Consider the following 114,258-nt stretch of genomic DNA (forward strand, 5'->3'; position numbering starts at 1 on the left):
CCGCCGGCCTACGGCCTCCCGCTCAAGGTGATGGTGTTCAACAACTCCACGCTCGGCATGGTCAAGCTGGAGATGCTCGTGGACGAGCTCCCGGACTTCGGCGTGGACGTCCCGGACACGCGCTACGCGGACATCGCGACGGCGATGGGGTGGAAGGCCGTCCGCGTCGAGGACCCCAAGGAGCTGCCCAAGCGGATGCGGGAGTTCCTGGACCATGACGGCCCGGCGCTGCTCGAGGTCATGACGGACCCGAATGCGCTGTCCCTGCCCCCGGAGATCACCTCGGACCAGGTCTTCGGGTTCGCCACGGCCATGGCCAAGGTCGTGCTCAACGGAGGCGCGGGCGAGGCGGTCTCCATGGCCCGGTCCAACCTCCGCAACATTCCGCGGCGGTAGGGGCTCCGGCCAGGGCGTACGCAATGGCGTACGCTTGGGTCATGAGCGCCATCTCCGCCACCAACGCCCGTCAGTCCATCTACAGGATCATCGACCAGGTGAACGCCGAGTCCGAGCCGATCACGATCACGGGTCAGCGCGGCAACGCCGTGCTCGTGGGCGAAGACGACTGGCGCGCGATCCAGGAGTCGCTGTACCTGACCTCAGTCCCCGGTTTCTCCGAGTCCGTCCGCGAGGCGCGTGCCGAAGGCGTGGAAGCCGGGTCTGAGGAGCTCGACTGGTGACGTGGACTCTGGTCTATTCGCGGCAGGCGCAGAAGGATGCGAAGAAGCTGGCGCAGTCCGGGCTGAAGGCCAAGGCCGAGTCCCTGCTGGCTGTCGTCCGAGCGGACCCGTTCGGGACTCCGCCGCGGTACGAGCAGCTGGTGGGGGACCTGGCGGGATGCTATTCCCGGCGGATCAACATCCAGCACAGGCTGGTCTATGAGGTCTTCGCGGAGACGCGGACCGTCCACGTTCTGAGGCTCTGGACCCACTACGAGTGACCCGGCTCCCGCCTTCGGCCCCTAGCCGTGCTGCAGCGCCCGCCGTCGTCGTGATCCCGCCACCCGGGCGCCGGCCCGCCGGAGCCCGCGGGCGGCGGAGGTGCCCACGATGAGGCCGATCGCGATGGCGAGGACGGAGCTCGTCATCGCGAGGACCGTGCCCCACGAGTCGCCGGGGTCCACGCCGAGCCTGGCCACGGACACGAGCCCCAGCGATCCCGGCACGAGCAGCCAGAAGCTGGGCAGGAAGAGCACCAGCCTGGGAATGCCCGGCCGCACCGCCGCGGCTGTCCAGGAGAGGAAGCTCGCCACGGCGCCGCCGGCGAGCAGGGACCCCCACGCCGGGGCGCCGAGCCCCACGCCCACGGTCCACTGCGCGGCGTAGGTGGCCGTGAGCACCGCGAACACGAGCGCCGCGAGCCGCCACGGCACCGACTCCTGGAGGCAGATGCCCAGAGAGAGCAGGGCGATCCCGAGGAACGGGATGAGCGGGCCGATCTCGTCCACCCGCTGGTCGCTCCACGCGCTCGGTCCCGCGCCCACCGCGAAGGCCGCGGCCGCGATGCCCGCCGCGAACATGACGAGCTGCGTTGACCCGTAGACGAGCCGCGAGGCGCCCGCGGTCATGCGCCCCGCCACGAGCTCCGAGAGCCCCGTCACGATGAGCGATCCCGGCAGCAGCACCGCCACCGGAGGCAGGAGGCTGCGCAGCGGCGAGGGGATCCACCCGGCGCGGTGCAGCAGGAAGGCCGGGACCGCCACGCAGAAGGACGCCACGAGCGGCAGGAGCGCGGCGGGGATGAGCCGCCGCGAGGTCAGACGCATGAGCGCGACGACGACGGGGCTCACCGCCGTGGCGAAGAGCACCGCGTTCCACGAGGGCTGCAGGAGGGTGCCGACGCCGAACGCGATGGCGAACCCGCCCAGATACATGCCGGAGACGGGGAAGCGGGGGCGCTGGGCCCGCAGGCTCGCGAGGGCGCCGAGCGCCGCCTCGGGGGACACGGACCCCGTCTCGAGGCCGTGCTGCACGGCGGCCACGCGGGCGGACTGGTCCAGGCGCAGGCCGCCCTCGACGGCTTCGTAGGCGGCCGGCTCGCCCGGCGCGAGGGAGATCCAGACGCCGTTGGGGTCCGAGCGGACCTGGGCGTGCGGGTAGCCGATGCCGCGGGCGGCCATGACCACGTCCACCTCGACCTCGTGTGCGGCGGCGCCTCCGGCAGTGTGCGCGGCGGCGAGGTAGGCGAGGAGCCGGCGGTGCTCCGTCGGATGCTCCCTCGGGAGCTCGCGGGGACGCTCCGGCATCGGATCCTCCGGGCCCGCGGGCGGCTGGGCGGTCATCCGGAGGCCTACCGGAAGACCACGGTGCGGCGGCCGTCGAGCAGGATGCGGTGCTCGGCGTGGAGGCGCACGGCCGCGGCCAGGGTGCGCCCCTCCGCCTCGCGGCCCATCTCCACGAACTGCGCCGCGGTGTGGTGGTGGCTGACGGGGATGGTCTCCTGCTCGATGATGGGCCCCTCGTCGAGGTCGTCCGTCACGTAGTGCGCGGTGGCGCCGATGATCTTGACGCCGCGCGCATGCGCCTGGTGATAGGGGCGGGCGCCCTTGAAGCTCGGCAGGAAGGAGTGGTGGATGTTGATGGCCCGCCCGGCGAGCGCCTGCGCCAGCTCGGGGGAGAGGATCTGCATGTAGCGGGCGAGGACCACGAGCTCGACGTCCAGCTCGTCCACGAGCCGCAGGAGCTGGGCCTCCGCCTCCGGCTTGGTCTCCGGGGTCACTGGGATGTGATGGAAGTCCACGCCGTAGAAGGAGGCCAGCTCGCCGAGCTGGGCGTGGTTGGAGACCACCGCGGGCACCTCGATGGGCAGCGAGCCGGCCTTCTGCGCGAAGAGGAGGCGGTTGATGCAGTGCTCGTCCTTCGAGGCCAGGATGAGCGTGCGCATCTTCCGGCCCGCGGGGAGCACCGCCGCGTCCATGGAGAACTCCGCGCTCACGTCCGCGATGCCCTCCCGCAGCCGCTCCTCCGTGGTGCCGGCGGGCGCGTCCACGGTGATCCGCATGAAGAACGTGCCGCTGTCCGGGGAGGAGAACTGCTGCGACTCCGTGACGTTGCAGCCGAGGCGCACGAGCGCGCCGGTCAGGGCGTGGACGATTCCCGGGCGGTCGGGGCAGGTCAGCGAGACGGAGAAGGTCGCGGGAAGAGGCTCAGACATGCTCCCCAGGTTAGGCCGATAAGCTGGGGTGAGCTGTATTCCCAAGGACGAGAGCCCACACTGTGGGCGCGGAGGTGTCGATGAGCGCTCGCATTCTGGACGGCAAGAAGGCCGCGGCCGAGATCAAGGAGGACCTCGCCGAGCGGGTCCGCGCCCTGCGCGCGGAGAACATCCTGCCGGGACTCGCCACCGTCCTCGTGGGGGAGGACCCGGCGAGCCAGAAGTACGTGGCGGCCAAGCACCGGGACTGCGAGGAGATCGGGATCTCCTCCCTCCGCAAGGACCTCCCGGCGGACATCTCCCAGGGCGAGCTCGAGTCCGTCCTCGAGGAGCTCAACACGGACCCCGCCTGCCACGGGTACATCGTCCAGCTCCCGCTGCCGAAGCACCTGGACACGGACCGCGTCCTCGAGCTCATCGAGCCCACCAAGGACGCGGACGGCCTCCACCCCGTCAACCTGGGCCGCCTCGTGCTCAACGTCACGCGGCCCATCGAGACGCCGCTGCCGTGCACGCCCCGCGGCGCCATCGACCTCCTGACCCGCAACGGGTACGACCTCAACGGCAAGCACGTCGTCGTCATCGGCCGCGGCATCACCGTGGGCCGGCCGATCTCCCTCCTCCTCACCCGCCGCCAGATCAACGCGACCGTCACGCTCGTCCACACGGGCACCCGGAACGTCGCCGCTGAGGTGGAGCGGGCGGACGTGGTCATCGCCGCCGCCGGCGTGGCCCACATGGTCAAGCCGGAGTGGGTCAAGCCGGGCGCGGCCGTCCTCGACGTGGGCGTCTCCCGCACCGAGGACCCGCTGACGGGCCGCCCGCGCATCGCAGGGGACGTGGACCCGGGCGTCGCGGACGTGGCCGGCTGGATCTCCCCGAACCCCGGCGGCGTCGGCCCGATGACCCGTGCTCTCCTCCTCACCAACGTGGTCGAGGCCGCCGAGCGGGCGCTCGCCGAGCGCTCCGCCTGACCCTCGCGCACCGTCTGACCGCCCCCGCCCGAGACGCCTCTCGTCCACGGGCGCAGACAACAAGGGCACAGACAACGACGACGACCAGAACCACCGCCGCCACAGGCACCACCGCCGCAAAGGAACCGCCTCCGTGACCCAGCCCCTGACATCCGGCCCCTCCGCCGCAGACCGCCGCACCAACCCGAAGACCGCAGGACTGTCCCTGCGCATGAGCACGGTGCTCTTCGCGATCATGATCGCCGTCTTCCTCGTGGCCATCGTGTTCGCTGCGAACAACAACACGTTCATCGGGTGGCTCGTCGCCGTCGTCTTCGGCGGCTGGCTGCTCCTGTTCGGCTTCCTCGTCTTCACGCTCCGCGCCGCGGCCCGGAAGGCCGGCGCCGCGTTCGAGGCGGCGCAGCAGGACGTCGAGCGGCGGCGGGCCGGGCTCGCGCCGTCGGCGGGCACGAGCGTCGTCGGCGAGCGGGACACGCTCCTGGACGAGAAGCTGGACCACAGCTTCAAAATCATCGAGGTCCAGAAGCGCGTCATCGCCGAGGAGCGCGCGAAGGGCGCGGCCGCGGACGAGGACCGCGTGGAGCGCGCGCTCGAGACCATCGAGATCACCGCGAGCAACGCCCGGGACATGATCCGCCCGGACCGCCGCGGCGGCTCCTCGGAGACCGTCACGGGCACCGTCCTCTAGGCTGGATCCGTGGCTGAGACTGAGAAGAACACCGCTGGCAAGAAGACGGCCGCCCAGCCGAAGCGCCCCCGGGTCGCCCCGCGCATCGGCGCGAACGGCAAGGCCGCGAAGGACCTGACGCTCGAGGACGTGGACCCGGTCACCGTCCAGGCCGCCCCGGAGTCCCTGCCCAAGCAGGAGGGCGCCGTGCGCATCGCCAGCGTCAACGTCAACGGGCTGCGCGCCGCGTGGCGCAAGGGCATGCCGTACTGGCTCGAGAACCGGGACGTGGACATCCTGGCCCTCCAGGAGGTGCGCGCGCCGGACGCGATCGTCCGCGAGCTCTTCGCCGAGGGCTGGCACATCCTCCACGCGGAGGCCGGGGCCAAGGGCCGCGCGGGCGTGGCCGTCCTCTCCCGCGAGGAGCCCATCGAGACGCGCGTGGGCATCGGGGACGAGTACTTCGAGGACTCCGGCCGCTGGGTCGAGGCGGACTTCCAGATCAACGGCAAGCGCCTCACGCTCGTCTCCGCCTACGTCCACTCCGGCGAGGCGGACACGCCCAAGCAGGTGGACAAGTACCGCTTCCTGGACCGGATGGCGGAGCGCCTGCCCGAGATGGCTGAGGCGGCAGACCACGCCCTCGTGGTGGGGGACCTCAACGTGGGCCACACCGAGCTGGACATCAAGAACTGGAAGGCCAACCGCAAGAAGGCCGGGTTCCTCCCCGAGGAGCGCGCGTACTTCGACCGCTTCTTCGGCGAGCTCGGCTACAAGGACGTGGTCCGCGGCCTGGCCGGCGAGGTGGAGGGGCCGTACACGTGGTGGTCCCAGCGCGGACAGGCGTTCGACAACAACGTGGGCTGGCGCATCGACTACCACATGGCCTCGCCGGCGCTCGCGGAGTCCGCCGTCTCCTTCGCCGTGGACCGCGGCGCCCGCTGGGACACGCGGTTCACGGACCACGCGCCGCTCGTCGTCGACTACACGCTCTAGCCCTCCCTCATCTCCCTCGAAGGACCGTCATGACCTCACAGCCTCGTGTTCTCTCCGGCATGCAGCCGAGCGCGGACTCGCTCCACCTCGGCAACTACCTGGGCGCGCTGAGGCCGTGGGTGCAGCGGCAGAGCGAGCAGGAGAACTTCTTCTTCGTCCCGGACCTGCACTCGCTCACGTCCCGCATCGAGCCGGGCGTGCTCGCAGAGCGCACCCGCAAGACCGTGGCCCAGTACATCGCCGGCGGCCTGGACCCGGAGGCCAACGTCCTCTTCATCCAGTCCCACGTCCCGGAGCACGCGGAGCTCGCCTGGGTGCTCTCCTGCGTGACCGGCTTCGGCGAGGCGTCCCGCATGACGCAGTTCAAGGACAAGACGGCCAAGGGCGGGGCGGATCAGGCCAACGTGGGTCTCTTCACCTATCCGATCCTCATGGCCTCGGACATCCTCCTCTACAAGCCGGACGCGGTCCCGGTGGGAGACGACCAGCGCCAGCACGTGGAGCTGACCCGGACCCTGGCCCAGCGCTTCAACTCGCGCTTCGGCGAGGTGTTCAAGGTCCCCGAGGCCTCCATCCCGGCCGCAGGCGCGCGGGTCTACGACCTCCAGAACCCCACGTCCAAGATGTCCAAGTCCTCGGAGTCGCCCGCGGGGCGCATCGAGATCCTCGATTCGGACAAGCAGATCGCCAAGCGCATCAAGTCCGCCGTGACGGACGCGGGCACGGAGATCCGGTTCGACCGCGAGGAGAAGCCGGGCGTCTCCAATCTGCTCGACATCTACAGCTCGGTCACCGGCCGCACCGTGGCCGAGGCCGAGGAGGAGTTCGCGGGCAAGATGTACGGCCACCTCAAGGTCGCTGTGGCCGAGGCCGTCGTCGCCGAGATCGCCCCGGTCCGCGAGAGGGCGCTCGAGCTGCTCGCGGACCCGGCCGAGCTGGACCGCATCCTCGCCTCGGGCCGGGAGAAGGCCCGCGCCGTGGCCGCCGCCACGCTCGGGGACGTGTACAGCGCGGTCGGCTTCCTCCGCGCCGGCTGAGGGCGGTGACGCGGTGACGGTCGGCGTCGTCGTCTCCCTCCCGGCGGAGACGGCCGCCCGGGTGGCCCGGGAGAAGCGCGCGCGCAAGAGCCCGGAGGCGGAGATCCCGGCCCACATCACCCTTGTCTCCCTCGTGCCCGCCCACGACCGGTGGGCGGAGATCGCCGCGCACCTGCGGGAGACGGCCCGGCGGCACGAGCCGTTCGCCGTGGAGCTCGACGGCGCCGGGACCTTCCTGCCCGTCTCGCCCGTCGCCTTCCTCGCCGTGGGGGAGGGCCGGGAGCAGCTGGCCGCCCTCGAGGCGGACGTCCGCCGCGGCCCGCTTGCCTTCGAGCGGCCCTACCCGTTCGTCCCCCACGTGACCGTCCTGCACCCGGGGGAGCCGGAGGAGGTCCGCCGCGCCGAACGCGAGCTCTCGGCCTTCAGGGAGCGGTTCCGGGTCGCTAGCATGGGGCTGTACCAGAAGCCCCCCGGCGAGAGCTGGGTCCACCGAGAAGAGATCCCCCTTGGCAAGAACCCGTCGCCTGAACAACACGCGGAAGTCCTTCCCCCAGCAGGAGAAGGCTGACCCGAACACCCCGTCCCCCCTCGATCCTGCCGAGCTGCGCGTCTCCGTCCTGGAGAAGAAGCAGGACATCGCCAAGGCAGAGAGGGACGGCACGTCGACGACGGGCCCCAAGATCGGCCTGTTCATGGCCCGGCTGAGCGCGTTCAAACCGATGCGCGCCTTCACGCTGTACAGCAAGCGGCACGGGCCCATCATGGCGGCCGGCGCGGCGTACAACATGTTCTTCTCCGTCGCGGCGCTGCTCGTGGCGGGCTTCTCCATCTTCGGCCTCGTCGCCGCGGGGAACGAGGGCCTCAAGCAGACCGTCATCGAGTCCGTCGCCAAGTCCACCCCGGGCCTCATCGACACGGGCAGCGGCGGACTCGCGAAGCCGGACAAGCTCTTCAGCCAGAGCAGCGGCTTCGGGATCGCGCTCGTCATCTCGACGGCGACCATGCTCTTCACCGCCCTCGGCTGGATCAACGGCCTCCGCGAGGCGATGCGCGGCGTCTACGGCCTGGACATGCTCCAGCAGAGCTTCCCGGTCAAGAAGCTGCGGGACCTCGGCACGCTTCTGCTCCTCGGCGTGGCGCTCATCCTCACGTCCCTCGTCGGCGCGGTGTTCACCTCGGGGACGAAGTCGCTCATGGACTTCATGCATCTCCAGTCCGGGTTCGCCCAGGCGGTCGTCTGGATCGTGGGCTTCCTCGTCACGCTCGTGCTGGACATGCTCGTGGCCGTCATCCTGTTCCGCCTCGCCTCCGGCATCCACATGCCCAAGAAGGCCATGTGGGTGGCGGCGTTCATCGCCGGCTTCGGCTCCGCCGTCTTGCGCCTCTTCTCCGCCCAGCTGCTCGGCGGAGCCTCCAAGAACCCGCTGCTCGCCCCGTTCGCCGTGATCCTGGGCCTGTTCGTCTGGTTCTACTTCCTCAGCCAGGTGTACCTGATCGCGACGGCGGCGGGGCGCGTCGTCGCCGCGGACGAGGAGCTCCGCGAGGAGAGCCACCTGACCCCGCACAAGCCGGGGCTGCTGCGCCGCTCCACCGCTCGCCGCCTCGAGGACAGTGTGGCGGGGCGCCCCGGGCCGAGGCGAGGCGAGTCCGGCATGGCCGCCCGCTCCGCGAAGGGCCCGCGGCACGGCTGACCGGCGTCACGGATGATCCGCTGATCCGAGGCCCCGCTGATCCTCGGCCCGGCTGCCCCGCTGATCCGCGTCACGGCTGATCCGCGTCCGCCTAGCACCGGGCCGCCGCCCGGGCACGCGAGAGGCCCCCGCCCGTCACGGGCGGGGGCCTCTCTCTGTGCAGCCGCTCGTCAGAAGCGGCTGCGGAACGCCTCGGCGCCGTCGCCGGAGAGGTCCTCGAGGTACTCCTCGCGTCCGGCCAGGGCCATGACGAGGGAGATCATCGGACCCTCCACGCGCGGCCCCTTGCCGAGCGACCACGGAATGTCCGTGGCCGCGAGTTGCACGCCCTTCGCGCGCTTCTTGCCCTGGGGGCCGAGATGCCCCTTGGCGGCGATGCGGCCGAGCGACTGCAGGTCCTCCCGCGAGTACTCGTGCGCGATCCCGAGCGCGCGGCGGATGTCCTCCGCATGCACGATGATCTCCACGAGATCCGCCTCCGCCGGCCGGAAGCCCTCACGGCTGTCCATCCGCTCCCGGTAGACCTCGAGCGTCTTCTGCGGGTCGGGGAAGGTGTTCTCCGAGACCTCGGCGTCGTTCGCCTTCTTGAGGCTGAAGCCGTTGAGCGCCACGGACCGGAGCATCCCTCCCAGGGTGCTCGTGAACGTCCCGGCGAGGTGCGCGACGACGTTCTGGACCGTCCACTCCTTCGAGAGGCTGCGCGTGGCCCACTGGGCGCGGGACAGGCCCGCCAGGTCCGCGGCGAGGGACTCGCGGGCCTTGATGATGCGGGGGTACATTGCGTCGTACTTCGCCATGGGTCCTCCTGGCTTGCTCAGCGGTGTTCTGTGCCCTCAGCCTATCGGCCCGGCTCGTCCTTGTGCCGGGCTCCGGCAGAGGCGAAGCGGGAGCGCAGCTCGGGAAGCCCCTCGCCCTCGAGCTCGTCGAGGTAGGCGTCCCGCCCCGTCATGGTCATGAGCAGGGGCAGCATGCGTCCGCGGACCTCCGGCCCGGTGCCGGTGGACCAGGCCTGGTCCGTCGCGGACAGCTTCAGGCCCTTGATGCGGGACTTCGTGCCGATGAGCAGGTTGGAGCCCTTGTAGAACTCGGCCAGGGTCATGAGGTCGTCCATCTTGTACTCGTGCGGGGCGCCGAGCGGCTTGCGGATGTCCTCCGCGTGGATGAGGGCCTCGCCGAGCCAGGACTCCACCGGCCCGGGAGGGGCGGTGGTGCTGTGCATGTTCGCACGGAACGCCTCGAGGACGGCGGGGCGGCCCTGGGCGGTCAGCTCCGCGATGTTCTCGTTGAACATGCGGTCCATGGAGAAGCGGTTCTTGAGGAGGTTCGCAAGGAAGCTCTTCGGCGTCGTCGTCGAGGTCGAGGCCATGTGGGCCACGAGCTGCTCCACCGTCCAGTCGGAGCAGAGGGAGCGGGTCTGCCACTGTGCCTCGTCGAGCTCGTACAGGTCGTTGTAGAGGCCTTCGCGCACATCGTGGATGCGGGGCCAGAGGACGTTCTTGTCAGCGCTCATGTCTACTTCGCCTCCGAATCGGGCTGGTGGATGCCGAACACGTTGTTCTCAGTGTCGTGGAAATACCCCTGCCAGGCCATGCCGGGCAGCGCGTACTTGGGCAGGGCGACGCTGCCGCCGGCGTCGAGGATGGCGGTGGCCGCGGCGTCGAAGTCCTCGACGCCCATGGTGAGGACCGCGCCCGCGACGGGCCCGCCGACCTCCATGTTCGGGGTCATGCGCTTCATGATGGCTCCGTCGATGCCCATCTGGTCCTGCGGGCCGGTCTTGACGCCGAAGTAGGGCATTCCGGCGAACTCGCTCCAGTCCTCGACCTCCCAGCCGAACACATCGCGGTAGAAGCTGACAGCACGCTCGGGATTCTCCGCGTGGATCTCGAAGTGAACAACCCTTGACATGGGCTTTCCTCTCGTCGGGGGACAGGTATGAAGGGGCACGAACAGTCCCCAGCCTAGCCGTGCGGGTGCCGCTCCGAGCCCGGACCCTCCCGCCCTCTCTGCCGTCCCATCCCTTTCCCGCCTCATCTGGCCTTGTCCCGCCTCATCTGAACCCTCCCCGTCCCTCATCTGCACCCTCCCCGCCCCTCATCTGCACCCTCCCCGCCTCATCTGTTGCGAGTTGGAGGAATGGAGGCCCGCTTTCCTCCAACTCGCAACAGATGAGGGAGGGGCTCGGCTGAGGGACGGGCCCGGATGAGGGACGGGGCCCGGCTGAGGGAGGGGCCCGGACACAGAAGAGCCCCCGTCCCAGGAAGCGCGGGGCTTCGGGGCGGGGGCTCTCCTGGCCGGACGGACCGGACTACATGCTGCGGGTCAGGATGGCTTGCTTGACCTCGGCGATGGCCTTGGTCACCTGGATGCCGCGGGGGCACGCCTCCGAGCAGTTGAAGGTGGTGCGGCAGCGCCACACGCCTTCCTTGTCGTTGAGGATCTCCAGGCGCATGTCGCCGGCGTCGTCGCGCGAGTCGAAGATGAAGCGGTGCGCGTTGACGATGGCGGCCGGGCCGAAGTACTGGCCATCCGTCCAGAAGACCGGGCAGGAGGACGTGCACGCGGCGCAGAGGATGCACTTCGTGGTGTCGTCGAACCGCGCACGGTCCTCCGCGGACTGGAGGCGCTCCTTGGTGGGCTCCGGGCCCTTGTTCACGAGGAACGGCATGATCTCGCGGTAGGACTGGAAGAACGGCTCCATGTCCACGATGAGGTCCTTCTCCACCGGGAGGCCCTTGATCGGCTCCACCGTGATCGGCTTGGAGAGGTCGAGGTCCTTGAGGAGCGTCTTGCACGCGAGGCGGTTGCGGCCGTTGATGCGCATGGCATCCGAGCCGCAGACGCCGTGCGCGCAGGAGCGGCGGAAGGACAGGGATCCGTCCACCTCCCACTTGGCCTTGTGGAGGGCGTCGAGGACGCGGTCCGTGCCGTACATGGTCAGCTGGAACGTGTCCCAGCGGGCCTCGTCGGAGAACTCCGGGTTGTAGCGGCGCACGTTGAGCGTGATGTCGAACGAGGGGACCTCGTCCGCGCCGCCCTGCTTCTGGCCCTGCTGGACCTGGTTCTGGGCGCCCGCCTCGGTCTTCTCGGCAGGCTCTGCTGCTGCGTGGCTCATCAGTACTTACGCTCCATCGGCTCGTAGCGGGTGAAGATCACAGGCTTGGTGTCGAACCGCATGCCCTTGACGCCTTCCGTCTCGGACTCGGGGTCGCGGTAGACCATCGTGTGCTTCATGAAGTTCTCGTCGTCGCGCTTCGGGAAGTCTTCGCGGTAGTGGCCGCCGCGGGACTCCTTGCGGTGAAGCGCCGCGACCGTCATGACCTCGGCGAGGTCCAGGAGGAAGCCGAGCTCGATCGCCTCGAGGAGGTCGAGGTTGAAGCGCTTGCCCTTGTCCTGGATGGCGATCTGCTTGTAGCGCTCGCGCAGCTCCTCGATCTTGTCGAGGGCGCGGCGGATGGTCTCCTCGGAGCGGAACACCTGCATGTCGGCGTCCATGGTCTCCTGGAGCTCCGAGCGGAGCACGGCCACCTTCTCGGAGCCCGTCGCCGCGCGCAGCTGGGCGATTTGGTTCTCGACGAACGCCGTCGGGTTCTCCGGGATCTCCACGAACTCGGCGGTCTTGGCGTACTCCGCTGCGGCGATGCCGGCGCGCTTGCCGAAGACGTTGATGTCGAGGAGGGAGTTGGTGCCCAGGCGGTTCGAGCCGTGCACGGACACGCAGGCGACCTCGCCGGCCGCGTAGAGGCCCGGCACCACCGTCTCGTTGTCCTGGAGGACCTCGGCCTTGATGTTCGTCGGGATGCCGCCCATGGCGTAGTGGGCGGTCGGGAACACCGGGACCGGCTCCGTGTAGGGCTCGACGCCGAGGTACGTGCGGGCGAACTCCGTGATGTCCGGCAGCTTCTCGTCGATGTGGCTCGGCTCGAGGTGCGTCAGGTCGAGGTAGACGTAGTCCTTGTTCGGGCCGGCGCCGCGTCCCTCGCGGACCTCGTTGGCCATGGAGCGGGCCACGATGTCGCGGGGAGCGAGGTCCTTGATGGTCGGGGCGTAGCGCTCCATGAAGCGCTCGCCCTCGGCGTTGCGGAGGATGCCGCCCTCGCCTCGGGCCGCCTCGGAGAGGAGGATGCCGAGGCCCGCGAGTCCGGTCGGGTGGAACTGGAAGAACTCCATGTCCTCGAGCGGGATGCCCTGGCGGAACGCGATGGCCATGCCGTCGCCCGTGAGGGTGTGGGCGTTGGACGTGGTCTTGAAGACCTTGCCCGCGCCGCCGGAGGCGAAGACCACGGACTTGGCCTGGAAGACGTGCAGCTCGCCGGAGGCGAGGTCGTAGGAGACGACGCCGGCCACGCGCTTCTGGATGCGGCCGTCCACCTCCTCGTCCACCGTGAGCAGGTCCAGCACGTAGTACTCGTTGTAGAACTCGACGTTGTGCTTGACGCAGTTCTGGTAGAGCGTCTGGAGGATCATGTGGCCGGTGCGGTCCGCGGCGTAGCAGGCGCGGCGCACGGCGGCCTCGCCGTGGTTGCGGGTGTGGCCGCCGAAGCGGCGCTGGTCGATCCGGCCCTCGGGGGTGCGGTTGAAGGGGAGGCCCATCTTCTCGAGGTCGAGGACCGCGTCGATGGCCTCCTTGGCCATGACCTCGGCGGCGTCCTGGTCGACGAGGTAGTCGCCGCCCTTGACCGTGTCGAAGGTGTGCCACTCCCAGTTGTCCTCCTCGACGTTCGCGAGGGCGGCGCACATGCCGCCCTGGGCGGCGCCGGTGTGGGAGCGGGTGGGGTAGAGCTTCGTCAGGACGGCGGTGCGGGCGCGCTGTCCGGACTCGATGGCGGCGCGCATGCCGGCGCCGCCTGCGCCGACGATGACGACGTCGTACTTGTGGACCTGCATTCTGGATGCTCTTTCTCTGATCTGCTCGGGCCCGGACGCGGGCCGCGATCAGTGGTGGCTACTTGCTGGGGCAGAACGAGCCGGGCAGCGGCTGGCCCTGCGCGTTGAGGACGCACGGGTCGAACGTGAAGATCACGAGCGTTCCGAGGACGACGACGACGGCCGCGGCGATGTACAGCGCGGTCTTCAGCCACAGGCGCGTGGAGTCCTTCTCGGCGTAGTCGTTGATGATCGTCCGGACGCCGTTGGTGCCGTGGAGCATCGCGAGCCACAGCATGACGAGGTCCCAGAACTGCCAGACGGGGTTGGCCCACTTGCCGGCCACGAAGCCGAAGTCGATGGCGTGGACGCCGCCGCCGGCCATGAGGTTCACGAAGAGGTGGACGAAGATGAGGACGACCAGCACCGCGCCGGAGAGGCGCATGAAGAGCCAGGCGAGCATCTCGAAGTTGCCCTTGCCCTGCTTCGAGCGCGAGTACTCCGGAGCGACGCGGCCGGTGCCGATGCGGTTGGAGCGGGGAGCTTCGATGGTGCTCATTTAGTGGCCTCCGAAAGCGAGGGAGAAGTGGCGGACGGCGAAGCCGATGAAGAGAACGGCCCAGAGCCCGAGGACGCCCCAGAGCATCTGGCGCTGGTAGTTCGGGCCCTTCTTCCAGAAGTCCACGAGGATGACGCGGATGCCGTTGAGGGCGTGGAAGAGGATGGCCGCCACGAGGCCGGTCTCGCCGAGGGCCATGTACCACGTCTTGTAGGTGCCGATCACGGCGTCGTACGCCTCCGGCGCCACGCGGACGAGGGACGTGTCCAGAACGTGGACGAGAAGGAAGAAGAAAATCACCACGCCGGTGACTCGGTGGCCGACCCAGGACCACATGCCTTCGCGGCCGCGATACAGCGTGCCGCCCTTTGGTGTCTTCGACACTGAATTAACCTCCCAAGGACCTGCGTCGACGGTTCCGAGGCGCGTGGGGATGCCTGCCGCCGGCGTGGGAGCACATGCTCCCATCCAAATCTAGGCCTGTTCCTAGCTCTTATTCAATTCAGGCGAGCCTCGGTACACTGGGCATTTATGAACTCGACCGAGACGTCTGATTCCGCAACGCCGATGTCGCGTTTTCACGCGGTCATCCCCGCTGGAGGCGTGGGCACCCGCCTCTGGCCGCTCTCCCGCGCGGCCGCGCCGAAGTTCCTGCACGACCTCACCGGCTCCGGCAGCACCCTCATCCGCGCCACCTGGGACCGGCTCGCGGATCTGTGCGAGGGCCGGATCGTCGTCGTCACGGGCGTCTCCCACGAGCAGGCGGTGCGCGCGCAGCTCCCGGAGCTCACGGACGCCGACCTCGTGCTCGAGTCCGAGCCGAAGGACTCGGCGGCCGCCATCGGCCTGGCCGCCGCCATCCTCTACACGCGGGACCCGCAGACCATCATGGGCTCGTTCGCCGCGGACCACGTCATCGCGCCTCTGCGCCTCTTCCAGGAGGCGGTCCGCGAGGCGGTGGCCACGGCCGCGACCGGCAGGATCGTGACGATCGGCATCGCGCCGTCCTTCCCCTCGACGGGCTTCGGCTACATCCGGCAGGGGGAGAACCTGGGCGTCGAGGGCGCTCCGCACGCCCACCACGTGGTCGAGTTCGTGGAGAAGCCGGACGAGGCCACGGCCAACGCCTACGTGTCCTCCGGCGAGTACTCGTGGAACGCGGGCATGTTCGTGGCTCCCGTGGAGCTCATGCTCCGCCACCTCGAGGCGAACCAGCCGGAGCTGCACGCCGGCCTCATGGAGATCGCCGAGGCCTGGGACACCCCGCGGCGGGACGAGGTCACGGCGCGCGTCTGGCCCACGCTGCCGAAGATCGCCATCGACTACGCCGTGGCCGAGCCCGCCGCCGCGGCCGGGGACGTGGCCGTCATCCCCGGCGCGTTCACGTGGGACGACGTCGGGGACTTCGCCGCCATGGCCCGCCTCAACCACGCCCTGGACAGCGACTCCGTCACCGTCATGGGGGACTCGCAGCGCGTCTACAGCGACAAGTCGAGCGGCGGCATCGTCGTCTCGGACACGAACCGGGTCATCGCGCTCATCGGCATCGACGACGTCGTCGTCGTCGACACCCACGACGCCCTGCTCGTCACCACCAAGGAGCACGCCCAGTCCGTCAAGGCCGCCGTGGCGCACTGGAAGGACCAGGGAGACACGGACGTCCTGTGAGCACCCAGCCGCCTTCCTCCACTGACATCGCCGCGGTATGCCGCGAGCTGAGCGACCGCGTCCACGCCTTCCGCGAGGACATCCACGCGCACCCGGAGCTCTCCTTCCAGGAGTTCCGCACCACGGACCAGATCGTCGCCGCGCTCGAGGCGGAGGGCCTCGAGCCCGTCCGCATGGAGGGCACGGGCGCGTACGTGGACCTCGGGACCGGCCCGTTCGCGCTCGGCCTCCGCGGGGACATCGACGCGCTTCCTGTGCTCGAGGAGACGGGCCTGCCGTACGCCTCGCGCACGGAGGGCAGGGCGCACGCCTGCGGGCACGACATCCACACCTCCGTGATGTTCGGCACGGCCCTCGCCCTCGCGCGGCTGGACCGCCTCTCGCCGCTGCCGGCCAGGGTGCGCGTCATCTTCCAGCCGGCGGAGGAGAAGATCCCGGGCGGCGCCAAGCGCGTGGTCGCCTCGGGCGTGCTCGACGGCGTTCCGGCCGTCCTCGCCTGCCACTGCGACCCCCGGATCGACGTGGGCCAGGTGGGCACCCGCATCGGCGCGATCACCTCGGCCGCGGACACCATCCGGATCGAGCTCACGGGCCGCGGCGGCCACACCTCCCGTCCGCAGCTCACGGAGGACCTCGTCCAGGCCCTCTCCTTCCTCGCGGCGAACGTGCCCGCCGTCCTCGCGCGGCGGATCGACGCCCGCAGCGGCGTCTCCGTGGTCTGGGGCCAGATCTCCGCGGGAAGCGCGCCCAACCAGATCCCCTCGCACGGCGTCCTCGCCGGCACCATGCGGTGCCTCGACGCCGAGGCCTGGGAGGCCTCGGGGGACCTCCTCGACATGGTGGTGCGCCAGCTGGCGACGCCGTTCGACGTCGACGTCAGCCTCGACCACGTCCGGGGCGTCCCGCCCGTGGTCAACGCGGAGCAGCAGACCCTCCTCATCGAGGAGGCGGCCCGCGCGCAGCTCGGGAGCCAGGCCGTGGTGCTCACGCCGCAGTCGATGGGCGGCGAGGACTTCGCCTGGATGACCAAGGAGGTCAGCGGCTCGATGTTCCGGCTCGGCACGCGCACGCCGGGCGGGGAGACCTATGACCTGCACCGCGGGGACTACACCCCGGACCCCAGGGCGCTCGACATCGGGATCGAGGTCATGACGGCGGCCGCCCTGCGCGCGGCGTTCACGGCATCCGCGGGGCAGTAGAGGCGTCCGGGGCCCGCCGGGAATGAACCCGGCCCCGGCCGCGTTGCGAGTGCCGTGACGGACATCGAACTGGGAATCCTCGACCTCGCCTCGGTCTCGGAGGGGTGCACGAGCGCCGACGCCCTCCGCGCCACGGAGGCCTACGCACGCTGGGCCGACTCCGCGGGCCTGGACCGCTTCTGGGTGGCCGAGCACCACAACATGCCGGCCGTCGCCTCGACCTCGCCGGCGGTGCTCATGGCCCACCTCGCGGCGCGGACCGAGCGTATCCGCCTCGGCTCGGGCGGCGTGATGCTGCCGAACCACCAGCCCCTCGTCGTCGCGGAGCAGTTCGCGCTCCTCGAGGCGCTGCACCCGGGGCGGATCGAGCTCGGCATCGGGCGGGCGCCGGGGACGGACGCGCGGACCGCGGCCGCGCTGCGCCGGGGAGCGGGCGCGGACGCCGTGGAGCAGTTCCCGCAGCACGTCCTCGACGTCCTCGGCCTCTTCGGAGACCCCCGCGGCTCCGCGCACACCCGGTTCCTCAGCGCGACGCCGGCGCCCGAGGGCGCCCCTCGCGTTTGGCTCCTCGGCTCGAGCCGGTACTCCGCGCAGCTCGCGGGCCAGCTGGGCCTGGCGTACAGCTACGCCCACCACTTCGGCAACGAGGACCCGGCCGGCGTGTTCGAGCTCTACCGCTCGTCCTTCGCCCAGGCGAAGGCCGAATACGGGGACAAGTCCCACGGCGAGCCATTCGCCATGCTCACAACCTCCGTCGTCGTCGGCGAGACCGCCGAGGAGGCCGAGCGCCTCGCCGGGCCGGCGCGCATCATGGCGCTCAACCTGCGCAAGGGCGCTCCGAAGCCGATCGTCTCGGAGGAGACCGCCGCGTCCGTGGAGCTCAGCCCGGAGGAGCGCTCGGCCCTCCAGTTCCTGCCGGCCACCAAGTTCGTCGGCGAGCCCTCCGCCGTGGCGGAGGGCGTCCACGGCTTCGCGCGCCGCCTCGGCGCCCAGGCGGTCATGCTCTCCTCCACCCTGTACGACGGCGAGGGCACGGGGGCGTCCAAGGTGCGCAGCGCGAGCCTGTTCCACGAGGCGTGGAAGCGCATCGGCGAAGCCTAGCCCACCGGCGCGCATGGGGGCGGGTTCGGATATCATGGGATGACTCACGTCCCGAGTCCACCGTTGTACCGCGAGGGCGCATCGCGCCGGAGGCAGAAGGGGTGGCTGGGACCTCACTCTCATCTGTTCTCTGGAGGCATTGTGAAGCTCTCACATCGCCGCGCGACTCAGTCCGCAGCTGTTCTCGCCCTGGGCGCGCTCGCCCTCACCGCCTGCGCGGCCCCGCCCGCTGACACCAAGGCCAAGGAGGCGGGCAAGGACTACACCGGCTGCATCGTCTCGGACGCCGGCGGCTTCGATGACCAGTCCTTCAACCAGTCCTCCTACTCAGGCCTCATGCGGGCGGAGAAGGACCTCGGCATCAAGGTGAAGAAGGCCGAGTCCAAGGCCAAGTCGGACTTCACCCCCAACCTCCAGCAGATGGCCACCGCCAAGTGCAACCTCACAGTGACGGTCGGCTTCCTCCTCTCGGACGCCACCAAGGCGGCGGCCAAGGCCAACCCGAAGTCCCACTTCGCCATCGTGGATGACAACCAGATCAAGGCGGACAACGTCAAGCCGATCATCTATGACACGGCCCAGGCCGCGTTCCTCGCGGGCTACGCCGCGGCGGCCCAGTCCAAGACGGGCAAGGTGGGCACCTACGGCGGCATCAACATCCCCACGGTGACCATCTTCATGGACGGCTTCGCGGACGGCGTCAAGCACTACAACGAGAAGAAGGGCAAGAACGTCCAGGTCCTCGGCTGGGACAAGGCCAAGCAGACCGGAACGTTCACCAACACGTTCGACGTGGTCCAGGAGGGCACCAAGGCCACCAACAACCTCATCGACGCGGGCGCGGACGTCATCATGCCCGTGGCCGGCCCGCTGGCCCAGGGCACGGGAGACGCGGTCCTCGCCGCCAACCAGAAGGGCAAGAGCGTCTCGGTCGTGTGGGTGGACTCGGACGGCGTGGAGACCGCCCCCAAGTACAAGAGCGTCATCCTCACCTCGGTCATGAAGACCATGGACAAGGCCGTGGAGGACGTCATCAAGGCTGACCTCGAGGGCAAGTTCTCCAACGAGCCGTACGTGGGCACGCTGAAGAACGAGGGCACTCAGCTCGCGCCGTTCCACGAGTTCGACTCGAAGGTCTCGGCCGAGACCAAGCAGGAGCTCGAGGCCGTCAAGAAGGACATCATCGACGGCAAGATCAAGGTCGAGTCCAAGGCCTCGCCGAAGGACTGACCGCGTCTTCGGACGCACGCGACTGCGCCGTGCGGGCGCCGGCCGAGCCGGGGCCCGCACGGCCGCGGTCGTCTCACAGGAGGCGGGGGAGACTCCGCCGGACCTCGACACACAAGGATGGCCGCTCCCGTCATGAGACTCGAGCTCGACAAGATCACCAAGCGCTTCGGCTCCTTCGCCGCGAACGAGGACATCTCGCTCGTCGCGGAGGAGGGCCAGGTCCACTCGCTCCTCGGCGAGAACGGGGCCGGCAAGTCCACGCTCATGAACGTCCTCTACGGGCTCTACGAGCCCACGGAGGGCCGGATCCTCCTCGACGGAGAGCCCGTGTCCTTCGCGGGCCCGGGCGAGGCGATGCGGGCCGGGATCGGCATGGTGCACCAGCATTTCATGCTCGTGCCCGTCTTCACGGTCGCGGAGAACGTGGCCCTCGGAGACGAGGACGTCAAGGGCCTCGGCGCGCTGGACCTCCCCGCCACGCGCAAGCGCATCAAGGAGATCTCGGACCGCTACGGGTTCGACGTGGACCCGGACGCCGTCGTCGAGGACCTCTCGGTGGGCGCCCAGCAGCGCGTCGAGATCGTCAAGGCGCTTGTGCGCAAGGCCAAGATCCTCATCCTCGACGAGCCCACGGCCGTGCTCACCCCGCAGGAGACGGACGAGCTCATGGGGATCATCGCGCAGCTCAAGGCGGACGGCACGTCCATCCTCTTCATCTCCCACAAGCTCCGCGAGGTGAAGGCCGTCTCGGACGTCATCACCGTCATCCGCCGGGGCCGGGTCGTCGGCACCGCGGAGCCCAGCGCCTCCACGAGCGAGCTTGCCGCCGCGATGGTGGGCCGCTCCGTCTCCCTCAACCTGGAGAAGTCCGAGCCGCAGCTCGGAGAGGAGACCTTCACGGTGGAGGGCCTGAGCGTCGCGGACGCCCAGGGCCGCCTGCTCCTCAACGACGTCTCCTTCGGCCTGAGCCAGGGCGAGATCCTCGGCGTGGCCGGAGTCCAGGGCAACGGCCAGACCGAGCTCACGGAGGCCATCCTCGGGCTCCAGGAGCACGTCACCGGCTCGATCCGCCTCGAGGGGCGGGAGCTCGTGGGCCAGTCGGTGCGCAAGACGCTGGACGCCGGCGTCGGCTTCGTGCCGGAGGACCGCAGCACGGACGGCCTGGTGGGCCCGTTCTCCGTGGCGGAGAACCTCATCCTCGACCGCTACGAGGACCCGGCGTTCGCCAAGGGGGCCACGCTCAACCGAGCCGCCGTCTCCCGGAACGCCTCCGCCAAGATCGAGGAGTTCGACATCCGGACCCAGTCCGCCTCGTCCGCGGCCTCAACCCTCTCCGGCGGAAACCAGCAGAAGATCGTCATGGCGAGGGAGCTGAGCCGGGATCTCAAGCTCTTCATCGCCTCCCAGCCCACCCGCGGCGTGGACGTCGGCTCCATCGAGTTCCTCCACCGCCGCATCCTGGCCGAGCGGGACAAGGGCACGCCCGTGCTCATCGTCTCCACGGAGCTCGACGAGATCCTCGAGCTCTCGGACCGGATCGCGGTCCTCTACGCCGGGAAGCTCATGGGGATCGTCCCCGGCGGCACGAGCCGCGACGAGCTCGGCCTCATGATGGCCGGAATGACGTCCGAGGAAGCCCGCGAGGCAGTGCGCCAGGGCATCGGCAGCACGCAGGAAGGCGAGCAGTGAGCAGTGCAGTGAGCAAGCCGGAGGCGGTCAAGGCCTCCGACGTCGCGCAGGACGGCGAGGAAGCGCGAGCCGGGGGCCCCGGTTCCACGGGAGCGTCCTCGCGCGAGGGCCGGGGAGGAGCGCTCCTGAGGAAGGTCTTCTCCGGGAACGCCCTCGTCTCCGTCCTCTCCGTGGTCGTGGCCCTCGTGGTGGGCGCGATCCTCATCGTCGCCACGGACAAGCGCGTGGCCAACGCGGCGGTCTATTTCTTCGGCCGCCCCACGGACACCCTCGAGGCGGCCTGGGAGGCGGTCTCCACCGCCTACGGCGCGCTCCTTCGCGGGGCCACCTTCGACCCGTCGGCGGCGGACCCGGCGGGCCGGTTCGGCGTCTTCGAGACGCTGACGCAGGCCACGCCGCTCATCCTGGCCGGCCTCGCCGTGGCCATCGCCTTCCGGGCGGGCCTCTTCAACATCGGCGGCATGGGCCAGATCATCGCGGGCGCCGCGGCCGCCGCGTGGGTGGGCTACTCCTTCCACCTCCCGGCCGTCCTCCACCTGCCGCTCGTCATCCTCGCGGGCTTCGCAGGCGGCGCCGTGTGGGGCGGGTTCGTCGGCTGGCTCAAGGCCAAGACGGGCGCCCACGAGGTGATCGTGACGATCATGCTCAACAACATCGCGCTGTTCATCCTCCTCTTCCTCCTGCGCGGCCCCATGAAGGCGCCCGGCGGCAACCAGCCGGTCTCGGCCCCCGTCCTGGACTCGGCGATGTTCCCGAAGCTGCTCGGCGGGGCCTTCCGCCTCAACTGGGCGTTCGTCATGGCGGTGGCCGCCGTCGTCGGCGCGTGGTGGCTCATCGAGCGGTCCACGATCGGCCTCAAGATCCGCGCCATCGGATCCAACCCGGCCGCGGCCAAGACGGCGGGCATGCTCGTCTCGCGCGGATACATCACCGCGATGCTCATCGCCGGAGGCATGGCGGGCCTCGCCGGCGCCGGCCAGATTGCGGGCACGGAGCGCACGCTGGACGACAACATCGCGGGCCAGCTCGGCTTCGACGCGATCACGGTGGCGCTGCTCGGCCGCTCCTCGCCGTGGGGCACGTTCTGGGCCGGCCTGCTGTTCGGCGCGTTCCGGGCGGGCGGCCAGGCGATGAGCGTCCAGGCCGACGTCTCCATCGACATCGTCCTCATCGTCCAGTCCCTCATCGTCCTCTTCATCGCGGCCCCGCCGCTCATCAAGGCCATGTTCGGCCTCGAGCGCCGCACGCGCCGGGAGAAGAAGGCCACGAAGACCACCACGAAGGCGGAGGCACGCTAGCCATGAGCCATTCCTCGACTCAGCCCGCGCCCCAGGCCGTCCAGAGCGTCACCACGGAGGACGCCGCGCCGAGCGTCACCGCCGAGCGCGTCGTCGTCCGGAACTACAAGACGCCCATTGTCATGGCGGTCATGGCCGCCATCGCCCTCGTCTTCGCCCTGACCGGGGTGAGCGCCCAGAGCGCGTTCGACTTGAGCCAGGCCTCGGACAAGGTCCAGCTCGCCCCGCTCGAGTTCTCCTCCCTGCCGGTGCTGTGGACGCTCGCCGTCCTGCTCGTCCTCGGGGCCGCGTACGCGTTCGCCTCGATGCTCCGCGCGGGCCGCGTCCCCGGGTGGCTGCTGGCCGCAGGGGCCGCCCTGCTCGTCGCGAGCTTCCTCGTCTGGCTCGTGGCCGGATCGGGGTCCAAGCACCTCAGCCTGGCGGGCCTCTTCATCACGGCCATGCCCATCATCGTGCCCATCGCGTTCGGCTCCCTCTCGGGCGTGCTCGGCGAGCGGGCCGGCGTGGTCAACATCGCCATCGAGGGCCAGCTGCTCGCGGGCGCGTTCAGCGCGGCGCTCTTCTCGAGCCTCACGCAGAACCCGTACGCCGGCGTCCTGGCCGCGGCCGTGGCGGGCGGCGTCGTCGCCGCGCTCCTCGGCCTGTTCGCCATCCGCTACCAGGTCAACCAGATCATCGTGGGCGTGGTGCTCAACGTCCTCGTCTCCGGCCTCACCGGCTTCTTCTTCGACGCGCTCATGCGGGACGAGGGCACGGCGCAGTTCAACACCCCCAAGGGCCTCAGCGCGGTGCCGATCCCGCTTCTCAGCGACATCCCGATCATCGGGCCGTCCTTCTTCAACCAGTCCCTTCTCGGGTACGCCCTGCTCGTGTTCGTGGCGCTGACGTGGTTCGCCCTCTTCAAGACCCGCTGGGGCCTGCGCGTCCGCGCCGTCGGCGAGCACCCCAAGGCGGCGGACACACTCGGCGTCAACGTCAACGGGACCCGGTGGCGCAACGTCATGCTCGGAGGGCTCGTGGCGGGCCTCGGCGGCTCCTACTTCACGCTCGTCGCCACGAGCGCCTTCTCCAAGGAGATGACGGGCGGCCTCGGCTTCATCGCCCTCGCGGCGATGATCTTCGGCCGCTGGAACCCCATCGGAGCGTTCTTCGCCGCTGTGCTCTTCGGCGTCGCGGGCAACCTCGCCTCGATCGTGTCCATCGCGAAGTCCCCGGTGGACTCCGCGTTCCTCGACATGCTCCCGTACGCGCTGACCATCATCGCCGTCTCCGGGCTCGTGGGCCGCTCCCGGCCGCCCGCGGCGAGCGGCGAGCCCTACACGAAGGGCTAGCGCGGTGCGCCTCATCGACGTCACGGAGGAGACCTGGGCCCGGCTCACCGAGGCCGCGGTCGAGGCGATGGGGCGCGCCTACGCGCCCTACTCCGGCTTCAGCGTGGGCGCGGCGGCCCTGACCGACGACGGCCGGGTGGTCTCCGGCTGCAACGTGGAGAACGCCGCCTACGGCGTCACGCTCTGCGCCGAGTGCTCGCTCGTCTCGGAGCTCTTCGCCACGGGCGGCGGGACCCTCCGGGCCTTCGTCTGCGTCAACGGGGATGGCGAGCCGCTCGCCCCGTGCGGCCGCTGCCGCCAGCTGCTCTTCGAGCACAAAGGGCCGGAGCTCCTCCTCGCGACGCCGGCCGGCGTCCTGACGATGGAACAGGTCCTGCCCGGCGCGTTCGGGCCGGAGGACCTCTCCTGACCGAGCGCGGCCGAGCAGCCGCCACTGACCCACTGAGACCGAACCAGGAGAAAGGCAGCCCCATGGCCGAGGCCTTCGACGCCGTCGACATCATCCGCACCAAGCGAGACCGCGGCGTCCTCACGGACGCGCAGATCGACTGGACCATCGACGCCTACACGCGCGGCGCCATCGCGGACGAGCAGATGTCCGCGCTCAACATGGCGATCCTCCTCAACGGCATGAACCGCGAGGAGATCGCGCGCTGGACCGCCGCGATGATCGCCTCGGGCGAGCGGATGGACTTCTCGTCCCTCGGGAAGCCGACGGCGGACAAGCACTCCACCGGGGGAGTGGGGGACAAGATCACGCTCCCGCTTGCACCGCTCGTGGCCGTGTTCGGCGTCGCCGTGCCGCAGCTCTCCGGGCGGGGGCTCGGCCACACGGGCGGCACGCTGGACAAGCTCGAGTCCGTTCCCGGATGGCGGGCGAGCCTCTCGAACGAGGAGATGATGGCGGTCCTCCGGGATCCGGGCGCCGTCATCTGCGCCGCAGGCTCGGGCCTCGCCCCGGCGGACAAGAAGCTCTACGCGCTGCGGGACGTCACGGGAACGGTCGAGGCCATCCCGCTCATCGCGAGCTCCATCATGAGCAAGAAGATCGCTGAGGGAACGGGCACGCTCGTGCTGGACGTCAAGTGCGGCTCGGGCGCGTTCATGAAGGACGAGGAGAACGCGCGGGAGCTCGCCCGCACCATGGTGGCGCTCGGCCAGGACGCCGGCGTCAACACGGTGGCGCTCATGACGAACATGGACACGCCGCTCGGCCTCACGGCGGGCAACGCCCTCGAGGTGGAGGAGTCCGTGGAGGTGCTCGCCGGCGGCGGCCCGGCCGACGTCGTCGAGCTCACCGTGGCGCTCGCCGAGGAGATGCTCGCGGGCGCCGGGGCGGCGGACGCGGACCCCGCCGCGGCCCTCAAGGACGGCCGGGCCATGGACGTGTGGCGGCGGATGATCGCCGCTCAGGGCGGCGACCCTGACGCGCCGGTGCCGAAGGCCGCGGAGGAGCACGTCATCACGGCGGACCAGGACGGCTGGCTCACCGAGCTGGACGCCATGGCGGTGGGCGTGGCCGCGTGGCGCCTCGGCGCGGGGCGGGCCCGCAAGGAGGACCCCGTCCAGGCGGGCGCCGGCGTGCGCATGCACGCGAAGCCGGGAGACCGCGTCACGGCCGGACAGCCGCTCCTCACGCTCTGCACGGACACCCCGGAGCGCTTCGCGCGGGCCGAGGAGTCCCTCGAGGGCGCCTGGAGCATCTCCTCGAACGAGCCGACGGCGCTGGCCCCGCTCATCCTCGACCGGATCGCGTAGGGCCGCAGCGGGGAGGCCGGAGCCGAGGCTAGAGCGGCCCGGCCCTCTCCCGTAGAGTTAAGGCGTGAACACGCCTCAGGACACCGCAGCTCTGGACAACGCGCCCATCGACGTCACGTACGAGGACCTGCCGAAGGTCTCGCTCCACGACCACCTGGACGGCGGCCTCCGGCCGGAGACCATCATCGAGATCGCGGCCGAGATCGGCCACGAGCTCCCCGAGACGGACCCGGACCGCCTCGCCGAGTGGTTCCACGAGTCCGCGGACTCCGGATCGCTCGTGCGGTACCTCGAGACGTTCGACCACACGATCGCGGTCATGCAGCGCGCCGAGGACCTCGAGCGCGTGGCCCGGGAGTTCGTCGAGGACCTCGCGGACGACGGGGTGGTCTACGGCGAGATCCGCTGGGCGCCCGAGCAGCACCTCACTCGCGGGCTGACGCTGGACGAGGCCGTGGAGGCCGTGCAGCGCGGCCTCGAGCAGGGCGTCGAGTCCGCGGCCATCAAGGGCCAGACCATCCGCGTGGGCCAGCTCGTCTCGGCCATGCGCCAGACGGACCGCGGCCTCGAGATCGCCGAGCTCGCCCTGCGCCACCGTGAGCGCGGCGCTGTCGGGTTCGACATCGCGGGCCCGGAGGCCGGCTTCCCGCCGTCGCGCTTCGAGGACGCGTTCACCCTGCTCGCGCGCGAGCAGTTCCCGGCCACCGTTCACGCGGGCGAGGCGGACGGCGTGGAGTCGATCCGCGACGCGCTCGTGGCCGGACGCGCGCAGCGGCTCGGCCACGGCGTGCGCATCGCCGAGGACATCGAGGTGTCCTTCGACGGCAGCAAGGACGAGGACGGCGCCCCTCGCGCCACCGCAGATCTCGGCCAGGTGGCCTCCTGGGTCCGGGACCGCCAGATCCCGCTCGAGGTCTGCCCGTCCTCCAACCTCCAGACCGGCGCGATCGACACCATCGCGGGCAGCGTCGAGGAGGGCCGGGACATCGACAACCACCCGATCGACATGCTCGTCCAGCTCGGGTTCAACGTCACGATCAACACGGACAACCGCCTCATGTCGGACGTCAGCCTCTCCGACGAGTTCGAGCTGCTCGCCGAGGTGTTCGACTACGAGGCGGAGGACTTCCTCGAGCTCACCCTCAACGCGGCCCAGGCGGCCTTCCTCCCGCTCGAGGACCGAGACGCCCTCGAGGACTACATCCGCAGCGAGTACGCGCGGCTCGGCGTCCTGGCGAAGTGACGCCTCCGGAGGGCCCGACGACGGCGGAGCGCTTCCAGCGCCTCGTCGAGGTGGTGCACGCGCTGCGCGTCCACTGCCCGTGGACCTCGGAGCAGACGCACGCGAGCATCGCGCCGTACGCCGCCGAGGAGGCGGAGGAGATCGCCGAGGCCGTCGCCGCGCTCGAGGAGGGCACGGGGACGGGGCGTGAGCTGGCCGACGAGCTCGGGGACCTCCTCCTCCAGGTGGTGCTCCAGGCCGAGATCGGCTCGGAGGCCGAGGCCCCGGAGCGGCGCGTGAGCCTGGACGCGGTCATCGAGGCGATCACGGCCAAGCTCGTCCGCCGCTCCCCGCACGTGTTCGCGGAGGACGGCTCGGTCCGCGTGGTGCCGATGTCCATCGCGGAGATCGACGCGCAGTGGGACGCGATCAAGGCGCAGGAGCGCGGGGAGGGCGCCGAGACCGGTCGCTGAGACCCGCTGTCCGCGGACGGTGCAGCGCGCTGACCCGGAAGGCCCATCTGGACTACGCTTGCAGGGTAGAGGCCTCGTTCCGAGGCTCGCGGGCGCCGGGCGGCGCCCGCGCGGACAGATCACGATGCACCAAGGAGCGCTGTGGCAACCATCGACGCAATCCATGCCCGTGAAATCCTCGACTCGCGGGGCAACCCGACGGTCGAGGTCGAGGTCCTCCTCGACGACGGAAGCTTCGGCCGCGCGGCCGTGCCCTCCGGCGCGTCGACGGGCGCCTTCGAGGCGAACGAGAAGCGGGACGGGGACAAGAAGCGCTACCTCGGCAAGGGCGTCCAGGACGCCGTCCAGAACGTCATCGAGAAGATCCAGCCCGTCCTCCTCGGGTTCGACGCCTCGGACCAGCGCCTCATCGACCAGACGATGATCGAGCTGGACGGCACGGACAACAAGTCCAAGCTCGGCGCCAACGCGATGCTCGGCGTCTCCCTGGCGGTGGCCCGCGCGGCCGCGGAGTCCGCGAACCTGGACCTGTTCCGCTACCTCGGCGGCCCGAACGCCCACGTCCTTCCCGTTCCGCTCATGAACATCCTCAACGGCGGCTCGCACGCGGACTCGGACGTGGACATCCAGGAGTTCATGATCGCCCCCGTCGGCGCGTCCACCTTCACGGAGGCCCTGCGCTGGGGCGTCGAGGTCTACCACAGCCTCAAGGCCGTGCTGAACGAGAAGGGCCTGGCCACGGGCCTCGGCGACGAGGGCGGCTTCGCCCCGAACCTTCCGAGCAACCGGGCGGCGCTCGACCTCATCGTCGAGGCCATCCGCCGCGCCGGCTACGAGCCGGGCAAGGACATCGCGCTCGCGCTCGACGTCGCCTCGTCCGAGTTCTGCGAGAACGGCGTCTACACGTTCGAGGGCCGTCAGCTCTCGGCCCAGGACATGAGCGCCTACTACGAGGAGCTCGTCCGGGACTACCCGCTCGTCTCCATCGAGGACCCGCTCGACGAAGAGGACTGGGACGGCTGGAAGACCCTGACGGACCACATCGGGGACCGCGTCCAGCTCGTGGGAGACGACCTCTTCGTGACGAACCCGGAGCGCCTGAAGCGCGGCGTGGACGCGCGGACGGCCAACTCCCTGCTCGTCAAGGTGAACCAGATCGGCACGCTCACGGAGACGCTGGACGCGATCGCCCTGGCGCAGCGCGCGGGCTACTCGACGATCACCTCGCACCGCTCCGGCGAGACCGAGGACACCACGATCGCGGACATCTGCGTGGCCACCAACGCAGGCCAGATCAAGACCGGCGCCCCGGCCCGCTCCGAGCGCGTCGCGAAGTACAACCAGCTCCTGCGGATCGAGGAGGAGCTCGCGGACGCGGCGCTCTACGCGGGCCGCACGAGCTTCCCGCGCTTCACGGTCTGATTCCAGATCGCGTCCGGCAAGGGGGCGCCGACCGCGCCCCCTTGCCGCCCGGGCCGCTCCCCGGGCATCCGCCCCAGACTTCCCCGAACCCACGAAAGCAGAGCATGTCCCCCCGCAGACCGCGCTCCGGATCGCCGCTCAGCCGTCAGCTCGAGGCCGCCGCCCGCCGTCGGGCCGAGCGGACCGCGCTCGCGCCCACGATCCGCCGCTCTCCCTCCGGCTCGGGCTCGAGCCGGGACGCGGAGCACTCGACCCCGTCCCGCAAGGGGCCTCACCGGGGCGCGCTCACGGGACCGCTGCTCGTGGTCATCATCTTCGTCATCGGCGCGATGATGCTGATCGCCCCGCAGCTCAAGGTCTACATGAAGCAGAAGCAGGAGGTGGCGGAGCTCAAGGCGGACATCGCGGCCAAGAAGGCGGAGAATGAGCGCCTGACCTCTGAGTCCAAGCGCTTCGAGGACGACGCCTACGTCCGCCAGCAGGCCAGGGACCGGCTGTTCATGGTCATGCCGGGGGAGACCCGGTACATCGTGACGGGCCGCCTGCCCGGAAGCGGAGAGGCCGTCCAGGGCTCGGCCGCGAGCCACACCCGGCTGAGCTGGCACGAGGGCTACACGGACGCCATCCGCCAGGCCGCCCGCTAGACGTCCGCGCGAGAGCTCCGCACCACCGCCGCGAGGCACCGAGAGGAATCCATGGCCACCGACCAGAGCCGCACGCCCACCGACGAGGACCTCGACACCCTGAGCCGCCAGCTCGGGCGTCCGGTCCGCGACGTCGTGGAGATCGGCGCCCGCTGCCGGCAGTGCGGCAGCCCGCTCGTGGCCACCACCGCGCCGCGGCTGAGCAACGGGATCCCGTTCCCCACCACGTTCTATCTCACCCACCCCTCCGTCACGGCGGCCGTGTCCCGCCTCGAGGCGGCCGGCGTCATGGCGGAGATGACCGAGCGGCTCTCCGAGGACTCCGCGCTCGCGGCCGCGTACCGTCAGGCCCACGAGTCCTACCTGGCGGAGCGGAACGCCATCGCCGAGCGCACGGGCGTGGGAGCCGTTCCGGAGATCGACGGCGTCTCCGCCGGGGGCATGCCGGAGCGCGTCAAGTGCCTCCACGTGCTCGCTGGACAGGCCCTCGCGATGGGCCCTGGCGTGAATCCGCTCGGGGACGAGACGCTCGAGCGGATCGCCGAGTGGTGGACTCCTGAGACGTGCGACTGCGCCGGCGCCTGGGACCACTCAGCGCCCGTTCCGGAGCGGGACCGCTCCCGCCACACCAAGACGCAGGGCTTCGGGGACGAGGCCGTCGAGGCGAAGCGGGCCGAGCGCGCCCGCCGGGCACAGGCGGCGAAGAACGAGGACAGCACGGCCGAGGGAGAGGACGCACGGGCATGATCGCCGCCGGCATCGACTGCGGAACGAATTCCATCCGCCTCCTCATCGCGGAGGTCCGCGAGGACGAGTCGCTGGAGGAGCTGGACCGGCGGACGCGGATCGTCCGCCTCGGCCAGGGGGTCGACGCCACTGGCGCCTTCGCGCCTGAGGCCCTCGAGCGCACCTTCGCGGCCGTGGACGAGTACGCCGAGGCGCTCAGGTCCCACGACGTCGCCGGGCTGCTCTTCGGCGCCACCTCGGCCACCCGGGACGCCTCCAACCGCGAGGAGTTCCTCGAGGGAGTCCGCAGCCGCCTCGGCGTGACCCCGCGGGTCATCTCGGGGGAGGAGGAGGCCCGCCTCTCCTTCACCGGCGCCACCGCGGCGTCCTCGGACGAGGCCAGGACCCTCGTCGTCGACCTCGGCGGCGGCAGCACGGAGTTCGTCGTCGGACGCGGCCGGGGAGCGGAGGCCGTCCTCGACGGCGCGCTGAGCACGGACATGGGCTGCGTCCGCTTCACGGAGCGGTTCCTCCGCTCCGATCCGCCGACGGCGCCCGAGATCGAGGCGGCTCGCGCGGCTGCCCGGGAGAAGATCGCGGAGGCCGAGGCGGCGGTGGGGCTGACCGGCCTGGAGCGCGTGGTCGGCGTGGCCGGGACCGTCACCACCGTCATGGCCGCGGCGCTCGGGCTCGGAGCGTACGACCGGAGCGCCATCCACGATGCTCCCCGTCCGATCGCCGAGGTCCGCAAGGCCGCCATGGACCTCCTGGCCCGCCCGCGGTCGGAGCGAGAGGCGCTCCGATTCATGCATCCCGGCCGCGTGGACGTCATCGGCGCGGGGGCCCTCATCTTCGACGCCGTCCTGGAGCGGGTCCAGGAGCTGAACCCCGGCCTCTCCGAGGTGAGGGCGAGTGAGACGGACATCCTCGACGGACTCACGCTCAAGGCCGCTGAAGAAGCCCGCTGAGCCGTTAGGATCGGGGTATGGCTGAAAAACTTGAACTGTCCCAGAAGCCCAGGATCCTCGTCGTCGGCGGCGGCTACGCCGGCCTCTACGCCGCGAAGAACCTCGAGGCCGCCGCTGAGGCGAACGGCGACATCGTGACGGTGGTGGACCCGCTGCCGTACATGACGTACCAGCCGTTCCTCCCGGAGGTCGTCTCCGGCTCCATCGAGCCCCGCCACATCGTGGTGAACCACCGCCAGCACCTGCGCAAGTCCGAGATGGTCGAGGGTGCCCTCACCGCCGTGGACCACGCCAAGAAGGTGGCCACCGTGGATGTCGACGGCGAGAGCGTCGAGATCCCCTACAAGCAGATCATCATGACGGCGGGCGCCATCACCCGCACGTTCCCCATCCCGGGCCTCGCCGAGGTGGGCATCGGCATGAAGGCCGTGGAGGAGGCCGTCGCGGTGCGCGACGGCATCCTGGACCGCATCGAGGAGGCCAGCACGGAGACGGACCCGGCCCGTCGCGAGCGCCTGCTCACGTTCGTCGTGGTCGGCGGCGGCTTCGCCGGCATCGAGACCATCTCCGAGATGGAGGACATGGCGCGGGACGCGGTCAAGCAGAACCCGCGCGTCTCCCGCGAGGACCTCCGCTTCGTCATGATCGAGGCCATGGGCCGCATCATGCCGGAGGTCGCCGAGGACCAGGCCGAGTGGGTCGTGGAGCACCTGCGCTCCCGCGGCATCGAGGTCCTCCTCAACACCTCCCTCGCGGACGCCACGGGCGGCAAGCTCCAGCTCATCAACATGCCGGACAAGTCCCCGGCCCAGACGTTCGAGTCGGACACCCTCGTCTGGACCGCGGGCGTCATGGCCAACCCGGTGGTCCGCCAGACGGACTTCCCGGTCGAGGAGCGCGGACGTCTCCAGGTGAACGCCAAGCTCCAGATCGAGGGCCCGGAGGGCCTCGTCAAGGACGCATGGGCTGCGGGCGACGTCGCGGCGGTTCCGGACCTCACCGGCGGCGGAGTCGGCGGCATGTGCGTGCCGAACGCGCAGCACGCCGTGCGCCAGGCGAAGCTCCTCGCGAAGAACGTCAAGGCTGACCTCTACGGCGAGGGCGAGATCCAGGAGTACCGCCACGAGAACCTCGGCGCCGTGGCCGGCTTCGGCTTCGGCAAGGGCGTGGCCCGGATCGCCGTCCCGAAGTACGGAGACGTCAAGCTCCGCGGCCCCATCGCCTGGCTGGCCCACCGCGGCTACCACGGCATGGCGATGCCGATGTTCGAGCGCAAGTTCCGCGTCCTCGGCGACTGGATCGCGGGCGGCCTCTTCGGACGCGACACCACGCCGCTTCCGGACCTGGACGAGCCGCGAGCCCTCTTCGAGCGCTCGGCGAAGCCCAAGAAGTAGCGGCTCGCGCTCAGCCGCATCCGTGAGCGGGGCGCCGGACACCGGTCTGGCGCCCCGCTTCGCGCATCCAGCCCCGGTAGCCCAACGGCAGAGGCATCCGACTTAAAATCGGCGCAGTCTGGGTTCGAATCCCAGTCGGGGCACCAGATAGACCGGTCTTCGCGGTTCTCCCGCCCGCGGGGTGAGACGGCGTAACGCCTCCTAGCGGCGTCCCAGCCTTCTCAGGCAGAATGGCTCTCAAGCTCTACCACCTCAAGGGGGACCAGAACTCGTGGCCAATCCAATCTTCAAGCGGGACTCCTTCCGGAAGACCGCCATGTCTCAGGGGCAGTTCGGCTACGCCCAGCCTCAGCAGGGCCAGTACGGCCAGCAGGGCTACGGCGAGCCGTACAGCCAGCCCTACGCGCAGGGCCAGTACGGCCAGGCTGAGCAGGGCCACTACGGCCAGCAGGCTTACAGCCAGCCCTCCTCTCAGCCGTACAGCGAGCCGTACGGCCAGGCGGGCTACGGCGGAGCCCAGTACGGCCAGACCCAGTACGGCCAGCCAGGCTACCCCGCGCAGCCCTACGGCGATCAGGCGTACGGGCAGCAGGGCTACGGCCAGCCGCAGGGCTTCCAGGCCCCCCAGGCGGCCCAGGGCCCCCTCACGTTCGACGACGTCATGGTCAAGACCCTCACGGTCTTCGGCGTCCTCGCGGCCGCCGTCGTCGTCACCTACGTCATCCCGCTCGGGATCTCGGCGCTCCTGACCGGAGTCGGCGCGCTCGGCGGACTGATCCTCGGCCTCGTCAACTCGTTCAAGCGGATGCCGTCCCCGGGCCTCATCATCGCGTACTCGGTGTTCGAGGGCTTCTTCGCAGGCGGCCTCACGCGCGTCCTCGAGCAGAACCTGCCGGGCATCGGCCTGCAGGCGCTCATCGCCACAGCCTGCATCTTCGCGGTCACGCTGGCGCTGTTCCGCTCCGGCAAGGTCCGGGCCACGCCCAAGCTGGCCAAGTTCTTCATGATCGCGCTCGTGGCCTACAGCCTCTTCTGCATCGTGAACCTCGTCCTCATGCTCACGGGCGTCACGTCCCATGCCTGGGGTCTGCGCGGCGTTGAGGTGGCGGGCATCCCGCTCGGCCTCATCATCGGCCCGCTGGCCATCATCCTCGGAGCCATCTCCCTGATCTTCGACTTCGACCAGATCCAGGGCGCCGTCAACGTCGGCGCGCCGAAGTTCATGGCCTGGACGTGCGCGTTCGGCCTGCTCGTCACGGTCGTGTGGCTCTACATCGAGATCCTCCGTCTCATCGCGATCCTGCGCGGGGACGATTAGACGGGGAATACAGTCCTGCGCGGGCTCCGCTGACACGGGGCTGCCGGTGCCGGTGCTGTCCGGGACCCGGTCCGCAGTGTGCGGGCCGGGTCCCGTCTCGTTAACATGAGACACATGCCCCGCGTCAACCCGCTCCCTGTTCCGATGACCGAGAAGGCCGTGACCGGCGTTCCCGTGTTCCTCACCCGCGGCGGCGCGTCCGCCGTCATCGCCCCGCTGGGCGCGGGGCTGCGCCGCTACGCGCGCAACGGTGTGGAGCTGACGGAGTCCTACGGGGATGACGTCATCGCCCCCTCCGCGTGCGGGCTGCTGCTTGCACCGTGGCCCAATCGAGTGGCCGGGGGCCGGTGGGAGCTGGACGGAACGCCGCAGCAGCTGGACATCACGGAGGTCTCGCGGGGGAACGCGAGCCACGGTCTGCTGAGGAACACGGGCTACAGCGTCGTCGAGCGCACCGATTCCTCGGCTGTCCTCACGGCGGAGATCTTCCCCCAGCACGGCTACCCCTTCCACCTCTCCCATGAGGCCGCGTACTCGCTGACCGCGGACGGGCACCTCGTCGTCGAGCAGACGCTGACCAACCTCGGCGCCTCCCGCGCGCCCGCGGCTTTGGGGGCGCACCCGTTCCTCCGCCTCGGGGAGGAGGATCCTGCGGGCCTCTCGCTCACCGTGGAGGCGGAGGCCTGGCTGGAGGCGGACGAGCGCCTCATTCCCGTTGCCGCCCACCCCGTGGACGCGGAGCATCGCCTCGAGTCCCGCTCGCTGTCCGGGTTCTCCACGGACACCGCCTATACGGCGCTGACTGCGGCCGAGGCGGGGGAGGGGCAGCCCGCGGAGCGGATCGTGCGAGGAACGCTCCGGGACGGAGCAGGCCGCAGCGTGACCCTCTGGGGCGACGCGGAGACCGTCCGGTACCTGCACGTGTTCGTCACAGACGGCCTCAACGGCCAGGACCGCTCCGTGGCGCTCGAGCCGATGACAGCCCCGGCCAACGCCCTCAACTCCGGAGAGGGCCTCGTCTGGCTGGAGGAGGGCGAGAGCCTCACCATGCGCTGGGGCATCACCTCGGACCTGGACGGGCACGGGCCGGCGGCCCGCAGCGCCTAGCCCCCCCCGCAGCACCTACCCCCCCTCCCGAGCCGCCGCCGGCATACGCCGATCCTCACCCGCCACCGATCAAAGGACAGTTGTGACCGAGCCCCTTTCCGTGACCCTCGCCGACGTCGAGCGCGCACAGCAGACGGTCGAGGAGATCGTCATGCGCACCCCGGTGGAGAAGTCCCGCGCCCTGGGGCGCATCGCCGGCCAAGACGTCTACTTCAAGTGCGAGAACCTCCAGAGGGCCGGCTCCTTCAAGGTCCGCGGCGCCTACGTCCGCATGGCCCAGCTGAGCGAGGAGGAGAAGCACCGCGGAGTCGTGGCGGCCTCGGCGGGCAACCACGCGCAGGGCGTCGCCGTCGCCGCGAAGGGGCTGGGCATCAAGGCGACCATCTTCATGCCCCTCGGCGCGGCCATCCCCAAGGTGAGCGCCACGCGAGGCCACGGGGCGGAGGTGATCCTCGAGGGAGAGACCGTGGACCAGGCCCTCGAAGCGGCCAAGCGCCATGCCGAGGAGACCGGGGCGGTCTTCATCCACCCCTTCGACCACCCCCAGGTCGTGGCGGGCCAGGGCACCATCGGCCTCGAGCTGCTCGAGCAGGTGCCCGACCTCGACACGGTGATCTGCGGCGTCGGCGGCGGGGGCCTCCTCGCGGGCGTCGCCGTGGCGCTCAAGGAGAAGGCCAAGGAGCTGGGGCGGGACATCACCGTCATCGGCGTCCAGGCGGAGAACGCCGCGGCCTACCCGCCCTCGCTCGCGGCAGACGCGCTCGTGCCGCTGACCAAGGTCTCGACCATCGCGGACGGCATCGCCGTGGGCCGCCCCGGCCAGGTGCCGTTCTCCGTCATCCGGGAGCTCGTGGACGACGTGGTCACCGTGAGCGAGGACGCTCTCTCGCGGGCCCTCATCTTCCTGCTCGAGCGCGCCAAGATGGTCGTGGAGCCCGCGGGCGCCGTCGGCGTCGCGGCCCTCATGGAGGGCGCCGTCACTCCGAAGGGCACGACGGCGGTCATCCTCTCCGGCGGCAACATCGACCCGCTGCTCATGCTCAAGGTGATCCAGCGCGGCCTCTTCGCCTCAGGCCGCTTCATCACGGTCCGGATCATGCTGGACGACCGCCCGGGCTCGCTCAAGTCGATCTCCCGGATCATCGCGGACAACGACGCGAACGTGACGCGCGTGGACCACACCCGCATCGGCGGCTCCATCGCGATGGGCCGCGTGGCCATCACCATCGACCTGGAGACCAAGGGCCACGAGCACGCCGAGACGGTGTTCGAGGCGCTCCGGGCCGAGGGCTTCGAGCCCATCGTGCAGGAGGGCTGACGCCGTCCCGCGAACGCGCAAGGGGCGCCCCGGCACATGCCGGGGCGCCCCTGCTGCGTATGGCGGCGCGTGCGCGCCGCGCGGAGGTCAGCGCGCGGAGGGTCAGTGCGCGGAGGTCAGCCCTTGAAGGGCTTGGCCTCCACGATCTCCACCTCGATGGTCTTGCCGTTCGGCGCCTCGAAGGAGACCTTGTCTCCGGCCTTCTTGCCGTGGATGGCGGTGCCGAGCGGGGACTTCTCCGAGTAGACGTCGATGTCCATGTCTCCGGCGATCTCGCGGGAGCCGAGGAGGAACTTCTCCTCGTCCCCGGCGATCTTGGCCGTGATCATCATGCCGGGCTCCACGACGCCGTCGTCCGCCGGAGCCTCGCCGACGTGCGCGTCCTCGAGGAGGGTGCGCAGCTGGCGGATGCGCGCCTCGGCCTTGCCCTGGTCCTCCTTGGCCGCGTGGTAGCCGCCGTTCTCCTTGAGGTCGCCCTCGCTGCGGGCGTCTTCGATGCGCTGAGCGATCTCGGCACGGCCGGGGCCCTCGAGATGGTCGAGCTCCGCCTTGAGGCGGTCGTAGGACTCCTGGGTCAGCCAGGCTCCCTGAGGCTGCTCAGTGCTCATCGTTGTACTCCTCGTGCATAAAAGACGAGCGCCGCGGCGTCGATCCGCGGCGCAGTGACACTCACAATTCTTACTAGCTCTCGATCATAGAGGCGAACGTCACGCAATCCAAGGTGCGTTGCACCGCCGGGACGCCTAGCGGCCGACGATGGCGCAGGAGTGGACCCCGCCGTTGACGCCCTTCTGCACGGTGCGCAGCGTGGCGCGGTGGTTCGAGGTGGTGCCGTTCGCCGTCGTCTTCGGGTCGTCCGCGCTGTTGGGGCCGATCCGCACGGTCTTCCACCCCACGACGGCGTGCTGGCCGTTGAGCACCTGCACCTGGCACTCGGCGGTGGCCGAGGGGTGCTTCGTCACCGAGAAGTCCACCGTGGCCTGTCCCGCCGAGGGGAACCCGAAGGAGACGTCCTTGGTGGTGACCGTGGTGCGCGCGCGGTAGAGGGCGAGAGCGCCCGCGACGGCGACGGCCGCGATCAGAGCGCCGACGATCCACCAGGCCGCTCTGCCCGGGGCGAACGTCCGGCGGCGGCGCCCGTAGCGCTCCGATAGGCTGTCTGTCTGCATGGTGCTCCCCATCCTACCGAGGCCGTTCACGGCCGCGGCGGGCGACGGCGCCGTGCCGAGCCAACCACGTTCAGGAGAGACACGTGACCGAGCAGCACACCCCCGCCGAGGGCTTCCGCATCCTCGCCATCCACGCGCATCCGGACGACGAGTCCAGCAAGGGCGCGGGCACCATGATCAAGTACGTCTCCGAGGGCGCTCGCGTCCTCGTGGCCACGTGCACCGGCGGAGAGCAGGGGTCCGTCCTCAACCCGAAGGTCACCGACGTCCCCATGGCGGCCCGGGACCTCGCCGGCATGCGCATCGGCGAGATGGCCGAGGCGGCCCGCCACCTGGGCGTGGAGCACCGCTGGATCGGATTCGCCGACTCCGGCCTGCCGGAGGGGGACCCCCTGCCGGCCCTGCCGTACGGGAGCTTCGCCACGCTGAGCCTCGAGCACGCCTCCGCTCCGCTCATCCGCCTGGCCCGCTCCTTCAAGCCGCACGTCATCCTCGCCTACGACGAGAACGGCGGCTACCCGCACCCGGACCACATCATGTCCCACCGCGTGGCCATGGAGGTCTATGAGAAGGCGGGCGACCCGGACGCCTACCCGGGCCTCGGCGAGCCGTGGACCCCGAGCAAGCTCTACTACGACAAGGGCTTCAACACGGACAAGCTCAAGGCGCTCCACGAGGCGGTCCTCTCGGACGGCCGGGAGTCTCCCTACGCCGACTTCCTCAAGCGGATCGAGGACCGTCCGAACGCGGACGGCTGGATCCTCTACGACACGACGACGCAGATCGACGTCGGGCCGTACATCGAGCGCCGCGAGGAGGCGCTGAAGTCCCACCGGACGCAGATCGACCCCGACTCGATGTTCTTCGCCGTCCCGGCCGAGCGCCAGCGCGAGGTCTGGCCGTGGGAGGACTACGTCCTCGCGAAGTCCCGCGTCGAGTCCGAGCTCCCCGAGACGGACCTGCTGGCCGGGCTTCGGGACGGCGGCGAAGCGTAGAGGGCGGCGAGTAGAATGGATCGGGTGCTGACCTCCCTGCTCTCCGCCCCGAGCCTCCTGGGCGCGGCCTCGCCGACGCCCTCACCCGCTGTGAAAGCGGAGGACGTGAGTCCCGGAACGGTCGGGTTCATCGTGACGGCGCTGCTCGCCGTCGTGACCATCCTGCTCATCGTGAGCATGGCCCGGAAGATCCGCCGCGTGCGGTACCGGGAGCAGGTGCGGCAGGAGTTCGAGGGGCCAGACGAGCCCCTCGAGGAGCGGCCCCGCCGCGGCCGCCGCTAGCCTCGGGTGACCACCGCGATCATGATCGCGATGAAGTGGCACACGAACCCGGCCACGGTGAAGGCGTGGAAGAGCTCGTGGAAGCCGAACCACTCGATGTTGATGTTCGGCCGCTTGGCCGCGTAGAAGACCGCGCCGGCGATGTAGAACGCGCCTCCCGCCAGGATGAGCACGGAGCACGCCACGGACGCGGCGAAGAACTGCGGCATGAACAGGAACGCGGCCAGGCCGAGCGCGATGTACACCGGCGTGTAGAGCCACCGCGGCGCGTGCAGCCAGGCGAGGCGGAAGACCACGCCGAGCAGCGCCCCGCCCCAGACGAGCGAGAGCAGGATGACCGCCTCCCGCCGCGGGAGAAGCGTCCAGGACAGCGGCGTGTAGGAGCCCGCGATGACGAGCATGATGTTCGTGTGGTCCAGGCGCTTGAGCAGCAGGCGCGCGCGCTCGGACCAGCGGCCCCGGTGATAGAACGCGGAGACGGTGAACAGCAGAATGCCTGTGATGGCGTAGACGCCGCAGGCCACGCGCGTGCCGAACGAGGGTGCGCACACGATGAGCACGATCGTGGCGATGACGGCCAGCGGGGCCATGATCGCGTGGATCCACCCTCGGAGCCTCGGCTTGTGGAGGGGATCCAGCTCAAGAGTGCTCATGGAGCCATCCTACGCACCCGTACGGGGAGGAGCCTGTGGGCGGGCCGGGCCCAGCCGGCTCCGGTACCGTTGGAGAGGCGAGGCGCCCGACGGCGCATCCGACGGACCGCTGGAAGGAGGACGCTGTGAGCGTGCGAGACGTCCTCTACCGCCTGTACTCGCGGCGGCTGCGCAACGAGGTGGCGCCGGAGGTCCTGCCGAAGCACATCGGCGTCATGGTGGACGGAAACCGCCGCTGGGCCCGTCTCGCCGGAGCGCCCACCCATGACGGGCACCAGGCCGGCGCGGACAAGATCATCGAGTTCCTCGGCTGGTGCCGCGAGCTCAAGATCACCACGGTCACGCTCTACATGCTCTCCACGGACAACCTGTCCCGCTCGAGCGAGGAGCTGAACGCGCTCATCGACATCATCGGCAACACCGTGGACCGCCTCGCGGAGACCCCCGGGGTCAAGGTGGTGCCGGTCGGGGCGCTGGAGATCCTGCCGGACCACCTCGCCGCCAAGCTGCGCACCGCGGCCGAGCACAGCGTCGAGACGCCGGACGTCCAGGTCAACGTGGCGGTGGGCTACGGCGGCCGCCGCGAGATCGTGGACGCCGTCAAGGAGATCCTCCTCGAGGCGGAGGCCGCGGGGAAGGGCCTCCGGGACGTGGCGAAAGACCTCACCGACGCCCAGGTCGGCGAGCACCTCTACACGCGCGGCCAGGCGGACCCGGACCTCGTCATCCGCACGAGCGGCGAGCAGCGGCTTTCCGGCTTCCTCATGTGGCAGTCCGCGTACTCCGAGTTCTACTTCTGCGAGGCGCTCTGGCCCGACTTCCGCCGCGTGGACTTCCTCCGCGCGCTGCGCGACTTCGCGAGCCGGCAGCGCCGCTTCGGAGCCTGAACCTTCCGTTCACGCGCCGTTCACAGCGGGCCGTTAGCGTCAACGCCGTGAAGACGTACGTGATCGACACCTCAGTCCTTCTCGCCGACCCCAAAGCGCTCGGGCGCTTTGCAGAGCACGAGGTGGTCATCCCGGTCACCGTCGTCGTCGAGCTCGAGAAGAAGCGCCACGACCCCGACATCGGCTATTTCGCCCGCCAGGCGCTCCGCACGCTCGACGAGCTGCGCCGCCGCCACGGATCCCTCGCCTCTCCGGTGCCCATCGGCGAGGACGGCGGGACGCTGAGGGTCGAGCTGAACCACATCTCCTCTGAGGTCCTGCCCGTGGGCTTCCGCTCGGGGGACAACGACGCGAGGATCCTTGCCGTCGCGAAGGCCCTCTCCGACGAGGGCGCAGACGTCACGATGGTCTCCAAGGACGTCCCCATGCGCATCAAGGCCTCGGCGATGGGCCTCGACGCGGACGAGTACCGCAACGAGCTCGCCAAGGACACGGGGTGGACGGGCGTGCAGGAGCGCTCGCTCGGCTCCGAGGCCGTGGCGGAGCTCTACGACGAGGGAAGCATCCCCCTCGAGCTCCTGTACGCAGGGGACCTCGGGAACGACGACGACGGCGCCGCGGCGCCGCCCGCCAACACGGGCCTCATCCTGTCCTCGGACCGCGGCTCGGCCCTCGGGCGCGTGGGAGCGGACGGCCGCGTGCACCTCGTCCGGGGAGACAAAGAGGCGTTTGGCGTCCGGGGCCGCTCGGCGGAGCAGCGCCTGGCGCTGGACATGCTGCTCGACCCGTCCATCGGGATCGTGTCCCTCGGGGGCCGCGCCGGCACGGGCAAGTCCGCTCTGGCGCTCTGCGCGGGCCTCGAGGCCGTCATGGAGCGGCGGGAGCACCGGAAAGTGGTCGTGTTCCGCCCGCTCTACGCGGTGGGCGGGCAGGAGCTCGGCTACCTGCCCGGCTCGGAGCAGGAGAAGATGGGCCCCTGGGCGCAGGCGGTGTTCGACACCCTGGGCGCCCTGACCTCGCGGAGCGTCATCGAGGAGGTGCTGCAGCGCGGCCTGCTCGAGGTTCTGCCGCTCACGCACATCCGCGGCCGCTCGCTGCACGACTCGTTCGTCATCGTGGACGAGGCCCAGTCGCTGGAGAAGAACGTCCTCCTCACGGTGCTCAGCCGCATCGGCCAGAACTCCAAGGTGGTGCTCACCCATGACGTGGCCCAGCGGGACAACCTGCGGGTCGGCCGCTTCGACGGCATCGCGGCCGTGGTCGAGCGCCTCAAGGGGCAGCCGCTCTTCTCCCACGTGACCCTGACCCGCAGCGAGCGCTCGCCGATCGCCGCCCTGGTCACGGACATGCTCGAGGAGTAACGGGCCGGACAGGGGCGTTCCGGCCGCGAAGGAGGCCGCGGGGAGTCGCCCGACGAGAAGTTGTCCACATCCGGGCTCCGCGCGGCACGAGGCCCGCGGACGTCCCCCTACCGTGGATCGCACACCGGCAGACAGGCCGGGTGCGGTGTCAGGGCCCAGACGGGTCCAGAGGGGGGCGGATGGATCCGTGGGACGGACTGGACATGCAGACCCTCGGCCTCGCGGGCTGGGGCGCGGTGGTGCTCCTGGTCCTGACCTGGGCGCTCGTCGGGACGCTGCTGTGGCGCGAGGACCTGCGGTCCCACCGCCTGCCGCGCCGCCCGGTCTGGATGCTGGGGGCCTCTGGCGTCTTCGGATGGGCGGTCGTCTCAACGGACTCGGGCTCGCCCTGGCCGGCGGTCTCGGCTGCGCTCGGGGGCGGGCTCTCCTGGGCGTCCGGACTGGCGCTGCGGGCGGCGGGCCGTGGCGCGCTCGGACGCGGGGACGTCCGCCTGAGCGGAGCCCTGGGGCTGGTCACAGGCGGCCTCGGCTGGGCCGTGCCGCTCGCAGGCCTCACCGCCTCCCTCCTGCTCGGCGGGGCGTGGGCGCTCGCCCTCGTCCTCACAGGACGGGCGCGCGGGGCACACCGCATCCCGTTCGGGCCCTTCCTGCTGGCCGGAGCCGCGGTGGCGGCCGTGGCCTGGGGGAGCGGGACGTCGCCCGGTGTGGCCTAGCCTGGAGACATGCCCACACCTGACTTCATCGTGCAGCTGCGCTCCAAGATCGGCCACGATCCGCTCTGGCTTCCGGGGGTGACCGGCGTGGTCTTCGACTCGGCTGCAGACCCTCAGCGCGTCCTGCTGGTCCAGCGTGCGGACAACCGCCGCTGGGCGCTGGTCACGGGGATCCTCGAGCCGGGGGAGGAGCCCGCAGCAGGCCTGCTCCGGGAGATCGAGGAGGAGACGGGGGTCAGGGCCGAGCTCGGAGCGCTCTTCGACGTCGACTGCACGGGGCCCATGACGTTCCCCAACGGGGACGTCTGCTCGTTCCTCAACATCACCTTCAAGGCCGTGGGCGTCTCCGGAGAGGCGGCGGTGGGGGACGACGAGTCGCTCGCCGTCGCCTGGCACGGTCTCGGGGATCTTCCCGAGACGCTCACGGACCGGCACCGGCGCCTCATCGAGGCGGCCCGGGCTCATTCAGGAGACGGCGCCGCGTACTCGACGCCGGGGACGGATCACTGAGAGCAGACATTCAGCCTCCGAGGGGCCGCCGGCCCGGCGCCGAGCGGAGGAAGCGCTCGCGGAAGGCCGCGAGGACCGCGCAGGCCGAGGAGACGTCCGCACGGCGGACCTCGCGCGCGATCGAGTCGAACTCGTCCGGCTCGAAGTACCCCTTGTCCCGGTACTTCTCCATCCGGTACAGGAGCCCGTCTGTGTCCAGCTCGGGATGGAACTGGGTGGCGTACATGTTCCGTCCGATGCGGAACATCTGGTGCGGGCAGGCCTCGCCGCGCGCCAGGAGCACGGCGTCGGGCGGCAGTGCGCTCATGGCCTCCTTGTGACCCACGAACGCCTCGAAGCGCTCCGGGAGCCCGGCGAGGAGCGGGTCCTCGCGGCCTTCCGCCGTGAGGGCGATCTCCACGGCGGAGGCCGGCTCGCCGTAGGTCCGGTCCACCGTTCCGCCCTCGTGGATGCCGAGCGTGCTGATGCCGTAGCAGGCGCCGAGGAAGGGGTGGTCGCGGGGCACGAGGGCATCCAGCATCCGGCCGAGCTCGAGCTCCACGGCCACCTGGAGGGGCTCCTTGGACTCCTGCGGGTCGGTCGTGGTGAAGGGACTTCCGCCCAGGATGACGCCGGAGTGCGCGTCGAGCACGGCGTCCCAGTCCAGCGTCTCCCGGCCGGCACGCTGCTCGAGCCTCATCGGGACGAGCTCCCCTGGACGGAAGCCGCCGAGCCGGGTGACGGCCTCGAGCTCGTTGGCGGCGACGTCGTCGTCGGCCCGGGTCTGGATGAGGAGGATGGGGAGCATGGGACAACAGTAGTCCCGAATCCCGTCGCGCGAGGCGAGGGCGCCGCGGGAGGGACCGGATCGCGGACCCCGAACGCGAACGGGCCCCTCGCCCGAGAAGGCGAGGGGCCCGTTCCTGCGCTGCAGAGAGCGCTGGGCGAGGCCTAGGCCTGCGGCGGGCGCGTCATGCTCATGACGTCGAGCGCCTTGTCCAGCTGCTCCTCGGTCACCTCGCCGCGCTCCACGTAGCCGAGGTCCACGACGGCCTCGCGGACCGTCATCTTGTTGGCCACGGAGTGCTTGGCGATCTTCGCGGCGGCCTCGTAGCCGATGACCTTGTTGAGCGGGGTGACGATCGAGGGGGAGGCCTCGGCGAGGAAGCGCGCGCGCTCCTCGTTGGCCGTGAGGCCGTCGATCATCTTGTCCGCCATGACCCGCGACGTGTTCGCGAGGAGGCGGATGGACTGGAGGAGGTTTGCCGCCATGACCGGGATGCCCACGTTGAGCTCGAAGGCGCCGTTCGTGGAGGAGAGGGCGATCGTCGTGTCGTTGCCGATGACCTGCGCCGAGACCATGATGGCGGCCTCGCAGATGACCGGGTTGACCTTGCCCGGCATGATCGAGGAGCCCGGCTGGAGGTCCGGGATGTGGATCTCGCCGAGGCCCGTGTTGGGGCCGGAGCCCATCCAGCGCAGGTCGTTGTTGATCTTCATGAACGAGTACGCGATGTTGCGCAGCTGGCCCGAGGCCTCGACGAGGCCGTCGCGGTTGGCCTGCGCCTCGAAGTGGTTGCGCGCCTCGGTCAGCGGCAGGCCCGTGTTCTTGGCGAGCTCCGAGATGACCTTCTGCGGGAAGCCGGCCGGGGTGTTGATGCCCGTGCCGACGGCGGTGCCGCCCTGCGGGACCTCGGCGACGCGGGGGAGAGCGGACTCGATGCGCTCGATCCCGTAGCGCACCTGCGCCTCGTAGCCGCCGAACTCCTGGCCGAGCGTCACGGGCGTGGCGTCCATGAGGTGCGTGCGGCCGGACTTGACCACGCCCTCGAACTCCTTGGCCTTGCGGCCGAGCGAGTCGGCCAGGTAGCCGAGCGCCGGGATGAGCTCGTTGACGAGCGCGCCCGTGGCGGCCACGTGGACCGAGGTGGGGAACACGTCATTGGAGGACTGAGACGCGTTGACGTGGTCGTTCGGGTGGACCTCGGTCTGGGAGCCGGCCTCCTTGAGGGCGCGGTTCGCGAGCGTGGCGATGACCTCGTTCATGTTCATGTTGCTCGAGGTGCCCGAGCCGGTCTGGAAGACGTCGATGGGGAAGTGCTCGTCGTGCTTGCCGGTGGCCACCTCCTCGGCGGCCTTGACGATCGCGTCAGCACGCTCGGCGTCGAGCACGCCCAGCTCGCGGTTGGCGATGGCCGCCGCGCGCTTGATCTCGGCGAGGGCGGCGATGTGGGCCGCCTCGAGACCCTGGCCGGAGATCGGGAAGTTCTCCACGGCGCGCTGGGTCTGCGCGCGGTACAGGGCGTTGACGGGAACCTTGACCTCGCCCATGGTGTCGTGTTCGATGCGGTACTCGGCGGCGTTGCCGTTCTGCGTGTCAGTCATGACACCTATCTTGCTCCGATCAGTCGAGGGACCCCAAACCCGACACGAGCGACGCCCGGCCCTCCTCCAGGCTGTACGTCACGGCCGCGACGCCGAGCTTTCCGGCCTCCACGGCCTCCGAGATGATCTTCGAGGACTCGACGAGGCGGGCGGCCGTCTGGATCGAATGCTCCCGCACCGTCCCGTTGACGTCCTTGACGTCCCGGCGGCGAGCCGAGATGACGCTCGGGGTGATCTTCTCCACGACGTCCCGGACGAACCCGCTCGGCATCTGCCCGGAGTGGAAGGACTCGACGGCGGCCGTCACGCCGCCGCACGAGTCATGGCCGAGGACCACGATGAGCGGGGTGCCGAGGACGTCCACCGCGTACTCGAGGGTGCCGAGCACGGCGTTGTCGAGGGCCTGCCCCGCGGTGCGGACCACGAACACGTCGCCGAGGCCGACGTCGAAGATGATCTCGGCCGCGAGGCGCGAGTCCGAGCAGCCGAAGATGACCGCGAAGGGGTTCTGCGACGAGGCCAGCCGGCTCCGGTGGAGCGCGTCCTGGTTGGGGTGGGAGGAGCTCGAGGTGACGAAGCGCTCGTTGCCCTCGGCGAGGAGGTGCCAGGCCTCCGCCGGGGAGGAGGGGCGGGGGATCGGGGCGGGGATGCTCTCCGGCACGGGGACTCCTAAGAGGTGGGCTTCGAGGTCGGGGACGGCGCGCTCTGCCCCTCGAGGCGAGGGCTGGTCTTCGCGAGGGCCTCGGCGAGGAGGGTCTTGTCCTGCTCCGAGGCCTGCCCGCTGATGATATACGTGCTGCCCTCGCGCTGGGAGACCCAGGACTGGTCCCCGCCGCCGGCGGCGTAGACGTCCCAGACCGCTCCGCCCGCCTTCTTGGTCCCGACCTTGGGGCCCTTGGCCTGCTGGGCGATCCACGTCTCGTTGGCCTTGTTCGTCTGGACGAACTGCATGTACGTCTTCGAGGGGGTGATGTAGCCGACGTTCCACGTGGTGGGCTGCCCCTGGCCGCCGTGGTCCAGGTCCGCGTGGTTCGAGGGGTACTCGTGCGGCAGCACCGGCGCGGCGGGCCGGAAGCCGGCCGAGCTGCCGGCCTGGGCGGACACCGAGGCCACGTCCACCCGGCGCTCGAACGAGTCCGCCTTCTTCTGCGGGACGAGCAGCAGCACGGGCAGGGCGAGGGCGAGGGTCACTCCGATGGCGATGAGCATGCCGACGACGGTGGAGTTGGCCCTCTGAGCCTGCTTCTTGGTGAGGACCGGGGTGACGGGGTTCTGCTCATTCACACCGTCCAGTTTCTCACGCCGAGCACGGCTGACGGGTGCGGGCGGCACCGGGCTAGGATGGCAGGGAGTAGGCCTGACAACGACGTCTCACCGAAAGGCACGCCCGTGACGACCGATCACACCCAGCTCTCGCCCGCCCTCGCCGTCGGGGACACGGAGCCTGACCGCAACCTCGCCCTCGAGCTCGTCCGCGTGACCGAGGCCGCCGCCATCGCGGCCGGCCACTGGGTGGGCAACGGAGACAAGAACGCGGCGGACGGCGCCGCCGTGGACGCGATGCGCTCGCTGCTCTCCACCGTCAACCTCAACGGCGTCGTCGTCATCGGCGAGGGGGAGAAGGACGAGGCCCCGATGCTCTACAACGGAGAGAAGGTGGGCACGGGCCACGGCGCCGAGGTGGACGTGGCGGTGGACCCCGTGGACGGCACGCGACTCACGGCCCTCGGCTACAACAACGCCCTCTCGGTCCTCGCCGTCGCCGAGCGCGGCACGATGTTCGACCCGTCCGCGGTCTTCTACATGGAGAAGCTCGTGACCGGTCCGGCGGCAGCGGACATGGTGGACCTCCGCCTGCCGGTCAAGCAGAACCTGCACCTCATCGCCAAGGCCGAGGGCAAGAAGATCAGCCAGGTCACCGTGGCCGTCCTCGAGCGGGACCGCCATACGGACCTCGTCAAGGAGATCCGCGCGGCGGGCGCCCGCACCCGCTTCCTGCTCGACGGCGACGTCGCCGGCGCCATCGCCGCGGCCCGCCCGGGGACCAACGTGGACGCCCTCATGGGCATCGGCGGCACGCCCGAGGGCATCGTGGCGGCCTGCGCCATCCGGGCGCTCGGCGGCGTGATCCAGGGCCGCCTCTGGCCGAAGGACGACGAGGAGAAGCAGAAGGCCCTCGACGCCGGGCACGACCTCAGCCGCGTCCTCTCCACGAACGACCTGGTCACGAGCGACAACTGCTTCTTCGTCGCCTCCGGCGTCACGGACGGCGACCTCCTCCGCGGAGTCCGCTACACGAAGGACCGCGTCCTCACGCAGTCGGTGGTCATGCGCTCCAAGTCCGGCACGATCCGCTGGGTGGACGGCGAGCACCGGAACCACAAGTGGGAGTCCTACGCGCGCCTCAGCTGACGTCCGTCAGAGCTGAGGCGCGCCCGGGCCGGCGCCCGTCTCGCTGGCAACCGGCTCGCCGGCGCCCGCCGGGCTGGCGCGGGCGTCAGCGGCGGGCCCTCAGGTCCTTCGCCGCTGAGAGGCCCTTCTGTGCGGCGCCCCGGGCCACCGGGAGCGCCTTGCGCAGGAGCGGCAGCACGGTGCTCCGGGCACCCCGCACGGCCCGGTAGGCCGTGTAGCGGCGGTCCACGGCGAGGTCCCAGGTGCCGGGGTAGTGCACCTCGGACCCGCCGAAGGACCGCTTGAAGCGCGTGAATCCGGCCCAGGCGTGGTCCGGGGAGTCCGTGGGCGCGATGCCCCACAGGTCCACCGCCTTCTGGCCGCGGGCCCGGGCGTCCTTGACGAGCTCGACGACGAGCGCCACGCCCGGCGAGAGCTTCCGGTGCTCGTCCGAGGCCGCCGCATGGGCGTACACGCGGGTCTCCGGCGTGTCGTACGTGAGCGCCGCCGCGATCACCTCGCCCTCGAGCTCCGCGAGATACAGCGTGGCCGCGTCCCGGGGCATGAGGGTCTGCGCCGCTGTCGTGAGGTAGCCGTGCGTGTGCGCGGTGAACTCGCCGCGCGCCGCCGTCTTCTCGAGCAGCCGGGTCAGGTGCGCGATGTCCTCGGGGTCCCGGCTGGTCCGCACGGAGACGCCCTTCTTGTGGATGTTGCGCGCGATGTTCCGGTTGGAGGAGCGCATGTCCGCGAGGACCGCCTTCTCCTCGCGGGTGACGTCGATGACGAGCGTGTCCTTCGGCTGCACGTCGTGCGGAGCCCGCACGAGGCCGAGCTCTCCCAGAACCCCGGACGGCACGCGTCCGAGCGGCGTGGAGACGGGCTCCACGCGGACGTAGCTGAGCCCCCGCGACCGGGCCTCGGCGGCAAGCGCCTCAATCGCCCGGCCGAGGGCCTCCGCGTCCTCGGCGCTCGGGCCGTACGGCGCGTAGAGCGAGTTCCCGAGCGGGCTCGTCTCCACAATGGCGACGGCGCGGTACCCCTCGCCGCTCAGCTCGACGACGTCTTTGCCGAGCGCCCTCTGGAACTCGGCCCACGGCTCGGACTGAAGGATGGACTCTCGCATGGCTCTCCTGGCTTGCGGACGGGGAAGGCGACCGGGGCGGTCAGGGCCGGTCCCGCGCCGCGGCGCGGGCGCCGGTCACCACGAAGACCACGCTACCCGCCGTCGCGGCGATCGCGGGAGCACTCTCCGAGGCCTCGAGGAACGCGCTCTGCCCGCGGGAGAGCCGGGCCCCGGCGACGGTCGCGCTGCCCTCGGTCACGATGACGACGGCGGCGCCCTCCGTGCGCGCGGGGGCCGAGCCGTCCACGGCGAACGCGATCCGCTCCACGGAGAACTCGTCGAAGGGAGGAAGGAAGAGCTCGCGCGTTCCGGCGGCGAACTCCTCCGCCTCCGGCACGCATCGGGGGACGGGCAGGGGCTCGAACCGCACGGTCGTCGAGAGCTCGTCGAGGTCAACGTGCTTCGGCGTGAGCCCGCCGCGGAGCACGTTGTCGCTGGCGGCCATGACCTCGACGCCGAACCCCTTGAGGTAGGCGTGGAGGTTGCCCGCCGGCAGGTACAGGGCCTCGCCGGGCTCGAGCGTCACCCGGTTGGCGAGGAGGGCCACGAGCGCCCCGGGGTCTCCCGGGTACTCCTCGGCGAGGAGGAGGAAGGTCGCGGCCTCGTCCCGCCAGGCGGCGACGGGACCCTCCCCGAGCTCGGCGCGGGAGAGCGCCGCGGCGACGTCTCCGACGGCCTCGGACGAGTCATTCCCCGTCAGGGCCCGGGTGAAGGCGGCGCGGAGGGCGGCCCCGGCGTCGTCGTTCCCCAGATCCCGCTCGAGGTCCGCGAGCACGCGCGCGCCGGCCGAGCCCTCTGGCAGGACGCCCCGGACCGCGGAGAGGAGGCGGGCCGTCTCCGCGGGGTCCCGGAAGCCCGAGAGAGCCTCGAACCTCGTGAGGGCCACGACCATCTCCGGCTTGTGGTTGCGGTCCTTGTAGTTCCGGTGTGGGGCGTCGAGGGGGACGCCGGCAGCCTCTTCGGCGCTGAACCCGGCCTCGGCCTGTTCGATGCTCGGGTGCACCTGGAGCGAGAGCGGGTGGTCCGCCGCGAGGAGCTTGGCCAGGAAGGGAAGGGCTCCGAATCGCTGAGCCGTCGGCGCGCCCAGGACGCGCTCCGGATCGCGGGCGATGAGCTCGTCGAGGGGGATGCGCTCGCCCTCGTGCTCGACGACGGACGGCGCCGCCGGGTGGGCGCCGATCCACATCTCCGCCTGCGGGCGCCCGTCCGGCTCGGTCCCGGTGAGCTCCGGGATGGCCGTCGGCGAGCCCCACGCGTAGTCGCGGACGGAGTTGTGCAAGAGCTTCACAGTGTTCTCCTCGGTCACAGTCGTCCTTGTCACGAGGCCGGGCTGCAGTTGCCGTTGTCGCTGGTGATCTGGCCGAGCGTCGAGTCGTCCTGCTTCTTCGCCAGCTCGGTCAGGTACTCCGGCGTGATCTTCGTGCCGTCCGGAGCGGTGTCCTTCATGGGGACCCGGACCGTCTGGGGAACGGTCTGCGCGTTCGCCAGCGGGGCCGGCAGGATCGCGGCCGGAGCCACGGCGGACGGGTGGCCGGAGGAGGCCTTCGAGCCCTCGTCCAGCACCTGCTGCACGCGCTGGTGGACCTGGTCGAAGTCCGGGTAGGTGGAGAACATCTGCGGGAAGTCCGGCTCGCCGATGGTCAGCTTGCGCTGCTCGTGGCCCCGGGAGCGCAGGCCGGCGTCGATGAAGTAGCCGATCTGGTTCCTGTCGATGTTGGACTCGGCCAGCTTGTTGCCCGCCTTGGCGATGGCGCCGAAGTGGGTGGCGAGCTTGAGCGGGGACAGCGAGGCGACCATCGAGGACTGGACGCACTGCTGCCGCTTGATGCGGTTGTAGTCGCTCGTGAACTCGCGGGAGCGGGCGAACCACTCGGCGTGGTACCCGTCCAGCTTGAGCCGGCCCGGGGGCATCCACTCGCTCGGCGGGTAGTGCCGCACCGGGTCGCTGCCCGGGATCTCGCCGCTCGTCACCGGGACCCAGCCGCCGGAGTTGACGGAGACGCCGCCGAGGGCGTCCACCATGTCGCTGAAGCCGCCCATGTCGATGAGGAAGTAGCTGTTGACCTTGATGCCGAGCACGCCGCTCGCCGCGTCCATCATCGCGGACGCCCCCGGATCCGGGGAACCCGGGTACAGGTCCTTGTAGTTCTGGTTGACCTGCCCGTAGAGGGTGTTGATGATGCACTCGTCGCCGCAGCTGTAGCCGTTCGGGAAGACCTTCTTGAGCGGGGAGTCGTCCGGAATCCGGGCGTTCTGCAGGTTGCGGGGGATGCCGAAGGAGACGGTGTCGCCCGTCTTCGCGTCGATGCTGAGCACCGAGATGCTGTCCGGGCGGCGGCCCGTGCGGTCGCTGCCCGCGTCGCCGCCGAGCAGCAGGATGTTGTAGCGGCCGTTGACCGGCTGGACGTCGGTGCCCTTGGCGAACATCTCGGAGAAGGACTTCTGCGCCGTGTTGAGCGAGTAGGCGCCCGCGAAGAGCAGCCCCGAGGTGAAGACCATGAGCGTGAGGCAGGCGACGACGACGGTCAGCCCGCGCCCCATCCCGAGGTTGCCCGGGCGCGCCGCCCGGAGGGTGAGCAGGTAGAGAAGCGCCCACCCGATGCCGAGCACGACGAGCACTGTGCAGATGACCGGCGCCACCGCGGGCAGGAGAAGGAAGTTGACGACCGCCCCGCGGAAGGCGATGAGGCCGAGCAGGGTGAGGGCCAGGAGGATCCAGCAGCTGACGGTGACGAGCACCGCGAGCCGCCCGATCGGCTTGGGGCCCGCGCTCACCTGGGCGCGGCCCGGGATGAGCGTGGTGAGTCCCAGCAGGGTGAGGGCGCGGCGGAGAGTGCGCGGAGGCCGGCCCCCTCCGTCCCGCCCGCCGAATCCGGGCGCGGCCGCGTGAGAGGCGGACTCGGGCCGGTACCGCGGCGGCTCGGGCACGGGCCCGCCCGGGCCTGAGAGATGCGGTTCCGAGCGCGGCGGGGCCGAGGCGGACGGCGCGTCGTCGTCGAAGGCTCGGCGGCGGGCCGAGATCGGCTCCTCGCCCGGGGCGGGAGAGGAGCCCTCGCGGCGGTCGCCGAGGGAGCGGCGGGCGCTGACGCCCTCGTCGGGGGTCTCGTTCATGCGGGAGGTGCTTCCGGTCGGAGACGGTCGTGCAGGTGCGGGGATCGGCGCGGGGAGCGCGGAGCGGGGCGGCTCAGGAGCCGGCGCCGCGGGTCTTGGCCTTGAGGGCCTCGCCCTTCTCGATGGCGGTCTGGCGGAGGGAGGCGGAGAAGTCCACGAGCTGCCCGCGGAGGCGCTCGGCCTGCTCGTCAGACCCGGAGGCGAGCATGCGGGCGGCCAGCAGGCCCGCGTTGCGCGCGCCGCCGATGGACACCGTGGCCACGGGGACGCCCGCGGGCATCTGGACGATGGAGAGGAGCGAGTCCATCCCGTCCAGGGTCTTGAGGGGGACGGGAACGCCGATGACGGGCAGAGGGGTCATCGAGGCCACCATGCCCGGAAGGTGCGCGGCGCCGCCGGCGCCCGCGATGACCACCCGGATGCCGCGCGTGTGGGCGCTGCGGGCGAACTCGACCATGTCCTCCGGCATGCGGTGGGCCGAGACCACGGCCGCCTCGTACGGGATGCCGAACTCCTCGAGCGCGACGGCGGCCTGCTCCATGACGGACCAGTCCGAGTCCGATCCCATGATCACGCTGACAACGGGCTGCTCGCTCATGGCTGTCCTGTTCTCTCCTCGGGGTTCGGGGTGCGGCTGCGGTCTCACGCGGAGGGCCCGTCCGGGGACCCGTGGGCGAGGATGTCCGCCGTCTCGCGCGCGATGCGGCGCAGCTCCTCGACCTCGTCGGGGCCGCCGAGGGCGTTGACGTGGCCGATCTTGCGGCCCGGGCGGACCGACTTCCCGTAATGATGCACCTTGACCTTGGGCGCATGCTGGAGCGCCGCCGCGAGCTGGCTGTACGTGTCCTCCACGGCGCCGCCCAGGTAGTTCTTCATGACGGCGGCGCCGACGATCCGCTCGGGCGAGCCGAGCGGGAGGTCCGCCACGGCGCGGACGTGCTGCTCGAACTGGCCCGTGCGCGCCCCGTCCATGCTCCAGTGGCCCGTGTTGTGCGGGCGCATCGCGAGCTCGTTGATGACGAATCCCTCGCCGCGCCCGGGCGTCTCGAAGAGCTCCACGGCGAGGACTCCCGTCACGCCGAGGCTCTCGGCCAGGGTCATGGCGGCCTCCTGCGCCCGGCGGGCCGTCTCGGGATCGAGGCCCTGGGCGGGGACGATCACCTCGTCGCACACCCCGTCCACCTGGATCGTGTGGGCCACGTCCCACGCCTGCGTCTCGCCGCTCGGGCGGCGCGCCACGAGGGCGGAGAGCTCCCGGGCGAAGTCCACGCCCTCCTCGACGAGCAGCTCCGGGAAGGAGCCGAACCATGCGGCGGCGCCCTCGGCGTCCTCCGGCGTGCGGACGAAGAGCACGCCCTTGCCGTCGTATCCGCCCCGGGGGGTCTTCACGACGGCGGGCCAGCCGTGCTCCTCGCCGAAGGCCCGGATCTCCTCGACGGAGCGGACGGCGGCCCACGCGGGGTTGGGGAGGCCGAGCTCCTCGGCCTTGCGGCGCATCTCGAGCTTGTCCTGCGCGTAGAGCAGTGCGGAGGGCGGCGGCTGGACGGAGACGCCCTCGGCCTGGAGGGCGCGCAGGTGCTCGGACGGCACGTGCTCGTGGTCGAAGGTCACCACGTCCACCCGGGCCGCGAACCGCCTCAGCGTGTCGAGGTCCGTGTAGTCGCCCACATCCGCGAAGGCGGAGGCGTGCGCCGCGGAGGTCTCGGGGGACTCCGCGAGAATGTGCAGCTCGAGGCCCAGCTCCTGCGCCGGGCCCGCCATCATGCGGGCGAGCTGGCCGCCGCCGACGACGCCCACCCGAGGTGCTCGGTTCTTCTTTTCAGCGCTCACCCAGACAGCCTATCGGGGAAGGAGGGGGCGAGCCGATAGACTCGAGGGTCCGACGGTCGGCGGGCACCCCCGCAGCACGGCCTCACGATCAACCGAGAGACCTCCGCGTGAACACACTCTTCGAGAAGCTCCGGTCCCTCGTCGCCCTCATGTGGCGCGAGGTGGCCAAGTTCGGCGTGGTCGGAGGCGTCGCGTTCGTCATCGACGTCGGACTCACCTTCGTCCTCGTCCACACGATCATGGACGGCTCGGACGCGTGGGCTCGCGTCGTCGGCGCCTCGGTGGCCACGGTCTTCGCCTGGGTGGCCAACCGCCTCTGGACCTTCCGGCACCGCCGTGCCGAGAACAAGTGGTCCGAGTTCGTGAAGTTCCTCGTCATCAACCTCTTCGGCATGGGCATCGCCGCAGGCTTCACGTGGGTGGCCAAGTACGGCTTCCACGTGGGCAACAAGAACGTGCTGTGGATGTGGGGCAACGTGGGCATCATCGTGGCCACGGTGGTGCGCTTCTTCGCCTACCGCTTCTGGGTCTTCAACAAGGAGCTGGACGCGGAGCCGGGCTTCGACCACGACCACGAGATCTTCGAGCCCGAGCCCGCCTCCCACAGCACTCCGGTCCGCTAGGCGGGCGCTCCGAGCTCCCGCACCTCGCCCTGGTGGGCCCCGGCGATCCTCTCCAGGTCCGCGGCGGGGTCAGAGACGAGCACCGCGGGCGTGCCTCCCGCGAGTCCCGCGAGCAGCCCGGTCAGGTGCCCGAGCGGCATCTGCTCTGCGGTCTCCACCGCCGGAACCCGGACGACGACGGCGCGGCCGTCCCCGGCCCACATCCCCGCTTCCGGCAGGGGCTCGCCGTTCACGGGCTCTGACGGGTTGAACCAGTCGCCGAAGCCGGGCAGCGCCGCCCCGAGGTCCACCGCGGTGGCGGGGACGCCGCCGGAGGGGAAGACCTCCTCCAGGCTCTCGCCGCCGGGGCCGTCGTAGGCGCGGGCCAGGTCGGAGACGGGGAGCGCGAGCGTCCAGGCGAACCGGTCCCCTCGCTCGGCGTGGGCGCGCAGCGCGTCAGGGGTTTCCGAGAGGAGGTGGACGCTCCCGTCCGCGGACTCGGAGCCCAGCGGGAGCCCGGCGGCCCAGGCCCCGAGCACGAAGGCCGGCCCTCTCCAGCCCCACAGGACGCGGGCCTCGAGGACATCCTCCGGGGCGGGCTCGAGCTCCTCGACCACGAGGTTCGCGGCCTTCTCCGCCCAGTTGGCGAGGACGGTGCCGGAGAGCTCCACCCGGCGGCCGCCAGACCGGTAGACGGTGAGCGCCGGGCGGGGCCCGAACGCCTCGGCGACGGCGGCTGCGGCCCGGTCTGTGGTGACGCTGCGGGGCGTGCGGGGTGCGGCGGCGAGCTCCATGTCTCCTCCACGGTGGATCGGGGTTGAGTTCAGCGCTTAATTTACCGTCGCCGCCAGCTTGACGAAGCCGGACTTACACGCGTGTAATTAGACACGAGCGGCATTCCCACGCGGCAGCCGCTCGCCACGTCAGACAGACAACCGCAAGCTTGAGCTGGCAGCTCGGCAGGGTGATCGAAGAGCGCAAGGGGCCTTTCGAAAGCACTTCATCCTCGCCGGGCGGCACGCCTTCAGTCCATCATCCCGGACAGGCAGGCGGCCAGCCCGTGAAGGTCCCCGACGCGCTGTGCAGCAGCGCCTTTCACGTGTCACCACCGGGAGGAATCCGCATGGGGTACGCACAGCACGCCGACACCGAGGACAGCGCACTCGAGTCACTCGAGACCGCTGCCCGGACTGAGGTGCCGAACGACTGGTTCGTGGACCCCGCCGCCCAGGGCTCCCGCCAGGCCTCGCTGGACGAGGCCGCCACCGCCTTCCTCGCAGCCCATGAGGCCGGGCTGCTCACCGACTCGGCACCGCGCCTGCTCAGCGAGGGGTTCGCAGACCGCGAGGACCTCTCCTCCTCCGCTTCGCGCCTCACGCCCGTCTCCGAGCCGGCCGAGCCCGCCGCTGCGGAGGAGGACGAGGGCGCCAAGAGCCTCTGGGAGGCCATGGCGCCGTTCGCAGACGAGGAAGCCGGCGCCCTCGCGTGGCAGGCCGAGGCCCTCTGCGCGCAGACCGACCCGGAGGCCTTCTTCCCGGAGAAGGGCGGGTCCACGCGAGACGCCAAGCGGGTGTGCGCCGCGTGCGCCGTCCGGGACGAGTGCCTTGAGTACGCGCTGGAGAACGACGAGCGCTTCGGCATCTGGGGCGGTCTCTCCGAGCGGGAGCGCCGCCGGGTCCGCCGCGAAGGCCGCTGACCCTGCACTGACCCTGCACTGAACGCAGCCGCCTGGATCCGCCTGGCGGAGCGCATCGAACCGGCCCCCGGCCGGGCCCGGCCTCAGCGAGGCAGCCCGAACCGGGGGTCGATCTGCTCCGGGGCCTCGCCCCAGAGGGCGGAGAGCTCGTAGGCGAGACGGTCCGCCACCACGTCCTTGAGGGGGCGCCGTGCCCTGCGCGCCTCCATGATGAGCGGCCACCGGTAGAGGAGCACGCGGCCTCGGGCGGGATCGGCCGTGCCGAGCAGGGGAGCGGCGTCCTCCGGGCTCGGCTGGTGCTCGTCTGCGACGGGCGCGTTGAGGGAGAGCACCTCGACGCTGTCGAGGCGCTCCACGACGTCCGCCGGCAGCGCGCCCATGGCCCGGCCCACCATCTGCGAGAACGGCTCCATCGGGTGGCGGCGCAGCCGCAGCTGCGGAGGGAGCATCCGGCCCTTGGCCCCGCGCCCGTGCCGGTTGCGGCGCCGCACCGGGCGGTTCGAGGCGGGGTCGGAGGTCATGTCCTCCAGCCTATCGCCGCATCCCTCCCGCCTTTCGGCCCGCCTGCCCTTGTGCACCCGGATCGTCCGGATCACGGCCCCAAAACCGGATGATCCGGGTGCAGAAGCGGTAGCCTTCAATGGTGATCGCTTACCGCCACTGCTCCAAGATCGGGTGCTCTCAGCCGGCCGTCTCGACGCTGACGTACAGCCACGCAGACCAGACCGCCGTCCTCGGACCCCTCTCCCTCCAGGCGGAGCCTCACACCTACGACCTCTGCCTCACGCACGCGGACCGGCTCACGCCTCCGCGCGGGTGGGAGATCGTCCGGCTCGAGCTCCCGGACCCCGCGGTGGACCCGGACGGCCTGAGCGCCGTCGTCGACGCGCTGGCCCCCGAAGAGGAGGAAGAGCTCCCCGAGCCGGCCGTGCGGCAGCGCACCTGGCGCAGCCCGCTCGCCCGCCCGACGCCGGAGAGGGACACGGCGACGGACGACAACGTCCGCCCCTTCCGCAGGGGCCCGTCCTCGGACCGCCTCTCCTGACCCAGCCCGTCGGCCTGCCGCACTCGGCCCGGACGCCGACGCCCAGCCCCGCACGCCGCACCCCACCGGAAGGACCCACCATGCTCTCCCCGCAGGACTACAAGGTCGCCGACCTCAGCCTCGCCGAGGCCGGACGGCACCAGATCCGGCTCGCCGAGCACGAGATGCCCGGCCTCATGGCCCTCCGGGAGGAGTACGGCGAGCAGAAGCCGCTCAAGGGGGCGCGCATCGCCGGCTCGCTCCACATGACCGTGCAGACCGCCGTCCTCATCGAGACCCTCGTGGAGCTCGGCGCCGAGGTGCGCTGGGCCAGCTGCAACATCTTCTCCACGCAGGACGAGGCGGCGGCCGCCGTCGTCGTCGGCGGGGGCACCCCGGAGCGCCCGGAGGGCGTGCCGGTGTTCGCCTGGAAGAACGAGACCCTGCCCGAGTACTGGTGGGCCACCCGGCAGATCCTCACCTGGCCGGGCGCGGACGAGAACCCGGACCTCGGGCCGAACCTCATTCTCGACGACGGCGGAGACGCCACCCTGCTCGTCCACAAGGGCGTCGAGTTCGAGGCCGCCGGGGGAGTGCCGGAGAACCCCTCGGAGGAGGACGCGGACTACACGTACGAGTACACGGTCATCCTCGACGCGCTGCGCGAGAGCCTCGCGGAGAATCCCCGCCGCTTCACCGAGCTGGCCTCCCGCATCCAGGGCGTCACGGAGGAGACGACGACGGGCGTGCACCGCCTCTACCAGCTCGCCGAGGCCGGGCAGCTCCTCTTCCCCGCGATCAACGTGAACGACTCTGTCACGAAGTCCAAGTTCGACAACAAGTACGGCATCCGCCACTCCCTGCCGGACGGCATCAACCGGGCCACGGACGTGCTCATCGGCGGCAAGGTGGCCTTCGTGGCGGGCTACGGCGACGTCGGCAAGGGCGCCGCGGAGGCCCTGCGCGGGCAGGGCGCGCGCGTCATCGTGTCCGAGGTGGACCCGATCTGCGCGCTCCAGGCGGCGATGGACGGGTACCAGGTGGCGCGGCTCGAGGACGTCGTGGACCAGGCGGACATCTTCATCACGACGACGGGCAACAAGGGCGTCATCACCGCCGAGCACATGCAGGCCATGAAGGACAAGGCCATCGTTGGCAACGTGGGGCACTTCGACAACGAGATCGACATCGCCGGCCTCGCCAAGGTGCCGGGCATCCGCAGGGTCGAGATCAAGCCGCAGGTCCACGAGTGGATCCTGGACGAGGGCACGGACCGCCAGCGCAGCATCATCCTGCTCTCGGAGGGCCGCCTGCTCAACCTCGGCAACGCCACCGGACACCCGTCCTTCGTCATGTCCAACTCGTTCGCCAACCAGACGATCGCCCAGATGGAGCTGTTCACGAAGCACGGCGCCGTCACGGCGGACGGGACGCCGGAGTACGAGAACAAGGTCTACGTCCTGCCGAAGGCGCTGGACGAGAAGGTGGCGCGCTTGCACCTCGGCGCCCTCGGGGTTCGGCTGACCGAGCTGACCAAGGAGCAGGCCGAGTACATCGGCGTGGACGTGGCGGGCCCGTACAAGCCCGAGCACTACCGGTACTGACGCCGGCCCGGGGGAGTCCGCCGGCGGACGCGCGAGAGGGCGCGTCCGCCCAGCGGACAGTGTGCTTGCACGGAGACGGGGGTCATACAATGGGCGAATGGTCTCATCCACTTCCCCGCATTCGACCACCGAGGACAGCACCGCCTCGTCCTCCCCGTCCGGCGCCTCGCGCGGCTCCCGCGTCGCCCGGCGCTCTGTCCTGCTCGGCCTGACCGGCGCCCCGGCCGCCTTCCTGGCCGCCTGCTCCGGAGGGCAGGGAGGCGCTGAGGGCGGCTCCTCCCCGAAGGGCTCCGCCAAGACCTCGCCGAAGCCCGCAGGCCCGCCGAGGGTGACCGTGGAGCCCGCTGCCCAGACGCAGCAGGTCAACCCGGTTCAGCCCGTCATCGTCCGGGTCTCCAACGGCGCCCTGTCCGCGGTCACCGTCAAGGACGCCGCCGGCAAGGAGGTCAAGGGCCGCATCGCCGAGGACAAGGCCTCCTTCAAGACCAGCTCGCGGCTCGAGTTCGACTCCCGCTACACGGTCTCCTACACGCTCGCCGGCGGCCAGACGGGTACCGCTGAGTTCTCGACGACGACGCCGCCGATGCAGATGGACGCCTACGCCTACCCGGGCAAGGGAGCCACCGTGGGCATCGCACAGCCCGTCGAGATCACCTTCTCCGAGCCGATCCTCAACAAGAAGGCCGTGGAGAAGGCCATCGAGATCGAGTCCACCTCCGGCCAGAAGGGCCGGTTCTACTGGCTTTCCGACACGAAGGCCCGGTACCGCCCCGAGAAGTTCTGGGCGCCGAACTCGACCGTCACGATCAAGTTCCGCATGTTCGGCGTTGACGTGGGCAACGGCATGATCGGCAACTTCGACGCGGACCACGTCTTCCACGTCCACAACGACCGTCACGCCGTGGTGAGCGACAAGGACCTCATGCTCCGCTGCTACATCGACGGCAAGCTGGTCAAGACGTTCCCCACCACGCTCGGCAACCCCCGCTGGCCGAGCGCAGACGGCATCTTCCCGATCATGGACCAGCAGCAGCGCGTCTGGATGAACGCGAGCACCATCGGGCTCAAGAAGGGGGACCAGGACTACTACGACTCGAACTACTACTACTGGGCCTCCCGTCTGACGAGCACGGGCATCTACGTCCACCAGGTGGCGGAGAGCCTCCGCACCGCGCTGGGACGGGACCGCGTCTCCCACGGCTGCGTCAGCCTCCCGGAGGAGGGCGCCAAGTGGATCTTCGACAACTTCGACCCGGGCGACTACATCGAGGTGCGTGACACCGGCAATGGCACCGCGAGCATGGACAAGGGCTTCATGGACTGGAACGTCCCGTGGAGCGAGTACGGCACGTGATCGGCCGGCGGCTCGGGGCGGCGGTGATCGCTGTGGCCTTCCCCGTGGCCGTCCTCGGCCTCGGGGTGCGCGCGGCCATGAGCCACGCCTTCCTCGCGTTCGAGTACGGGCGTCCGGGCTTCCCTGCGGACCAGTTCGGCTTCAGCGCGGATGACCGGATGCTGTACGGCTCGTACGGGCTGGACTACATCCTCAACGACGCCGGCCCGCGCTACCTCGGGGACCTCGTGTTCCGCAGCGGCGAGCCGGTCTTCACCGCGGGGGAGGTGAGCCACATGACGGATGTCAAGCACGTGCTCGGCACGGGGCTGGACGTCGCGCTGTGGCTCGGCGTCGCGGCCGTCGTCGTCGCGCTCCTCATGCGCTCGTGGCGGCACGTGGCCGCGGGGCTGCGCTGGGGCGTGGCGCTGACGGTCCTCGGGATCGCGGTCATGGCCGTGGTGGCCGCGACGGCGTGGGAGAGGTTCTTCGCCTGGGTGCACTCGCTCTTCTTCGAGTCCGGCACGTGGACGTTCTCCGTGAACGACACCCTGATCCGGGCCTACCCGGAGCAGTTCTGGCGGGACGCGGCGCTGCTCATCGCGGCCGTCGTCGTCGCCTGCTGCGCTCTCGCGCTCATCGCTTCGCGTAGAGCTCCGCGATCCGGTCCGCGAAGTCGTCGAGCACGACGTTCCTCCGAAGCTTGAGGGACGGCGTCAGGCGGCCCGAGGACTCGTCGAAGGACTCGTTCGTGACGATGAACTTCCGCACGCCCTCGGCGCGGGAGACGAGCTCGTTGGCGTAGTCCACCTGCTTCTGGAGGACCGCGCGGATGCGCTCGTCCTCCACGGCGTCCTCGGGCGAGATCTCTCCGCCGAGCTCGGACGCGCTGAAGGTCTTGAGCCCGTCCGGGTCGAGCGCGATGATGGCGCCGACGAACGGCTTGTCATCCCCGATGAGGACGGCCTGGTCCACGATGGCGTGCTCCCGGATCCGCTCCTCGAGCGGCGTGGGCGCCACGTTCTTGCCGCCGGCGGTGACGATGAGGTCCTTCTTGCGGCCCGTGACCGTGAGGTAGCCGTCCTCGTCGATCTCGCCGAGGTCCCCCGTGCCGAACCAGCCGTCCGTGAATGCGCCGTCTGTGGCCTCGGGGTTGTTGCGGTAGTCCTTGAAGATCCCGACGCCCTGCGCCATGATCTCGCCGTCCTCGGCGATCCGGATCCGGGTTCCCGGCATCGGCCGGCCCACGGTGCCGATCTTGACGAGGCCGACGGGGTTGACCGTGAGCGGCGCCGTGGACTCGGTCAGCCCGTAGCCCTCGAGGACCACGATCCCGGCGCCCCGGAAGAAATGCGCGAGGAACGGGGAGAGCGGGCTGGCGCCGGAGACCGTGTAGCGGACGCGGCCGCCGAAGACGGCGCGGATGCGCCGGTACACGAGGCGGTTGAAGAGGGCGCGCCGGGCCCGCAGCAGCGGGGACGGCCTCTGCGCCTTGGACCAGCTGACGGCCGTCTGGGCTGCGGCCCGGAACAGCCGTCCCTTGGCGCCGGACCCAGCCTGGGCCTCGGCGGTGGCGTAGATCTTCTCGAAGACGCGGGGAACGGCCAGGAGGAACGTCGGCTTGAAGGCCTGCATGTCCTCGACGAGCGCCGCGGCGCCGGTGGCGTGGAGGAGGGTGATGCCCCGGTCGATGCAGACGGTCTGGACGCAGCGGGCGAGCACGTGGGCGAGCGGCAGGAACATGATGCTGCGCGCGCCTTCCTCCTTGAGGAACTCCGGGAGGAACTCGGCCGCGTTGACAGAGACGACGGCGAAGTTCCGGTGCGTGATCTCGCAGCCCTTGGGGCGGCCCGTGGTCCCCGAGGTGTAGACGACGGTGGCCACGTCGTCGAGCCCCCGGCAGGAGCGGGCGCGCTCGAGCTCCTCGTCCGAGACGCCCTCGCCGAGCGCCGTCAGGGCGTCGAGGTCCTCGAGCTGGAAGATCCGGGGCGCGTCCGTGCCGTTCGAGGCGGCGGCGGCGCGGACGACCCGCTCCTTCTCGTCGTTCTCGGCGAACGCGACGCCGATCCGCGAGTCCTCGAGGATCCACGCCGTCTGGTGCGGGCTCGAGGTCTCGTATACGGGCACCGTGACGGCGCCGGCGAAGAGGACGGCGAAGTCCGCCACCGTCCACTCGATCCGCGTGGAGGACATGACGGCCACGCTCTGCCCGGGCGTCACGCCGACGGCGATGAGGCCCTTGGCGACGGCCCGGACCCGGGCGAGGAACTGGTCCGCGGTGATGTCCTCGTAGCCGCCCCCGGCGGCCTTGCGGACGAACAGCACGCGCTCCGGGTCAGCGTCCCGGCGGCGGAGGAGGAGGTCTGAGATGTTCCAGGTGTCGGGCAGGTCGGCGGCGAGCGGCGTCGAAGATTCCATCACCTGTGAAGTCTAGCCAGTCAGGCTAGATCCAGGAGTCGAACCACATGTGCCGCCGCCACTCGGCGTAGTCGATCGTCTGCCCGGTCCAGAGGGGCCAGAACCAGACGCTCACGGCGGCCGCCGTGAGGACGAGCGCCCCGGCGGCGAGAGCCCAGCCGCGCCGCTGCGCCCGGGTGCGGCTGCGGGCGACGGCGAAGGCGAGCGCGTACACGAGGCAGAGGATGAGCCACGGCTCGAACGAGACCGCGTAGAACGTGAACATCGTGCGGTTCGGGAACGCGAACCAGGGGAGCAGCCCCGCCGCGAGCCCCGAGAGCGCGGCTCCCGCGCGCCAGTCCCGCCGCAGCGCCCACGCGAGGAGCACGACGACGAGGCTGAGCGCGGCCGCCCACCAGATGACGGGGTTGCCCAGGTCCGTGATGGCGGCGGAGCACTTGGCCGCAGTGCACCCGTTCTGGCCCGCCGCGTGCTCCTGGTAGTAGAAGGAGGTGGGGCGGCCCTGGAACAGCCACGTGAAGGCGTTGGCGGAGTACGGGTGCTCGGCCGAGAGCCCCTGATGGAAGCCGTAGGCGCTCGTGTGGTACTGCCACAGCGAGACCAGCCAGTCCGGCAGCGGCGCCGAGCTGCCGCTCTGAGCAGCGACCTGCCGGCCCCAGCCGCCCGAGGTGAGGATCCATCCGAGCCACGTCGCCAGGTACACGGGGAGCGCGACGGCGACCGTCTGCCAGAGCGCCGAGGGGACGTCCGCCGCGGCCGTGCGCAGGACGGGGCGGGGCTGTCCCAGCCTCCTGCGGCGCTCCAGGTCCCAGAGGACTGTCATGAGGCCGAACACGGCGATGAAGCTGAGCGCCGACCACTTGACGCCGAGGGCGAGGCCCAGGAAGACGCCCGCGGCGATCCTCCACGGCCTCCAGGCGGGGCCCGCCGCCCCGGCGTCCGCCCGGTCCCGGTCCCGCAGCAGGGCCCAGAAGGCCGCGAGGAGGAAGAGCGCGAGGAAGACGTCGAGCAGCGCCACGCGCGACATGACGAGGTGCATGCCGTCGATCGCGAGGAGGAGGCCCGCGACGAGCCCCCACACGTTGCTGCGGAACAGGCGGCGGGCCGTCACCGCGAGGAGCAGCACCGTCACCGAGCCCGCGAGCGCGGGGACGATCCGCCAGCCGAGCGCGTCCTGCATCCCGAACACCGCCAGCCCGAGCCCGATGAGCCATTTGCCGAGAGGCGGGTGGACCACGAACGCGCCGTCCGGCTGCATCCCGGCGTCGCTGCCCGCCAGCCACAGCTTGTCCGCGTCCTGGCTCCAGGAGCGCTCGAACCCGGAGTGGATGAGGGCCCACGCGTCCTTGGCGTAGTAGGTCTCGTCGAAGGCGAGGGCATGGGGGCTGCTGAGGCCCACGAGGCGCAGGACGGCGCCGAGCGCGACGACGACCGCGTACGCGGCGATCCACGAGCGGCTGAGCCGGGGCAGGGGTTTCACCGCACCATCGTAGGCACACGGGCGCTTCTCTCGGGGCGGCGAGCCCGCTCGGGGGCTAGGGTGAGGGCATGAGCGCACACTCGAGTCAGCACGGACGGATCGTGCTCGCGGGCACGCCCATCGGGAACCTCGGGGACGCGAGCCCGAGGCTGCGGGAGATCCTGGAGTCCGCCGACGTCGTCGCCGCCGAGGACACGCGGATGTTCCACCGCCTCCAGTCCGCGCTCGGCATCGAGGTCCGCGGCCGGGTCCTCGCGCACCACGAGCACAACGAGCAGGCCTCCGCGGAGGGTCTCGTCTCCATGGCGGAGCAGGGGAGCGAGGTGGTCATCGTGACGGACGCCGGCATGCCCGCGGTCTCGGACCCCGGCTACCGGGTGGTCAGCCTGGCGGCGCAGCGCGGGGTCATGGTGACGAGCGTTCCCGGCCCCTCGGCGGTGCTCGCGGCGCTCGCGGTCTCGGGGATCGCCTCGGACCGGTTCGCCTTCGAGGGGTTCCTTCCGCGCAAGACCGGGGAGCGGCGCCGAGTGCTGAGCGAGCTCGCGGCGGAGCAGCGCACGCTCGTCTTCTTCGAGGCGCCCCACCGGATCGACGACATGCTCGAGGACCTGGCCCTCACGTTCGGGCCGTCCCGCCGGGCCGCGGTGTGCCGCGAGCTGACCAAGCTCCACGAGGACGTGGTGCGCGGCCCCCTCTCAGACCTGGCCGAGTGGGCGAGCCGGGACGGGGTGCGCGGGGAGATCGTCGTCGTCGTCGAGGGCGCGGAAGAGCAGAATGCGGCGATGAGCGGGGACCTGCTCGCGGACGTCGAGGCGCTCGTGGCCGCGGGCCACCGGCTGAAGGACGCGTGCGCCGTGGTGGCCGAGAAGCACCGGCTGCCGAAGCGCGAGGTCTACGAAGCGGTGCTCGCCTCGCGGGGGAGCGCGTAGGCGCGCTGCGGAAGTGCGTGAGCACAAAGACCCAGCCTTGCTTCTGTACTCATGCACAAGACGCAGCGCTCCGAGCCTCCTAAGCTCTCTGACAACGGCTTCGGCTCTGCCGGAGCAGCCGCCCGACCCACCCGCATGAAGGAGCACGCCATGACTGACGCAGCCACGCCCTCCCAGGACGCCGAGCAGCGCCTGCTCGAGTCCGTCCCGTCCAAGCTCCTCATCGGGGGCCAGTGGACGGACGGCTCCGAGGGGGACACCATCGAGGTGGAGGATCCGGCCACGGGCAAGGTCCTCAAGACCATCGCGAGCGCCTCGCCGGAGGACGGCGCCAAAGCGCTGGACGCGGCCTGCGCCGCTCAGGAGGAGTGGGCCCGGACCGCTCCCCGCACCCGGGCCGAGATCCTGCGCAAGGCGTTCGACCTGCTCCAGGAGCGCAAGGAGGACTTCGCCCTCCTCATGACCCTGGAGATGGGCAAGCCGCTCGCCGAGTCCCGCGGAGAGGTGGCCTACGGCGGCGAGTTCCTCCGCTGGTTCTCCGAGGAGACGGCACGGATCTCCGGCCGCTACGCCACCGCGCCGGACGGGGCCAACCGCCTGCTCGTCAACAAGCGCCCGGTGGGCCCGTGCCTGCTCATCACGCCGTGGAACTTCCCGCTGGCCATGGCCACGCGCAAGATCGCGCCGGCCATCGCGGCCGGCTGCACCATGGTGCTCAAGCCGGCCACGCTCACGCCGCTCACCTCGCTGCTCTTCGCGGACCTCCTGCGGGAGGCGGGACTGCCCGACGGCGTTCTCAACGTGGTCACGGCCAAGAGCGCGTCGAAGGTGACGGGGCCGCTGCTCAAGGACTCGCGTCTGCGCAAGCTCTCCTTCACGGGCTCCACCGAGGTGGGCCAGCGGCTCATCGCGGACTCGGCCCAGCGGGTGCTGCGCACCTCGATGGAGCTCGGCGGCAACGCGCCGTTCCTCGTCTTCGAGGACGCGGACCTCGAGAAAGCGGTGGAGGGCGCCATGCTCGCCAAGATGCGCAACATGGGAGAGGCCTGCACCGCGGCCAACCGCTTCATCGTCCACGAGTCCGTGGCGGAGGAGTTCTCGGCAAAGTTCGCGGAGAAGCTCGCGGCCCTCAAGGCCCTCCGGGGCACGGACAAGGCGTCCACGCTGGGCCCGCTCGTGGACGCGGACTCGCGCGCCAAGGTGGAGGAGCTCGTCCAGGACGCAGTCGACAAGGGCGCCACGGTCCGCACCGGCGGCAAGGCCGTGGAGGGGCCGGGCTACTTCTACGAGCCCACCCTGCTCACGGACGTCGCCGAGGACTCCCGCGTGCTCACCGAGGAGATCTTCGGCCCGGTGGCGCCGGTCATCACGTTCTCCACCGAGGCCGAGGCCGTGGAGAAGGCGAACGCGAGCGACTTCGGCCTCGTCTCCTACGTCTACACGCAGAGCGTCAACCGGGCCTTGCGCATGGGAGAGCGCCTCGAGACGGGCATGCTCGGCGTCAACGCCGGTGTCGTCTCCAACCCGGCGGCGCCGTTCGGCGGCGTGAAGATGTCCGGCATCGGACGCGAGGGCGGCTTCGAGGGAATCGAGGAGTACCTGAGCACCCAGTACGTGGGCATCGCGGACCCGTGGGCGGACGCAGAGTCCTGAGGCGGATAGTCTCGGAGGCATGTGCCAGTCAGACGTTCCCCAGGCCTACCGGTTCGATGACGGGGTGGACCCCGAGGAGCTGACCTCCAAGGAGCGCAAGGCCCGGCGCCGTCGGGAGTACCCGCCGGCGCCGGAGCCGTTGCCGCGCCCGCTCATCGACAACCACACGCACCTCAGCATGCGCCCCCATCTTGCGCAGGTGACCGCCTCGCAGGCGATGGACGCCGCGGAGGCCGTGGGCGTGACGCGAGCCGTCCAGGTCTCCTTCGACCTGGACTCGGCCCGGTTCACGCGGGACGCCGTCGAGGCGGAGCCGCGGCTGCTCGGCGCCGTCGCCATCCATCCGAACGACGCGGCCGAGCTCGGCGCGGAGGGGACGCTGGACGCGGCCATCGCGGAGATCGAGGAGATCGCCGAGCACCCGAGGATCCGGGCGCTCGGGGAGACGGGGCTGGACTTCTTCCGGACCGGCCCGGAGGGCGTGGCGGCCCAGGAGCACTCCTTCCGGGAGCACATCCGCATCGCGGAGAAGCTCGGGAAGGCCGTGCAGATCCACGACCGCGACGCGCATGAGGACGTGGTCCGGATCCTCGAGGACACCCGGCCCAGCGTGCCCGTGGTCTTCCACTGCTTTTCCGGAGGGCCCGAGCTCGCTCGCATCTGCAACGAGCGGGGATGGAGGATGTCCTTCTCCGGGACGGTCACCTTCAACAACTCGACGGAGCTGCAGGAGGCCCTGTCCATCGCCCGGAAGGACCTCATCCTCACGGAGACGGACCAGCCGTTCCTCACGCCGCACCCGTACCGCGGCCAGCCCAACGCCACGTACATGACCCCTGTGACGGCGCGCTTCATGGCGGAGCACCTCGGCATGGACCTGGGGGAGCTGTGCGACACGGTCTGCGCCAACACGGAGGCCGTGTACGGGCAGTGGTGAGCCTCCGAGCCCCGTCGCAGGGAGGCTCGTCACGGTCGGGGGACGCCCTCGGCGGCCGCGGAGGCCGTGCGCTCGATTGACGCTTCTTCTACCATGGGGTATATGAGCCATCGAACAGCGGCCGGACGGGGGCGCCCCGCCTGGGCCAACCGCCGCCTTCTGCCGCAGTCCGCCGTGATCGTCGGACTCGTGGCCTCGACCATCGCCTACATCCCGGTGGGCAAGCCCGCCGTCTCGGCGCTCGGGGGGTCCGGGGCCGTCGTCGCGGAGGCCCGCAGCGTGTCCGTCATCGTCAACGGCGAGACCCGGACGGTGAAGACCCGCGCCCAGACGGTCGGAGGCCTGCTGGACGAGCTGGGCTATTCCGGGCATGCCGTTCCGAGCGTGCCCGAGGAGACGCGGCTGGACCGCCTCTCCTCCCCGCTCAGCATCGACCTGGCCCGTGAGGTCACCATCGTCTCGGGCGGAAACTCCTTCCAGGTGTTCACCCGCGTGGCCACGGTGCGGGAGCTCCTCCAGAAGACCGGACTCGAGCTCAACACGCAGCTCTCCGAGTCCAAGGGCGTGTTCGAGACGACGGCCGTCTATGACGGCATGACCGTCTACGTGAAGAAGCTGGACCTGCCGCTCTCCGTCAAGGAGGACGAGCAGATCCCGTTCGCCTCCGAGCAGTTCGTGGACCCCTCGATGGCTCCCGGAACCCGGCGCGTCATCCGTCCCGGCAAGGTGGGCCAGCGGGTGCGGATCTACCGGGTGGAGGCGTCCAAGAACGGAAGCCTCAACCGCGTCCTCGTCTCGACCAGCACGGTGAAGAAGCCCGTGGCCGAGCAGATCGCCATCGGCGTCAACGGCGGCGGGATCGAGGCGGCCGGGTCCCACCCGACCCTCTCGGACTACCCCGGAAGCCGCCCCCAGCAGAGCCAGGGCTCGGAGAACAGCTCCAGCAGCAGCCCGAGCTGGTCCTGGTCTCTCCCCTCCGGCCCGCAGTCGGACAAGCCGGGCTCGGGCGCCACCGGCAACCCGAACTCTCCGTGGACGTGGGGCCAGTATCCGGGACGCCCCAACACCTCCTACCCGACCGTGACGCCTCCCCCGAGCCCGTCCCGGCCTCCGTGGCGCCCCACGACGCCGCCGACGGGCGGAGGCGGAGGCGGTGGCGGCGGGGGCGGACCCGCGGGACCGTCCACGAAGCCTCCGGCGTCCACGCCCCCGGCCACGAAGCCGCCTGCCACGAAGCCTCCGGCCACCAGTCCGCCGGCCAGCACGCGTCCGCCTGCCACGCCGACGCCGCCGTCGAGCACCGGTGGCGGAGGAGCCCCGAGCCCCACGCCCTCGGTTCCCGCCCAGGGGTCCTTCTGGAACCCGGGCACGGCTCCGTCCTCGCCGCCCGCCTCCCCGTAAACTGGGGGCGTGACTGCCGACTCCCTGCCCCTGCTGTCCGCTGCCGACATCCGCCAGCTGGCGGCGGAGCTGGATGTGAGACCCACCAAGACACTCGGGCAGAACTTCGTCATCGACCCGAACACGATCCGCCGGATCGTGGACCGCGCCGAGCTGGCCTCGGACGAGTGCGTCGTGGAGGTCGGCCCGGGGCTCGGCTCCCTCACGCTCGGGCTGCTGGACGCGGCCGCGCACGTCGTCGCCGTCGAGATCGACCCGAGGCTGGCCGGACGCCTCCGCCAGACGGTCTTCGAGCGGCGTCCGGGGCGGGAGGAGGACTTCGACCTCGTGCTCTCCGACGCGCTCCACGTGACCGAGCTCCCCGCGGAGCCGACGGCGCTCGTGGCCAACCTGCCCTACAACGTCGCCGTGCCCGTCCTCCTCACCATGCTGGAGCGCTTTCCGGGCCTGCGCCACGGCCTCGTCATGGTCCAGGACGAGGTGGCGGACCGCCTCGCGGCAGGTCCCGGCAGCCGCACCTACGGCGTCCCGAGCGTCAAGGCAGCGTGGTACGCCCAGGTGGACAAGGCAGGCGTGATCGGCACCAACGTGTTCTGGCCCGCCCCGAAGATCCACTCGGGCCTCGTCCGGTTCGTCCGCCGCGAGCCGCCGACGACGCGCGCTTCGCGCGACGAGGTCTTCACCGTGGTGGACGCGGCGTTCGCCCAGCGCAGGAAGACCCTCCGTGCCGCGCTCGCCGGCTGGGCCGGGTCCGGCGCCCGGGCTGAGGAGGCCATCCGGGCCGCCGGTGTGGACCCCAAGCGCCGCGGAGAGACGCTGACCATCGAGGAGTTCGCGCGGATCGCGGAGCACGGGCCCGGGGCGCGCGGATCCGGCGAGCAGGGTTCCGGAGAGCACGGAGCCGGGGCGCACGGTTCAGGCGCGCACGGACCCGCCGCGGACGCCTCGCCGTCGGAGGAGGCGCCCGAGGCGTCGTCGGGTCCCGTGACGGCGCTCGCGCCGGGCAAGATCAACGTGGGCCTGCGCGTGGGGCCGAAGCGGGCCGACGGATACCACGGCCTCGCCTCCGTGTTCCTCGCGGTCTCCCTCGAGGAGAAGGCCGCCCTGACCGGTCGCCCCTCGCGGAGCGTGCAGCTCGAGCTGGATCCCGCCTCGGACAGCCGCCTCGGTCTGGACGGCGTTCCGCTGACGGAGGACAACGTGGCCTGGAAGGCCGTGGCGGCGGTGGCGGACGCCGTCGAGGCCCAGCGGGAGAGCGCTGACGGCGGCGCGGGGAGCGGGACCGCATCGCAGCCGATCCCCGGGGACGCGCCTTCTCGCCTGAGTATCCTCAAGCGCGTGCCGATCGCCGGCGGCATGGGCGGCGGCAGCGCGGACGCGGCCGCAGCCCTCGTGGCGGCCAACGAGGCTGCCGGACGGCCGCTCTCACCGCAGGGCCTGCACGAGGCGGCCGCGCGCATTGGCGCGGACGTGCCGTTCGCCCTCCACGGCGGTGCGGCGGTCGGCCTGGGGGTGGGGGACCGCCTCGCCCCGGTGGCTTGCGAGCGCCCCCTCTATTGGGTGCTCGTGCCCTCCGACCGCGGGCTCTCCACCCCGCAGGTCTTCACCCGCCTCGACGAGCTGCGGGCGGCCCGCGGCGAGGAGGCCGAGGAGCCGGCCGGCGCCGATCCGGCCCTGGTGGAGGCTCTGGCCGCCGGAGATCCGGAGCGCCTCGCGACTCTGCTCCACAACGACCTTCAGGAGGCCGCCCTCGACCTCGCCCCCGAGCTCGGCGAGGTCCTCGCCGCCGGACGGGAGGCGGGCGCTCTCGCGGGCATCGTGTCCGGGTCCGGGCCCACCGTGGCGCTGCTCGCCGCGGGGCCCGAGTCTGCAGACCTCCTCGCGGCGAGACTGGCTGAGCGCGGATGGGACCGCGCCGCCGCCGTGGCCGGGCCCGCTCCTGGCGCGCGGCTCGCCGACTCGGCCCTCTGACACCCCCCCGACGAAAGGACCCCCATGGCCCACCTCCTGGGCGCCGAGAGCGTCTCTGTCTCCTTCGCCACGCGCACGGTCCTCGACGGCGTGACGATCGGCCTCGACGAGGGCGACCGCGTCGGCATGGTCGGCCGCAACGGCGACGGCAAGTCGACCCTCATGCGGCTCCTCGCGCAGCGCCAGCAGCCTGACTCCGGACGCGTGACGCACCGAGGCGGGCTGCGGGTGGGGTATCTGGACCAGCAGGACGTCCTCGATCCCGAGTGGACGGTCCGGTACGCGCTCGTCGGCGATGCGGCGGACCACGAGTGGGCCTCCGATCCGCGGATCCGCGACATCATGCGGGGGCTCGTCGGCGAGCTGGACCTCGACGCCGCCGTCGGCCGCCTTTCCGGCGGTCAGCGCCGCCGCGTGGCGCTCGCCCGCCTCCTCGCGGGGGACCACGACGTCGTCATGCTCGACGAGCCCACCAACCACCTCGACGTCGAGGGCGTCGCCTGGCTCGCGCAGCACGTCAAGCGGCGCTGGAAGGCCGGCGACGGCGCGCTCCTCGTGGTCACGCACGACCGCTGGTTCCTCGACGAGGTCTGCACCATGACGTGGGAGGTCCACGACGGCACGGTGGACCAGTTCGAGGGAGGCTACGCTGCCTACGTCCTCGCCCGGGCGGAGCGGGACCGGATGGCCGCCGTCGTCGAGAACAAGCGCCAGCAGCTCATGAAGAAGGAGCTCGCGTGGCTGCGGCGGGGCGCTCCTGCGCGCACGTCCAAGCCGAAGTTCCGGATCGACGCCGCCAACCAGATCATTCAGGACGTTCCCGAGCCGCGGGACACGGTCTCCCTGCGGAAGATGGCCACGGCCCGCCTCGGCAAGGACGTCTTCGACGCCGAGGACGTCTCCCTCTCGCTCTCCGGCAAGACGGTCTTCGACGATGTGACGCTGCGCCTGGCCCCGGGGGAGCGCGTCGGCGTCGTCGGGGTCAACGGCGCGGGCAAGTCCTCTCTTCTGCGCCTCTTCGCGGGTGAGATCGAGCCCGATTCCGGGCGGATCCGCCGAGGCAAGACCGTGGTGCCCGCGGTGCTCACCCAGGAGGTCCGGGAGCTGGACGCGGTGGCGGACCTGCGCGTCATCGAGGTCATCAAGCGGGAGCGGCAGGTCTTCGAGATCGGCGGCCGGGAGGTGACCGCGGGGCAGCTCGTGGAGCAGCTCGGGTTCACGCGGGAGAAGCAGTGGACGCCGGTCCGGGACCTCTCGGGCGGCGAGCGCCGGCGGCTCCAGCTGCTGCGGCTGCTCGTGGGCGAGCCCAACGTGCTCATGCTCGACGAGCCCACCAACGACCTGGACACGGACACGCTCGCGGCCGTCGAGGACGTGCTGGACTCCTGGCCCGGCACGCTTGTGGTGGTCTCGCACGACCGGTACCTGCTCGAGCGCGTCACGGACCACCAGGTGGCGCTCCTCGGCGACGGGAAGATCCGCGCGCTCCCGGGAGGCGTGGAGCAGTACCTCGAGCTGCGGCAGGCGATGGAGACCGGCGCCACGCTGCCGAGCGGCTCCGAGGGCGCGGCAGGCGACGACGGCGGCGGCCGGGGCGCGGGCACCGCCGGATCCGCTGCGCAGACCGCATCGAGCGGACCGAGCGAGGCGGAGCGCCGTCAGGCGAGGAAGGACGCGGCCCGGCTGGAGCGGCAGCTCGAGCGGGCGGAGGCCGCGGAGGCCAAGCTCCACGAGGAGCTGGCCGAGCTCTCCCACAGCCAGGACTACGAGGGCCTCAACCGGGTCAACGCGGAGCTGCGCGACCTCGTGGCGAGCAAAGAGGAGCTGGAAACCCTCTGGCTCGAGGCGCTCGACACGGCGGGGGACTGACCCGCGCCGCTCCTCTGACCCGCACCTCTGTACCGTGACGGCCCCCGCCGGGTGCGCGTCTGCGGGATCACATCCGCAGGTCCTCGTCGCCGGACCATAAAGCCGTAGAGTGTTTTGCATCTGTTCTGTTTTTCAAAGCGCGAGAGCGATGTGATCACCCGATGCGAGACCTCACCGCCTTCCAGGGGCACGGCTATGACAAGGGCCGGGGGAAGATGACCCAGGCGGCCTGGCTCGCCGTGCAGGGGGCGGTGCTCCAGCACTGGTGGTGTCCGCCGAAGGTGAGAATCGCCGTGCTGAGGGCGTTCGGCGCGCGGATTGGCCGCAACTGCCTCGTGCGCCACCGGGTGCGCATCCACTGGCCCTGGAAGCTCGAGCTCGCGGACGCCGTCTGGATCGGCGAGGGCGCGTGGATCCTCAACCTCGAGCCCGTGAGGATCGGCAGCAACACGTGCCTGTCCCAGGAGGTGTTCGTCTGCACGGGCAGCCACCTCTTCGAGGACGACGCCTTCGAGTTCGACAACGCTCCTATCACCATCGGCGCGCGCACCTGGCTCGCGGCCCGCTCCACGGTGCTCCGCGGCGTGACGGTGGGCGACGACGTCCTCGTGGGCGCCCAGGCCCTCGTGGTCAAGGACGTCCCCGACGGCGCACGGGTTCTGGCTCCCAAGGGTGAGGTGCGCGAAGGAGGCCGGGCTCGGTGAGGATTCTCCACGTGGTCACCCTCGTCTCTCCCGACGGCGAGCTCGGAGGCCCTCTCCGGGTGGCAGTGACGCAGTTGAGAGAGCTCCAGCGGAAGGGGCATGAGGTCCTGCTCGTCGCGGGCGCTCGCGGGTTCGAGGGCACCCTGCCAGACGTGTACCAGGGCGTTCCGGTTAAGCTCTTCCCCGCTGTGCAGGCCGTGCCCGGAACCGGGTTCGCCGGAGTGGCGGCGCCCGGCATGGTCCCGTGGCTCGCGGCGCATGCCGGGGCGTTCGACGCAGTCCACCTGCATTTCGCCCGGGACCTGGTCCTCGTCCCCGCCGCAGCCGTGCTCCTGGCTCGTCGGATTCCCTTTGCGGCCCAGACCCACGGCATGGTGGTCCCGTCCGCCAAGCGCCTGGCGAAGACGCTCGACGCCCTCATCGTCCGCCGCACCCTGCGGACCGCGCGGACCGTGTTCGCGCTGGTCCCCAAGGAGAAGCGGGAGCTCGGCGAGGTGGAGCCGAGGGGGCGGTACGAGGTCCTGCCGAATGGGCTGGACCTCTCCGTGCCCGCCCCGGCTGCGGACCCGGCCTCGTCCCGAGACGTCCTCTTCCTGGCGCGGATGGCGCCGCGGAAGCGCCCCATGGACTTCGCGGAGGCGGCGGCCCGCCTGGCCCGGGAGTTCCCCGAGTGGACGTTCTCGCTCGTCGGCCCGGACGAGGGCGAGGCGGACGCCGTCCTCGAGTTCTGCCGGTCCCGCCCCGAGCTGCAGGGGCGGGTGCGCTGGGAGGGGCCGCTGCTCCCGGAGCTGACCGCGGTCCGGATGGCGGAGGCGGCGGTCTACGTGCTTCCCGCGGAGAACGAGCCGTTCGGCATGACGGTCATCGAGGCGCAGCGGGCGGGTCTGCCGGCGGTGTTCCGGACGGACTGCGGGCTCGCGGAGGGGGCGCGCGCCGCAGGAGCCGCCGCCCTGTACGAATCCGGCGCCGAGGGGCTCGCCGAGGCTCTGCGCCCCCTGCTCGCCTCGGCGGAGCTGCGCTGTGAGCTCGGCCGACGCGGACGGGCGCATGTCGAGTCCGTCTTCGGCATCGAGCAGGTGGCCGATCGCCTCGTCGGCGCCTATTCCGGCCTGCATTCGCGGGGCTGACGCGGGCGCGATTGATAGAATAACGCCATGCGGGTTCCCCGCCGCTCCGGCCGTCCCCGGGCCACTCCGCCGTCCCCCGACACTGTGAAGGAACCTGCCGCATGTCCTCCAAACGCGCCGGAATCATCGCGCTCATCGTCCTCGCCGTTCTGGTCGCAGGCCTCGGGGCCTTCGTCCTCCAGAAGCAGCGGCAGACCCCGCCGCCACCGGCCGAGGCGGCCAGCGTGCCGCTGCACACCTATGCGGCGGATCGGCGGGTGAAGCTCGAGGTCTACGGAGACTCGATCAGCCAGGGAAGCTCCCGGGCGTTCGCTTACGGAGACTTCGGCAAGACCAGCTGGGCCTACTACCTCAAGGGCAGCGAATTCGAGTACGGCGGCGGGTACGCGCAGGGCGGCATGACCTCGGCGCAGATCCTCAAGGACCGTGTGGCCGGCCAGGCCGAGCGGGACGCGCTCCTCATCGAGCTCGGGACCAATGACCTCCGCAGCAGCGCGAGCTTCGAGGACAAGCATTCCGAGTTCATGTCCAACGTGGACGCCATCGTGAAGAAGCGGGGCTACAAGCCCGCCAAGGTCGTGGTCATGGCGGTGGGCCCCGTCTCGTGGCCCGGCCCGGCGGCGGTGGTGCAGTGGAACAGCGCCACCCGCGCGGCGGCCAAGAACCGCGGCTACGCGTTCATCGACCCGTGGCAGGGGCTGAGGAACGAGGACGGGAGCATGGTCTCGCAGGACGACTTCCTCGACGGCATCCACCCGAACGAGTCCGGGGCCAAGAAGCTCTCCGCCAACATGTTCCAGGAGCTCAAGAAGGCGGGGTTCACGCCGAAGGGCGCGTGACCCGAACGGCGGCAGGCCCGAACGGCAGCAGGCCCGAACACCTGGAAGCCGCCCTGCGCGCTGCCGCGGCCTCCCCGACAGGGAAGGCCGCGGCAGCGCCGGGTCTCGGCGGAGGGAGCGAGGGGCTCAGCCGGACGGAGCTACAGATCGAGGATGCGCTCCGGCGTGACGCGGCCCCGGAGGAGGTCGCCGAGGGCCAGCAGATTCCCCTTGAGCCTCAGCCGCCTCCACTCCCGCTCCGGGCCCCAGATGGACCCCACCGCGTTCTTCCCGACGACGAGCACCACGCCCGGCAGATCCCGCCTGTCCACGTGGCCTTTCTGGTGCAGATGGGCCCAGTTGGACACGAACGAGTACCCGAACCGCACGTGAGACTGCCGTCCCCCGGAGGCGTCCCGGCGGTGAGCGATGACGACGGCGGGGTCCCGGTAGATGCGGCGGCCGGCCTTCATGAGAGCGCGGGCGAGGTCCGTGTCCTCGAGCCAGCTGTAGAGCGGAAGCCGCTCGTCGAACCGGAACCGGTTGAAGTCCTCAAGCCGGAAGACCATGTTGCACCCGTAGAGCTGGTTGTGGGGCTCCGCTGGGCCGGGACTCTGCGCGGCGTCGTCGCGCAGCGAGCGCTCCAGCGCCTCTGTGATCTCGGCGTCGGAGAGATTCGGCAGCCTTCCGGTTCCCTCCAGGACGACCCGGCCGGTCATGGCGGAGGAGTCCGGGTGCTCCGCGAAATGCCTCTCCACCCGGGCGAAGAAGTCGCGGCGGGGGACCGAGTCGTCGTCGAGGAACGCAACGGTGTCCGGCGCGGTGGTCAACGCGTCCACGCCCTTGTTGCGCTGCGCGGAGGAGCCCCGCGCGCCGAGCGCGATGACCACGGGGAACGGGAACGGCTCGCGGGCCGCGGGCGGGATGTCGGACTCGGCGGGTGCGGAGATGACCAGCTCGGACGGGTGCGGGTCCAGCTCTCGGAGGGAGTCGAGGAGCTTGGTCAGGGTCTCGTGCCGGTTGACCGTGGCCACGACGAGGGCGTGCTTCATGAGGGTCATGCCTCTTCTTCGGATCGGGTGCGGGTGGACACCGGGGATCGCGGGGAAGGGGAATGAGAGGGGAGGGTCAGCGCCCCACGCCCTGGTACGTCCATCCGGCTGAGGCGAACGCCTCCCGGTCCAGGACGTTCCGCCCGTCGAAGACCCGGCGCCCCCTGACGTGGGGCTCGAGGTCCGCGGGCGTGAGCGAGCGGTACTCCGTCCATTCTGTCAGCACTGCCACGATGTCCGCGTCGGAGACCGCCGCCTCCATCGAGTCCGTGTAGCTCAGCTCGGGGAAGCGCCGCCGGGAGTTCTCGACCGCCTCCGGGTCGGTGACCCGGACCGTGGCGCCCTGGAGCTGGAGCTGCTGGGCGATGCTGAGCGCGGGGGAGTCCCGGACGTCGTCGGAGAAGGGCTTGAAGGCAGTGCCGAGGACGCCCACGGTCACGCCGATGAGGGAGCCCCCGGCCATCTGCCGCATGGCCTCGACGGCGCGGGAGCGGCGCCGCATGTTGATGAGGTCGATCTCGCGGAGGAACGTGAGGGCCTCCTCGGCGCCGAGCTCTCCGGCGCGGGCGGAGAACGCCCGGATGTCCTTGGGCAGGCAGCCGCCGCCGAACCCGATGCCGGCGTTGAGGAACTTCCGGCCGATGCGCTCGTCGTGGCCGATGGCGTCCGCCAGCTGGGTCACGTTGGCTCCCGAGACCTCGCACATCTCGGCCATGGCGTTGACGAAGCTGATCTTCGTGGCCAGGAAGGAGTTGGCGGCCGTCTTGACGAGCTCGGCGGTGGGGAGGTTGACCACGAGCCGGGGAGTGCCCGCCTCGATCGCGGAGGCGTAGACGGCGTCGAGGAGCTCGGCGGCACGGGAGGGCGCGTCCGGATCGGCCACGCCGTAGACCAGCCGGTCCGGGCGCAGCGTGTCCTCCACGGCGTGCCCTTCGCGGAGGAACTCGGGGTTCCACGCGACGGTGAGGTCCGGGCGGGAGGCCGCCACCTCGCGGGAGAGGCGCTCGGCGGTGCCGACGGGAACCGTGGACTTGCCCACGAGAACGGCGCCCTCCTTGGCCACGGAGGCGATCGAGGCGAACGCGGCGTCCACGTAGTCGAGATTGGCGCGGTGCTCGCCCTCGCGCTGCGGGGTGCCCACGCAGATGAAGTGGAGGTCCGCCTCGGCGGCGGCGTGGAAGTCCGTGGAGAACTCCAGGCTGCCGTTCTCCTGGTCCCGGAGCAGGAGCTCGGGCAGTCCCGGCTCGAAGAACGGGGCCGTGCCGGACTCGAGGGAGCGGATCTTGTTCGCGTCGATGTCGAGCCCCACCACCCGGTGCCCGAGGCTGGCCATGCTGGCGGCATGCACCGCTCCCAGGTATCCGCATCCGACCACTGACATCGTCACGTTCTGCTGCACGCTCGGCTTCTCCTCTGCGGTGTGCGGTCCCGTTTGCGGCGGCCGCGGAACGGGCCCGCGCCGCCGTCTGACTCCCGTTCTCCCACCCGGGAGCAGACCGGTAGAAAGGTGCGAGTGAAGAACCGGTGATGGCATAATGAACTTTTGCGCCACCGGCGAGGCGGCGCGCTCCGCCCTGGTGTAACGGCAGCACGCCGGCCTTTGGAGCCGTGCAGTTTAGGTTCGAATCCTAAGGGCGGAACTCTAGGCTGGAGCCCAGAGCAATCAACGAATGCCGCGGAGCGAGGAGTCCCCTGTGAGCGATTCACCCCGTCCCTCAGTCATCGTCCTGGCCGCAGGCGCAGGCACGCGCATGAAGTCTGAGAAGCCCAAGATCATGCATGAGATCGGCGGCCGCTCCATGGTCGGGCACGCGCTCCGCGCCGCCGAGGGACTGTCCCCGGAGAAGATCGCCGTGGTCGTCCGCCATCAGCGGGACCGCGTGGTGGAGCACATCTCCCGGCTGGCCCCGCACGCCGCCATCGCGGACCAGGACGAGGTTCCCGGAACGGGCCGCGCGGTCCAGGCCGGCCTCGAGGCCCTGGAGAGGGAGGGCGTCACGCGTGGCACCGTCCTCGTGACCAGCGGGGACGTTCCCCTCATGACCTCCGAGTCCCTGCAGCGTCTCGCCGAGGACCACGAGTCCGCGGGCAACGCGGTGACCGTGCTGACCGCCGTCGTGCCGGACGCCACGGGCTACGGCCGCATCGTTCGGGGCGAGGGCGGCGAGGTGCTCGCCATCGTGGAGCACAAGGACGCCACGGAGGAGCAGCGGGCCATCCGCGAGTTCAACGCGGGCGTGTACGCGTTCGACATCGAGGTCCTCAAGGACGCCCTCTCCCAGGTCACCACGGACAACGCGCAGGGCGAGATGTACCTGACGGACGTGCTCGGGATCGCCCGCTCGGCCGGCGGCCGCGTGGCCGCGTCCGTGGTGGAGGACGTCTGGCAGGTCGAGGGCGCCAATGACCGCGTCCAGCTCGCCGCGCTCGGCAAGGAGCTCAACCGCCGCACGGTGGAGCGGGCCATGCGGGGCGGCGCCACCGTGGTGGACCCGGACACCACCTGGATTGACGACTCCGTGGTCATCGGCCAGGACGTCACCATCCTCCCGAACACGCAGCTGCACGGCGCCACGGAGATCGCCTCCGGCGCGAGCGTGGGGCCGGACACCACGCTCACGGACGTCGTCGTCGGCGAGGGCGCCTCGGTGGTCCGCACGCACGGCTCCGAGTCCCGCATCGGCGCGGGCGCGTCCGTGGGCCCGTTCGCCTACCTCCGCCCGGGCACCTCGCTGGGGGAGAAGGGCAAGATCGGCACGTTCGTGGAGACCAAGAACGCGGAGATCGGCAGCGGCTCCAAGGTCCCGCACCTCTCCTACGTCGGCGACGCCACGATCGGCGAGGGCTCCAACATCGGCGCGGCGAGCGTGTTCGTCAACTACGACGGCGTCAAGAAGCACCGCACCGTGATCGGCAGCCACGTGCGCATGGGCTCGGACAACATGTACGTGGCCCCGGTGACGGTGGGGGACGGCGCCTACTCCGGCGCCGGAACCGTGGTCCGCAAGGACGTCCCGGCCGGCGCGCTCGCCATCACCGTGGCGCCGCAGAGGAACATCGAGCGCTGGGTCACGGAGAACCGTCCCGGCACCGCCGCAGCCGAGGCCGCTGAGAAGGCCTCCGAGTAGACTGAGAACCCCGTCAGGCATCTGCGAACAGCAAAGGACAACGGCTTCATGAGCGGAATCACCGCGTACGGAGAGAAGAAACTGGTTCTGGCCTCGGGCCGGGCGCACCCCGAGCTCGCCGCAGAGGTGGCCAAGGAGCTCGGCACCGAGCTGCTCCCGGTGGATGCCTACGACTTCGCGAACGGCGAGATCTACGTCCGCTCCGCGGAGAGCGTCCGCGGCACGGACGCGTTCGTCATCCAGTCCCACCCGGCTCCGCTCAACAACTGGCTCATGGAGCAGCTCATCATGATCGACTCGATGAAGCGCGCCTCCGCCAAGCGGATCACCGTGGTCTCGCCGTTCTACCCGTACGCGCGCCAGGACAAGAAGGGCCGCGGCCGCGAGCCGATCTCGGCCCGCCTGGTCTCGGACCTCTACAAGACGGCCGGCGCGGACCGCATCATGTCCGTGGACCTGCACACGGCCCAGATCCAGGGCTTCTTCGACGGCCCGGTGGACCACCTCATGGCCATCCCGCTCCTCGCGGACTACATCCGCTCCCGCGTGGGCACGGACAACGTCACCGTGGTCTCCCCGGACACCGGCCGCGTCCGCGTGGCCGAGCAGTGGGCGGAGATGCTGGGCGGCGCGCCGCTCGCGTTCGTCCACAAGTCGCGCGACCTCACGGTGCCCAACCAGGCCGTCTCCAAGACCGTCGTGGGCCAGATCGAGGGCCGCACGTGCGTGCTCATCGACGACATGATCGACACCGGCGGAACCATCGCCGGCGCCGTCCAGGTGCTCAAGAACGCCGGCGCCAAGGACGTCATCATCGCGGCCACGCACGCCGTGTTCTCCCCGCCGGCGGCCCAGCGCCTCGCGGAGTCCGGCGCCCGCGAGGTGGTGGTCACGAACACGCTGCCCATCCCCAACGAGAAGCGCTTCGAGAACCTCACCGTCCTTTCGATCGCCCCGCTCCTCGCCCGGGCCATCCGAGAGGTCTTCGAGGACGGCTCCGTCACGAGCCTCTTCGACGGCAAGGCCTGACGGCCTCCGCCTCAGACAACGACGACGGCGCCCGCCGGTTCAGACGGAACCGGCGGGCGCCGTCGTCGTGTTTTAGGGGAGGGCGTCCGGGATGTCCGTCTCTTGCACCGCGAGCCCGAGCTCCTCGAGCTGGCGGAGGAACCCGCCGACGTGCGGGGCGATGCGGCTCTCCGGCTCGCCGAACTCCTCGGCGAGGGCGCGGATGAGCGACTCCTCGGGCGTCGGGGAGGCTGAGAGCGAGCGCCAGATCGCGAGCGCCGTGCCCTCGAGGGCGACGGGGGAGGACGCGCTCGGGGCCAGGGCGTAGAGGATCCCTCCGCCCTGGTCAGGGGTGGGCGCCTCTCCGCCGGAGGTCTGCGTGTCGGACGTCTCCGCAACGGATGCCGCCCGCATCCAACTGCTCATGCGCCGTCTCCTCGGGGTCTCGGGCTGGCCAAGCGAACGTCTGGTTTTGACGGGTGTTATGACTGCAGGTAAAATAATAACGCCTCTCATCCCCCTTCGTGCGCAGAAAGACCTCACGTGAGTTTTGTCGTCGCCTTCAACCGAGACCGCGATTCCTACCATGCGGCCCGGGCGTTCGCCGAGGTCGGGCAGCTCCGCCGGTTCGTGACGGACTATTACGCCAAGGCGTGGCCCGTTCAGCTTCCCGGCCTGCAGCACCGCTCTGCGGAGTCGGTCCCGCCCTCGCTCGTGACGCCGTCTCTGCAGGCGCTGCTGCGCCAGCTGCCCTACGAGGCGCTGCGCCGGGTGGGTCCCGTGGACTTCCCGAGCCACGCGGTGGAAGGGGCGCTGGGCCGGACGGCCGCGCGGGTGGCTCGGCAGAACCCGGACGCTGACCTCTTCCTCTACTCCGGTTCCGCGGCGCAGGCCTTCGCAGGGCCCTCCACCGGTCGCCGGATCCTCTTCCAGTACCACCCGTCTCCCTCGTTCATCGAGGAGACCATGCGCACAGTGGACGAGCTCGGCTCGGCCCGCCCCTGGACGCCCGAGGCGGAGGTGGACTCTCCGGCCATGCAGGCCCGCCACCTCCAGGAGACGTCGCTCGCGGACGCGGTGGTCTGCGCTTCGGGCTTCACGCGCCAGGGGCTCCTTGCCTCGGGCGTCCCCGCTGAGCGGATCTCCGTGGTGCCCTACGGGTGCCCTGAGCCGCTGCCGCTGGCGCCCGTGGAGCCCACGCGGACCTGCCGGTTCCTCTTCGTGGGCCAGGGCGTGCAGCGGAAGGGGCTGCACATCCTGCTCGAGGCGTGGCGCCGTGCCCGCCTGCCGGGCGCCCGGCTGAGGATCGTGGCGTCGAGGCTGGATCCCCAGATGGAGGACTTCGCGCGAGGCCTGACGAACGTGCAGATCACCCCGCGCGTCTCACGCGAGGAGCTCCGCCGTCTCATGGCCGAGGCGGACACGTTCGTCCTCCCGAGCCTCGTGGAAGGGTTCGGCCTCGTGCTCGGCGAGGCCCTCAGCTCGGGGGCCCGCCTCATCGCCTCGGACAACACGGGTCTGGCGGACCTCCCGCTCGACCCGGCGGTGAAGACCGTGGTCCGCGCCGGCCGGGTGGAGCCGCTCGTCGAGGCGCTCCGGCAGGCCCGCGAGACCTTCGAGCCGAGGCGGGCGTACCGGGAGCTCTGCGTCGCGGAGGCCGCGGCTCACTCCTGGGCGGTCTTCCGCCAGGGCGTCCGGGACGCGGCCGGCGTCGCATCCTGACGCCCCGGCCCCCCATCACAGACAACAGCACGGGCGCCGCGCCTCAGCGTCCGGGCCGTCCCCGTCCATCGCACCTCAACCACGGAGGAATGTGTGAAAGTCGCGCTCATGGTCCACCGCTTCGCCCCGGACTTCGGCGGAGTCGAGGTGACGGCCGAGCTCATCGCCCGCGGACTCGTCGAGCGCCACGGGGCCGAGGTCACCGTGGTGACCCACACCCGGGAGAAGGCAGGGGACGACTCGCAGTTCCCCTTCTCGGTGGCGCGCGAGCCGGCGCCCGCGGAGCTCGTGCGGATCATCCGCGAGGCCGACGTCGTCTTCCACAACAACCCCTGCCTCCAGTTCGCCTGGCCCCAGGCTTTCATCCGGCGGCCGTGGCTCATCGCCCTGCGCACGTGGGTCACCATGCCGGGCGAGCCTCTGAGCCGTCTCGAGCGCCTGAAGTACGAGGCGAAGTACGCGGTGGTGGAGCGCGCGGACAAGCTCGTGGCCAACTCCTCGGCGCTCGCGGGGCATGTGCGTCCCCAGGTCGAGGTCATCCACAACTCCTACCGGGATGACGTCTTCTTCGACCAGGGCCGGGAGCGGCCGCGGGACTCGATTGTCTTCCTGGGACGCCTTTCCTCGGACAAGGGGATCGACCTCCTCCTCGAGGCGCTGAGCCTCCTCCGGGAGCGGGGCCGCAGGCCTCGCCTCACGCTCGTGGGCGAGGGCGACTTCCGCCCCGCGGTAGAGTCCCGGATCCGGTCCCTGGGCCTCGGGGACCAGGTGGTCCTCACGGGGCGGAAGACAGGGGCGGCCATCAATGACGAGCTCAACCGCCACGCCATCGCCGTCGTCCCCTCCCGCATCCCCGAGCCGTTCGGCACCGTGGCGCTGGAGTGCGCCGCGGCCGGGTGCGTCACGCTGGTGGCCGGGCACGGCGGCCTGCCCGAGGCCATCGGGGAGGCTGGGCCGGTGTTCCAGCCGAACAGCGCGGAGGCGCTCGCGGACGGCCTGGAGCGGCTCCTCACGGATGACGCGTACTTCTCCTCGTTTGCCGAGCCGGCGCGCCGGCACGTGGCCGCTCACCGGGAAGAGGTCATGGTGGATCGCTTCCACGCCGCGCTGCTCGAGACGGTCGAGCGGTTCGAGACCACACGCGGGCCTCGGCGCCGCGGCGCCTCGTCGAGGGGGCGCCGCGCATGAGAAGGGCGATTCTCCTGGCGGCCCGGAACCCGGCAGCGCAGAGGACCGGCCGCATCGCCGTCCTGGAGGCGGCTGTGGCCGGACTCCGGGGGGCCGGTTTCGAGGTGACGGTCGTGGCGCTCACGAAGGACGAGACGCCCTCCGAGTGGGCGGGATGCGAGCTGATCCGCCTGCAGCCGGGCGGCGTCCTCGCCACGGCCGGGGGAGTCCTCGTGTCGGCTCTGCGCGGGGGCACCCTCAACGCGGGGCTCTTCCGGCAGCGCTCGCTCATCCGGCGTGTCCGGGAGGCGGCGGACCGGATCGGAGCAGACGTCGTCGTGGGCGACGGTCTGAGAGTCTGGCCCCTCGCCGCCGGGAGCGGGCGCCCGTGCATCATGCACCTCGACGACCTCCTCTCGGACCGCTACGGCTCGGCCGGGTTCGCGGAGGGGAACTCCAACATCCTCGGCTACTTCGCCTCCCAGCTTCCGGCGCGTCTCGTGGGGCCGCTGGAGCGGCTGGCGCGTGCGAGCCTGGGCTTCGAGTCCTCGCGCGCGTACCGGGAGGAGGTGCGGATCGCCCGGGCGGCGGCCGGCGTCGCCATGACGAGCCGAGCCGAGGCGGCGACGCTCGCGGCGCGCGCCGGGGTGACGGTGGACGCTCTGCCGATGGCAGTGGATCCCAGACATCCTGCGGATCCCGCGTCAGCCCCGCCGGGGACCGCCGTCTTCCTCGGCGTTCTGCACTACGGACCCAACATCGCCGCGCTGCGGCACCTGCGGGACGCGGTGCTTCCGGAGCTCGAGCGGCGGGGCAGACGACTGGCCGTCGATGCCGTGGGCGCCGGGGCCGAGGAGTTCGCCGAGGAGTTCGCGGGCACGCCGATCCGCCTCCGCGGGTATGCGGAAAGCCTCGAGGAGGGGCTCTCCGGGCACCGGATGTTCCTCTCGCCGATCCTGGCCGGGACCGGGGTCAAGACCAAGGTGCTCGACGGCATGTCTGTGGGGCTTCCCGTCGTGGCGACCCGCCTGGGCGTCGAGGGGATCGACGTCGAGGACGGACAGGAGGTCCTTCTCGGCGAGACCCCCGCGGAATTCGCTGACGCGGTCATCCGGCTCATGGACTCGCCAGAGCTGGCCGCCCGGATCGGCCGGGCGGGCCGCGCAAGGCTCCGCGACCTCATGTCCTCGGAGAACGTCGGGGCGGCGTGGCGGGCCGTCCTCGATCGGGTCGTCCCGCCCGCTCAGAGTCCCGAGGCAACGGGAGAGATCACCCAGGGAAAGGCATGTCCATGACCGCAGAACTCCTCACCCCGGCTCGCATCGGGGGAGTCACGACGACGCCGCTCGGGCTGGGCACGGCTCGCCTCGGGGCGTTCTGGCAGGGGCGCTCGCTTGCGGAGGGGGCCCGGACGCTGGAGACGGCCCTGGACCTCGGGGTGACGCTCATCGACACGGCGGACGTCTACGCCCGCGGTCTCGCCGAGCGTCTCGTGGGCCGGGCGGTCCGCCGCCGCCCGGACGTCACGGTCATGACCAAGGTGGGACTGCTCAAGACTCCGCGCGGCCTGGCTCACAGCGCGAGGGTCTCGGGGAGGGTCCCCTCGCTCTCGGGGCTCAAGGCGGCCACGCGGGCCGGGCGCGACTATTCGAGTGCCTATGTCCGCACAGCGGCAGAAGACTGCCTCCGGAGGCAGGGGCGCGAGGCTCTCGACGTCCTCCTTCTCCACGACCCCGGAGCAGAAGACCTCCGGCGCGGCGAGTTCCTCGAGGGCGTGGAGGCGCTCGTGGATGCGGGCCGTGTCCGGGCGTGGGGCGCGTCCGTGTCTTCCCATGACGCGGCCGAGGCCGCGCTCGAGGTGCCGGGACTGTCCTGGCTGCAGATGCCGGTGAACCCGCTGGTCGGCGGTCCCTCGAAGGAGCTGGCCGCCGCAGTGGAAAAGAAAAACGTTAGTATTATCGGACTGGCCGTGCTCGGCGACGGCACCCTCATCCCGCGGCTCCGCGAGACCGGCGTCCCGCCTGCGGAGATCGCCGCCCGCCTCGCAGGACGTGCGCAGGCGCAGGACGGCGTCTCCGGCGTCCTGCTCGGCATGAGCTCGGCGTCCCACGCGTACGCGAACCTCGCGGCAGTGCTGCGAGGCGCGGCGGAGCGGCCCAGCCCGGCCATTGACGCAGTCCTTGAGAAGCTAGGGAGAACAGGGAAATGACAGTCATCGACGGTCGGAAGCTGACCGGCGCCGCAGAGCTCCGCGCGGACCTCGTCGTCATCGGAACCGGGCCGGCGGGCGCCTCCGTGGTCCGTGAGCTGGCCGATGCGGGGCTCGACATCCTCATGGTGGACGCCGGCGGCTTCACCGTGGACGCGGACATGCAGGACAGCCTTCGGGGCGACGACTTCTCGGAGCGGACCGAGCCGCTGGCCAAGGTGCGCCAGAAGCGCGTGGGCGGCGCGTCCATGCAGTGGGGCGGCCGCACGGCTCCCTTCAACGCGATCGACTTCGAGGCGCGGCCGGGGCTCGGCCTCAAGGCGTGGCCCGTGAGTCGCGAGGACATGGAGCCGTACTACCGGCGGGCCGGGCAGCGGCTCGACGTCGGACGGTTCGAGTGGACGGCCAATCCCGCGATCCCGGGGGAGCGGGCTCATCTGCTCAGCCCCGCCTCGGACACCGTGGCGGACGAGGGCGTCTGGCGGTACTCGCCGCCCACTCGCTTTGCCGAGGTGTACCGGAGGGAGCTCGACGCGCTGCCGAACATCCGCCTCCTGACCCATGCCAACGTCCTCAGGCTCGTGGAGGGCGAGGAGGGCCGCGTAGTCCACGCCGAGGCCGCCACGCCGTCGGGAGCGCGCCTGCGCCTGCGGGCCGAGCGGTTCGTCCTCGCTGCGGGAGGACTGGAGTCCACCCGCATCCTGCTCCACAGCGGCATCGGCAACGAGCACGACCAGGTGGGCCGGAACTACATGATCCACCCCATTGCGGAGGTGGGAACGCTCACCTTGAAGGACCCCCGCTCCGCCGACGCGGCGACGGCGTACGTCCGCACGCACGACGGGGCCTGGGCGCGCCGCCTCCTCCAGGTGTCCGAGGAGGTGAAGCGCCGCGAGGGCCTCCTCAACATGGGCTTCGCCATCTGGTACGAGGAGCCCCGTGACCCCTCCCACCGGGACCCGCTGCTCTCGGCGTTCGCGCTGGCCCGCAAGGCGCTCACCTACACCGGCGAGTTCAAGGCCACGGGCATGCATCGGCGGTACGCCGAGCTCAGGGACCCGAAGGGGCACGTCCGCAACCTCGTCCTGGGCGCGCCCGCGCTGGCCGGCTTCGCCCTCGAGTGGGCGCGGGACCGCTGGATCTCGCGCCGAACGCTTCCGGCCTTCACCCGCCGGTCCAAGCGGGGCCGCTACCGTCTCCGCTTCGACGCCGAGCAGCTGCCCTCGCCGGAGAACCGCGTGAGACTCTCAGCCACGGAGAAGGACGCATACGGCGTGCCGAGGCTCCGGGTGGAGCACTCCGTGTCCGCGGAGGACCGGGCCAACTACCACCGCAGCCTCGAGATCATGGCACAGGGCTTCGCCGAGAGCGGCTGGGCCTCGTACGTGCCGCCCTCGCTCGAAGAACTGCTCGAGGCGGAGCTCGTGGACGGGACGCACCAGATGGGCCTGCTCCGCATGGGCTCGGATCCCGCCGAGTCTGTGGTGGACGCCGACCTCAAGGTCTGGGGAACGCAGAACCTCTACGTCAGCTCGACGGCGGTGTTCCCGTCCTCCTCGCACGCCGGCCCGACGATGACCGCCGTCGCCCTCTCCATCCGGCTGGCCGACCACCTGCGGACGGCCTCTTGAGCCGTCCGGCAGCTGCAGCCGTGGACGGACGGCGGGCGGCGCGCAGCGACATCCAAGGGCTGCGGGCGCTCGCCGTCCTCCTCGTCATCGCCCAGCACTTCTGGAACGTGCCGGAGGGCGGGTTCGTCGGCGTCGACGTCTTCTTCGTGATCTCCGGCTTCCTCATCTCCAGCATCATCCTGAGGGACATCGAGGATTTCGGACGGCTGAGGTTCCGGCGCTTCTACGCGCGGCGGATCCGGAGGATCGTCCCGGCGGCGGTCCTCGTGTCCCTCGTGGCGCTGCCCGCCGTCTGGCTGACCTGGTTCAGCCAACAGGCGCTCCAGTTCACCCTGGACGCCGCCTGGTCCAACCTCTGGGTCTCGAACTGGCACTTCGCCGGTGTGGGGACCGACTACCTGGCGCATTCGCAGAACCCCTCTCCATTCCAGCACTACTGGTCCCTCTCCGTTGAGGAGCAGTTCTACACGGTGTGGCCTGTGCTGCTCACGGGCGCCTGGCTCCTCGGACGCTCGCAGGGGCGAGCGCAGAGAACCGTGACTGCGGCGGTCATCGCAATCGCCGTCCTCTCGTTCGCGTGGGCGGTCGCCTTCACCGCGTACCGAGGGCAGTGGGCGTACTTCGACACGCTCTCGCGGGGGTTCGAGTTCGCCCTCGGCGCGCTCGCGGCTCGCTTCGCGCTGCATGGACTCCGTGCACGTGCTGCCGGGGCAGTCGGCCTGGCGGGGATTCTCGTCTCAGCGCTCGCCATCACGCCGGACCTGCCGTTCCCGGGGCCGTGGGCTCTGCTGCCCGCGGCGAGCGCAGCGCTCGTGCTTGCCGCGCGAGAGCAGTGCGCCGTCGTCAGCTCTGTTCTCGGCAACCGGGCCATGCAGTGGGCAGGAGACGTCTCCTACTCCCTCTACCTCTGGCATTTTCCCGTGCTCGTCATCGGCGCCGCCTGGCTGGGCCGCTCTGCCGCTGCCTCGTTGGCCCTCTTGGCGCTGACGCTTCTCCTGGCGGCCGCCTCGTACCGGTGGGTGGAGAACCCTATCCGCCGTTCGAGGTGGCTCCGGCAGTGGGAAGAACGCGACGCGGCGGCGGCCAGGGCGGCGGGGCTCGGCTCACCGGCGCGAGGCCACGCTGCGGGCGGGTGCTTGGCCTCCGAGGCCCGGGGCGGTGCACGCTCGGCCCGTGGGCCCCTGCTTGCCTCGGGCGCGCTCTCGGCTCTGCTGGTCCTGCTCGGCGGCTACCAGATGGCCCCGTGGAAGACGGGTGTGCTCGCGGCGCAGTCTTCAGCTGTCCGTCCGGCCCATGCGGGAGAACCGTTCAGCGGCCTTGAGCCCCTTCAGGCCGCTCTCCGAGCGCCGGGGGCGGGGGACTGGTCTGGACTGACCCCCGCACCGGACGAGCTCAACCAGAAGCAGGTGGCTCCTGCTCTGGCGCCCGGCACTCCCTGCGCCGCGGCCTTCGGGGACACCGAGCTCGGGCTGTGCACGTGGGGCCACGAGAAGGCGTCGCGGCACATCCTCGTCATCGGGGACTCGGTGGCGTTGGCGTGGACGCCCGCCGTCGTGCGCGCGAGCGGACCGGACACGCGCGTGACGGCGGCCGGAGTCGGATCCTGTTCTCCCTTCGACGTCCGCCAGCAGGCGGATTTCGAGGCCAGCGGATTCCCGGAGAAGTGCGCGGCCACGAGGAAAGCCCTGCTTGAGCTGGTCGCGAGGCAGAAGCCCGACGTGACGGTGGTGTCGAGCGCCGTCGGCGGGTTCGACCATCAGCTGGACGCGTCAGGGCGCCCTCTCACAGAGCCCGAAGTGCAGAGGAGCGCTTGGGCCGCCGCTGCGGAGCGAACGCTTCGTGGCGCTGCCGCGCATTCCGGGCGAGTCGTGGTGCTCGGCTCGCCGGGACTCACCGGTGATCCGCGGACCTGCATGCGGCGCTTCGGGGCGCCATCGGACTGCGCGGCGGAGCTCACTCCCCGCCAGCGGGACAAGGAGCAGGCCGAGGCCGAGGCGGTCTCTCGTCTCCGGGAGTCCGGAGCCCGGGTCGCGCGGTTCGACGCCCTCGCGGCGACGTGTGCGGAGGGACGGTGCCCGCTCGTCGTCGGCGGATACCTGACGCACACGGATCCCACGCACATCACACTGGCCTTCGCCGAGGCGCTGGCCCCTGTCCTCGATCCCTACTTGAGAGGCTCTGCCGCATGATCTGGGCGGTTTCCCTGGCCGTGATCGGACTCCTCGTGAGCCGGCGTCCTGGCCTGCTGGTCGCACTGGCGATCGCGTCGTTCGTGCTCATCCCGGGTGTGGCCCGGAACGTCCTCACCCCGTACCTTCACCCTGGGGCGTACCTCGTCTGGGCGGGAGTCGCCGGGCTCGTGCTCTTCCGCCGGAGCTGGCTGCGGGATGCGCTCTCACTGAGTCGGGGGATGCTGGCCGCTGTGGGAGTCTTCGTGGCCTACGCGCTCATCGACGCCCTCAACCCCGGCTCTCACGGCCTGTTCAGCGATGCGCAGTCCCTCACGTCTTTCTTGCTGACCCCGGTGATCGTGGCGGTGGTCGCGAGGAAGGCGGTGGCGGACCGGCCGCGGCTCGCCCGTCGCTTGGCAGGTCTCTTCATCCTCCTCGGCATCGCGGAAGTGGTTCTCGCCCAGCGCCAGAACGATTCGGGCGAGGTGCTCGTCTGGTCGGACGTGTACAAGTCCATCTGGTGGTGGGGCCAGGACGACTCCATCGGCCGCGCCATCGGAACCACGGGCCACGGCATCCAACTGTCCGTCTTCTTCGCGATGACGATCGCCCTGGCGCCCGTGATCCGCTCCGTGCTCCTCCGCTTCGCCTATGTGGTGGCCTGCTGGGCGGCTCTCCCGTGGACGAATGGCCGTCTCGGCATGATCCTTGCGGCCCTCACCACTGCCTACCTTGTGCTGCAGAGCCGCAGGACTCCGTTGCGCACGGTCGTCTTCACGGTTCTCGCGGGAGCCGGGATCGTAATCAGCCTCGAGTCAGACGCGGGTCAGGAGCTTCTCCGGAAGTTCAACGACGACGGCGGCTCCAACCAGAAGCGGATCGACGCTCTCAAGTGGGGCTATGCGCACTGGAAAGAGTTCCTCTTCGCCGGCTACCCGGGCAATCGGGACGTGCGAGGCGGAGGCCTTCTCCAGTCCACCCTCGAGAACGGATTCCTCATGGCGGGCATGGCCTTCGGCCTCGTCTTCGCCTTCATGCTTTTCATGCTCTACGTGGTGCAGCTCAGCCGTGTGTTCATGGCCAATCGAGAGGCGAGGATGTGGGCCGTTGCCGGTGCCGTCGGGGTGGGCGCATTCTTCGGCTCCTCATCGTTCATGGCGGACAGCCTTGACGGGGTCACCACGTGGATCATCCTGGGCGTGGGGTTGGGCCTTCGGGAGAAGCCCAAACGGCGTCGTTCGCCTGCGACGCAGCCCGCTGGGTCAGATCCTGCTGTATCGGATCGAGGCGAGGCTGGACCGTTTGCAAAGACCCAGGCAGCGTCTGCAAACGCGTCGCCGAAGGCCGCGCCGCAGATGTTCGGCGGGTCTCCGCAGCACGCCGGCGCGGGGACCGTGGGCACTCGTAGCTGAGAGCCAGGTCCGTCGCAGGTCGCCGCAGGCCATCGCGGGGACCTCGGGGGAGGGGTGTGAGAATTCGCGGCTAGCGTCACGCGGTTGTCGACTGAGCCGGATGAGATGCTCGGGCCCGTCGCGGACGCGGTTTGCCGGAACGAGCTCCGCTCCCCCGGGCGGGATCCGTTTCCCTCTGCGGCACACCCAGAAGCCACGGTGAAAGCCTCGTGCGATGTGCCCCGAGCGCGAGTGCCCAGCACAGACCTGCGGAGACGGCGAAAAGCAAGGGCTCCGGCAGAAGCGGGCGCATTGCCCACAGAACGATCGCATGGCCGAGGACCACGCCGAGCCCCGTCAGCGCGAGACTGTTCACCCACCGGCGTACTCGCAGCGGCAGGACCGAGTCCAAAGGACGTGCGGCGAGGAAGAGCCCCAGACAGATCGCGCAGGCCGTAGCCACGCCGAGGAGGGGGACGCCGAAATCGCCGGCTTTCAGGTCGAGGGGACGGCGGACCAGCAGCGTCACGGCAGCGCCGACGGACAGCAGAGCCAGGCCCACGGGCAGGGGGCGGCGGACGTTCGGCTCGATGCGGCGGGCGAGCTCGCCGAACCACATGAACACCAGGGAGGCGGCGCCGATGCCTGCTGACCACGGAGTCGCGGCGTATACGCTGCCGAGCAGTGCGCCGCTCGCTGCGAGGAGAGCGAAGAGCGCGCCCCTCCACCAGAAGGGGATCCGCTCCATAAGGCGGTACAGCACTGCGGCGACGATGAGTGCCGTCACAAACCAGAACGCCGAGAACGGCAGGGTGAGCCTCCGGCCGCCCAGCAGCAGCCGGACGGCCGTCCCGGCTTCTGCGCTCAGCGTGTGAGGGACCGCGATGAGCAGGTAAACGGGGGCGAGGACAGCGAGGAAGGTCAGGTAGGGCAGCAGGACGGTCTTGGCACGGACCAGCGCCTCGGCCCGAACTGTTCTCCGCTGAGGAGACCAGAAGTACCCGCTGGCGAAGAAGAAGAGCGGAACGTGCCACGGATAGAAGGCGAGCCGCGACCATTCGTAGGCCCACGTGTGTCCCGCCACCACGGCAAGAATGCCGAACACGCGCACGGCATCGACGTCCGCTCGCCGTGCGGCCGGCTGATGCGGAAGCGCCCGGCGAGCGGTCACGCTGGTTCTTCCGCGATGCGCTCGATGAGCTCGGGGTCCAACGAGGCGGCCAGCTGACGGTCGTTGCCGCCGTCGCTCACATTGGAGCGGTGGAGCGCGACCCCCTGGGTCCGAGGGAAGGTGACGCAGCGGATGGCTTCGCTGTCCAGGACCCGGCGGCGGAGCCCGGCGCGGACGGCGCTTACGTTGAGCCAGATGTCGTCCGCCTTGGGAGCGTGCTCCAGGAACGCCTCGCCCTGGGAGAGCATGGCCTCCTGAAGCTCCGGCGTCAGGACCGTGCCGGCTCCGCTGGTGAGGAAGACGCGGTGGCTCAGGCCGTCCTGCGGCGCGGCGGGCCTCCAGCTGCGGTAGGGCAGCAGGCTCTGCGCGGCGTCGGTGCCGATGAAGTGGCCGCGGAGGCCGAACAGCCCGTCCGGAGTCCTCGCGTATTCGTCGGCCAGCATCGCGAGCCATGAGCGGTCGTAGAGGATGTCGTCGTCGGCCACGACGAGCGGACGGATCCCGCCACCAGCCTCGCCGCTCGCGTACGGGTGCCACTTCTTGTGGGGCCCGATGTCGCGAGTGCGCAGGACCTCCAGGCCGCGGTCCATGAGGCGACGGAGCATGGGGCTGGACTCGGGGGCGAAGCCGTCGTCGCTGATCCAGAGGATGAGGCGGCGGGGGCGGACACGGCCGGCGGCGATCGACTCGACGGCGTACGGGACCGCGGAGAGCCGCGCCCCGTACGAGGTAAGGCAGAGGTCGAAGGGCGCCTCGCCCGTCACCGGACGCCTCGAGAGGTGATTCGCCGCGCGGAGACGGCCCATGACGGCGGCCTTGACCGCCTGCTTGAACGGGGGACGAAGGGGCGGGTCAAGGTGCACGGTTCACTCCTGAGCGGCGTCGGACGGTGGACAGGACGAGGCTGACATCGCTGCGGCGAAGGCCGTAGAACGCGGCGAATGGCATGCCGAACGCCTTCCGCAGCCAGAAGACGTTGGCCGTTCCCGCCACCCACGCTCCGACCAGGGTGGCCAGTGCTGCGCCCAGCGCGCCCCAGTGCGGCACGGCGGCGAAGAAGACCGCCATGTTGGCCACCGCCGCGAACAGCATAGAGAGGCTGCGCAGCCCGGGGCGACCTCGGGCCGAGAGCCCCGAGCCGGCCACGGACCCGGCGGAGCCGGCCACCGTGGCGAGGACGAGGACAGCCGAGGGCAGGAGCGAGCGCTCGAAGTCCTGCCCGAAGACGGCGGGCAGCGCCCAGGGCAGGACGGCGATGAGGGGGACGGCGACGACGGCGGTCGCCGTCGACGTGAGGCGGGAGAGCAGCTGCAGCCGCGCGGCGGAGCGCTCGGCGTCCGCCTCGGCATCGGCGGCGTCCGCCGAGAACACGACGGCGCGGACACCGGCGGCGACCACGGTGGGCAGCTCGCCGATGGAGACCGCGACGGCGTAGAGGCCGAGCTCCTGCTCGCCGGAAAGGGGGACCATGAGGAGCTGGTCGACCCGGGAGAGGACGATGCCAGAGAGCGCACCCAGCCAGATCCGGTGCCCGTAGCCGAACAGATCGCGGTACCGGGGAGGGCCGACCGCGCCGGAGCTGGGCAGACGGCGCAGGACGGGCAGCAGGACGAGCCCGCCGGCCAGGGGCGAGAGGAGCATGACGAGCACCGCGCTGAACACGGTGAGCTCGCCGGCGGCGAAGAGGACGGCGATGACGACGAGCCGCAGCCCGTTGGTGACGAACGACTCTCGCGCTTGCAGCGCGAAGGCGTGGGCGCCGCTCGCCACGGCCCGGAGCCCGAAGACGAGGAAGGTGGGAGGAGTGAGGAGAGCGCTGACGACGAGGTGGGCCTGGAGGTCCTCGTTTCCGGCAGCGAGCATCGGGGAAGCGGCCCACGTTGCGAGACCCGCGAGGAGCCCGAGCCCTGCGAAGAGAAGGAGGACCCGGCGGGCGAGGGCCTGGTTCTCGTGGCGGTTGCGCGCGACGAAGTACGTCCCCGCCTCGCCGAGGCCGAACGTCAGGACGGCGGTGGTGAACAGAACTGGGGCGTTGGCCGCGGCGAGCTCTCCGCGGCCGTCCTGGCCGAGGGCTCGTGCGAGGAGCGGGGCGGTGATGAAGGCCGCCAGCGGCCCGAGGAGCAGGCTGATGAAGACATGGCTCAGACTCCGGGCGAAGGACCTGCGCGCGGGAGCCGTGGCCGGGCTCGCGGTGCTCGATGTCTTACCCATGCCTGCGGAGCTCCCTCAGAGTGACAGCCGTGTCCCGGAGGACGGTGGGAACGCTGCGGGCGAAGCGGCGGAGACGGGTCAGACGCAGTCGCCGCAGCTCGGACGGGGTGGAGGTGACGGCCGAGAGGTCGGTGGCTCCGAGCCCCGCACGCGAGGGATGGAGGGCGTCCCGGAGCACAGCCGCCTTCTTCCGCCAGGGCGCTCGCAGCAGGCGGATCAAGCGGATCGAGGCGGAGGTCTGGTTGGAGGTTCTCACGATCCAGTCCGCATCCGGCGCGGGGAAATCGACAGCGCGCGCAGTCTCGGGGAAGTGCTCCTCGAGAAACGGCCGGAGCGCTGCGAGCGCGCCCGTCTCCTCGGCGAGAACGATGAGCTCGCGCATCTCCCGCTCCGAGAGGCGCTCTGCGAGGAACTCCGCCTCCTCCGAGGCGTCCAGAGCCCAGGGGCTGCGCAGGAGATGGAGGAGCTGGACGAGCGCTGTGCCGAGCCGATCCGGATGCCGCACGGGAACGCCCGCGACCTCAGTGGTCCCCGAGCGGCGGGCCAGACACGCGAAGACCTCCTCAGCCGGAGCGCTGAAGCCGGGGAAGCGCCAGTGCACGTCGATGTCGATCGGCCAGAGGGGGTGGTAGAAGCTCCTCGAGTGGTGGGGGAAGACGTGATCCTCATCATCCTCGGGACGCTCGACCCATCCCCGTGCTCGAACGGCGGCAGCGAACTCCTCGACGGAGTCTGGGCGGACGAGGACGTCGACATCCGCGGACACCCGGGGCGGTCGCAGACCGGCCTCGACGGCCAAGGGGCCTTTGACCACCAGGGCGTCCGGCGCCGCAAGGCTCACGATGCTGTGAGCCAAGCGGACAGCGACGGCGACGGGAAGCCTCAGCCGGGCCGGACCGGGCTGCTCGGGCGAAGAGGCACCGTCCCCGATGGGGGATGAGGGCTGGTGCGGGGGCAGCATGGGCGTCATTCACTCCGCAGGAGGCGTGACCGCCCTGCTTCCGCCCGCCGAGGATCCGCTCTTCGACGCCCGCTTGGCGCCGGACTTCGCCTCGGAGCGCACGCTCACCGCAGCAGAGCGGCTCTTGCTCGTGCGGATGCGGCGGCTCGGCTTCCTCTTCTTCCCGCCGGTGCCGCCCTCGGAGTAGTACGAATAGCCGTAGTAGTTGTAGCGGCTGGCCTGGCTCTTCGACGTGGGGACGCGGTTGAGGACGGCGCCGAGCACACGGGCGTTGACCTTCTCCAGGTTGCTCGTGGCTTTGCCGAGCTCCTCGACGGTGGTGCTGCCGGCCTGGACGACGATGAGCGCGCCGTCGAACCGCGCGGCGAGGATCGCCGCGTCCGTGACGGGGAGCAGCGGAGGAGCGTCGATGATGACGGTTCCCCGGGAGGCCAGGTCCATCATGAGCTGGCGCATGCGCTCGGAGGCGACGAGCTCCGAGGGGTTCGGGGGAATCGGGCCGGCGCCGAGGATGTAGAGGTTCGGCACGCCGTCGATCTGCTGCAGGACGTCGTTGACCTCGGCGCGGCCGACGACCACGTCCGTGAGGCCCACCGATTCCACGAGCTCGAAGGTCTTGGCGACGGTCGGACGGCGGAGGTCCGCGTCCACGAGGAAGACCGTCTCGCCCTGGGCGGCGATGTTGAGCGCGATGTTGTCCGCCACCGTGGACTTGCCGTCTCCGGGGAGGGCGCTCGTCACCGTGAAGATGCGGGGAGGGTGGTCCGGGTTCATGAACTGCACGTTGGTGCGCAGCTCCTTGAACGCCTCGGTGACACGGTGGTCCGCGGTGCTCCTGGTCTCCGTGCTCTCGCCCAGGATGCGGCGGTCATCGCCCACGACGCTCGAGATCGGGATGGTGCCCACCACGGGGATGTCGAAGTTCTGGGCCAGGATGTCCGCGGAGCGGATGCGGCGGTCGAAGTAGGCCTTGACGAGGGCATAGGCGGCGCCGAGGACCAGGCCTGCGAGGAGGCCGATGGCGAGCGCGATCTTCAGGTTGGGCGAGGAGGGCCCGGCGGGAAGGGTGGCCGGGTTGGTCGGGAGGATCCGGATGATGCTCTTGCCCTCCGAGCTCTCCGCATCCGGCGTGGCCGCGGACTTCCCCTCCTCGAGGTCAGCCACCTGCTTGGCGAGCGCCGCGATCCACGCGTCCGCCAGCCTGCGAGCCTCGTCCGGGGTGGCGCCCCGGGCCCTGATCTCGAGCTGGGCGGTGTCCAGCGGAACGCTCGCGGAGATGCGGCCGAGCGCCTGCTCGGGGCTGAGCGACAGGCCGGCCCGCTTGGCCGCGTCCTTGGCGACGACAGGGGACATGGCCAGGGTCTTGTACTGCGTTGCCTTCGACTTCACGAGGGAGTCGGCGGCCATGGCGAGGCCGAGGTTGTCGGTGGCTCCCGTGCTCACGACGCCGGTGGCCGCCGTCGTGTACGCCTTCGGCTGCAGCGCCGTCCAGCCGAGGGCCGCGATGAGGCCGAGCAGCGTGCACACGGCGATCGCGATCCAGTGGGCCTTGAGCGCGTGCCCTAGCTCGCGGATGTTCTTGGCTGTCGTGTCCCGCGTGGACTGGGGTTCCTCGTTCACGAGAATCTCCTCAGGGTTGGTGGTGGGGCGGCCTCTCGCGAGCGAGCGCGGCGGCCGGGGGCGCTGGGCGAGCGGCGGCTCAGAGCCGGACGGCGGACTCGAGGGCGGACGCGCCCCGCGTGTCGAAGAACAGGGACGCGGCCTGGGCGAGGGCGTCCACGTCATAGGAGGAGTGCTTCTGCAGGAGCACGACGAGGTCTGCGGACTCCACCGCCTCGGGGAGCGAGTCCACGCGGCGGAGGTCTCCGCTCGGCAGTCTCCAGGTCTCGATCCGGGGATCGTGGAAGGAGAGGTCCGCGCCGCGGCGCCGGAGCTCCTCCGCCACCGGAACGGCCGGCGACTCGCGCTGGTCCGCGATGTCCGCCTTGTAGGTCACGCCGAGCACCAGGACGCGAGCCCCGTTGATGGCCTTGCGGCCGTTGTTGAGCTCCTCCTGGATGCGGTCCACGGCGTACCGCGGCATCGAGGAGTTGATCTCCTGGGCGAGCTCGACGAACCGGAACGGGTAGCCCAGCGCGCGCTTGACCTCATAGGAGAGGTAGTTCGGATCAATCGGGATGCAGTGGCCGCCCACGCCGGGGCCCGGGTAGAAGGCCTGGAAGCCGAACGGCTTGGTCTTGGCCGCGTCGATGACGCTCCAGATGTCGATCCCCAGCTCGTGGCAGAACTTGGCCATCTCATTGACGAGCGCGATGTTGATGTGCCGGTACGTGTTCTCCAGCAGCTTGGCCGTCTCCGCCTCCCGGGCGCCCCTGACGGGGACCACGGTGTCCACGATCCGCCCGTAGAACTCCACGGCACGGCGTGTGGACTCGGGCGAGACCCCGCCCACGACCTTCGGGGTGTTCTTCAGGCCGAACACCGGATTGCCCGGGTCGATCCGCTCGGGGGAGAACGCGAGGAAGAAGTCCTCGTCCAGCCGCTTGCCGCCCTCCTCGAGGATCCCCTGGACCAGCGTGTCCGTGGTCCCGGGGTACGTGGTGGACTCGAGGACCACGAGGCAGCCCTGCTTCATGTGCTCCGCGATGGAGCGGGACGCCGCGATGACGGGCCCCATCTCCGGCGAGGAGCCGTCTGCCGCGAGCGGCGTCGGCACGCAGATGACGACGACGTCCGCGTCCGCGAGCGAGGCGGGGTCCGAGGAGGCCGTGTAGCCGAGGTCCAGCATCCGGCGGATGTCCTCATCCGAGAGGTCGTCCACATGGGAGCGGCCGGCGTTGAGCTGCTCGACGGTACGGGGATTGAGCTCAAGGCCGGTGGTGGCGAAGCCGGCCAGACAGGCCTCCTTCGCGAGGGGCAGGCCGACATAGCCCTGGCCGACGATGGCGAGGTGGGTGGGGGACATTCTTCTCCATGGAGCGAGTGCGAGTGCCGCTCCGGGAGGGGAGGCCCGAGCGGGTGCGGTGGAGGGACAGCCTCCCGCTGGGGGACGGGAGTTCAGCCTGTGCTGTTTTGATATTACCAGCGTCTGGCTTACTGTGCCGTTCCGCCCTCGCTCGATGGGAGCCCCGCGGGGTCAGGGGGAGGCCCCGTGCACTCGGGGTCTGCGCACCGCTCGAGGGGTCAGTGCGGCTCGGGGGCTCCAGCCGAGATCTCGATCACACCGGCCTCGAGGAGCTGGTCGAGCGCTCCCGAGACGATGCTCCGGCCTTCGGGGTGAGAGCCGTGCTCCTCTTCCACCCGGGCGACGATCTCGTCCAGCGTGGCCCAGGCAGGGCACGCGCTGTAGACGGAGAAGCCGAGGTCGCTCACCTCGAGGAGCGTGTCGGGAAGCATGAGGAGCAGGCGGTCGTCGACGGTGAGAGCCTGCCGGACGGCCTTGCGGCGGTAGCTCGCCGCTCCGGTGAGCGGGGCAGGAGCCTCGTCCGGCTGCGAGGGCACCTCGATGAGCTGCGGACGGTCGAAGGAGGCGGGCGGCTCGCTCAGAAGGCGTGCGACGACGGGCTCCAGGGCGGCCGAGTCCGAGTATGCGATGCGCACGAGGCCGCCCACGGACTCGATGAGATCGATCACCGCCGAGATGGGGCCCCTCATCGAAGGGGCGCCCGACATCTGCGGCACGAGCTGGTGGACCGCGTCGGCGGTCGGGATGCGCGTGACCTCGACGTCCGAGGGGAGATCTGCGGCGTCGACGCGCTCGAGGATCGCGACGGCGTGGAGGCGGGCGCCGCGCACGGTGGCGCCGAGTCCCAGCTCGTCGGGCGAGCGCTGGGCCTTCGGCTCGCCCTGGACCTCGATGACGGAGAGGGGCTTCGGGTAGGGGAGGACTGCGCCGTCGTCGATGAAGACGGTCTCGTCGGTGAGGTAGGAGAAGCGCTGTCCCAGCACACGGCAGGCCGTGGTCTTCCCGGTGCCGGAAGGGGCCACGAGGGCGACGGCCCGGCCCGTCGCCGGGTCGGCGAGACCCGCCGCGTGGAGCATGGGGTTCAGGCCGACGCGGGCGTTGATGGCCGCGAGGGTCACGGTGCTCGCGAGGCTCTGCTCGAGCTCGGCGACCGTGGCGCCCTCGGCGAGCGAGGGCTCGCCCTCCGAGCCGGACACCCACACCGCTGCGGCATGGGCGGAGCGGGCCTCGGCCAGCGCGTCCAGGGCCAGGCGCCGGGCGGCGGAGCCGGGCGCGGCCACCGCCGCCGGCGCGGGGTCAGACGTCTGATCGGGGGCGAGGCAGCGCGACCAGGACGAGCGGATCCGCTCGGCGTCTTCAGCGCTCAGGGACGCTCCGAGCAGGACCTCGACTGAGAGGTCGAAGACACAGAGCCGCATGGAGACGGGCATGGGGTACCGCTTGCCTGTGCGCTGCGTCAGCTCGCGTCGAGCCAGGCGTCGATCGAGCGCGCCTGGCGGCTCAGCGCCTTGCCGATGAGCGGCTCCGCGAACTTGGCGAGCTTGCCTCCCACGAAGGGGATCGACGAGGCGATGTCACCGCTCAGCTCGAGCTGGGCGCCGCCCTCGACGGGGCGGAGGGACTGGCGGCCCGAGACGGAGACGGGCGCGCCCTTGACCGAGATCTTGGTGCTCGCGGTGCGGGAGCCGTCCGCCTCCGGAGCGCCGAACTCGTCCACCTGCGTGAAGGCGAGCGACGATCCCACGAACTTCTTGGCGAAGTCCGGGACGCGGTCCGTGGGGGCCGAGCGCTCCACCGTGAGGGTGAAGGGGCCCGAGGCGTCCCCGTCCACCGTCATGGAGAGGAGGGAGCCCCCGAGGTCGGAGGCGGCGGTGCGCTGGAAGTCCTCGCTCGTGAGCGCCGTGACGACGTCCTCGACGCTGTGGCGGAGGAGCGTGTTGCCGGAGAGAGCCATGGAAGTCCTGCTTTCGTCGGTCGAGCAGCCTCGTCACGACGAGGCGCGGGGGACGGATGAGGCGTGTGCACACCTTGGAACCGATTTTACCGGACCTGTGCACAAAAGGCGCCGTGAGCGCGGGCGCTAGACTCGTCGAGACGCGATTCCCCCTGACTTCTGGAGCCTTGACTGTGCAGCTGACCGGCCTCCTCGACGCCCTCTCGGATCCCGCCTGGAGCACCCGTCTCCGGGGGCGGGCGGCCCACCTCGGCGAGGACGCCCAGGGCATCGCCCTCTCTGCGCCGAGCGGCCTCTGGCCGGCGGCGCTCGCCCAGGTCTCCGAGGCGAGCGGACAGCTCATCGTGGCGGTCACGGCCACGGGGCGCGAGGCCGACGACGTCGCGGCCTCCCTCGGCGCCTTCATGCCCGAGGACGCGGTGGAGGTCTTCCCGAGCTGGGAGACACTCCCGCATGAGCGCCTCTCGCCGCGCTCGGACACGGTGGGGCAGCGCCTCTCCGTGCTGCGGCGCCTGGCCCATCCGGAGACGGGGCCGGGGCCGCTGCGCGTCGTCGTCGTCCCCACCCGCGCTCTGGTGCAGCCGCTCGTCCAGGGACTCGGGGACCTCGCGCCCGTGACCCTGCGCACGGGGGAGGAGCCGGGGTTCGAGGCCACGGTGAAGGCCCTGCACAACGCGGCGTACGCGCGGACGGACATCGTCTCGCGGCGCGGGGAGTACACGGTGCGCGGCGGGATCATCGACGTCTTCCCGCCCACGTTGGACCACCCCGTGCGCGTGGACTTCTTCGGGGACGAGATCGAGTCCATCCGCGAGTTCGCGGTGGCGGACCAGCGGACCATCCCGGAGGCGCCGGAGCACCGGGAGATCGTGGCGCCGCCGTGCCGGGAGCTCCTCATCACGCCTTCGGTCATGTCCCGCGCCGCCAAGCTCAAGGACTCGATGCCGGCGGCGGAGTCCGTCCTGGAGAAGATCGCGGGCGGCGTGGCCGCGGAGGGCATGGAGTCCCTCGCGCCGCTGCTCGTGGACTCCATGGTGCCGTTCGTCTCGCAGGTGCCGCGGGACTCGCTCGTCGTCGTGCTCGAGCCGGAGCGCGTGCGGACGCGAGCGCATGACCTCGAGTCCACGAACGCGGACTTCCTGGCCGCCGCGTGGGCGAGCGCGACGAGCGGCTCGAACGCCCCGCTCGACCTCCGGCAGGCGAGCGAGTCCGGCGCGGAGGGCGTGGCCGAGCGGCTCGCCGCAGGGGACTTCCGATCCCTGGAGGAGACGAGGAGCGCGGCGCTCGAGGCGGGGTGCCACTGGTGGCAGATCGGCTCGTTCGAGCTGGACGAGGACGCTGCAACGGACGTGGACGTCATCTCGACGGGCGGCCGCGAGCCCGCGGCCTACCGCGGCAACGTCGCGGAGATGACCGAGTTCGTGGGCGGCCGCATCCGCGAGGGCTGGCGGATGGTCGTGGCCACCGCCGGGCCCGGTCCCGCGCAGCGCCTTGCCGAGCTCTTCCACGAGGCTGGCGTCCCCGCCACCCGGGTGGACAGCCTCGAGTCCCGCCCGCAGGCCGGGATCATCGAGATCACGACGGCGCCTGCGGGCCGCGGGTTCGTCCTCGACGCGGAGAAGCTCGCGCTGCTCACCGAGGCGGACCTGCTCGGGCGCTCCTCGCCCCGCTCCGTCCGCGACGGCCGGAGCATGCCCGCCCGCCGCCGCAAGAACCCCGTGGACCCGCTCCAGCTGGCCAAGGGGGACTACGTGGTCCACGAGCAGCACGGCGTGGGCCAGTTCGTGGAGCTCATCCAGCGGACGCAGGGCGCGGGCGCGGCCAAGACCACGCGCGAGTACCTCGTCCTCGAGTACGCGGCGAGCAAGCGGGGCGCGGCCAAGGACCGGCTGTTCGTCCCCACGGACCAGCTGGACCAGATCTCCAAGTACGTCGGCGGCGAGACGCCTCAGCTGTCCAAGATGGGCGGCTCGGACTGGGCCTCCACGAAGTCCAAGGCGCGGCGCGCGGTCAAGGAGATCGCGGCGCAGCTCATCCGCCTGTACTCGGCCCGCATGGCCTCGAAGGGGCACGCGTTCGGCCCGGACACCCCGTGGCAGAAGGAGCTCGAGGAGGCGTTCCCGTACATCGAGACGCCGGACCAGCTGACCACGATCAACGAGGTCAAGGCGGACATGGAGAAGCCGATCCCCATGGACCGGCTCATCTCCGGAGACGTCGGGTACGGCAAGACGGAGATCGCCGTGCGCGCCGCGTTCAAGGCGGTGCAGGACGGCAAGCAGGTGGCGGTGCTCGTGCCCACCACCCTCCTGGCGCAGCAGCACTTCGAGACCTTCTCCGAGCGCTTCGCGGGCTTCCCGGTGCGCGTCAAGGCCCTCTCCCGCTTCCAGACGGCCAAGGAGTCCAAGGAGACGCTCGCCGCCGTCAAGCAGGGGCAGGTGGACGTGCTCGTGGGCACCCACCGGATCCTCTCCAAGGAGGTCCAGTTCAAGGACCTCGGGCTCGTCATCATCGACGAGGAGCAGCGGTTCGGCGTCGAGCACAAGGAAGAGCTCAAGCGCATGCGGACCAACGTGGACGTCCTCGCGATGTCTGCGACCCCCATCCCGCGCACGCTCGAGATGTCCCTGACGGGCATCCGGGAGACCTCGACGCTCGCCACCCCGCCCGAGGAGCGCCACCCCGTGCTCACCTATGTGGGCCCGTACACCAACCAGCAGGTGACGGCGGCCGTGCGGCGCGAGCTGATGCGAGAGGGCCAGGTGTTCTACGTCCACAACCGCGTCTCCACGATCGACAAGGTGGCGGCGGACCTGCGGGAGATGGTGCCGGAGGCAAGGGTTGAGGTGGCTCACGGCCAGATGAGCGAGGCGAGGCTCGAGCAGCTCATCGTGGACTTCTGGGAGAAGAAGTTCGACGTCCTCGTCTGCACCACGATCATCGAGACCGGGCTGGACATCTCGAACGCGAACACGCTCATCATCGACCGCGCGGACTCGTTCGGGCTCTCCCAGCTGCACCAGCTGCGCGGGCGCGTGGGCCGCGGCCGCGAGCGGGCCTACGCATACTTCCTCTACCCCTCGGAGAAGCCCCTCGGGGAGCTCGCGCTCGAGCGCCTGCGGGCCGTCGCCTCGCATAACGAGCTCGGCGCGGGCATGCAGCTCGCCATGAAGGACCTGGAGATCCGCGGCGCCGGCAACCTGCTGGGCGGCGAGCAGTCGGGGCACATCGCCGGCGTCGGGTTCGACCTCTACATCCGGCTCGTCGGCGAGGCCGTCTCGGACTTCCGCGGCGAGGACACCGAGCAGGTGCGCGAGGTCAAGATCGAGCTGCCCGTCAACGCCCACCTCCCGCACGAGTACGTTCCCGGAGAGCGACTGCGCCTCGAGGCGTACCGGAAGCTCGCGGCCGCGAGCAGCAACGAGGAGATCGACGACGTCGGCGCGGAGCTCGTGGACCGATACGGGCCGATGCCCGAACCGGTGGAGAACCTCCTGGCTGTGGCCCGCTTCCGCGTGAAGGCGACCGCCGCCGGCGTCACCGAGGTCATGAGCCTCGGGAACAACATTAAGTTCGCCCCGGGCGAGCTGCCGGAGTCCAGGACCCTGCGGCTCAAGCGGATGTACCCCGGCGCCGCCTACAAGCCGGCGCTCAAGGCGATCATGGTGCCTCGGCCCAAGACCGCGCGGATCGGGGGCCGGGACCTCGTGGACGGCCCGCTGCTCGCCTGGGCGGAGGAGTTCGTCGAGGCGATCTACGCGGACGCGCCTGCGGCCGGGGAGGCGTAGCCCGGTGTGTGAGTCCTTGGATGGGGAGCGCCTGCTCCCGCCTGCGCTGCGCACTGACGTCGGCATCCTCCGGCTGAAAGGCTCCTTCGTTGAGGACCGAGGAGACCACGTGCTGCTCCGCACTCCGCAGAATCCCCAATTCCACTGGGGAAACTGCATCCTGGTGACCGAGGGAGACGTGGACGACGCTCAGCGATGGACCGCTGAGTTCTCGCGGGCGTTTCCGGAGGCAGACTGGGTCGCCGTCGGTCTGCCCCGGTCACCTGGCGATGAGGGGAGGCGCGCGTATGCGGCGGCGGGGCTGACCGTCCGACGACTGAGCGCCATGGACGCGGAGACGGCTCCGCCGAGGACTGCCTGTCCTGATGGTTTCCAGTCGCGTCCCCTCGAGACGAACAGTGACTGGGAGCAGCTCATCCGCATGGACATCGAGGAGGCATGCGCGGACGGCGTGTACGCAGCGAGTGCCTACGAGCCCTTCGCGCGCGGCCAAGCCGCCGCTGCCCGTGAGCTGTGCAGCCGCGGACGGGCGGTGTGGCTCGGGGCCTTCTCAGGCAGGCGGCTGTGCTCTGCCCTGGGGGTCGTGCTGCTCGGGGCGGACAGGGCCGGTGACTCCAGAGCGAGGAGCCGCGAAGCGCGCTACCAGTCAGTCCTCACCGCGCCGAGCCACCGGCGTCGCGGTCTGGCCGGTCACCTCATCGGCGAGGCCGGAGGCTGGTCCGCCGCCGCGGGGGCCCAGCGGTGGACCATCGTCACGGAGTCGGACAATCCTGCGGGACGGCTCTACGCCTCGATGGGATTCCGGCACGCCGAGCCGAGCTTCGAGGCCTACCGGGCGCCGAGGGTCGCTGACGAGAGTCAGGACCCCCGGCAGCTCGACGCGGAGTCCGGAGACGGGCGCGCTGCCTAGTACGTTCCCTTCGGGCGCCGGAAGACCGGGAGCATGATGTCCCGGGGGTGGTTCTCATCGATGCTCTCGGATTCGAAGTCCTGGTCCGGATGGTTCCGCTGGAACTGCTTCTTCCTCAGCTTCCAGAGGAGGTCCGTCACGAGGAACTGCCCCAGGATCCCGCCGAGGGCCAGGCAGAAGGCGGTGACGCTCGCTTCGAGAAGCGTCTTGCCGGAGCCGTCCACGTTGAACACGGACCCGAGGAGGCCCTGGTAGACGAGCATGCCCGGGAAGAGGGGAAGCAGCGCCACCGTCATGATGGCGTTGGACGAGAGATTGAGAGGTCGGGCCGCGAGGACCGACGCCGCACCGACGGCCGCCGCCGTCAGCCCCGTGGCCGGGTAAGCGGCCATGCTGATCTCGAGTCCGGAGGAGATGAGCTGGGCCCCGGCGCCGAGGGTCGCCATGACGGCTGTGCGGAGGAAGGTGCTTCCGCTGGACATGGCGAACCCTGCCGCGACCAGCGCGGCCCCCGCAACCGAGAGCGCCCAGGTCTCCGGGGCCGGGCTCACAGCGTCCACGAACTTGAGGTTGGGGTCGAGGAGCTGAGCGAGCGCGACGCCGCTGGAGACCCCGGCGACGAGCCCTGCCGTGCAGGTCAGCCCGTCGATGAGCCGACCCGTGGCCGAGAGGTACCAGCCCGTGATGGCGTCCTGCACGGCGCCGTAGGAGGCCATGCCCGCGAGCTTGGCGGCGAGCGCCGAGACGATGCAGATCGTCACTTCGCTGCCCGTGACGAACGGGCTGAACGCCGTTGCGGCCAGCGCGGCAACGAATCCTCCGAGCGCGTAGGAGAAGATGCCTGGGGCATGCGTCTTCGCCAGCAGACGGAAGACGTAGGACACGAGACAGGAGATCGCGGCTGCGCCGATCGTGATGATCGCGTCTCCGCCGAGGACCTGGCTGAAGCCCGCGCCCAGAAGCGCGTAGCCCAGGAGAGTCCGCCAGAGATGGCCCGTGGGCTTGGCCTCGATCTGTGTCGTCAGCTCCTCGGTGGCCTCGGCGGGAGTGAGCTCGCCCATGAAGTAGCGCTCGAGCACCTCTTCCGCACGGGAGCGCCACCAGATGTCGAGCGAGCCGGCCGGGAACTCGAAGACACGGGTGTGGGGCGTGCCGGTGCCGTGTCCGTGCTCGCTCAGGATGAGCTGGCCGAGCGTGACGCTGACGGTGACGCCTTTGAGGCCCGCAGTGTCGCAGACCGCTTGGAGAGCCGAGGTGGTGGAGGCCGAGCTGGCGCCGCTCTGGATGAGGGCGGAGCCGGCGACGGTGATGAAGCGGTGGACCTCGTCGGTCTCAGTGGTATCCGAGGCTGTTTGCTCGGTCTCCTCGGGGAGGGACTTCTCGTCGTCGGACATCGGCGCTGAGCGGGTGGAAGGCATGGGGATCCTGCGGGACGGGTGCGGGGGACGGGCGCTCCGGCAGGAAAGCTGAGGCGGCCGGACGCTGAAGGAAGGTCTGAGCGCCATTCTGCCCCGAGGATCCCGAGGGCGACAACCGGCCGTCTGCGCACGCGAGAGGGGCCGGGACGCGCACGGCGTCCCGGCCCCTCTGGCGTGGGTGGTGAAGTCTGCTGAGAAGGTCAGCGGCGCTCGTGCGAGTCCCCGCGGCCGATGATCTGGCAGGGGACGAAGTACGCGAGGCTGCTCAGGGCGATCACGGCGATGAAAGGCCACATCGTGGTGAACGTGACGAAGTTGAGCAGGTAGAAGCCGAGGAGGAGCAGCGCGAGCAGCACCACGAACGTCACGAGGTTGGAGACGAGGTGTCCCTCTCCGGCGTGGAGCTTCGGGCGAGCGTCCCGGTTCACGCGGGTGTGGGCTTCGTGTGCCATGGTTCCGTCCTTCGAGTGAGTGGAGCGTGAGCTGCTAGACAGTTTTCCTTAACATCCTAGCGAACTGCCAGGGGCCTCGGCATGCTCCGGCGATGAGCGGCCCGGGCCGTCTCGAGTCCAGCGTGCACCGCCCTGGGCGCCTCACCGCTTCGCTGCGCGGTCAGTAGGCGGACGTTCCCTGTCCGCCCGTGACGATCGCGATGCCCGAGCTCGCGCCGATGCGGGTAGCGCCGGCCTCGATCATCGCGAGCGCGTCCTCGCGGCTGCGGACCCCGCCCGAGGCCTTGACGCCGACCTCCGAGCCCACGGTCCGGCGCATGAGGGCCACGTCCTGCGCCGTCGCGCCCCCGCCGTTGAAGCCCGTGGAGGTCTTGACGAAGTCGGCTCCCGCCTCGACGGCGGCCTCGCAGGCGAGGACCTTGGCCTCGTCGTCCAGCAGGGAGGTCTCGATGATGACCTTGAGCAGCGCCCCCTCCGCGTGGACGACGGCGGCCACGGCCGAGACGTCCGCGACGAGGGCGCGGCGGTCTCCCCGGCGGGCGGCGGCGATGTCGATGACCATGTCGATCTCCCGGGCGCCGTCCTCGAGCGCGAGGCGCGCCTCGAAGGCCTTGGCCTCCGGGCGGGTGGCGCCCAGCGGGAAGCCGACCACGCAGCAGACGGCCGTGTCCGAGCCCTGGAGGGCCTTAGCGGCCGTCGACGCCCAGACGGGGTTGACGCAGACGGAGAAGAAGCGGTGCTCCCGGGCCTCGGCGCAGAGGCGCTCGACGTCCTCCCGGGAGGCCTCCGGCTTGAGGAGGGTGTGGTCGATGAAGCGGGCGAGGTCGTCGGGGGCGCTGGTGTCAGTCATGGTTGTCTCCACAGGGTTCGGGTGCGGTGCTGGGCAGTCGGCCGGGCTCTGCCGCGCGGGGAGCCTCGGCCGGGGAGCGGTTCCGGCTGCCTCCTACAGGCCGAGGGCGTCCGAGAGGTCCTCGCGGATCCGGGCGATCCGCTCCTGCGCGGTCTCCTTCGCTGCGGCGAGTTCCGAGGTCGTGTCCGCCTCGACGATCGTCTCGATGTAGGCCTTGAGCTTCGGCTCCGTGCCGGACGGCCGGACGATGACGCGGGACCGGTCCCGGGTCAGGTAGAGGAGGCCGTCCGTGGGCGGCAAGGCCTCCCAGCCCTCCGAGAGGTCCACGACCTCGACGACGTCCGAGCCGCCGAGGCTCTCCGGGGGAGCGGTGCGCAGCCGTCCCATGAGGGGCGTGACGAGCGAGATGCTGCCGAGCCGGAGGGACAGCTGGTCCGTCTGGTGGACACCGTGCTTGAGGTACAGCTCGTCCAGGACGTCGAACAGGGTGCGGCCCTCCGCTTTGAGCGAGGCTGCGATGTGCGCGATGGCGAGTCCCGCCGTGATGCCGTCCTTGTCCCGGACCAGACCGGGCGTGACGAGGTAGCCGATGGCCTCCTCGAAGCCGAACCGCAGGCCGGCCTCCCGCGCGATCCACTTGAACCCGGTCAGCGTCTGCCGGTGCTCGACCCCGGCGGCCTCGGCCATCGCGCCGAGCAGGCGCGAGGACACCACCGAGTTGGCGACGACGTTCTGGCCGTCCCCGCCGCCCGCTCCGTCAGCGCCGCCGTCAGCGGCGCCGTCCGCGATCCGCTCGAGGGCCCATGCCCCGAACACCGCGCCGAGCTCGTCCCCGCGCAGCATCCGCCACGCGCCGAGCTCCGGGTCCAGGGCCGCGACGGCGCAGCGGTCCGCGTCCGGGTCATTGGCGATGACGAGGTCCGCGCCCTCCCGCTCGGCGGTCTTGAGGGCCAGGTCGATGGCGCCGGGCTCCTCCGGATTCGGGAAGGAGACCGTCGGGAAGTCCGGGTCCGGCTCCTGCTGCTCTGCAACGGGGGTCACGCGCGTGTAGCCGGCGCGGCGGAGGAGGTCCACGAGGGTGGCGCCGCCGACTCCGTGCATGGCCGTGGTCACGATCGAGAGCTCGTGCTCCGCCGGGCCGAGCGCCTCGAGGGCGGCTGCGATGTAGCGCTCCCGGACGTCCGCGTCCAGAACGGTCCACCCGGACTCGGCCGTGGGGATCTCGTCCGCCGGCGCGAGGTCCTCGAGGATCGCCGAGGCGATCTGTCCGTCATAGGGCGGCACGATCTGCGCTCCCTGCCCGGGGCCCGTGACCACCCGTCCGCCGAGGTAGACCTTGTAGCCGTTGTCGGCGGGCGGATTGTGGCTCGCCGTGACCATGATTCCGGCGTCCGCGCCCAGCTCGCGGAGGGCGAAGGCGAGCACCGGCGTCGGCAGCGCGGACGGGAGAACGGAGACCGCGAGGCCCGCCGCCGTGAGCACCCCGGCGGACTCCCGGGCGAAGTCTGCGGAGCGGTGCCGGGCGTCGAACCCGATGACCACATGCGGAGCGCTGGAGAAGCCGCTGCGCTTGGCCTCCGCGGTGAGGAAGCGGGCGAGCCCTGCCGCGGTGTGGCGCACGACGGCGACGTTCATGCGGTTGGGGCCAGGCGCGATGGCGCCCCGCAGACCCGCAGTGCCGAACTCGAGCCGTCCGTTGAACATCGAGGCGATCTTCGACTCCGCCGTGGCTTTCGCGGCGGGGTCAGAGCCCTCCGCAGCCCGGATGAGGGAGCGGAGCTCCTCGGCGGTGGCCGGGTCAGGGTCCGACTCGGCCCAGGCGCGAGCCCGGTCCAGCAGCGGCAGCTCGGAACCGGCGGGATTCTGCCGGTCCGAGCCGGTGGACTGGGACTGGGACTGACGGGACGTCATCGTGCGGAATGCCTTTCGCGTGGAGAAGGGGTCAGGAGTCCGAGACGGGGAGCTTCGCGATGATGTCCGCAAGCAGCCTCGAGATGCGCGGTCCCGCCTGGCGGCCGGCCTCGATGACCTCGGCGTGGTCCAGGGCCTCCTCCGTGCTGCCCGCGGCGAGGTTGGTCACGAGGGACATCGCGAAGACCTCCATGCCCGCGTGGCGGGCGGCGATGGCCTCGAGCGCCGTCGACATGCCCACGAGGTCTCCGCCGACGGTGCGGAGGAAGCGGATCTCCGCGGGGGTCTCGTAGTGCGGCCCGGGCAGCTGGACGTAGGTTCCGTCCGGGAGCTGCGGGTCCACCGAGCGGGCGAGCTCCGCGAGCCGCGGGGAGTAGAGGTCCGTGAGGTCCACGAACGTGGCGCCCTCCAGCGGGGACGCTGCCGTGAGGTTGATGTGGTCCGAGACGATGACCGGCGTCCCCGGCCCCCACTCGGGGCGCAGGGACCCGCAGCCGTTGGTGAGGATCATGGTCTTGACGCCGGCCGCTGCCGCGGTGCGCACTCCGTGGACGACGGCGCGCACGCCCTTGCCCTCGTAGTAGTGCGTCCGAGCGCCGAGCACGAGGACCCGGTGGCCGGCGGGCGTGAGCACGGACCGGATGGTGCCCACGTGTCCCGGGACGGAGGGGGCGTGGAAGCCCGGGACCTCGTCCGCGGGCAGGGTGTGGGTGGTCTCGCCGATGAGCTCCGCGGCCTCGCCCCAGCCCGAGCCGAGCGTCAGCGCGATGTCATGGCGCTCCACGCCGGTGGCCTCTGCGATGTGGGCGGCCGCCTCACGGGCCGCATCGAATCCGGGGTGTTGAGAATCATGCTGCACGCACCTCAGCCTAGTCGGCTTCCTGGGAGAATGGCTGGGTAGTACCTCTTGCCGAGCCCCCGCTCGGCCTGTCAGATCGGTGAATCCGTCCAATGCTGCCTGTGTTCGTCTCAGCAATGGCCCAGCTCTTCCTCGCCGGGGTGTTCCTGGCCTCCGGTGCGGGGAAGCTCCGCTCGCCTGGCTCCGTCGCCGCGGCCGTCTCCGCCCTCGGTCTGCCCGCCTCCCTGGGGCGCGGCCCCCTGGCCCGTGCGTTCCCGTGGTGCGAGATCGCCCTCGGCGCCGCGCTGCTCCTCGTCTGGACGCCGTTCGGCGCCGTCCCCGCCCTCGTCTCCGCGCTCCTCTGCGCTGCGTTCGCCGTGCTCGTGGGGCGGGCCGTGGCCCGGGGAGCCTCGGAGTCCTGCAGCTGCTTCGGCGCCGAGGACGGCGCTCCGATGTCGTGGCACACGGTCGCCCGCAACGTCTGCCTGGTGCTGCTGTCCCTCGCCGCCGCAGCGGGCCGCCTCGCCTCGGGCAGCCTGGACCGGGACATCCTCTCGGGGCAGGGGGCGCTCGCCGCCGTCGTCGTCGCCGTTCTCGCGGCAGGCGTCTGGTTCCTCGCCGCCAGCGTGGGCGCGGGTCCCCGCCGATCCGCAGAGCACCGCGCTCCCGAGGCCGCGGGAGCTGACGCCGCAGCCGGTCAGCCGCTCACCCGCCTGCCCGCCGTGGCGGAGCCCGCCGACGGCGAGCCGGCCGACTACGTCCGCCGCCCGAACCCTCTCGCCTTCCTTGAAGGCGTCTCGGAGGACACGCCGGACGTGCTCACGAGCCACCTCTACGAGAGCGGGCCGGTCGTGGCGCTCATCGTCTCCCCGTACTGCGGTCCGTGCCTCAGCCTCCGCGAGGAGGAAGACCGCCTGCGCGAGCTGCTGCCGGACGTGCTCATCGTCTACATCCTCGGGCTCGAGGACAGCACGCTGCCGGAGCATTGGAAGGACTCGCCCTTCCCCGTGTACCGCGATCCGCACGACGTCTTCGTCGGCTCCGTCGCCCCCGGTGGGACCCCCGCGCTCGTGCTCCTCGGCACGGACGGGATGCTCGCGGCTGGGCCTGAGTACGGACCGAGTGCCATCATGGAGACGGCTGAGGAGATCGCCGCCGTGCTCGCCGAGCAGGGGTCGGCTCCCCAGACGGCGGCCCCGCTGCCAGAGAACGACGACGACGCCGTCGCCCCGCACCCCACCGAGACCCCGCACCCCATCGGAGAAGAGACGCCGTGAGCACCCCGCAGCACCAGACCGTCCGATCCCTCGTCATCGTGGGCGGCGGCCCCGGAGGATACGAGGCCGCGCATGTGGCCCGCTCCCTCGGCGCCGACGTCACCCTCATCGAGCGCCAGGGGCTCGGCGGCTCTGCGGTGCTCACGGACGTGGTCCCCTCCAAGACCCTCATCGCCTCCGCCGATGTCATGACGCGCATCAACGCCGCGCGCGAGCTCGGCGTCCGCGTGGGCCACTCGGCCATCCGCGCGAACCACGTCTCGGCCGACCTCGGCATGGTCCACGAGCGCCTGCTCGGACTCGCCCGCCAGCAGTCCGAGGACATCCGGGCCGGGCTCGAGGCGGCCGGTGTGCGGATCGTCGACGGCGAGGGGCGGCTCGACGGGCCGCAGGCCGTCGTCGTCGGAGAAGGCGAGGAGCAGGAGCGGTTCGAGGCGGACGCGATCCTCCTGGCCGTGGGTGCGCACCCGCGCGAGCTCGAGTCCGCCAAGCCGGACGGGGAGCGCATCTTCACCTGGACTCAGGTGTACAACCTCAAGGAGATCCCGGAGCACCTCATCGTCATCGGCTCCGGCGTGACGGGCGCCGAGTTCGCGTCCGCCTACAACGGGCTCGGCGCGAAGGTCACGCTCGTCTCCAGCCGCGAGCGCGTGCTGCCCGGCGAGGACCAGGACGCGGCCGAGGTGCTCGAGCAGGCCTTCGCGGACGCCGGCATGAACGTGGTCTCCAAGAGCCGCGCCAACGCCGTGGAGCGGACCGAGGAGGGCGTGCGCGTCACGCTGTCCACCGGCGAGACGATCGACGGGAGCCACTGCCTCCTGGCCGTGGGGTCCATCCCGAACACGGAGAACCTGGGGCTCGAGGAGGCCGGAGTGCGCCGGTCCGAGTCCGGGCACATCGAGGTGGACGCCGTCTCCCGCACCTCCGTGCCGAGCATCTACGCCGCCGGCGACTGCACCGGCGTGTTCCCGCTCGCGTCCGTGGCCGCGATGCAGGGGCGGATCGCGATGGCGCACTTCCTCGGCGACTCGGTGCAGACGCTCAAGCTGAAGCGCGTCGCCTCGAACATCTTCACGGCGCCGGAGATCGCCTCGGTGGGCGTGAGCGAGGCCGAGGTCCGGGACGGGCGCGACGACGCCGACATCCAGATCCTCCCTCTCAAGACCAACCCGCGCGCCAAGATGATGGACGTCAAGGCCGGGTTCGTGAAGATCATCGCCCGGAAGGACTCGGGGTCCGTCATCGGCGGCGTGGTCGTGGGGCCGCGCGCCTCGGAGCTCATCTACTCGTTGGCGCTCGCGGTGAACCTGAAGCTGCACGTGGACGACGTGGCCAACACCCTCACCGTCTACCCGTCCCTGAGCGGGTCCATCGGCGAGGCGGCGCGCCGGCTGCACCACCGGGAGTCGTAGGAGGGCCGGGGCGGGGCGGGCTCCGGGGCCGGCGGGGCGCAGGGGCGGCGGAGCGGCGCCCAGCGCCGGCGCTTCGCACCCACTTCTGTGCACCCTTTGGTCGTTCACACCCGTTTCCGCTCCCCCCCCCCCCCCGGTTCACACCCGTTTCCGCTCGCCCTCTCCATTCACACCCGTTTTTGCTCAGAATCGGCGTCGTTTACGGGTGTATTCGTCGTTAACCGGGTGTGGTGGCGATTTCGGGTGTAGAAGGCGCTGGAGCGACACCTCTGCGGGAGCAGGTGGGAGAGAACGAGGGAGCGGGGCTTCCTCTGAGGAAGACCACAGCCTGAACCGCTTCTGGCACGAGGGCACCCGACCTTGTTGGCTCCGCCGCACCCTGTCCAGCTGCGCGCCTCGAGTAGTCCGCACCCGTTTTCGCTCACATCGCTCGGTTCACACCCGCTTCCGCTCACCCTCTCCATTCACACCTGTTTTCGCTCAGAATCGGCGTCGTTTACGGGTGTATTCGTCATTAACAGGGTGTGGTGGCGATTTCGGGTGTGTTGACGATGTTGGGTGTGACTGCGGCTTGTGAGTTCGGGGTGGCGGCGTCGTTGAGAGTGTGCAAGCGGCCTCCGGAGGTCTAGCGGGAGGGGCGTGAGCTCGCGGCACTGGGTGCACTTGCGTGGAGGGGCGGGCGAAGGGAGGCAGGAGGAGAGAGGGGAGGCCGAGGCTCTTGAACGGGCTGATCAGAACCGGTGGGCGTCCAGATTGCGGACTTCAGGCGATCCAGCATGTGAGCAATGGCAAGGTTGATCCATTGACACTGGCCCGGTCAGACAGTGGCGGGGCGGAGAAGAAAGGCGCCTCATGGACACAGCGGACCGATCAGGTGTGAACAGCGCGAAGGGCACGGAGACGGAGGCCCGCGTGGAGAGCGCGGACCGGAGCACGGAGACGGAGGCCCGCGTGGAGAGTGCGGACCGGAGCACGGAGCCGGAGGCCCGAGTGGACGGCACGGATGGCCGTCGAGGCAGCGGAGCTCGTGCTGACGGCGCAGGGGACCGGGCAAGCGGCGCGGCCCGAGTGGAGGGCAACGACGGCGTGGAAGTCGGCGTGGAGGACGTGACGCCCCGCAACTCGAGGGGGCGGGTCATCTTCGCGAGCCTCATCGGCACCACGATCGAGTTCTACGACTTCTACATCTACGCCACCGCGTCCGTGCTGGTGTTCCCCAAGCTGTTCTTCCCCCATGCCACGGATCTCAACGCGATCCTGTCCTCGTTCGCGGTCTTCGGCGTGGCGTTCGTGGCCCGGCCCATCGGCGCCTTCCTGTTCGGCCACTACGGCGACCGGCTCGGCCGCAAGGTCACGCTCGTGGCCTCGCTGCTGGTCATGGGCGTCTCCACGTTCCTCATCGGCGTCCTGCCCACGGCCACGAACAGCGTGACCACGGTCCTCGCGCCGCTGCTGCTCGTCATCCTGCGCTTCCTCCAGGGCATCGCGCTCGGCGGCGAGTGGTCCGGCGCCGCGCTCCTCGCCACGGAGAACGCCCCGGCGGGCAAGCGTGCCGTCTACGGGACGTTCCCCCAGCTGGGCGCGCCGATCGGCTTCATCCTGGCCAACCTGCTCTACATCGCCATGAGCTCGGCGCTCAGCCCGGAGCAGTTCATGGCGTGGGGCTGGCGCGTGCCGTTCCTGCTCTCGGCTGTGCTCGTCGCCGTCGGGCTCTACGTGAGGCTCAAGCTCATCGAGTCCGCCTCGTTCCGGAAGGTGGTGGAGCAGAACGCCGTCGAGAAGCTGCCCATGACCGCGATGTTCCGCAACCACACGGGGCGCATGGTCTTCGGCACGCTCGCGATGCTGGCCACGTACGTGCTCTTCTACCTCATGACCTCGTTCACGCTGACGTTCG

105 protein-coding genes and 2 tRNA genes (2 of these 107 running past the window's edge) are annotated in these 114,258 nt (G+C 70.9%); 66 read left to right on the forward strand and 41 right to left on the reverse strand.

What is annotated here, in order from left to right; translation table 11 throughout:
* The 3 genes in view from H9I38_RS03865 to H9I38_RS03875 are tightly spaced (at most 41 nt apart) and all read left to right on the forward strand, a layout consistent with a single transcriptional unit that may run on beyond the window.
* On the forward strand, nt 1-396 hold the end of the coding sequence (locus H9I38_RS03865) for a pyruvate dehydrogenase (protein WP_226337438.1). The gene continues 1,350 nt to the left of window position 1, outside the view; 396 of the gene's 1,746 nt are visible here — the last part of the coding sequence; its start codon lies beyond the left edge, outside the window; it ends in the stop codon at nt 394-396.
* Nucleotides 397-437: 41 nt separating this feature from the next.
* Nucleotides 438-680, forward strand: a complete 243-nt coding sequence (locus tag H9I38_RS03870; RefSeq protein WP_226337439.1) for a type II toxin-antitoxin system Phd/YefM family antitoxin — start codon at nt 438-440, stop codon at nt 678-680.
* Nucleotides 677-940: a Txe/YoeB family addiction module toxin gene (locus tag H9I38_RS03875; protein ID WP_226337440.1), complete on the forward strand. Its 264-nt coding sequence runs from the start codon at nt 677-679 to the stop codon at nt 938-940. Before H9I38_RS03870 ends, H9I38_RS03875 begins: the two co-directional genes overlap by 4 nt.
* Before the next feature lie 21 nt (nt 941-961).
* Here H9I38_RS03875 and H9I38_RS03880 read toward each other — a convergent pair whose 3' ends face one another.
* Nucleotides 962-2,281, reverse strand: a complete 1,320-nt coding sequence (locus H9I38_RS03880) for a threonine/serine exporter family protein (RefSeq protein WP_226337441.1) — start codon at nt 2,279-2,281, stop codon at nt 962-964.
* Nucleotides 2,282-2,289: 8 nt separating this feature from the next.
* Nucleotides 2,290-3,153, reverse strand: coding sequence for a formyltetrahydrofolate deformylase (gene purU, locus H9I38_RS03885; protein WP_226337442.1), 864 nt, complete (start codon nt 3,151-3,153; stop codon nt 2,290-2,292).
* An 80-nt stretch (nt 3,154-3,233) separates the two neighbouring features.
* On the opposite strand from purU, the gene H9I38_RS03890 reads away from it, so the two are divergent.
* The 6 genes from H9I38_RS03890 to H9I38_RS03915 all read left to right on the forward strand — a co-directional run bounded on the left by H9I38_RS03890 (nt 3,234) and on the right by H9I38_RS03915 (nt 8,518).
* Complete coding sequence (locus H9I38_RS03890; RefSeq protein ID WP_226337443.1) at nt 3,234-4,127, forward strand: bifunctional methylenetetrahydrofolate dehydrogenase/methenyltetrahydrofolate cyclohydrolase; 894 nt, start codon at nt 3,234-3,236, stop codon at nt 4,125-4,127.
* A gap of 133 nt (nt 4,128-4,260) precedes the next feature.
* A complete protein-coding gene (locus H9I38_RS03895; RefSeq protein WP_226337444.1) occupies nt 4,261-4,815 on the forward strand; it encodes a hypothetical protein in 555 nt (184 codons plus the stop codon).
* A 165-nt stretch (nt 4,816-4,980) separates the two neighbouring features.
* Complete coding sequence (locus tag H9I38_RS03900) at nt 4,981-5,790, forward strand: exodeoxyribonuclease III (RefSeq protein ID WP_226337652.1); 810 nt, start codon at nt 4,981-4,983, stop codon at nt 5,788-5,790.
* 29 nt (nt 5,791-5,819) lie between these two features.
* The gene (gene trpS, locus H9I38_RS03905; protein ID WP_226337445.1) at nt 5,820-6,827 is read left to right on the forward strand and encodes a tryptophan--tRNA ligase; all 1,008 of its coding nucleotides are present in this window, start codon (nt 5,820-5,822) and stop codon (nt 6,825-6,827) included.
* 13 nt (nt 6,828-6,840) lie between these two features.
* Nucleotides 6,841-7,395 (forward strand): 2'-5' RNA ligase family protein, encoded by a 555-nt coding sequence (locus H9I38_RS03910; protein ID WP_226337446.1) that lies wholly within the window; start codon nt 6,841-6,843, stop codon nt 7,393-7,395.
* Entirely contained in the window at nt 7,334-8,518 is a 1,185-nt protein-coding gene (locus tag H9I38_RS03915) for a YihY/virulence factor BrkB family protein (RefSeq protein ID WP_226337447.1), read from the forward strand. Before H9I38_RS03910 ends, H9I38_RS03915 begins: the two co-directional genes overlap by 62 nt.
* A 170-nt stretch (nt 8,519-8,688) precedes the next feature.
* Here the strand turns inward: H9I38_RS03915 and H9I38_RS03920 are convergent, their stop codons facing one another.
* From H9I38_RS03920 to sdhC, 7 genes are all read right to left on the reverse strand, one after another.
* On the reverse strand, nt 8,689-9,315 hold the full coding sequence (locus H9I38_RS03920; protein ID WP_226337448.1) for a maleylpyruvate isomerase family mycothiol-dependent enzyme: 627 nt from the start codon (nt 9,313-9,315) through the stop codon (nt 8,689-8,691).
* Between the two features lie 41 nt (nt 9,316-9,356).
* Complete coding sequence (locus tag H9I38_RS03925; protein WP_226337449.1) at nt 9,357-10,028, reverse strand: maleylpyruvate isomerase family mycothiol-dependent enzyme; 672 nt, start codon at nt 10,026-10,028, stop codon at nt 9,357-9,359.
* A 2-nt stretch (nt 10,029-10,030) separates the two neighbouring features.
* Entirely contained in the window at nt 10,031-10,426 is a 396-nt protein-coding gene (locus H9I38_RS03930; RefSeq protein WP_226337450.1) for a VOC family protein, read from the reverse strand.
* Between the two features lie 400 nt (nt 10,427-10,826).
* Nucleotides 10,827-11,633 (reverse strand): succinate dehydrogenase iron-sulfur subunit, encoded by an 807-nt coding sequence (locus H9I38_RS03935; protein WP_226337451.1) that lies wholly within the window; start codon nt 11,631-11,633, stop codon nt 10,827-10,829.
* Nucleotides 11,633-13,405, reverse strand: coding sequence for a succinate dehydrogenase flavoprotein subunit (gene sdhA / locus H9I38_RS03940; RefSeq protein WP_226337452.1), 1,773 nt, complete (start codon nt 13,403-13,405; stop codon nt 11,633-11,635). Before sdhA ends, H9I38_RS03935 begins: the two co-directional genes overlap by 1 nt.
* 58 nt (nt 13,406-13,463) lie before the next feature.
* Nucleotides 13,464-13,943 (reverse strand): succinate dehydrogenase hydrophobic membrane anchor subunit, encoded by a 480-nt coding sequence (locus H9I38_RS03945; RefSeq protein WP_226337453.1) that lies wholly within the window; start codon nt 13,941-13,943, stop codon nt 13,464-13,466.
* A complete protein-coding gene (gene sdhC, locus H9I38_RS03950) occupies nt 13,944-14,327 on the reverse strand; it encodes a succinate dehydrogenase, cytochrome b556 subunit (protein ID WP_226337454.1) in 384 nt (127 codons plus the stop codon).
* A gap of 183 nt (nt 14,328-14,510) precedes the next feature.
* Between sdhC and H9I38_RS03955 the strand changes: the two genes are divergently transcribed.
* The 20 genes from H9I38_RS03955 (at nt 14,511) to ilvA (ending at nt 35,809) form a co-directional block, all read left to right on the forward strand.
* Complete coding sequence (locus tag H9I38_RS03955) at nt 14,511-15,611, forward strand: mannose-1-phosphate guanylyltransferase (RefSeq protein ID WP_413463511.1); 1,101 nt, start codon at nt 14,511-14,513, stop codon at nt 15,609-15,611.
* 26 nt (nt 15,612-15,637) lie between these two features.
* On the forward strand, nt 15,638-16,810 hold the full coding sequence (locus H9I38_RS03960; RefSeq protein ID WP_226337653.1) for an amidohydrolase: 1,173 nt from the start codon (nt 15,638-15,640) through the stop codon (nt 16,808-16,810).
* Nucleotides 16,811-16,864: 54 nt separating this feature from the next.
* Nucleotides 16,865-17,911, forward strand: a complete 1,047-nt coding sequence (locus H9I38_RS03965; RefSeq protein ID WP_226337456.1) for an LLM class flavin-dependent oxidoreductase — start codon at nt 16,865-16,867, stop codon at nt 17,909-17,911.
* Between the two features lie 141 nt (nt 17,912-18,052).
* A complete protein-coding gene (locus H9I38_RS03970) occupies nt 18,053-19,141 on the forward strand; it encodes a BMP family lipoprotein (protein ID WP_226337457.1) in 1,089 nt (362 codons plus the stop codon).
* A gap of 132 nt (nt 19,142-19,273) precedes the next feature.
* Nucleotides 19,274-20,830 (forward strand): ABC transporter ATP-binding protein, encoded by a 1,557-nt coding sequence (locus H9I38_RS03975; RefSeq protein ID WP_226337458.1) that lies wholly within the window; start codon nt 19,274-19,276, stop codon nt 20,828-20,830.
* Nucleotides 20,827-22,128 carry an ABC transporter permease gene (locus tag H9I38_RS03980; protein ID WP_226337459.1) on the forward strand — a complete coding sequence of 434 codons (1,302 nt, stop codon included), beginning with the start codon at nt 20,827-20,829 and terminating at the stop codon, nt 22,126-22,128. The genes H9I38_RS03975 and H9I38_RS03980 overlap by 4 nt, the downstream gene beginning before the upstream one ends.
* Before the next feature lie 2 nt (nt 22,129-22,130).
* Nucleotides 22,131-23,459, forward strand: coding sequence for an ABC transporter permease (locus H9I38_RS03985; RefSeq protein ID WP_226337460.1), 1,329 nt, complete (start codon nt 22,131-22,133; stop codon nt 23,457-23,459).
* A 4-nt stretch (nt 23,460-23,463) separates the two neighbouring features.
* Nucleotides 23,464-23,868, forward strand: coding sequence for a cytidine deaminase (locus H9I38_RS03990; RefSeq protein ID WP_226337461.1), 405 nt, complete (start codon nt 23,464-23,466; stop codon nt 23,866-23,868).
* 62 nt (nt 23,869-23,930) lie between these two features.
* On the forward strand, nt 23,931-25,217 hold the full coding sequence (locus H9I38_RS03995) for a thymidine phosphorylase (protein WP_226337462.1): 1,287 nt from the start codon (nt 23,931-23,933) through the stop codon (nt 25,215-25,217).
* Nucleotides 25,218-25,281: 64 nt separating this feature from the next.
* A complete protein-coding gene (locus H9I38_RS04000) occupies nt 25,282-26,460 on the forward strand; it encodes an adenosine deaminase (protein ID WP_226337463.1) in 1,179 nt (392 codons plus the stop codon).
* A complete protein-coding gene (locus H9I38_RS04005; RefSeq protein WP_226337464.1) occupies nt 26,457-26,912 on the forward strand; it encodes a MazG nucleotide pyrophosphohydrolase domain-containing protein in 456 nt (151 codons plus the stop codon). Before H9I38_RS04000 ends, H9I38_RS04005 begins: the two co-directional genes overlap by 4 nt.
* A 141-nt stretch (nt 26,913-27,053) precedes the next feature.
* On the forward strand, nt 27,054-28,334 hold the full coding sequence (eno, locus tag H9I38_RS04010) for a phosphopyruvate hydratase (protein WP_226337465.1): 1,281 nt from the start codon (nt 27,054-27,056) through the stop codon (nt 28,332-28,334).
* A 104-nt stretch (nt 28,335-28,438) separates the two neighbouring features.
* Nucleotides 28,439-28,978, forward strand: a complete 540-nt coding sequence (locus tag H9I38_RS04015) for an FtsB family cell division protein (RefSeq protein WP_226337466.1) — start codon at nt 28,439-28,441, stop codon at nt 28,976-28,978.
* A 51-nt stretch (nt 28,979-29,029) separates the two neighbouring features.
* Nucleotides 29,030-29,725, forward strand: coding sequence for a DUF501 domain-containing protein (locus tag H9I38_RS04020; protein WP_226337467.1), 696 nt, complete (start codon nt 29,030-29,032; stop codon nt 29,723-29,725).
* Nucleotides 29,722-30,672, forward strand: a complete 951-nt coding sequence (locus H9I38_RS04025) for an exopolyphosphatase (protein WP_226337468.1) — start codon at nt 29,722-29,724, stop codon at nt 30,670-30,672. The genes H9I38_RS04020 and H9I38_RS04025 overlap by 4 nt, the downstream gene beginning before the upstream one ends.
* Before the next feature lie 17 nt (nt 30,673-30,689).
* The gene (locus H9I38_RS04030) at nt 30,690-32,066 is read left to right on the forward strand and encodes an NAD(P)/FAD-dependent oxidoreductase (protein WP_226337469.1); all 1,377 of its coding nucleotides are present in this window, start codon (nt 30,690-30,692) and stop codon (nt 32,064-32,066) included.
* Between the two features lie 70 nt (nt 32,067-32,136).
* Nucleotides 32,137-32,212: transfer RNA gene (locus H9I38_RS04035), tRNA-Leu, on the forward strand.
* Between the two features lie 125 nt (nt 32,213-32,337).
* A complete protein-coding gene (locus H9I38_RS04040; RefSeq protein ID WP_226337470.1) occupies nt 32,338-33,384 on the forward strand; it encodes a Bax inhibitor-1/YccA family membrane protein in 1,047 nt (348 codons plus the stop codon).
* A gap of 114 nt (nt 33,385-33,498) precedes the next feature.
* Nucleotides 33,499-34,491 carry an aldose 1-epimerase family protein gene (locus H9I38_RS04045; RefSeq protein ID WP_226337471.1) on the forward strand — a complete coding sequence of 331 codons (993 nt, stop codon included), beginning with the start codon at nt 33,499-33,501 and terminating at the stop codon, nt 34,489-34,491.
* A gap of 82 nt (nt 34,492-34,573) precedes the next feature.
* Nucleotides 34,574-35,809 (forward strand): threonine ammonia-lyase, encoded by a 1,236-nt coding sequence (gene ilvA / locus H9I38_RS04050; protein WP_226337472.1) that lies wholly within the window; start codon nt 34,574-34,576, stop codon nt 35,807-35,809.
* 116 nt (nt 35,810-35,925) lie between these two features.
* Here the strand turns inward: ilvA and greA are convergent, their stop codons facing one another.
* On the reverse strand, nt 35,926-36,417 hold the full coding sequence (gene greA, locus H9I38_RS04055; protein ID WP_226337473.1) for a transcription elongation factor GreA: 492 nt from the start codon (nt 36,415-36,417) through the stop codon (nt 35,926-35,928).
* 135 nt (nt 36,418-36,552) lie between these two features.
* Entirely contained in the window at nt 36,553-36,978 is a 426-nt protein-coding gene (locus tag H9I38_RS04060) for a DUF4307 domain-containing protein (RefSeq protein ID WP_226337474.1), read from the reverse strand.
* An 83-nt stretch (nt 36,979-37,061) separates the two neighbouring features.
* Between H9I38_RS04060 and mca the strand changes: the two genes are divergently transcribed.
* Both mca and H9I38_RS04070 read left to right on the forward strand, forming a co-directional pair.
* Nucleotides 37,062-37,973, forward strand: coding sequence for a mycothiol conjugate amidase Mca (mca, locus tag H9I38_RS04065; RefSeq protein ID WP_226337475.1), 912 nt, complete (start codon nt 37,062-37,064; stop codon nt 37,971-37,973).
* Between the two features lie 24 nt (nt 37,974-37,997).
* A complete protein-coding gene (locus H9I38_RS04070) occupies nt 37,998-38,255 on the forward strand; it encodes a hypothetical protein (protein ID WP_226337476.1) in 258 nt (85 codons plus the stop codon).
* Here the strand turns inward: H9I38_RS04070 and trhA are convergent.
* Nucleotides 38,252-38,908 (reverse strand): PAQR family membrane homeostasis protein TrhA, encoded by a 657-nt coding sequence (gene trhA / locus H9I38_RS04075; RefSeq protein ID WP_226337477.1) that lies wholly within the window; start codon nt 38,906-38,908, stop codon nt 38,252-38,254. The two genes, H9I38_RS04070 and trhA, sit on opposite strands and share 4 nt — an antisense overlap.
* A gap of 125 nt (nt 38,909-39,033) precedes the next feature.
* Between trhA and H9I38_RS04080 the strand changes: the two genes are divergently transcribed.
* The 4 genes from H9I38_RS04080 (at nt 39,034) to H9I38_RS04095 (ending at nt 42,379) form a co-directional block, all read left to right on the forward strand.
* Entirely contained in the window at nt 39,034-39,795 is a 762-nt protein-coding gene (locus H9I38_RS04080; RefSeq protein WP_226337478.1) for an isoprenyl transferase, read from the forward strand.
* Between the two features lie 47 nt (nt 39,796-39,842).
* Nucleotides 39,843-41,156: a PhoH family protein gene (locus H9I38_RS04085; RefSeq protein ID WP_413463512.1), complete on the forward strand. Its 1,314-nt coding sequence runs from the start codon at nt 39,843-39,845 to the stop codon at nt 41,154-41,156.
* A gap of 179 nt (nt 41,157-41,335) precedes the next feature.
* The gene (locus tag H9I38_RS04090) at nt 41,336-41,869 is read left to right on the forward strand and encodes a prepilin peptidase (RefSeq protein ID WP_226337479.1); all 534 of its coding nucleotides are present in this window, start codon (nt 41,336-41,338) and stop codon (nt 41,867-41,869) included.
* Between the two features lie 9 nt (nt 41,870-41,878).
* The gene (locus H9I38_RS04095; protein WP_226337480.1) at nt 41,879-42,379 is read left to right on the forward strand and encodes an NUDIX hydrolase; all 501 of its coding nucleotides are present in this window, start codon (nt 41,879-41,881) and stop codon (nt 42,377-42,379) included.
* A 10-nt stretch (nt 42,380-42,389) separates the two neighbouring features.
* On the opposite strand, the gene H9I38_RS04100 is transcribed toward H9I38_RS04095, so the two are convergent.
* The 4 genes from H9I38_RS04100 to H9I38_RS04115 all read right to left on the reverse strand — a co-directional run bounded on the left by H9I38_RS04100 (nt 42,390) and on the right by H9I38_RS04115 (nt 46,027).
* The gene (locus H9I38_RS04100; RefSeq protein WP_226337481.1) at nt 42,390-43,166 is read right to left on the reverse strand and encodes a glutamine amidotransferase; all 777 of its coding nucleotides are present in this window, start codon (nt 43,164-43,166) and stop codon (nt 42,390-42,392) included.
* A 143-nt stretch (nt 43,167-43,309) separates the two neighbouring features.
* Nucleotides 43,310-44,743 (reverse strand): class II fumarate hydratase, encoded by a 1,434-nt coding sequence (locus tag H9I38_RS04105; RefSeq protein WP_226337482.1) that lies wholly within the window; start codon nt 44,741-44,743, stop codon nt 43,310-43,312.
* A 19-nt stretch (nt 44,744-44,762) separates the two neighbouring features.
* A complete protein-coding gene (locus H9I38_RS04110) occupies nt 44,763-45,380 on the reverse strand; it encodes a carbonic anhydrase (protein ID WP_226337655.1) in 618 nt (205 codons plus the stop codon).
* A gap of 32 nt (nt 45,381-45,412) precedes the next feature.
* Complete coding sequence (locus H9I38_RS04115; protein WP_226337483.1) at nt 45,413-46,027, reverse strand: DUF4245 domain-containing protein; 615 nt, start codon at nt 46,025-46,027, stop codon at nt 45,413-45,415.
* Between the two features lie 57 nt (nt 46,028-46,084).
* Between H9I38_RS04115 and glpX the strand changes: the two genes are divergently transcribed.
* A complete protein-coding gene (gene glpX / locus H9I38_RS04120) occupies nt 46,085-47,155 on the forward strand; it encodes a class II fructose-bisphosphatase (RefSeq protein WP_264177380.1) in 1,071 nt (356 codons plus the stop codon).
* 85 nt (nt 47,156-47,240) lie between these two features.
* Here glpX and H9I38_RS04125 read toward each other — a convergent pair whose 3' ends face one another.
* The 5 genes from H9I38_RS04125 to H9I38_RS04145 form a co-directional block, all read right to left on the reverse strand.
* On the reverse strand, nt 47,241-48,257 hold the full coding sequence (locus H9I38_RS04125) for a lipid II:glycine glycyltransferase FemX (RefSeq protein WP_226337485.1): 1,017 nt from the start codon (nt 48,255-48,257) through the stop codon (nt 47,241-47,243).
* A 40-nt stretch (nt 48,258-48,297) separates the two neighbouring features.
* Nucleotides 48,298-49,545, reverse strand: coding sequence for a mannose-6-phosphate isomerase, class I (gene manA, locus H9I38_RS04130; protein WP_319002173.1), 1,248 nt, complete (start codon nt 49,543-49,545; stop codon nt 48,298-48,300).
* A 29-nt stretch (nt 49,546-49,574) separates the two neighbouring features.
* The gene (locus tag H9I38_RS04135; protein ID WP_226337487.1) at nt 49,575-51,368 is read right to left on the reverse strand and encodes an LCP family protein; all 1,794 of its coding nucleotides are present in this window, start codon (nt 51,366-51,368) and stop codon (nt 49,575-49,577) included.
* A gap of 73 nt (nt 51,369-51,441) precedes the next feature.
* On the reverse strand, nt 51,442-51,966 hold the full coding sequence (purE, locus tag H9I38_RS04140; RefSeq protein WP_226337488.1) for a 5-(carboxyamino)imidazole ribonucleotide mutase: 525 nt from the start codon (nt 51,964-51,966) through the stop codon (nt 51,442-51,444).
* Between the two features lie 44 nt (nt 51,967-52,010).
* On the reverse strand, nt 52,011-53,132 hold the full coding sequence (locus H9I38_RS04145) for a 5-(carboxyamino)imidazole ribonucleotide synthase (RefSeq protein WP_264177410.1): 1,122 nt from the start codon (nt 53,130-53,132) through the stop codon (nt 52,011-52,013).
* A gap of 173 nt (nt 53,133-53,305) precedes the next feature.
* On the opposite strand from H9I38_RS04145, the gene H9I38_RS04150 reads away from it, so the two are divergent.
* Nucleotides 53,306-53,821: a GtrA family protein gene (locus tag H9I38_RS04150; RefSeq protein WP_413463513.1), complete on the forward strand. Its 516-nt coding sequence runs from the start codon at nt 53,306-53,308 to the stop codon at nt 53,819-53,821.
* Here H9I38_RS04150 and H9I38_RS04155 read toward each other — a convergent pair.
* A complete protein-coding gene (locus tag H9I38_RS04155; RefSeq protein WP_226337490.1) occupies nt 53,818-54,594 on the reverse strand; it encodes a TIGR03089 family protein in 777 nt (258 codons plus the stop codon). The genes H9I38_RS04150 and H9I38_RS04155 overlap by 4 nt on opposite strands.
* Nucleotides 54,595-54,923: 329 nt before the next feature.
* Between H9I38_RS04155 and H9I38_RS10770 the strand changes: the two genes are divergently transcribed.
* A complete protein-coding gene (locus tag H9I38_RS10770) occupies nt 54,924-55,496 on the forward strand; it encodes a WhiB family transcriptional regulator (RefSeq protein ID WP_264177381.1) in 573 nt (190 codons plus the stop codon).
* Nucleotides 55,497-55,579: 83 nt separating this feature from the next.
* On the opposite strand, the gene H9I38_RS04165 is transcribed toward H9I38_RS10770, so the two are convergent.
* A complete protein-coding gene (locus tag H9I38_RS04165) occupies nt 55,580-56,017 on the reverse strand; it encodes a hypothetical protein (protein WP_226337491.1) in 438 nt (145 codons plus the stop codon).
* Between the two features lie 119 nt (nt 56,018-56,136).
* On the opposite strand from H9I38_RS04165, the gene H9I38_RS04170 reads away from it, so the two are divergent.
* The 4 genes from H9I38_RS04170 to H9I38_RS04185 all read left to right on the forward strand — a co-directional run bounded on the left by H9I38_RS04170 (nt 56,137) and on the right by H9I38_RS04185 (nt 60,164).
* Entirely contained in the window at nt 56,137-56,541 is a 405-nt protein-coding gene (locus H9I38_RS04170; RefSeq protein ID WP_264177382.1) for a DUF3499 domain-containing protein, read from the forward strand.
* Between the two features lie 80 nt (nt 56,542-56,621).
* Nucleotides 56,622-58,124 (forward strand): adenosylhomocysteinase, encoded by a 1,503-nt coding sequence (gene ahcY, locus H9I38_RS04175; protein WP_226337493.1) that lies wholly within the window; start codon nt 56,622-56,624, stop codon nt 58,122-58,124.
* Nucleotides 58,125-58,221: 97 nt separating this feature from the next.
* On the forward strand, nt 58,222-59,478 hold the full coding sequence (locus H9I38_RS04180; RefSeq protein WP_226337494.1) for a L,D-transpeptidase: 1,257 nt from the start codon (nt 58,222-58,224) through the stop codon (nt 59,476-59,478).
* Nucleotides 59,475-60,164, forward strand: coding sequence for a TIGR01906 family membrane protein (locus tag H9I38_RS04185; protein WP_226337495.1), 690 nt, complete (start codon nt 59,475-59,477; stop codon nt 60,162-60,164). Before H9I38_RS04180 ends, H9I38_RS04185 begins: the two co-directional genes overlap by 4 nt.
* On the opposite strand, the gene H9I38_RS04190 is transcribed toward H9I38_RS04185, so the two are convergent.
* Together H9I38_RS04190 and H9I38_RS04195 are read right to left on the reverse strand one after the other, a co-directional pair.
* Nucleotides 60,094-61,875, reverse strand: coding sequence for an AMP-dependent synthetase/ligase (locus tag H9I38_RS04190; RefSeq protein WP_226337496.1), 1,782 nt, complete (start codon nt 61,873-61,875; stop codon nt 60,094-60,096). The genes H9I38_RS04185 and H9I38_RS04190 overlap by 71 nt on opposite strands.
* Nucleotides 61,876-61,900: 25 nt before the next feature.
* A complete protein-coding gene (locus tag H9I38_RS04195; protein ID WP_226337497.1) occupies nt 61,901-63,355 on the reverse strand; it encodes a dolichyl-phosphate-mannose--protein mannosyltransferase in 1,455 nt (484 codons plus the stop codon).
* A 68-nt stretch (nt 63,356-63,423) separates the two neighbouring features.
* Here H9I38_RS04195 and rsmI point away from each other — a divergent pair, with 68 nt between their 5' ends.
* The 9 genes from rsmI (at nt 63,424) to H9I38_RS04245 (ending at nt 74,785) form a co-directional block, all read left to right on the forward strand.
* Nucleotides 63,424-64,284 carry a 16S rRNA (cytidine(1402)-2'-O)-methyltransferase gene (gene rsmI, locus H9I38_RS04200; protein WP_226337498.1) on the forward strand — a complete coding sequence of 287 codons (861 nt, stop codon included), beginning with the start codon at nt 63,424-63,426 and terminating at the stop codon, nt 64,282-64,284.
* Nucleotides 64,285-64,434: 150 nt separating this feature from the next.
* On the forward strand, nt 64,435-65,937 hold the full coding sequence (locus H9I38_RS04205) for an NAD-dependent succinate-semialdehyde dehydrogenase (protein ID WP_226337499.1): 1,503 nt from the start codon (nt 64,435-64,437) through the stop codon (nt 65,935-65,937).
* Nucleotides 65,938-65,956: 19 nt separating this feature from the next.
* A complete protein-coding gene (locus H9I38_RS04210; RefSeq protein ID WP_226337500.1) occupies nt 65,957-66,874 on the forward strand; it encodes a TatD family hydrolase in 918 nt (305 codons plus the stop codon).
* Nucleotides 66,875-66,976: 102 nt separating this feature from the next.
* On the forward strand, nt 66,977-68,275 hold the full coding sequence (locus H9I38_RS04215; protein ID WP_226337501.1) for a G5 domain-containing protein: 1,299 nt from the start codon (nt 66,977-66,979) through the stop codon (nt 68,273-68,275).
* 9 nt (nt 68,276-68,284) lie between these two features.
* Nucleotides 68,285-70,246 (forward strand): 4-(cytidine 5'-diphospho)-2-C-methyl-D-erythritol kinase, encoded by a 1,962-nt coding sequence (locus H9I38_RS11050; RefSeq protein WP_413463514.1) that lies wholly within the window; start codon nt 68,285-68,287, stop codon nt 70,244-70,246.
* Between the two features lie 24 nt (nt 70,247-70,270).
* A complete protein-coding gene (locus H9I38_RS04230) occupies nt 70,271-72,115 on the forward strand; it encodes an ABC-F family ATP-binding cassette domain-containing protein (RefSeq protein WP_226337502.1) in 1,845 nt (614 codons plus the stop codon).
* A gap of 161 nt (nt 72,116-72,276) precedes the next feature.
* Nucleotides 72,277-72,819, forward strand: a complete 543-nt coding sequence (locus H9I38_RS04235) for a DapH/DapD/GlmU-related protein (RefSeq protein WP_226337503.1) — start codon at nt 72,277-72,279, stop codon at nt 72,817-72,819.
* Nucleotides 72,816-73,946 (forward strand): glycosyltransferase, encoded by a 1,131-nt coding sequence (locus tag H9I38_RS10930; protein WP_226337504.1) that lies wholly within the window; start codon nt 72,816-72,818, stop codon nt 73,944-73,946. The genes H9I38_RS04235 and H9I38_RS10930 overlap by 4 nt, the downstream gene beginning before the upstream one ends.
* Nucleotides 73,947-74,047: 101 nt before the next feature.
* Complete coding sequence (locus H9I38_RS04245; protein WP_226337505.1) at nt 74,048-74,785, forward strand: SGNH/GDSL hydrolase family protein; 738 nt, start codon at nt 74,048-74,050, stop codon at nt 74,783-74,785.
* A gap of 140 nt (nt 74,786-74,925) precedes the next feature.
* Here H9I38_RS04245 and H9I38_RS04250 read toward each other — a convergent pair whose 3' ends face one another.
* On the reverse strand, nt 74,926-75,825 hold the full coding sequence (locus H9I38_RS04250) for a glycosyltransferase family 2 protein (RefSeq protein WP_226337506.1): 900 nt from the start codon (nt 75,823-75,825) through the stop codon (nt 74,926-74,928).
* Nucleotides 75,826-75,892: 67 nt separating this feature from the next.
* A complete protein-coding gene (locus H9I38_RS04255; protein WP_226337659.1) occupies nt 75,893-77,203 on the reverse strand; it encodes a UDP-glucose dehydrogenase family protein in 1,311 nt (436 codons plus the stop codon).
* Between the two features lie 181 nt (nt 77,204-77,384).
* Between H9I38_RS04255 and H9I38_RS04260 the strand changes: the two genes are divergently transcribed.
* The 3 genes from H9I38_RS04260 (at nt 77,385) to H9I38_RS04270 (ending at nt 79,973) form a co-directional block, all read left to right on the forward strand.
* Nucleotides 77,385-77,456: transfer RNA gene (locus tag H9I38_RS04260), tRNA-Gln, on the forward strand.
* Nucleotides 77,457-77,486: 30 nt separating this feature from the next.
* A complete protein-coding gene (glmU, locus tag H9I38_RS04265) occupies nt 77,487-78,944 on the forward strand; it encodes a bifunctional UDP-N-acetylglucosamine diphosphorylase/glucosamine-1-phosphate N-acetyltransferase GlmU (protein ID WP_226337507.1) in 1,458 nt (485 codons plus the stop codon).
* A 48-nt stretch (nt 78,945-78,992) separates the two neighbouring features.
* The gene (locus H9I38_RS04270; RefSeq protein ID WP_226337508.1) at nt 78,993-79,973 is read left to right on the forward strand and encodes a ribose-phosphate diphosphokinase; all 981 of its coding nucleotides are present in this window, start codon (nt 78,993-78,995) and stop codon (nt 79,971-79,973) included.
* Between the two features lie 72 nt (nt 79,974-80,045).
* Here the strand turns inward: H9I38_RS04270 and H9I38_RS04275 are convergent, their stop codons facing one another.
* On the reverse strand, nt 80,046-80,378 hold the full coding sequence (locus H9I38_RS04275; RefSeq protein WP_226337509.1) for a PqqD family protein: 333 nt from the start codon (nt 80,376-80,378) through the stop codon (nt 80,046-80,048).
* Between the two features lie 117 nt (nt 80,379-80,495).
* Here H9I38_RS04275 and H9I38_RS10935 point away from each other — a divergent pair, with 117 nt between their 5' ends.
* From H9I38_RS10935 to H9I38_RS04310, 7 genes are all read left to right on the forward strand, one after another.
* A complete protein-coding gene (locus H9I38_RS10935; RefSeq protein WP_319002174.1) occupies nt 80,496-81,674 on the forward strand; it encodes a glycosyltransferase family 4 protein in 1,179 nt (392 codons plus the stop codon).
* 93 nt (nt 81,675-81,767) lie between these two features.
* Nucleotides 81,768-82,862 carry a glycosyltransferase family 4 protein gene (locus H9I38_RS04285; RefSeq protein WP_226337510.1) on the forward strand — a complete coding sequence of 365 codons (1,095 nt, stop codon included), beginning with the start codon at nt 81,768-81,770 and terminating at the stop codon, nt 82,860-82,862.
* Nucleotides 82,859-84,136 carry a glycosyltransferase gene (locus tag H9I38_RS04290; protein ID WP_226337511.1) on the forward strand — a complete coding sequence of 426 codons (1,278 nt, stop codon included), beginning with the start codon at nt 82,859-82,861 and terminating at the stop codon, nt 84,134-84,136. Before H9I38_RS04285 ends, H9I38_RS04290 begins: the two co-directional genes overlap by 4 nt.
* On the forward strand, nt 84,133-85,050 hold the full coding sequence (locus H9I38_RS04295) for an aldo/keto reductase (protein ID WP_226337512.1): 918 nt from the start codon (nt 84,133-84,135) through the stop codon (nt 85,048-85,050). Before H9I38_RS04290 ends, H9I38_RS04295 begins: the two co-directional genes overlap by 4 nt.
* Nucleotides 85,047-86,681 (forward strand): GMC oxidoreductase, encoded by a 1,635-nt coding sequence (locus tag H9I38_RS04300; RefSeq protein ID WP_226337513.1) that lies wholly within the window; start codon nt 85,047-85,049, stop codon nt 86,679-86,681. The genes H9I38_RS04295 and H9I38_RS04300 overlap by 4 nt, the downstream gene beginning before the upstream one ends.
* On the forward strand, nt 86,678-88,870 hold the full coding sequence (locus tag H9I38_RS04305; RefSeq protein ID WP_226337514.1) for an acyltransferase family protein: 2,193 nt from the start codon (nt 86,678-86,680) through the stop codon (nt 88,868-88,870). Before H9I38_RS04300 ends, H9I38_RS04305 begins: the two co-directional genes overlap by 4 nt.
* Nucleotides 88,867-90,264 carry a hypothetical protein gene (locus tag H9I38_RS04310; RefSeq protein ID WP_226337515.1) on the forward strand — a complete coding sequence of 466 codons (1,398 nt, stop codon included), beginning with the start codon at nt 88,867-88,869 and terminating at the stop codon, nt 90,262-90,264. Before H9I38_RS04305 ends, H9I38_RS04310 begins: the two co-directional genes overlap by 4 nt.
* Before the next feature lie 76 nt (nt 90,265-90,340).
* Here the strand turns inward: H9I38_RS04310 and H9I38_RS04315 are convergent, their stop codons facing one another.
* The 8 genes from H9I38_RS04315 to H9I38_RS04350 form a co-directional block, all read right to left on the reverse strand.
* Nucleotides 90,341-91,414 carry an acyltransferase family protein gene (locus tag H9I38_RS04315; protein WP_226337516.1) on the reverse strand — a complete coding sequence of 358 codons (1,074 nt, stop codon included), beginning with the start codon at nt 91,412-91,414 and terminating at the stop codon, nt 90,341-90,343.
* Nucleotides 91,411-92,277: a hypothetical protein gene (locus H9I38_RS10940; RefSeq protein ID WP_226337517.1), complete on the reverse strand. Its 867-nt coding sequence runs from the start codon at nt 92,275-92,277 to the stop codon at nt 91,411-91,413. The genes H9I38_RS04315 and H9I38_RS10940 overlap by 4 nt, the downstream gene beginning before the upstream one ends.
* Nucleotides 92,267-93,625, reverse strand: coding sequence for a lipopolysaccharide biosynthesis protein (locus H9I38_RS04325; RefSeq protein ID WP_226337518.1), 1,359 nt, complete (start codon nt 93,623-93,625; stop codon nt 92,267-92,269). Before H9I38_RS04325 ends, H9I38_RS10940 begins: the two co-directional genes overlap by 11 nt.
* The gene (locus H9I38_RS04330; protein ID WP_226337519.1) at nt 93,618-94,586 is read right to left on the reverse strand and encodes a nucleotidyltransferase family protein; all 969 of its coding nucleotides are present in this window, start codon (nt 94,584-94,586) and stop codon (nt 93,618-93,620) included. Before H9I38_RS04330 ends, H9I38_RS04325 begins: the two co-directional genes overlap by 8 nt.
* A gap of 9 nt (nt 94,587-94,595) precedes the next feature.
* Entirely contained in the window at nt 94,596-96,206 is a 1,611-nt protein-coding gene (locus H9I38_RS04335; RefSeq protein WP_226337520.1) for a polysaccharide biosynthesis tyrosine autokinase, read from the reverse strand.
* 79 nt (nt 96,207-96,285) lie between these two features.
* The gene (locus H9I38_RS04340; protein ID WP_226337521.1) at nt 96,286-97,551 is read right to left on the reverse strand and encodes a nucleotide sugar dehydrogenase; all 1,266 of its coding nucleotides are present in this window, start codon (nt 97,549-97,551) and stop codon (nt 96,286-96,288) included.
* 218 nt (nt 97,552-97,769) lie between these two features.
* Complete coding sequence (locus H9I38_RS04345; protein ID WP_226337522.1) at nt 97,770-98,981, reverse strand: ATP-binding protein; 1,212 nt, start codon at nt 98,979-98,981, stop codon at nt 97,770-97,772.
* Nucleotides 98,982-99,007: 26 nt separating this feature from the next.
* Nucleotides 99,008-99,505, reverse strand: coding sequence for a DUF2505 domain-containing protein (locus tag H9I38_RS04350; RefSeq protein ID WP_226337523.1), 498 nt, complete (start codon nt 99,503-99,505; stop codon nt 99,008-99,010).
* A gap of 173 nt (nt 99,506-99,678) precedes the next feature.
* Between H9I38_RS04350 and mfd the strand changes: the two genes are divergently transcribed.
* Both mfd and H9I38_RS04360 read left to right on the forward strand, forming a co-directional pair.
* Nucleotides 99,679-103,293, forward strand: a complete 3,615-nt coding sequence (gene mfd / locus H9I38_RS04355) for a transcription-repair coupling factor (protein ID WP_226337661.1) — start codon at nt 99,679-99,681, stop codon at nt 103,291-103,293.
* Between the two features lie 109 nt (nt 103,294-103,402).
* Nucleotides 103,403-104,203, forward strand: a complete 801-nt coding sequence (locus H9I38_RS04360) for a GNAT family N-acetyltransferase (protein ID WP_226337524.1) — start codon at nt 103,403-103,405, stop codon at nt 104,201-104,203.
* On the opposite strand, the gene H9I38_RS04365 is transcribed toward H9I38_RS04360, so the two are convergent.
* From H9I38_RS04365 to H9I38_RS04385, 5 genes are all read right to left on the reverse strand, one after another.
* A complete protein-coding gene (locus H9I38_RS04365) occupies nt 104,200-105,621 on the reverse strand; it encodes a threonine/serine ThrE exporter family protein (protein WP_226337525.1) in 1,422 nt (473 codons plus the stop codon). The two genes, H9I38_RS04360 and H9I38_RS04365, sit on opposite strands and share 4 nt — an antisense overlap.
* 200 nt (nt 105,622-105,821) lie before the next feature.
* A complete protein-coding gene (locus H9I38_RS04370; protein WP_226337526.1) occupies nt 105,822-106,073 on the reverse strand; it encodes a hypothetical protein in 252 nt (83 codons plus the stop codon).
* A 160-nt stretch (nt 106,074-106,233) separates the two neighbouring features.
* Entirely contained in the window at nt 106,234-106,923 is a 690-nt protein-coding gene (gene deoC, locus H9I38_RS04375; protein WP_226337527.1) for a deoxyribose-phosphate aldolase, read from the reverse strand.
* 93 nt (nt 106,924-107,016) lie between these two features.
* Nucleotides 107,017-108,834 (reverse strand): phospho-sugar mutase, encoded by a 1,818-nt coding sequence (locus H9I38_RS04380; RefSeq protein ID WP_226337528.1) that lies wholly within the window; start codon nt 108,832-108,834, stop codon nt 107,017-107,019.
* A gap of 31 nt (nt 108,835-108,865) precedes the next feature.
* Nucleotides 108,866-109,693, reverse strand: a complete 828-nt coding sequence (locus tag H9I38_RS04385; RefSeq protein ID WP_226337529.1) for a purine-nucleoside phosphorylase — start codon at nt 109,691-109,693, stop codon at nt 108,866-108,868.
* Nucleotides 109,694-109,794: 101 nt separating this feature from the next.
* Here H9I38_RS04385 and H9I38_RS04390 point away from each other — a divergent pair, with 101 nt between their 5' ends.
* The 3 genes from H9I38_RS04390 to H9I38_RS04400 all read left to right on the forward strand — a co-directional run.
* Entirely contained in the window at nt 109,795-110,949 is a 1,155-nt protein-coding gene (locus H9I38_RS04390; RefSeq protein ID WP_226337530.1) for a MauE/DoxX family redox-associated membrane protein, read from the forward strand.
* Nucleotides 110,946-112,361 (forward strand): NAD(P)H-quinone dehydrogenase, encoded by a 1,416-nt coding sequence (locus tag H9I38_RS04395; RefSeq protein ID WP_226337531.1) that lies wholly within the window; start codon nt 110,946-110,948, stop codon nt 112,359-112,361. The genes H9I38_RS04390 and H9I38_RS04395 overlap by 4 nt, the downstream gene beginning before the upstream one ends.
* Nucleotides 112,362-113,213: 852 nt before the next feature.
* Nucleotides 113,214-114,258, forward strand: partial view of an MFS transporter gene (locus H9I38_RS04400; RefSeq protein ID WP_226337532.1) — the 5' portion only. Its footprint extends 578 nt past the window's final position; 1,045 of the gene's 1,623 nt are visible here — the first part of the coding sequence; it begins with the start codon at nt 113,214-113,216; its stop codon lies beyond the right edge, outside the window.

It is taken from the genome of Arthrobacter sp. UM1, from assembly GCF_020483305.1.
GTDB lineage: Bacteria > Actinomycetota > Actinomycetes > Actinomycetales > Micrococcaceae > Falsarthrobacter.

Coding starts and splice junctions, on each gene's coding strand:
- H9I38_RS03870 (WP_226337439.1), top strand. CDS start 438: ATGAGCGCCATCTCCGCCACCAACGCCCGTCAGTCCATCTACAGGATC.
- H9I38_RS03880 (WP_226337441.1), bottom strand. CDS start 2,281: ATGACCGCCCAGCCGCCCGCGGGCCCGGAGGATCCGATGCCGGAGCGT.
- purU (WP_226337442.1), bottom strand. CDS start 3,153: ATGTCTGAGCCTCTTCCCGCGACCTTCTCCGTCTCGCTGACCTGCCCC.
- H9I38_RS03890 (WP_226337443.1), top strand. CDS start 3,234: ATGAGCGCTCGCATTCTGGACGGCAAGAAGGCCGCGGCCGAGATCAAG.
- trpS (WP_226337445.1), top strand. CDS start 5,820: ATGACCTCACAGCCTCGTGTTCTCTCCGGCATGCAGCCGAGCGCGGAC.
- H9I38_RS03920 (WP_226337448.1), bottom strand. CDS start 9,315: ATGGCGAAGTACGACGCAATGTACCCCCGCATCATCAAGGCCCGCGAG.
- H9I38_RS03925 (WP_226337449.1), bottom strand. CDS start 10,028: ATGAGCGCTGACAAGAACGTCCTCTGGCCCCGCATCCACGATGTGCGC.
- H9I38_RS03930 (WP_226337450.1), bottom strand. CDS start 10,426: ATGTCAAGGGTTGTTCACTTCGAGATCCACGCGGAGAATCCCGAGCGT.
- H9I38_RS03935 (WP_226337451.1), bottom strand. CDS start 11,633: ATGAGCCACGCAGCAGCAGAGCCTGCCGAGAAGACCGAGGCGGGCGCC.
- sdhA (WP_226337452.1), bottom strand. CDS start 13,405: ATGCAGGTCCACAAGTACGACGTCGTCATCGTCGGCGCAGGCGGCGCC.
- H9I38_RS03945 (WP_226337453.1), bottom strand. CDS start 13,943: ATGAGCACCATCGAAGCTCCCCGCTCCAACCGCATCGGCACCGGCCGC.
- H9I38_RS03955 (WP_413463511.1), top strand. CDS start 14,511: ATGTCGCGTTTTCACGCGGTCATCCCCGCTGGAGGCGTGGGCACCCGC.
- H9I38_RS03975 (WP_226337458.1), top strand. CDS start 19,274: ATGAGACTCGAGCTCGACAAGATCACCAAGCGCTTCGGCTCCTTCGCC.
- H9I38_RS03985 (WP_226337460.1), top strand. CDS start 22,131: ATGAGCCATTCCTCGACTCAGCCCGCGCCCCAGGCCGTCCAGAGCGTC.
- H9I38_RS03995 (WP_226337462.1), top strand. CDS start 23,931: ATGGCCGAGGCCTTCGACGCCGTCGACATCATCCGCACCAAGCGAGAC.
- H9I38_RS04015 (WP_226337466.1), top strand. CDS start 28,439: ATGTCCCCCCGCAGACCGCGCTCCGGATCGCCGCTCAGCCGTCAGCTC.
- H9I38_RS04020 (WP_226337467.1), top strand. CDS start 29,030: ATGGCCACCGACCAGAGCCGCACGCCCACCGACGAGGACCTCGACACC.
- H9I38_RS04025 (WP_226337468.1), top strand. CDS start 29,722: ATGATCGCCGCCGGCATCGACTGCGGAACGAATTCCATCCGCCTCCTC.
- H9I38_RS04030 (WP_226337469.1), top strand. CDS start 30,690: ATGGCTGAAAAACTTGAACTGTCCCAGAAGCCCAGGATCCTCGTCGTC.
- H9I38_RS04045 (WP_226337471.1), top strand. CDS start 33,499: ATGCCCCGCGTCAACCCGCTCCCTGTTCCGATGACCGAGAAGGCCGTG.
- greA (WP_226337473.1), bottom strand. CDS start 36,417: ATGAGCACTGAGCAGCCTCAGGGAGCCTGGCTGACCCAGGAGTCCTAC.
- H9I38_RS04060 (WP_226337474.1), bottom strand. CDS start 36,978: ATGCAGACAGACAGCCTATCGGAGCGCTACGGGCGCCGCCGCCGGACG.
- trhA (WP_226337477.1), bottom strand. CDS start 38,908: ATGAGCACTCTTGAGCTGGATCCCCTCCACAAGCCGAGGCTCCGAGGG.
- H9I38_RS04090 (WP_226337479.1), top strand. CDS start 41,336: ATGGATCCGTGGGACGGACTGGACATGCAGACCCTCGGCCTCGCGGGC.
- H9I38_RS04095 (WP_226337480.1), top strand. CDS start 41,879: ATGCCCACACCTGACTTCATCGTGCAGCTGCGCTCCAAGATCGGCCAC.
- H9I38_RS04100 (WP_226337481.1), bottom strand. CDS start 43,166: ATGCTCCCCATCCTCCTCATCCAGACCCGGGCCGACGACGACGTCGCC.
- H9I38_RS04105 (WP_226337482.1), bottom strand. CDS start 44,743: ATGACTGACACGCAGAACGGCAACGCCGCCGAGTACCGCATCGAACAC.
- glpX (WP_264177380.1), top strand. CDS start 46,085: ATGGCAGGGAGTAGGCCTGACAACGACGTCTCACCGAAAGGCACGCCC.
- H9I38_RS04125 (WP_226337485.1), bottom strand. CDS start 48,257: ATGCGAGAGTCCATCCTTCAGTCCGAGCCGTGGGCCGAGTTCCAGAGG.
- H9I38_RS04135 (WP_226337487.1), bottom strand. CDS start 51,368: ATGAACGAGACCCCCGACGAGGGCGTCAGCGCCCGCCGCTCCCTCGGC.
- purE (WP_226337488.1), bottom strand. CDS start 51,966: ATGAGCGAGCAGCCCGTTGTCAGCGTGATCATGGGATCGGACTCGGAC.
- H9I38_RS04145 (WP_264177410.1), bottom strand. CDS start 53,132: ATGATGGCGGGCCCGGCGCAGGAGCTGGGCCTCGAGCTGCACATTCTC.
- H9I38_RS04155 (WP_226337490.1), bottom strand. CDS start 54,594: ATGGAGCTCGCCGCCGCACCCCGCACGCCCCGCAGCGTCACCACAGAC.
- H9I38_RS10770 (WP_264177381.1), top strand. CDS start 54,924: ATGGGGTACGCACAGCACGCCGACACCGAGGACAGCGCACTCGAGTCA.
- H9I38_RS04165 (WP_226337491.1), bottom strand. CDS start 56,017: ATGACCTCCGACCCCGCCTCGAACCGCCCGGTGCGGCGCCGCAACCGG.
- H9I38_RS04170 (WP_264177382.1), top strand. CDS start 56,137: ATGGTGATCGCTTACCGCCACTGCTCCAAGATCGGGTGCTCTCAGCCG.
- ahcY (WP_226337493.1), top strand. CDS start 56,622: ATGCTCTCCCCGCAGGACTACAAGGTCGCCGACCTCAGCCTCGCCGAG.
- H9I38_RS04180 (WP_226337494.1), top strand. CDS start 58,222: ATGGTCTCATCCACTTCCCCGCATTCGACCACCGAGGACAGCACCGCC.
- H9I38_RS04190 (WP_226337496.1), bottom strand. CDS start 61,875: ATGGAATCTTCGACGCCGCTCGCCGCCGACCTGCCCGACACCTGGAAC.
- rsmI (WP_226337498.1), top strand. CDS start 63,424: ATGAGCGCACACTCGAGTCAGCACGGACGGATCGTGCTCGCGGGCACG.
- H9I38_RS04205 (WP_226337499.1), top strand. CDS start 64,435: ATGACTGACGCAGCCACGCCCTCCCAGGACGCCGAGCAGCGCCTGCTC.
- H9I38_RS04210 (WP_226337500.1), top strand. CDS start 65,957: ATGTGCCAGTCAGACGTTCCCCAGGCCTACCGGTTCGATGACGGGGTG.
- H9I38_RS04215 (WP_226337501.1), top strand. CDS start 66,977: ATGAGCCATCGAACAGCGGCCGGACGGGGGCGCCCCGCCTGGGCCAAC.
- H9I38_RS04230 (WP_226337502.1), top strand. CDS start 70,271: ATGGCCCACCTCCTGGGCGCCGAGAGCGTCTCTGTCTCCTTCGCCACG.
- H9I38_RS04235 (WP_226337503.1), top strand. CDS start 72,277: ATGCGAGACCTCACCGCCTTCCAGGGGCACGGCTATGACAAGGGCCGG.
- H9I38_RS04245 (WP_226337505.1), top strand. CDS start 74,048: ATGTCCTCCAAACGCGCCGGAATCATCGCGCTCATCGTCCTCGCCGTT.
- H9I38_RS04250 (WP_226337506.1), bottom strand. CDS start 75,825: ATGACCCTCATGAAGCACGCCCTCGTCGTGGCCACGGTCAACCGGCAC.
- glmU (WP_226337507.1), top strand. CDS start 77,487: ATGCCGCGGAGCGAGGAGTCCCCTGTGAGCGATTCACCCCGTCCCTCA.
- H9I38_RS04270 (WP_226337508.1), top strand. CDS start 78,993: ATGAGCGGAATCACCGCGTACGGAGAGAAGAAACTGGTTCTGGCCTCG.
- H9I38_RS04275 (WP_226337509.1), bottom strand. CDS start 80,378: ATGAGCAGTTGGATGCGGGCGGCATCCGTTGCGGAGACGTCCGACACG.
- H9I38_RS04290 (WP_226337511.1), top strand. CDS start 82,859: ATGAGAAGGGCGATTCTCCTGGCGGCCCGGAACCCGGCAGCGCAGAGG.
- H9I38_RS04295 (WP_226337512.1), top strand. CDS start 84,133: ATGACCGCAGAACTCCTCACCCCGGCTCGCATCGGGGGAGTCACGACG.
- H9I38_RS04300 (WP_226337513.1), top strand. CDS start 85,047: ATGACAGTCATCGACGGTCGGAAGCTGACCGGCGCCGCAGAGCTCCGC.
- H9I38_RS04310 (WP_226337515.1), top strand. CDS start 88,867: ATGATCTGGGCGGTTTCCCTGGCCGTGATCGGACTCCTCGTGAGCCGG.
- H9I38_RS04325 (WP_226337518.1), bottom strand. CDS start 93,625: ATGGGTAAGACATCGAGCACCGCGAGCCCGGCCACGGCTCCCGCGCGC.
- H9I38_RS04330 (WP_226337519.1), bottom strand. CDS start 94,586: ATGCTGCCCCCGCACCAGCCCTCATCCCCCATCGGGGACGGTGCCTCT.
- H9I38_RS04340 (WP_226337521.1), bottom strand. CDS start 97,551: ATGTCCCCCACCCACCTCGCCATCGTCGGCCAGGGCTATGTCGGCCTG.
- H9I38_RS04345 (WP_226337522.1), bottom strand. CDS start 98,981: ATGCCCGTCTCCATGCGGCTCTGTGTCTTCGACCTCTCAGTCGAGGTC.
- H9I38_RS04350 (WP_226337523.1), bottom strand. CDS start 99,505: ATGGCTCTCTCCGGCAACACGCTCCTCCGCCACAGCGTCGAGGACGTC.
- H9I38_RS04365 (WP_226337525.1), bottom strand. CDS start 105,621: ATGCCTTCCACCCGCTCAGCGCCGATGTCCGACGACGAGAAGTCCCTC.
- H9I38_RS04370 (WP_226337526.1), bottom strand. CDS start 106,073: ATGGCACACGAAGCCCACACCCGCGTGAACCGGGACGCTCGCCCGAAG.
- deoC (WP_226337527.1), bottom strand. CDS start 106,923: ATGACTGACACCAGCGCCCCCGACGACCTCGCCCGCTTCATCGACCAC.
- H9I38_RS04380 (WP_226337528.1), bottom strand. CDS start 108,834: ATGACGTCCCGTCAGTCCCAGTCCCAGTCCACCGGCTCGGACCGGCAG.